Below are 99367 nucleotides of genomic sequence, written 5' to 3'. Positions count from 1 at the left end.
ATGTTCACCTTGACCGATGACGAGCGGGCGATCAGCGACACTGCCCGCGACTTCGCGGCCGAGCATCTCGCGCCGCACGCCGTGGAATGGGATCAGGCCAAGCATTTCCCGGTGGACGTCCTGCGTAAGGCGGCGTCGTTGGGGATGGGTGGGATCTACATCCGCGAGGACGTGGGTGGATCCGAGCTCACTCGTGTCGATGCCGCCCGCATCTTCGAGCAGCTCGCGAAGGGGTGCCCGTCGATCGCCGCCTACATTTCCATCCACAACATGGTCACGTGGATGATCGACAGGTTCGGCACCGACGAGCAGCGCCGCGCGTGGGTGCCGGGGTTGTGTTCGATGGATCAGCTGGGCAGTTACTGCCTGACCGAGCCGGGTGCCGGTTCGGATGCGGCGGCGCTGAGTACCCGGGCGGTCCGCGACGGCGACGACTACGTCCTGAACGGGGTCAAGCAGTTCATCTCCGGTGCCGGCACCTCGGATGTGTACGTGGTGATGGCCCGCACCGGGGAGGGCGGGCCGCGGGGGATTTCGGCGTTCATCGTCCCCAAGGGGTCGCCGGGTCTGTCCTTCGGGCCGAACGAGGTGAAGATGGGCTGGAACGCCCAGCCCACCCGTCAGGTGATCTTCGAGGACGTGCGGGTGCCGGCGGCGAATCTGCTCGGTTCCGAGGGCGGTGGCTTCCGGATCGCGATGGCCGGCCTCAACGGTGGCCGGCTCAACATCGCGGCGTGCTCGGTGGGCGGCGCGCAGACCGCGTTGGAGCGGGCCGTCGCCTACCTGACGGACCGGAAGGCGTTCGGTTCGCCGCTGATCGACTCGCAGGCGCTGCAGTTTCAGCTCGCCGACATGCGCACCGAACTGGAGGCGGCCCGCACCCTGCTGTGGCGGGCGGCGGCCGCGCTCGAGGACGGCGCTCCCGATGTCGTCGAACTGTGTGCGATGGCCAAACGCTTCGCCACCGACACCGGTTTCGAGGTGGCCAACAAGGCGCTGCAACTGCACGGCGGTTACGGCTATCTTGCCGAGTACGGAATCGAGAAGATCGTCCGGGACCTGCGGGTCCATCAGATCCTCGAGGGCAGCAACGAGATCATGCGGGTGGTCATCGCCCGGAGCGTCGTCGGAAATAGTGGAACGGCAGGGTGACCTACGTGAATTCTGAATCTGAGGTAATTGTCGAGAAGCGGGACGGGCTGGGCCGGATCGTGCTCAATCGGCCCAGGGCGATCAACGCCCTCAATCATGCGATGGTGCGGCAGATCGCGGCGGCCTTGGCCGGGTGGTCCGGCGACGACGAGGTGCGTGCGGTGGTGATCACCGGTGCGGGTGAGCGGGGCCTGTGCGCCGGCGGCGACATCGTGTCGATCTACCACGACGCCAAGGACGGGGGCACCGGTTCGCGGGAGTTCTGGCGCGAGGAGTACATCCTCAACGCGGCCATCGCGGGGTACGGCAAGCCGTATGTGGCGATCATGGACGGCATCGTGATGGGCGGTGGGGTCGGGGTGTCGGCGCACGGCAGCGTGCGGATCGTCACCGAGCGGTCGATGATCGGGATGCCCGAGACCGGGATCGGTTTCGTCCCCGATGTCGGGGGCACCTACCTGCTCGCCCGCGCCCCGGGCGAGTTGGGCACCCACATCGCCCTGACCACCGCCCGGCTCAGTGCCGGCGACGCGATCGCGTGCGGGTTCGCCGACCACTTCATCCCGTCGGAGAAGATCGAGCAGTTCCTCGACGCGCTGTCGACCGCGTCGGTTCAGGACGCGCTCGCACAGTTCACCGAACCGGCTCCGGTCTCGGAGTTGCTGGCGCAGCAGGGCTGGATCGACGCCGCGTACTCGGCGAACAGTGTCGCCGACATCGTCGCCCGGCTGCGCGGCAGTGGGGTGCCCGAGGCGGAGAAGGCGGCCGAGCAGGTGCGCTCGAAGTCGCCGACCGCGTGCGCGGTCACCCTGACATCGCTGCGCCGCGCACGGCAGGCCGGCAGCCTCGAGGAAGTGCTCAACGACGAGTTCCGGGTGTCCGTCGCCTGCCTGAGCTCGCCCGACCTCGTCGAGGGCATCCGGGCGCAGGTCGTGGACAAGGACCGCAACCCGCAGTGGTCGCCCGCCACCATCGAGGAGGTCGACCCAGCGCAGGTCGACGCGTTCTTCGCCCCACTCGGCGACCTCGAACTCGGCCTCACCCCACCCACCACCACCGGAGACAACCAGTGACCGACTACGACACCATCCTCCTCGACCGCAAAGGCCGGGTCGGGATCATCACCCTCAACCGCCCGAAAGCACTCAACGCGTTGAACACCCAGCTTCTACGCGAACTCGTCACCGCCGTCGAAGAACTCGACACCGACAGCGACATCGGTGCCATCCTCATCACCGGCTCCGACCGCGCGTTCGCCGCCGGCGCCGACATCAAAGAAATGCAAACCAAGTCGTACATGGACGTCTACCTGGACGACTTCTTCTCCATCGGCGACCGCATCGCCGCCGCACGCAAACCCATCATCGCCGCAGTCGCGGGATACGCCCTCGGCGGCGGCTGCGAGCTGGCAATGATGTGCGACATCCTCCTCGCCGCCGACACCGCCAAGTTCGGTCAGCCCGAGATCAAGCTCGGCGTCATCCCCGGCATCGGCGGCTCACAGCGACTCACCCGCGCCATCGGCAAGGCGAAGGCCATGGAACTGTGCCTGACCGGTCGCACCATGGCCGCCGAGGAGGCTGAACGCGCCGGCCTGGTGTCCCGGATCGTTCCTGCCGCAAACTTGTTCGACGAAGCACTGCAGACCGCCACCACTGTCGCCGAGATGTCACTGCCCGTCGCGATGATGGCGAAGGAAGCGGTCAACCGCTCCTTCGAGACCACCCTCACCGAAGGGATCCGCTTCGAACGGCGGGTATTCCACTCCACCTTCGCCACCGAAGACCAGAAGGAAGGCATGGCCGCGTTCGTGGAAAAGCGGTCACCACTATTCACACACCACTAGTCCCCACAGACGCTGGTGGAGGGTGGGCTGCCCGAGCGGTCGGCCCACCTCTGTGCGCCCAGTCAGTCCACGGTTTCGGGTACCGTGTGCGCGACTATGACACCCTCCCGCACGAGAACGGCAGGTGTGGCCGTAGTTGGAATCTCCGCGAGACGATGAGTAACGAGAATGCCGGCGCGGTCGGGGTCCTGGGCGCGCACATCGTCAAGCGATGTCGGAAGCTGTTCACGTGCCGCCAGATCGAGGACCGTCGCCGGCTCTTCGAGCAGGCAACAGGTCGGGCTCGGAGCGGCGCATTCGTCGCCGACGCGCTGAACTCGCAGAACGAGGTGATCGTCGCGTCGCGGTCCAGCGCTCTCGACGTGGACCTGCGCGACCGACGGTCGATCGACCGCATGTACGACCGAGTCGGCACCGTCGACGCCGTGGTGAGCGTCGCGGGCGTCACCCCGTTGCCGTCGTTCGGCGACACCACCTCGGCCGACTTCCGGCACGGCTTCGACGACAAACTGCTCGGGCAGATCGAACTGGTTCTCCGGGGGCTGCCCTTCGTCGCCGACGTAGCACGTGCCTTCGTCAAATCAGTGCACGGAATTCACACCGGCCAGGTGTACGAACTCGGCTGACGCCAGTCTCACGAGCGACGCTGCGGAACCACGCTTTCGCAGCGTCGCGTCGTCGAGGCGTTACTTCCCCCCGACGATGCCGCTGTCGAGGAGTTTGGCGATGTCGGAGTCGGAGCTGCCGAGGAGGTCCCGGAGCACGCTGCCGGTGTCGTCGCCGACTGCGGAGGCGGGTGCGACGGTGCTGTGGTGGCCGTCGAACGACGCCGGATGCCCGGAGGCGAGGTAGGTGCCGATGCGCGGTTGATCGAGGGGGGCGAACATCGGGTTCTTCTCGAGCTCCCCGGACTTCACGACTTCCTCGAAGGTGCGATAGCGCTCGGCGAGGACGGACGTCTTCGAGAGCGCCTCGGCCACTTCGGTTGCGGTGTGTTCGCGGAACCAGCGGGCGAACAGGGCGGTGAGGACGTCGCGGTGGGTGAAGCGATCGGTGTCGCGCGCGAAGTCGACGTCGAGTGCGGTGGCGAGTGCCTCCACGGCGGCCGTGGTTCCGGTGACGGCGACCAGGTCACGGAAGTGGCGCGGGGTGAGGGCGACGATCATGAACCGTTCGCCGTCGCTGGTGGTGAAATCCGTTCCGTACGTGCCGTAGACGGAGTTTCCGGTCGCCGGCCTGCCGGTGCCGTTGATCTGGACTTCGGTGAGGTAGCCCAGCGTGCCGGCGGTGGCGAGCGCGACGTCCTCGAGCGGCAGGCGGATGTGGGTGCCCTCGCCGGTGGCGTCGCGGTGCCGGACGGCGGCCGCGACGGCCAGCGCGGCATACAGCCCACACACCACGTCCCACGCCGGCAGGACGTGGTTGACGACGCCGGCATTATCGGTGGGACCGGTGATGGAGGGGAAACCGAGCCCCGCGTTGACGGTGTAGTCGACGGCGGGGGAACCGTCGGTGCCACCGAGGACTTCGAGGGTGATGACGTCGGGGCGCAGGGCCTTGAGCGCGTCGTGGGCGAGCCAGTCACGACCACCGGAGTTGGTGACGAGAATTCCGCCACCCGCACCGGGGGCCGCGACCAGTTGCTGGACGAGCTGCTGCCCCTCGGGGCTGCGCATGTCGACGGCCACGGACCGCTTGCCGCGGTTGAGACCGGTCCAGTAGATGCTCTCACCGTCACTCGTGACCGGCCAGCGCTTGTAGCAGGCGGAGCCGCCGATGGGGTCGACCCGGATCACCTCGGCCCCCAGTTGAGACAGCGTCAGCCCGCACAGGGGCGACGCGACGAAGCTGGAGACCTCGACGATCCGAAGTCCGGCAAGGGGAGTGTGGGCAGTCACGAGAGAAGCTCCTTGATGGTGGAGGTCAGGCCATGAGGGCGGTGAAACGCCAGTCGAGGACGGGAACGTCGGACGCTGCGGCGTTGTGCGCGAACACGAGTGAACGCAGATGCAGAACTCCCCCACCGCCCGGCAACGCCTCGGCGCTCTCGATCTCGAGTTCGCTGGTGAGGGTGTCACCCTCGTGGACGGGACCGGTGTGGTCGCAGGACTTCCAGCCCAGGACCGTGACGAGGTTGGGCAGCGCGCGCGTGGCCTGCCCGAGCGCGATGCCGATAGTGTGTCCGCCGTAGACGAGCCGCCCGTCCGCGCCGACCCGTTCGTCGTGATGGGTGGCCGCGATGTTGAGGGTGAGGCGCGCCAGTTCGGGGGCGCTCGAGACCACGTCGCCGCTGCTCCGCAGGACCGACCCGGCGAGGTCGGTCGAGAAGTGCTGTCCGGGAACCTTGTCTCGGTAACGGTCGAGGTCCCAGCCCTCGGGTGCGGCGTAGGACTGCTCGGTCTGCGGACCGATCGCGGACAGGTCGTCGGACTTGCGGACGCGGTCCTCGTCGGGGTTCTCGCTCAGCGGGAGCATGGCGCAGCGGTAGAAGTCGAGGACGGTGCGGCCGTCCTGGTCCGTCGACGTCATGCGGAGTGCCGCCAGCCCGGTGGGTTTGCGTCCGGGCTTCGCCGAATTCTCGCGCAGGCCCACCACTTCGGTGCGGGTGTACAGGGTCTCGCCGAGGTGCGGGAAGTGATGGAAGCGGAGGCCGCGGTAGAACAGGTTGGCCTTCACGTGATGCGTGGCGAGCGTGGACTGTCCGATGGCGACGTCGCAGACGAGGCCGGGATTCGCCACGGCGTCCCCGGATCCGGTGACGGTCCGGGACAGGTGCGCGTCGAGGGGCAGCCGCAGGCGGTCGCCGAGGATGGCCTGATGGGCGGCGGCGAGGCCGCTGGTCAGGGTGACGGCGGGGGCGGTGTCGAACACCTGCCCCACCTCGAGTTCGTCGAAGTACGGTCCACCGACGTAGGTCTGCGTGATCGTCACTGCGCACCTACCTGGGCGAGGACCCGACGTGCGGCCACCGCGACGGCCTCGTCGAGCATCTGCCCGTCGAGTTGCGCGGCCCCGCTGCCCGCGGCCTCGGCGGCGGCGAGTGCGTCGATCACGCGGCGCGCGTCCTCGACTGCGGTGTCGGTGGGGGTGAACGCCGAAGCGGCTGATTCGACCTGGGCGGGGTGGATGACCCATTTCCCGTCGAACCCGAGTGCGCTGGTCCATGCGGCCGAGTGGCGGAAGGCGTCGTCGTCGGCGATACCGAGGAAGGGTCCGTCGATCGCCTGGATGCCTGCGGCGCGGGCGGCGACGAGGACGCCTTCCTGGATCGCGAGCCAGTGCTCGGGGAGAGCGGATCGGGAACGGCCGAGGGCCGCCCCGAGATCGGCGTAGCCGATGATGACGGACTCGAGCCGGGCGACGGACCGGGTGATGTCGCCGATGTTCTGCACCCCGACCGGAGTTTCGACGAGCGCCTGCAACCCGATGTCGGTGCCGGCGAGAGCCTGATCGGCGTGCGCCAGATCCTGCGCCGTCTCCGCCTTGGGGAGCACGATGCTCGTGAGAGCGGCGCCGAGGGAAGCGCACAGGGCGAGGTCGTCCTCGGCCCACGGTGTGGTCAGTGCGTTGATGCGGACCGAGACGGTCCGGGAGCCGTCGGACTCGCGCACGAGACGGCGCACGAGGTCGCGGGCGTCGGCCTTCCTGGCCGGGGCGACGGCGTCCTCGAGGTCGAGGACCACCTCGTCGGCGGTCGACGCGAGCGCCTTGACGGCCTTGCGTTCGTCGGATCCGGGGGCCACCAGAACGGCGCGCCTGCGGGTGAGGTTCTGCACGATGCTTCATTCCTAGGGTCCGGGAGCCCGGTTCGGGCTGGATATGTACGGCCAGCCCGGTAGGGCTGCGCTGCTGATGCTGGCAGCGGCGTAGCCGTCATGTCAAGACCGATCGTTGACTTTAAGCAGACATTGTCGGATTATGGCCGTACAAATGTTGTGCGAGTGCGAGGTGGAGTGATGGGCAAGCTGAACGAGGAAGAGGCGTACCTGGTCGAGACGGTGCGCGCCTTCGTCGACCGCGACGTGAAGCCGACGGTGCAGGCGGTGGAGCACGCCAACGAGTACCCCGAGAAGTGGATCGAGCAGATGAAGCAGATCGGGATCTACGGTCTGGCGGTTCCGGAGGAGTACGGCGGATCACCGGTGTCGATGCCCTGCTACGCGCAGGTGACCCAGGAACTGGCCCGCGGGTGGATGAGCCTGGCCGGGGCGATGGGCGGGCACACCGTCGTGGCGAAACTGCTGTCGCTGTACGGCACCGAGGAGCAGAAGCGGCAGTACCTGCCGAAGATGGCGACCGGTGAGATCCGGGCCACGATGGCGCTGACCGAGCCCGGCGGCGGGTCGGATCTGCAGGCGATGTCCACCAACGCCAAGACCGACGGCGACGATCTGGTGATCACCGGGTCGAAGACGTGGATCTCCAATGCCCGCCGGTCCGGGCTGATCGCGCTGCTGTGCAAGACCGATCCGGCCGCGTCCCCCAAGCACAAGGGCATCTCGATCGTCCTGGTCGAGCATGGTCCCGGTCTGACGGTGTCACGGGATCTGCCCAAGCTCGGCTACAAGGGCGTCGAAACCTGTGAGCTGTCGTTCGACAACTACCGGATCTCGTCGGACGCGATCCTCGGCGGCACCCCGGGCAAGGGGTTCGCGCAGATGATGAAGGGCCTCGAGACCGGCCGCATCCAGGTGGCCTGCCGGGCCCTGGGTGTGGCCACGGCCGCGCTCGAGGACTCCCTCGCCTACGCACAGCAGCGGGAGAGCTTCGGCAAGCCGATCTGGAAGCACCAGTCGATCGGCAACTACCTCGCCGACATGGCGACCAAGCTGACCGCGGCCCGGCAGCTGACCTGGCATGCGGCCGAGCAGTACGACAGCGGTGATCGGTGCGACATGGAGGCCGGGATGGCGAAGCTGTACGCGTCGGAGGTGGCGATGGACATCGCCCTGAACGCGGTGCGCATCCACGGCGGCTACGGCTATTCCACCGAGTACGACGTCGAGCGGTACTTCCGGGACGCCCCGTTGATGATCGTCGGTGAGGGCACCAACGAGATCCAGCGCAACGTCATCGTCTCGCAACTCGTGTCGCGAGGCGGTCTGTAGTCCGGCAACCTGCACGTAGGATCGGTGCGCGATGAACGGTAGGGAAAGAGAACGAGAGACGGAGCCGGCGTACCAGCTGGTGTCGAAGCAGCTCCGTGAACACATAGCCGCGGGCAAGTACCGCGGCGGCCTCAAGCTCCCTACCGAATTCGAGCTCGCGGAACAGCACGGCGTGAGCCGGCAGACCGTACGACGCGCATTCCAGGACCTGGTAGCCGAGGGCATCGTCTACCGGGTCCCGGGCCGCGGGACGTTCGCAGCCGAGTCCGACGGCCGATACCTGCGTCAGCTGGGGTCGATCGAGGATCTGATGAATCTGTCCACCGACACCACCATGGAGGTGGTCTCCCCGCTGCGCCGCCGGGTCGACATCGAGGCCGCGAGCAGGCTCCGCCTCGACACCGACCTCGTCCACACGGTCGTGTTCCGGCGCCGCCACGACGACACCCCGTTCGTGCTGACCACCGTGTACCTTCCCGACGAGATCGCCCGGCTCGTCGTCGACGCACCCGAGATGTCCGAGGGCGCCGTCAGCGCGTACACGATCATCGGCCTGCTGGAGCCGCACCTGCGCAGCCCCATCATCGAGGCGGCCCAATCGATCACGGTGGCGCCCGCCCCCGCGGACGTGGCCCGCGAACTCGGCTGCCCCGAGGGACATTCGATGCTGCGGGTGGACCGTCTCTATTCCGATTCGGAGGGGCGGACCGTCGAGTTGGCGGTCAGCTACTTCCTGCCCGAGCACTACACCTACCGCGTGACCCTGCGACGCGGCGGACGCTGACCGTCCGCGTCCTCGTCGGGATCGGCGTCTGCCGCCGCCGTCCTCGCGCTCGACCGACGTTTCCATGCCCACATCCCGGCACTGCGCCGTTCCGTCCCGAACTCCGCGATGTGTTCGAGGCGAACGAACCGATGCGCAAGCAGACCGGGGACTTCACCGCCGGCACGGGTGAACAGTAGAGACCGACCGGTGCGCATCGAGGTCCGATCGACACCTCGAGCGACCGTCCAGTCCCTCTGCCAGGGGATGACGCCTCGAACTTCACCCCCTCGACCCGATAGTGTGCACGGCGGGGGCAAGCGCACGTCATCACCGAGAATTCGCAGAGGTTTACATTGTCGAGTCCCGAAAACGACGCCGAGCTCGCAGGCCGCGTCCAGCGCCTGCTGCAGTTCCTGCGCGAGATCGTCAGGGCTCGCACGAAGCCGGTTCTCCGCGTCGACCAGCACGAACAGGTTGAATGGCTGCATCAGGACGGCCGGACGATCCAACTCGATTCCGACGCCGCGCAGGGCGATATCGTCCTGCGCGTGCCCCTCATCGGCGTCGAGGATCCGCCGGAACTGCCCACGGTCCTGGCCGGCTGGGTGGACGCTGCGGCCCGCTCCGACAGCTCGCGTTCCGATCTCGAACTGAACGCGTCCGACGCCTACGCCGAGGACTCCGACGAGGAATACGACGTGCGCCGCGCGTACGACGTCCGGCAGGCGTTCGACGCGTACGTGCCGCGCTGGCAGGCGTGGGCGAAGGCAGACCGTGAGCGTCGTCCGCACGCCGATCTGTACCAGTCGCTGCAGCGGATGCTGCAGGAGCTGAACGCCCGACCCGAGTCGATCGAACTCGTCGTCGCGTCCGGTCTGCTGACCCTGGCGGGCGCAGGCCCGGACGGCGTCCAGACCCACCTGGTCACCCAGTCGGCGAGCATCCACCGCGATCCCCGGACCGGCGACCTGCTGGTGCGGCTGATCGCGGGCTCCCAGCCCCGGCTCGAAGACTCCCAGCTGTTCACCGGACTCGACGTCTACGACAGCGCGCACGCGATGCCGCTGCAGAAGCAACTGCAGGACACCACCGTGTCGCCGCTGAGCGACGGCGTTCGCGCCCTGCTCGCGGAGTGGGCGCCGAAGTCGCTGATGACGACTGTCACGATGCGGGACGGCCTCCGGCCACCCGACGCCGACGCCGACGGCACCCTCACGCTGTCGCCCGCCCTGGTCCTGCGCAAGCGCAGTGCCTTCGCGCTGGTCGAGTACTACGAGCAGATGATCTCCCACCTCGAACGCGACGGCGCGACCGTTCCGCTCGGGCTCGCGCAGCTGGTCGAGGCGATCGAACCGGCAGACCGGCTGTCGTGGCTCGAGCGCACCGGCGCCGCCACCTCGTCGACGCTCGCCGAAGACCCGCTCTTCCCGCTCCCGGCCAACGCGGAGCAGTCGCAGATCATCGAGCGGCTCGGCGGGGACAGCGGAGTGGTGGTCGAAGGGCCGCCCGGCACGGGCAAGACCCACACCATCGCCAACCTGGTGTCGGCGCTGCTCGCGCGCGGCCAGCGGGTGCTCGTCACGAGCGAGAAGGCGCAGGCGCTCCGGGTGCTGAGGGACAAGCTCCCGCCCGAGATGCAGGAACTGTGCGTCTCCATCACCGATCTGTCCCGCGGCGGCTCCGACGAGCTCACCCGCAGCGTCGCGACGATCGCCGAGCGGAAGTCGTCGTTCAACCCGCACAGCGAGGGCCAGAAGATCGCCGATCTCCGCGCCCAGCGGGACGAGGCCGTGCAGAAGCGGGCCGTCGTGCTCGAGCAGGTGAAGGCGCTGCGCGAGTCCGAGACCTACCTCCACGACGCTGTCGCGGACGGCTACGAGGGCACCGCCGCCACCATCGTCCGCAAGGTCATGGGTCTGCAGGACGCCTTCGAGTGGCTTCCCGGTCCGCTGCTGAGCGAACAGCCGCCCCTCACTGGCACCGAGGTCGAGACGCTGCGCCGGCTGTCGGTGACCGCATCCCCCGAACGGGCGCAGCGGTCCCGTCAGACGCTTCCCGCGCTCGACTCGCTGTTGCCCAACCGGGCCGAACTCGAACGGCTCTGCTCGCGGGCCTCGACCAGCGTCCCCATCGACACCCCGCAGTCGGCTCATCTGCTCGAGGTCCTCGGGGGCGTCGACCCCGAGACGGCGTACACGGTTCGCCGGCATTGCAAGGAATTGCAGGCGCGGGCACACGACGTCCTCGACCTCGACGGCCAGTTCCAGGGCCTCGCCGACACCGTCCTCTCCGGCCGGGCGACGCACCTGTGGGGTCGTCTCGATGCCCTGCCCGCGATCGTCGAGGCGGCCGCGGCCGCCGACCGCTACATCGGTGCGCACGACGTCCAGTGCGCCGTCATGACCCGACCGGCCCTGCAGGCGATCGGTGCGCTCGCCGTCGCGATGGAATCCGGCGCCGTCGAGTGGAAGACGCGCTTCCGTCGCAGCGACGAGCAGAAGGCCGTCGAAGAACTCGGCCTCGACGCCACCGTCGACGGTGTACCCGCCACGACCGCCGCCACCGTGCGGCTCGTGACCGAGCACCTGCGCGCCCACGACGCCGCGCAGACCGCCGCCACCCTGCTGGCGGACCTTCGGATTCCGGTGGACATGAACGGTTCCCGTGCCGTCCAGGTCGACAGCCTCAACATGATCGTCGGCCGGGTGGCCCGGGTGCGCACCCTCCTCGTCGCGCGCGACGCGCTGGCCCGCGAACTGTTCGCGCTGTCCCCGAACGCGCCGCGGATCCGCACTCTTGCGGACGCCGTCGCGGTGGCCGGGGCCGCAGAAGCGATCACCACGCGCGCCGACGTGGACAGTGCCCGTGCGGAACTCGACGCCATCGTCTCGGCAGTCTCCACCGAGGTCGACGCGGGACCGTCGCCGGAAGGCACCGCCCTGGTGGCGGCACTCGATCAGGCCGACAACGAGGCCCTGTCGGATGCCCTCTCCCGGTACGCGATCGCCCGCGTCGAGCAGCAGGATCAGCGGCTGTTCGACGAACTGTCCGACAAACTCTCACCCGTCGCCCCGGCGCTGTACGAACTGGTGCGCAGGACGGCGGCGCTCACCGAGTGGGACGAGATGAGCTGGCAGATGTCGGAGGCCTGGGCGTGGCGCCGTGCCCGCCAATGGGTCACCGAGCAGCACCGTGCCGGTCGTGAGCAGGACCTGGAAGCCGAACTCAACGCCGTCGACGCGGATCTCGCGCACCTGACGGCGCGGCTCGCGGCGGCCACCGCCTGGCGCGACTGCCTCGAACACCTGACGGCAGATCAGGTGCGGGCGCTGCAGACGTACCGCGAGCACATCTCCAGCATCGGCGCCGGCGCCGGGAAGTACGCCGAGAAGTACCGCAGCGCAGCACGATCCGCGATGGGCGAGGCGCAGGGCGCGGTGCCCGCGTGGGTGATGCCGCTGCAGCAGGTGCTCGCGTCGATCCCGCCCGTGCCGGGCAGCTTCGACGTCGTCATCGTCGACGAGGCGAGCCAGGCCGACATCACCAACCTGTTCCTGCTGTGGCTGGCGCCGCGGGTGATCGTCGTCGGCGACGACAAGCAGTGCGCACCCGCCGACATCCCCACCACCGGCACCCTCGACGACGTGTTCACGCGGCTCGACGCCTACCTGCCGGACCTTCCGGAGTACGTCCAGGCCACGCTCACGCCGCGATCGAGCCTGTTCTCGATCCTGCGCACCAGCTTCGGTCAGGTGGTCCGGCTCCGCGAGCACTTCCGCTCGATGCCCGAGATCATCAACTGGTCGAGCACCCAATTCTACGGCGAACTGCCGCTGGTCCCGGTGCGGCAGTTCGGCGCGGACCGGCTTCCGCCGCTGAAACATACGTACGTATCCGAGGCCACCGTGTCAGGCAAGGACGCGACACTCACCAACCACGTCGAGGCCGCCGCCCTCGTCGACCAGCTCATCGAATGCCTCGTCGACCCCCGCTACGACGGCAAGACGTTCGGAATCGTCGTGTTGCAGGGGCAGTCCCAGGTCGACGCCATCCGGACCGAACTCGTCAAACGCATCGGCATCGAACAGTGGGAACAGCGGCGACTGCGGGTCGGGACGCCGCCCGACTTCCAGGGCGACGAACGAAGCGTCGTCTTCCTGTCGATGGTCGTGGGACCCGAGCAGAACTTCGCACCGCTGACAGCGAACCAGTACAAGCGGCGGTTCAACGTCGCGGCGTCACGGGCGCAGGACCAGCTGTGGCTGTTCCACTCCGTGACCGTCGACGAACTGAAGCGGGCCGACCTGCGGAACTCCCTGCTCAGCTACATGATGTCGACGTCGCCGGCGCCGGCCGACCCCATGCCGCAGGACGTCGACCGCGACGTCCGGATCCCGCCGTTCGACAATCTGCTCGAGCAGCGGGTGTTCAACGACATCGCCGAACGCGGCTACCACGTCAATTCGCAAGTCGAGGTGAACAATCGGCGCATCGACCTCGTCGTCACCGGCGGCACCATGAGACTCGCCGTCGAATGCGACGGCGACGCGTTCTCGACCACCCCGGAACAGCGGATCGCGGACCTCGAACGCGAGCAGGAACTCAAACGGTGCGGCTGGACGTTCTGGCGCGTCCGCGAGTCGGAGTACTACCTCGACCCGAAGGCTGCCCTGTCGAGTCTGTGGGAGACTCTGGACAACCTGGGCATCGCCCCGCACGCGGTGGATCACGCGATCGCCATCGAGGCGGCCGCCGCCGAGCGGGCAGCGCGCGACGCCGCCGCGTCCGAGCGCGGAAAGCACGCGGCCCCCATAGGCGCTTCGCGCCCGTGAGTACTTATTAACGTCCCGCGGTTAACAAGTACTCACAGGTGCGGAGCGCATGAGAATCCAGGAGTTCGCCGTCTCCGACGAGAAGTCGGGGCCGTACGCGATCACGGCCGGGCCCGACCAGGCCTTGTGGGTGACGCTCGTCCACGCCGGTCGGATCGCGCGCCTCACCGTCGACGGCGAAGTCGCGACGTATCCGCTCGACACCGCGGAGTGCGGGCCCACCATCATCACGCCGGGCCCGGACGGCGCCTTGTGGTTCACACGATTCCGCGACCACCGGATCGGGCGGATGACGTCGAACGGAGCGATCGATTCCTTCCCGATCCCGACCCCGGACAGCGGTCCGTTCGGGATCGTCGCCGGCCCGGACGGTGCCCTGTGGTTCACCGAGACGAATGCCGACCGGATCGGGCGGATCACCACTGACGGGCAGATCACCGAGTTTCCTCTGCCCACGGACGGTGGGTTCCCTTCGGCGATCACGCTGGGTCCGGACGACGCACTGTGGTTCACCCTCAACCAGGCGAACGCGATCGGCCGTATCGATCTCGACGGCAATGTCGCGGTGCATTCTCTGCCCACGCCCGCCGCCGGGCCGGTGGGGATCACCCGCGGGACCGACGACGCGCTGTGGTTCGTCGAGATCGGCGCCGGGCAGATCGGCCGGATCTCCGTCCACGGCCGGATCGACGAGTTCGCACTCCTGGACCGCTCGGCCCGACCTCACGCCGTCGTCGCCGACCCCGACGGCGGTTGCTGGTTCACCGAATGGGGCGCAAACCGCATCGGACACATCGGGCCGGACGGCGACATCACCGAATACGACCTGCCGACACCGTCTTCGGAGCCGCACGGGATCGCCGTGGGACCGGACGGTGCAGTCTGAGTCGCGCTGGAGATCGGACTTGTCGCGTGCCTGCGGCCCGTGAGTACTTATTAACGTCCCGTGGTTAACAAGTACTCACAGGTGCGGAGCGCACATGCTCACGGGCGCGGCTGCGCACGACTGTCGCCGCGGAACTCGGCGATGACGTCTTCGCCGCGCCGGACGGTGACGTCGTAGATGCCGTTGCGCCCGAAGCGGGCCCGTTCCACGGCCTCGGCGACGAGGGTGTCGCCGAGGCGGGTGGCAGTCAGGAACCGGATGTCGGCGCGGGCGGCGACGGCGGGAGAGTCGTACCCGTTGCACGCCATCGCGAATGCGGTGTCGGCGAGGGTGAACACGAACCCGCCGTGGGTGATGCCGTGGCCGTTGACCATGGTCTCACCCACGACCATCGACGCGACCGCGTGACCGGGGCTGAGCTCGAGGATCTCGATGCCGAGCGCCTGGGACGCGTTGTCGGCCTCGAACATCTTCCGCGCGATACCGCATTCCGCGGACGCGTCGACAGTCATGGTTCTCCTACTGGTTGTAGACGGATTCTTCTTCTTGGACGTACATGGTGACGCCGCCGGTGGCGAAGTTGCGGACGTCCTTGCCCGCCTGCTTCATCTCCTCGGACTGCAATCCGGACTTCATGGTGTCGGCGTCGGGGAAGACGAGGCTCGCGACCGCGTAGTACGGCGGCTTACTGCCGTCGAGCGCGCTGCATTTTCCCCAGGTGAAGTCGGTCAGGCCGGGGATCTTGCGGGCCAGCGGCATGTGGGTGTCGCGGTAGTAGGCGTCGAACGCCTCGGGGTCATCGGGCTGGCCGTAACAGACGGCGACCTTGAAGCTCATGCGTTTTCTCCTTTGGCGACGAGGGTGAGTACGTCGTACGTTGCGACGGGATCGCCGTCTTGGTTGACGACGACTGCATCCCAACGGACTTCACCGTAGTCGGCGCTGCTGCGCGGGGTGATGAGCTTTGCGGTGAGCGTGACGGTGAGGCTGTCGTCGGCCTTGACGGGGGTGAGGAACCGGAGGTTGTCGACGCCGAAGTTGGCGAGGACGGGACCGGGATTCGGTTCGACGAAGAGGCCGGCGGCGAGGGAGACGACGAGGTATCCGTGGGCGACGATGCCACCGAACAGCGGGTTCGCGGCCGCGGCCTCGGGGTCGGTGTGGGCGTAGAACGTGTCGCCGGTGAACTCGGCGAAGTGGTCGATGTCGGCGAGGGTGACCTGGCGGGGGCCGCCGACGATGGTGTCACCGATCCGCAACTGTGCGAGGTTCTTCCGGAACGGGTGGATGCCGTCGTCGTTGCGCTGCGAACCGGTGACCCACTTGTTTCCGACCGCGGTCAGGATGTCGGGGGTGGCCTGGACCGCGGTGCGCTGCATGTGGTGCAGGATGCCGCGGATGCCGCCGAGTTCCTCACCGCCGCCTGCGCGTCCGGGGCCGCCGTGCACGAGGACGGGCAGGGGTGAGCCGTGGCCGGTGGATTCCTTGGCGTCGTCGCGGTTGAGGACGAGGACGCGGCCGTGGAACGGGGCGAGGCCCAGCACGATGTCGCGCGCGAGTGCGGAATCGCGGGTGACGAGGGAGGCGACGAGGCTGCCCTTGCCGCGGGCGGCGAGTTCGATGACCTCGCCGGTGCTGTCGTATCCGATGACGGTGCTGACGGGACCGAAGGCCTCGATGTCGTGGGGTTCGGTGGCGTCCTTGTCGTCGGAGCGCAGGAGGATCGGCGGCAGGAACGCGCCCGTCGCCTTGTCGGCGCCGACGACGTCGAAGTTCTCCGGGTCGCCGACCACGATCTGCGCCGACTTGGTCAGTCCGCGGAGCGATTTCAGGACCTCGTCGCGCTGTTCCAGGCTGGCGAGCGCACCCATCGTGACGCCTTCGGCGTCGGGGGCGCCGACCACGACGCGCGACAGCCGGGCCTCGGCGGCGGCGATGACGTCGTCCATCAGTGCGGTCGGCACGAAGGCGCGCCGGATGGCGGTGCACTTCTGGCCGGCCTTCACTGTCATCTCGGTGACGAGTTGCTTGACGTAGAGGTCGAATTCCTCGCTGCCCGGTTCGACGTCGGAGCCGAGGATCGACGCGTTGAGCGAATCGGCCTCGGCGTTGAAGTGGACGCCGTCACCGACGACGTTCGGGTGCGCCCGCAGGGTGGCCGCGGTGTCGGCGGATCCGGTGAACGCCACGGAGTCCTGCCCGCCGAGGTGGTCGAGCAGCCCGCGGGCGCTCCCCGACAGCAGCTGGACCGAACCCTCGGGCAGCAGCCCGGACTCGATGATGCGACGGAACACGAGCTCGGTGAGATAGGCCGACTGGCTCGCGGGCTTGACGATGGACGGGACGCCGGCGATGAACGCGGGGGCGAGCTTCTCGAGGAAGCCCCACACCGGGAAGTTGAACGCGTTGATCTGGACGGCCACGCCGCGGCGCGAGGTGTAGACGTGCTGGCCGAGGAAGGTGCCCTTCTTGCCCAGCTGCTCGAACGCGCCGTCGAGGTAGACGGTGTCGTTGGGCAGTTCCCGCCTGGCCTTGCTGGCGTAGCTGAGGAGGGTGCCGAAGCCGCCGTCGATGTCGACGCCGGAGTCGCGCTTGGTGGCGCCGGTCGAGGTGGAGAGGGCGTAGAACTCCTCCTTGCCCGCCATGAGGGTGAGGGCGAGCGCCTTGAGGGCGGCGGCACGCTCGTGGAAGGTCAGTTTCGCGAGCGCCGGTCCGCCCACCTCGCGGGCGTAGGTCACCATCTCGCCGAGGTCGAGTCCGGTCGCGGAGATGCGCGCCACCTCGGAGCCGTCGACCGCGCTCAGCAGCGGGGTTCCCTCGTCCGGCGCGGTGTACCAGCGTCCGGCGGCGTAGCTTTCCAGTAACTTGCTCACGACAACTCCATTTCACCGTACGTTCGGTCGGTTAACAGAATCGTCGCTTCCGCCGCTGGTTGTCAAGGGAGCATCGGAACTTTTCGTGCGCTACCTCCCCTTGCGTACCGACCGAAGATTCGGTTATTAATAGACGGCACCCCCGTGAAGGAGAAGACTGTGGCCGAAGTGTTTCTGGTGGACGGAGCCCGTACCCCGCAGGGTCGATACGGCGGAGCGCTCGCAGGAATGCGCCCCGACGACCTTGCCGGTCTCGTCGTGGCCGAGGCCGCCCGCCGGGCCGGAATCCCGGGCGACGCCGTCGACGAGGTGATCCTCGGGGCCGCCAACCAGGCCGGTGAGGACAACCGGGACGTCGCCCGGATGGCCGTGCTGCTCGCGGGCCTGCCCGACAGCGTTCCCGGCTACACGGTGAACCGCCTGTGTGCGAGCGGTCTGACCGCCGTCGCGTCCGCCGCGCACACCATCCGCAGCGGCGAGGCCGACATCGTGATCGCCGGCGGCGTCGAATCGATGACCCGCGCACCCTGGGTGATGGCCAAGCCCGGCACCCCGTGGGCACGTCCGGGGGAGGTGGCCGACACCTCGCTCGGCTGGCGCTTCACGAACCCGCGGTTCACCGCGGCAGACCGTGACGTTCCGGCCGGGGCCGGACCGGACGTCCGCAAAGTGACGCTGTCGATGGGCGAGACGGCGGAGGAGGTCGCCGCGCTCGAGGGCATCACCCGCGCCGAGAGCGACGCCTTCGCGCTGCGCAGCCAGGAGCGGGCGATCGCGGCGGTGGACGCCGGCCGGTTCGCCCGTGAGATCGTGCCCGTGCCGGTGCGCGACGGTGAACTGACCGCCGACGAAACCCCCAGGCGGGGAACCACTCTGGAGAAGCTGGGTTCGCTGAAACCGGTGTTCCGCACCGGCGGCATCGTGACCGCCGGCTCGTCGTCGTCCCTCTCGGACGGCGCCGCGGCCCTGGTCGTCGCGAGCGAGGCGGCGGTGGAGAAGTACGGTCTGACCGTCCGCGGCCGCATCGTCACCAGCGCCAGCGCGGGCATCGCCCCCAACGTCATGGGTCTGGGCCCGGTCCCGGCCACCCGCAAGGCCCTCGCCCGCGCCAACTGGTCGATCTCCGACCTCGGCGCCGCCGAACTCAACGAGGCCTTCGCGGCGCAGTCGCTCGGAGTGATCCGGCAGCTGAAGCTGGACGAGTCGATCGTCAACGCGGACGGCGGCGCCATCGCACTCGGCCACCCGCTGGGCTGCTCGGGTGCGCGGATCCTGCTGACGCTGCTCGGCCGGATGGAACGCGAAGGCGCCCGCCGCGGGCTGGCCACGCTGTGCGTGGGCGTCGGCCAGGGCGTCGCGATGCTGATCGAGGCGCCGTGAACACACTGAAGATCGAGGACCGCGACGACCGCATGGTGGTCACGCTGCACCGTCCCGCGCAGCGCAACGCGATCAACGCGGAGATGATCGGCGAACTGCACCAGGTGTGCGCCGCGCTGGAAGCGACGCCGAAGCCGATGTTGCTGACCGGCGAGGGCGACCACTTCGCCGGTGGCGCCGACATCGCCGAACTGCGTGAACGCGGCCGCGACGAGGCGTTCGCCGGCATCAACCGCAACTTGTTCGACCGCATCGCGAAGCTGCCGCTGCCCACCGTCGCCGCGGTGAGCGGGTACGCGCTCGGCGGCGGCGCCGAACTGTCCTACGCGTGCGACATCCGCATCGCCACCGAGACCGCGGTCTTCGGGAACCCCGAGCCGGGGCTGGGGATCATGGCCGCGGCCGGGGCCAGTTACCGGTTGCCCGAGTTGGTCGGCACGTCCGTCGCCAAGCAGGTCCTGCTCGGCGGCCGGAACCTCGACGCGCAGGACGCGTTGCGCAGCGGACTCGTGATGAGTGTCGTCGCCCCCGGCGAGCACATCGATGCAGCGCACAAGGTCATCGACCGCATCACGCGGTCGGCGCCGCTGGCGCTCAAGCTCACGAAGATGATCGTCGACGCGCCGGGCTCGCACCCGTTCGCCGACGACATCGCGCAGGCGGTGCTGTTCGAGAGCCGCGACAAACACGACCGCATGACTGCGTTTCTGGAGAAAAGAAAATGACGAGCACAGCACCGAAGAACGTCGGAGTGGTCGGTGGCGGCCGGATGGGTGCGGGTATCGCGCAGGTCTTCGCCACCCTCGGCTCCACCGTCACCGTCACCATCGCCGAGAGCGGCGACCGGCAGGCGGCGCTGAAGCGGGTGTCCGACGGACTGGACCGCGCGCACGAACGCGGCAAGCTCGGCGACGTCGATCCCGCGACGATCCTCGGACGGGTGTCCACGGTGGCCGCCCCCGATGCGCTCCCGCCGGCCCTGGATCTGGTGGTCGAGGCGGTACCCGAACTGGTCGACCTCAAGCTGGGTGTCCTTGCGCTCGTCGAGAAGACGGTGTCGCCCACGACGGTGATCGCCAGCAACACCAGTTCGATCTCCATCGCCGAACTCGGCAGTGCCCTCAGCGACCCGGCCCGGCTGATCGGCATGCACTTCTTCAATCCGGTTCCGGCGTCGACGCTCGTCGAGATCGTCCGCGCCCCCGCCACCGACGCCGGTGTCGTCGACAAGGTCCGGGAGTGGGTGGCCCACCTCGGCAAGACCGAGGTGCTGGTCAATGATTCCCCGGGCTTCGCGACCAGCCGTCTCGGCGTGTGCCTCGGGCTCGAGGCGATCCGGATGCTCGAGGAAGGCGTCGCCGACGCCGAGTCCATCGACCGGGCCATGGAACTGGGCTATCGCCACCCGATGGGACCGCTGCGGTCCACCGATCTGGTCGGACTGGACGTCCGGCTCGCGATCGCCGAGCACCTCGCGAAGACACTCGGCGACCGGTTCGCGCCGCCCGCGCTGCTGCGCGAGAAGGTCGCCAAAGGCGAACTCGGCCGCAAGAGCGGCCAGGGGTTCTTCACCTGGTCCTGACGGGCCACCCACACCACAACCAGCAGGAGGCACATTCTCATGAGCACTGACGACGTGGTCGGACTTTCCGTGGACGCGGGACTGGCCACCATCACCCTGCGCCGTGCGGGCGCGTCCAACGCCCTGGACCGCGCGGTGAAGGAACAGTTGCTGGCGGCGGTGGAGAAGGTCGCCGCCGACGACGGCGTGCGCGCCCTACTGCTGCAGGCGGAGGGGAAGAACTTCTGCGTCGGCCAGGACCTGGCCGAGCACGTCGCCGGGCTCGAGGCGGACGCCGCGCACGCGATGGACACCGTCGCCGAGCACTACAACCCGCTGCTCCGGGCGCTGGCCGCTGTCCGCGTCCCGGTCGTCGTCGCGGTCGGCGGCGCCTGCGTGGGGGCGGGGCTGGGCATCGCCCTGGCCGCCGACATCCGGATTGCGGGGGAGGGCGCCAAGTTCGCCACGGCGTTCACGGGGATCGCGCTGGCCGGTGACTCCGGGCTGAGTCACACCCTGGTGCAGGCGCTCGGGCCGAGCCGGGCGACCGGGCTGATGATGCTCGGCGACCGGTTCACGGCGGCGCAGGCGCTGGACTGGGGGCTGGTGCACCGGGTGGTGCCCGACGCCGAACTCGGGGACGCGGCCGCCGCGCTGGCGCGGAAGCTGGCCGACGGTCCGACGGCGGCGTATGCGCAGGTCAAGACGCTGGTCTCGGCGGCATCCACCGGGCTGGCGGAGGCGCTCGAACGGGAGCGTGAGGCCGCGGAGCAGCTCGGCCGGTCGAAGGACCACCGCAGCGCGGTCGACGCGTTCCTCGCGAAGCGCACGCCCGCCTTCGAAGGCCACTGACGTAATTCGGCTCCCGCCCTTGTGTGGGCGGGGGCCGACATGCATACTTGATACCAACCGATCATTCGGTAATAGAGGTAGGACATATGACCACGTCACACGCTTCCGATGAGCTGCAAGAGCTCTTCGATGACACCATCGCAGCCGACCAGAGGGTCGAGCCGAGGGACTGGATGCCCGACGGCTACCGTAAGACGCTGATCCGGCAGATCGCGCAGCACGCGCATTCGGAGATCATCGGCATGCAGCCGGAGGGCAACTGGCTCACCCGCGCGCCGTCGCTGCGCCGCAAGGCGATCCTCATGGCGAAGGTTCAGGACGAGGCCGGGCACGGCCTGTACCTGTACTCGGCCGCCGAGACGCTCGGAGCCGATCGCGCCGACCTCACCGAGAAGCTGATCGAAGGCAAGCAGAAGTACTCCTCGATCTTCAACTACCCGACGCTCACCTACGCCGACGTCGGCGTCATCGGCTGGCTCGTCGACGGCGCCGCGATCTGCAACCAGGTCCCGTTGTGCCGCAGCTCCTTCGGGCCGTACGCGCGGGCGATGATCCGGGTGTGCAAGGAGGAGTCCTTCCACCAGCGTCAGGGTTTCGAACTGCTGATGACCATGATGCGCGGCACCGACGCCCAGCGCGAGATGGTGCAGGAGTCGGTGAACCGCTGGTGGTGGCCGGCGCTGATGATGTTCGGACCGCCGGACGATCAGTCGCCCAACTCCGAGCAGTCCATGAAGTGGCGCATCAAGCGGCACACCAACGACGAACTCCGTCAACGGTTCGTCGACATGTCCATCCCGCAGGCCGAGGTGCTCGGCGTGACGTTCCCGGATCCGGACCTCAAGTGGAACGCCGAGCGCGGCGCTCACGACTTCGGTGAGCCCGACTGGAGCGAGTTCATGCAGGTGATCAAGGGCAACGGCGCATCGAGCGTCGAGCGCGTCGCCAACCGGCGGGCAGCACACGAGAACGGGGCGTGGGTGCGGGAGGCTGCGACGGCCTTCGCCCGCCGCGAGAGCAGCAAGGAGAACGCACGATGAGCACGGATGACAACACAGTGCGCGCGGACTGGCCCCTGTACGAGGTGTTCCTGCGCGGCAAGCGCGGACTCAACCACGTTCACGTCGGATCCCTGCACGCCGCCGACGACGAGATGGCCGTCCGGCACGCCCGGGACGTCTACACCCGCCGCAACGAGGGCGTGAGCATCTGGGTGGTGCGGTCCAGTTCGATCGTGGCGTCCAGCCCGTCGGAGAAGGATCCCTACTTCGCGCCCAGCGGCGACAAGGTGTACCGGCACCCCACGTTCTACGAGATCCCCGACAACGTTCCCCACATGTGAGGCTGACGATGACCGACCACGACAATGCTTACGAAGGCCTCGTCGACGAAGACAGCCACGGCCAGTGGGCGTTCGGCACCAGCTTCGACGACCCCCTCGCGGGTGTCGACACCACGGTTCCGGAGGACGTCGACCTCTCCGCGCTGGCCGGCTACTGCCTGATGCTCGGTGACGATGCGCTGATCAGCTCACAGCGTCTCGCCGAGTGGAGCACGCGCGCACCGGAACTCGAGGAGGAGGTCGCGCTCGCGAACGTCGGGCTCGACCTGCTCGGTCAGGCGCGACTGCTGCTCGCCCGGGCGGCCGCGGCGGACGCGTCGGTGGTGCCGTACATCTCGGAGACGAGCCCGATTCCCGCGGAGGACGCGCTCGCGTTCTTCCGGGACGAGAATCGGTTCCGCAACACCCGGCTGGTCGAACTCGACAACGGCGACTTCGCTCAGTCGATCACGCGACTGCTGGTGTTCTCGACGTGGCGTCTCGCGCTGTTCGACCGTCTCCGCACGTCCCGGGACCCGGTCCTCGCGGCGGTCGCGGTGAAGGGCGTCAAGGAACTCACCTACCACCGCGACTACGCGGCCCGCTGGGTTGTGACGCTCGGCTGCGGCACGGAGGAGTCGAAGTCCAGGATGGAAGCGGCGCTAACCCACGTGTGGCCGTATGTCGAGGAACTGTTCGTCCCGACCACCGAGGAGCTCGCGCTCGCGGCGGTGGGGGTGGGCGTCGACCCGCGGGACGTGCGTGAGGAATTCGATTCCGTCCTCGAGCAGGTGCTGCATGCCGCCGAGCTCACCGCACCGACAGGCCGGACCGTCGGCACCGTCGGCGGCCGGGCAGGCCGGCAGGGATTGCACACCGAGTCGCTCGGACTGCTGCTCGCCGAGATGCAGAGCGTGGCCCGGGCGCACCCCGAAGGAGTGTGGTGACATGACCACCGCCGTGCGCAGCGACGCCCGTCGCCTCGCCGAATCCGTGCTCGACCCCGAGATGCCGATGCTCACGCTCGCCGATCTCGGTGTGCTGCGCGACGTCGAGGAATACGCCGACGGGTCGGTGGTCGTGACCATCACCCCCACCTATTCCGGTTGCCCCGCGATGGCCACCATGCGGGACGACATCGAGCACACCCTGCAGGACGCCGGGTTCGGCAGCGTCGAGGTCAGGACCGTCCTGTCGCCGCCGTGGAGCACGGACTGGATCAGCGAGAACGGGCTGCGCACGCTCCGCGAGAACGGCTACTCGACACCCGGTCCCGCGCCGCGGCGCACTTCGGGTCCGGTGCCGTTGACGCTCACCGTCAAGCCGCGACCCGTGGCATGCCCCAAGTGCCACTCGGCGAACACCCGGCTCGACTCGGAATTCGGGGCGACGCTGTGCAAGGCGCTCTACCGGTGCCTGGACTGCCTCGAGCCCTTCGATCACGTGAAGGAAATCTGACCATGACCACAGCGGTCTCCCCGACACCCGGCGCGGCGTTGCGCAACAGGGCGTTTCACACCCTCACCGTCGCCGACGTCGAATCCCTGTGCGACGACGCGGTCGCGGTCACGTTCGACGTTCCGGCCGAGCTCGCCGACGAGTTCGTGTTTGGTCCCGGACAGTCGCTCACGCTGCGGCGGACGATCGACGGCGTCGAACACCGCCGCTCGTACTCCATCTGCGCGCCTTCCGGTTCCGCGCCGCGGGTCGGTGTGCGCGAGGTGTCCGACGGTCTGTTCTCGACGTGGCTCGTGCACGACGTCCGCCCCGGCGACCGGATCGAGGTGCAGGGCCCGAGCGGAACGTTCGTCGCCGACCCGGCGGCCGGCGGTCGCCACGTATTGATCGCCGCCGGATCGGGCATCACGCCGATGCTGTCGATCGCCGCGTCGATGCTCGCCAACCCGGAGGCCGAAGTCGTTCTCCTGTACGGCAACCGGCGCACCCGCTCGGTGATGTTCGCCGAGGAGATCGCCGACCTCAAGGACACGTACGGGTCGCGCTTCGACATCATCCATGTCCTGTCCCGCGAGCCCCGCGAGGTCGAACTGTTCACCGGCCGTCTCGACGCCGACCGGCTCCGCGCCATCTTCGACGCTGTGGTCCCGGTGGCCGATATCGATCACTTCTGGCTGTGCGGCCCGTACGGCATGGTCACCGACGCCGAGACCGTTCTCGGCGACTTGCAGATCGACAAGAGCCGCGTGCATCACGAACTGTTCTTCGTCGACGACGTGCCCCCGCCCATGGAAACCCACCGCGAGCCCGGCGTCACCGGGCCGAGCAGTGAGGTGACGGTTGTCCTGGACGGTCGCTCGACCACCGCGACGCTGCCGCGGGACGAGTCGATCCTCGATGCCGCCGAGAAGTACCGCTCGGACCTTCCGTTCGCCTGCAAGGGCGGCGTCTGCGGAACGTGCCGCGCCAAGATCACGTGCGGTGACGTGGACATGCGCCGCAACTATGCGCTCGAGGACTACGAGGTCGACTCCGGCTTCGTGCTGACGTGCCAGACCTTCCCGGTCAGCGACAGCGTGACCGTCGATTTCGACGCCTGACCATACCCAGCCCGCACACCCCGGAGACTAGAATGACCAGTATCGCCGCCCCCTCGCAGGACATCGAGTTCGCCACGCGCGACCGGATCTCATCGCTGCAACTCGAACGCCTGCAGTGGTCACTTCTCCACGCGTACAGCAACGTTCCGCATTACCGGAAGGCGTTCGACGACGCCGGTGTGCACCCGAGTGACCTGAAGGACCTGTCCGATCTGGCGAAGTTCCCGTTCACGGCGAAGGCGGACCTGCGGGCGAACTATCCGTTCGGGATGTTCGCGGTGCCGCAGGAGAAGGTCTCGCGCATCCACGCGTCGTCCGGGACCACCGGGCGCCCGACGGTCGTCGGGTACACCACGGGCGACCTGAACAACTGGGCCGATCTGATCGCCCGGAGCCTGCGGGCGGGTGGGGTGAAGCCGACGGACAAGGTGCACGTCGCGTACGGGTACGGCCTGTTCACCGGTGGCCTCGGGGCGCACTACGGTGCCGAGCGGCTGGGCTGCACGGTGATCCCGATGTCCGGTGGCATGACGGACCGACAGATCCAGCTGATCGAGGACTTCGAACCCGACGCGATCATGGTGACCCCGTCGTACATGCTCACGATCGTCGACGCGATGATCAAGAAGGGCATCGATCCGGCGAAGACGTCGCTGCGGACCGGTGTGTTCGGGGCGGAGCCGTGGACCGAGGAGATGCGCACCGAACTCGAGAAGCAACTGAACATGGACGCCGTCGACATCTACGGACTGTCCGAGGTGATGGGCCCGGGTGTCGCGATGGAATGCGTCGAGACCAAGGACGGCCTGCACATCTGGGAGGACCACTTCTACCCGGAGATCATCGACCCGGTCACCGGGGAGGTGCTGCCCGACGGTGAGGAGGGCGAACTCGTCTTCACGTCGCTGACCAAGGAGGCGATGCCGATCATCCGGTACCGCACCCGCGACCTCACCCGGCTGCTGCCGGGAACGGCGCGGTCGGTGCGGCGGATGCAGAAGGTCACCGGGCGCACCGACGACATGATCATCCTGCGCGGGGTGAACCTCTTCCCCACCCAGATCGAGGAACTGATCCTCGCCGTGCCGGCGCTGGCACCCCAGTTCCAGTGCATCCTGGACCGCCCGGGCCGCATGGACGAGCTGACCGTGCGGGTGGAATCGCGTCCGGATGCCGTGACCGACGACCACGCGCGGGCCGCGGGTGAACTACAGAAGCTGGTGAAGAATAGGATCGGCGTGAGCGTGAAGGTCGACGTCGTCGCTCCCGGCGACCTCGAACGCTCACTCGGTAAGGCACGTCGACTGATCGACAACCGCTCCGCTCAGTGAGGTGATCGAAGGTGCGTCTCGGTGGTGGGCCCGCGCGTGACGACGGGCAGTTCGAGCACTGGCGTCAGGCCGTCTCCACGGCATTCGTCCCGCTCGCCGTGGTGTCCACGGCGGAGGACGGACCGGGGCGCTTCACCGGGACCCTGCGCACCACCGCGCTCGGCGGGTTGCAGCTCAGCGAGGTCGGGGGACACGCGGTCGACGTCCGCCGGACCCGCACGTCGATCAAGCGGTCCGACCCCGGCCTGGTGAAGGTGGGCCTGCAACTGTCGGGCAGCGGCGTCATCGTCCAGGACGACCGCGAGGCCGTGCTCGGGCCCGGCGACTTCGCCGTCTACGACACCAGCAAGCCGTACGACCTGCACTTCGCGGGCGACTTCAGCATGTTCGTGCTGATGTTTCCCCGCGAACTACTGCGCATCGCCTCGCGGGAACTGGGCACCGTCTCCGCGCGCCGCATCCGCGGCAGCACCGGGATGGGCGCGCTCGTCTCGCCTTTCCTGACGAACCTCCACCACTCCGTCGTCACCGGCACCATGCCGACGACGCCCCTCGTCGAGGACGCGGTGCTCGACCTGCTCAGTGCCGCGGTGCAATCGGAGGCGCCTGCCGACGCCACCGCTCCCGGCGCGTCGTTGCTGCTCGCTGTGAGGTCATTCATTGACGCGCACCTGCACGACCCCACCCTCGACACCGCCGCGGTGGCGGCCCACCACCACGTATCGACGCGGCACCTGCAGAAGATGTTCGAGGCGGACGGACACACGGTGGCCGGGTGGATCCGCCACCGCAGACTCGAGAAGTGCCGCCGCGATCTCAAGGACATCCGATTCCGCGGCGACAGCATCGGAACCATCTGTGCCCGATACGGTCTCGTCAACTCGTCGCACTTCTCGCGGCTGTTCAAGGAGACGTACGGGGTCTCGCCGCGAGCCTTCCGCGAACAGGAACTGCTGTCGACCACCGCGTGACGGCGGCAGAAATTCGGTCGCGCCGCACGGCCCCCCGGGTCACACTGAATCGGTCGTCGCGACCTGAGGAGTGGGACCGCTGGAACTGCACGAGTACACCGGGCTCGACGCCGTCGGCCTGAGTGAGCTGATCCGGGCCGGTGAGGTGACGGCGACGGAGGTCGAAGCCGTTGCGCGCGTCGCGATCACGCAGGCCGATGCCGACCTCGGCGCACTGACCCTGCCGATGTTCGATCCGGCCCTCGACCACCGGTCCGACGGGCCACTGGCGGGGGTGCCGTTCGTCATCAAGGACAGCGGCCCGTTCGCGAAGGGGGTGTCGTTCACTCTCGGCAGCCGCAGCATCCGCGGCGCGGTCGCCGGTGTGGATCACGAACTGATGTCCCGGTTCCGGTCGGCCGGACTGGTGGCGGTGGGGCAGACCACAGCGCCGGAGTTCGGACTGAACTTCGCGACGGAGCCGGTGCGGTACGGACCGACGCGCAATCCGTGGGCGCTCGATCGGGGAACCGGCGGGTCGAGTGGCGGATCCGCCGCGCTCGTCGCCGCCGGGGCGGTTCCGCTGGCACACGGCAACGACGGCGCCGGTTCGCTACGCGTGCCGGCCTCGTGCTGCGGGCTCGTCGGCCTGAAACCGAGCCGCGGCCGAATCCCCTGCGGCCCACTGGTCGGCGAGGCCGGGTTTGGGCACATCTACGAGTTCGCCCTCACCCGGACCATCCGCGACACGGCCCATCTGATGGACGCCGTCGCCGCCCCGCCGGTCGGTGAAAAGTACACCGCCCCGGCGCAGTCCGGTCGCTACGCCGACACGATGCGCGCCGATCCCGGCTGTCTGCGGGTGGCCCTGACAACCGAACCGTGGGGCGGGAGTTCGGTCGAGACGCAGGTATCGGCGGCCACGGTCGCCGCCGGGACGATCCTCGAATGGATCGGCCACACCGTGACCGAGACGCGCCCGCACTTCGACGCGGAGGACGTCGTCGAGGCGTCGACACTCACTGCGATCGCCACGGGTGCGGCGATCCTACGCGCTCCACGCAGGCCCGATCCCGCTCTGCTCGAGGCGGTCTCGCGGACAGTGCTGCAGGAGACCCAGGCGTTCACGGCGCTCGACGTCGCGGCAGCACTCGACGCGCAACACCGGGTGACCCGGTCCATCGGGCTGTTCTTCACCCGATTCGATCTGCTGGTGACCCCGACCGTCGCCTGGCTGCCGGTGCCGCACGGCACCCTCGACTACGACGACTCCCGGCACAGTGTGCGCTCGTGGCTACGCCGCATCTTCGAGTTCGGGCCGTTCACGGCACCGTTCAACGTGTCCGGGAATCCCGCGATCAGCCTGCCGCTCGCGCTGAGCAGGGAGGGCCTCCCCATCGGGATCCAACTCGTCGCGGCCACCGGCAGAGAGGATCTGCTACTGCAGGTGGCCGCGCAGTTGGAGCAGGCGGCGCCGTGGAAAGAACGCCAGCCGTCGATCTTCGTCGACTGACGCCCTTCTGTCCTTGTCAGAGCACGGATTCCAGCCACGCGGCTGTCTCGAACAGGCGTTGCTCGGCACCGGGACGTCCGATCAGCTGCAATCCGAGCGGCAGGCCCGCGCTGTCACGCTTCCCGGGGATCGTGACCACCGGCAGACCCAGGGCCTGCCACGGTCGGCTCAGGATGGGCGTCCCGGTCGCGTCGTGCCCGGGTGGAGCGGCGCCGAGCGCCGCGGGCCCGAGGATGGCTTCGTCCTCGTCCAACGCCGCGAGCAGCAGCTGTCGGGTCTCGCTGATTCCGGCGAGGGCGGCGCGGTAGTCCGCCTCGGTGGTCGCTGCCCCCGCGGCGAACAGTTCGGCGAGGGGTGCGCTGATCCTGTCGGGCTGCGCGGCCTCGGCGGCGCGTTCCCTGGCCGCCTCGTACGCCATCACCGTGTGGTGGAGTTCCGTCAGCGCCACGATCGTTGCGGCGGCGTCCAACTCACGGCACCCGATCCCCGCCGACGCGGCGGAATCGACGGTCGTCCTGAGCGCCGCCGTCATCTCTCGGGACACCTCGCCGAGCTCGAACCCACTCCACAGGCGAAGCCGGCCCGGCGCGGAAGGCACGAGGACGGGTGCCCGCGTGCCGTCGCGCAGCGCGGTCCAGGCGAAGTGGAGATCGGGCACGGTTCGTGCCAGCAGCCCGACCGTGTCGAGACTGGGACTCAATCCGGTGATGCCCGCGGTGGTGAGTTCGCCGTGGGCGGTGACGAAACCTGCGACTCCGCAGAACGACGCCGGCCTCGTCAGCGACCCCGCGGACTGCGTGCCGAACGCCAGCGGCACCATGCCGGCGGCCACCGCTGCCGCCGAGCCGCTCGACGACCCGCCGGGCGTATGGTCCAGGGCGCGGGGATTGCGGGTCGGGCCGGGCGTGAAATACCCGAACTCGGTGGTGACGGTCTTGCCGAACGGGAGCGCGCCGAGTGCGCGCGACCTCGCCACACAGTCGGCGTCCGCCGTCACCGGATCCGTACTCCGCAGCTCACTGCCACAGCGCGTCGGCATCCCGGCGACGTCGATGAGATCCTTGACGCCGACGGGCACGCCCCAGAGCGCGCCGTCCGGGCCGCCGTCCTGGATCCGGGCGGCCGCGGACCGCACCGCGTCGGCGTCGAGGTGGGCCCAGGCATGGATTTCCGGCTCGAGGTCCGCGATCCGTGCGAGTGCCGCCTCCGCCACATCGATGGGCGTCGTCGCGCCCGTCGCCAGCTGCTCCGCCAAGTCCCGGAGTGGGCTCGGTGACTGTAGTTCCGTCTTCATTGCGTCGCCACCATCGTGTCGTCGTTCGTCGTCTCGGTCTGCCCGGTGAGCGCTCGGGTGCGCATCACCGAGAAGAGGCGATCTGCTCGCGCTTTCGTCTCCCCGGACGGCGCCGACACCAGCGCGACGATGATGGACACCGCCAGCGAGAGGGGTGCCACGGCGAGTGCCGGGTTCGAGAATCCGAGAATGGAGTCCGGTCCCTGCACGACCGGGCTGAGCAGGATGACGGTGACCGACAGGACGAGCCCGACCACGATGCCGGAGATGACGGCACGCGCCGTCATGCGCTTCCAGTACATGGTCAGCAGCAGCGCCGGCAGGTTCGCGCACGCGGCGATGGACATACCCAGTGACGCGAGGAACGCGACGTTCTGCTTCTGCGCGGCGAAGGCGATGGCGACACCGATGACGCAGGTGGCCACCGTCGCGACGCGGGCCGCGCGGTGCTGAGCCTTCGCCGACACCGATCCGTTCCTGATCACCTGCCCGTACAGGTCGTGTGCGATCGCACCCGAGGTGGCGATCACCAGGCCGGACAGTGCGGCCAGAATGGTCACGAACGCCACGGCCGCGACGAACGCCAGCAGGACTCCGCCGCCGACCGTCTCGGCGAGCTGCGCGACCGCGAGGTTGCCGCCCCGATTCTCGGACTTGATCACCTCGACACCGACCAGCTTGGCGGCGCCGTAGCCGAGCACGGGAACCAGTAGGTAGAAGGCGAAGAAGATCCAGATCGCCGTGTAGGCGGACGTTCTCGCCTGCTTCGCGTCCGGAACGGTGAGGAATCGGATCATCACGTGCGGCAGGCCGAGCACGCCGAGGACGAGCCCGACGGTCTGCGACAACTGGTCGAACGAGGCGGCACCGGACGTACGCTGCGGCGCGACGAACGATTGCCCGAACTCGGCGAGCGCGGTGCTGAACGGGCCGAAGGGATTGAAGTCGAAGCGCACCAGCACGAGAACGAACAGCACGACGGCGCAGACCATGAGGAGACCGGTCTTGATGATCTGGATCCAGCTGGTGGCGAGCATGCCACCCACCAACGTGTACGCGGTGGTGAGTGTTCCGATGATCAACACGGCCACGGCGTAGTCGAGGTCGAACAGCAACGACACCAGAAGCGCGGCACCGACCAGCTGCGACACGAGATAGACCACGCTGATCACCACCGTGCTGATCGCCATCATCGACCGCACGTCCTTGCCGGGGAACCGGGTGGCGAGGACATCCGCCAGCGTGAAGCGGCCGAGGTTGCGCAGGGGTTCCGCGATCAGCAGCATCGCGAGGACGAACGCCACGGGCACGAAGACCGCGAGGTAGAACCCGTTGAAACCGGTCAGGGCGATCGCACCGGTGACTCCGAGAAACGAGGCGGCAGAAATGAAGTCGCCGGCGATGGCGACACCGTTCTGTCTGCCGGTGAGGCTGCCGCCAGCAACGTAGTGATCGGCGGCGGACTTGTTCCTCTTGGAAGCCCACGCGGTGATCATCAGGGTGACGGCGACGAGGGCCGCGAAGAGCGATGCGGAGACGAGGTTCATGGCGCGTTATCCTTTCGCCCGCGAGACGGTTCGGGAGTCGAGTTCGGCTGCCCGCGCCATGTAGTACCGGGCCACGACGATGGCGACGACGAATTGCGCGACCGCGTAGAGCCACGCCACGGTGACACCGCTGAAGACGACGCCGTCCAGCAGCGAGGTGAACCCACCGAGGATCGGCAGGGGCAGGAACAGTGCGAGGACCAGGGCGCTGAGACGAAAGGTCAAGGCGGCGCGCGTGTCTGCGAGCGCCTGCAGGTCGGAACTCTGTGGGACTTGTTCGAGCGGTGATGAGGTGACCATGGCTATTTACCTCCGGCTGCGGCGGGAACGAGGGTGGGCGTCACGGTGATCGGATCGGACCATTCGTCGTAGAACAGCCAGTCGGGGGACTCGACCGGAACCGACAAACGGTGGAATTTGCGTTGGAAGTGGACGAGGCTGTCGCCGTGTTCGCGCGTCTGCACGCGGTCCAGTTCGATGAACATCACCGAATGCGATCCCACGGTCTTGCTGTCCGCGATCCGGCCGGCGAGCACCACGTGGGCGGCGCGCAGGATCGGAACACCGTCGTCGGTGTCTTCCTCCCAGATGTCCCACTCGAACCGGTCCGCCATCGCGACTTGGGTTGCGCCCGCGAAATGCATGGCCAGCTCTTCGTCGTCGCCGGAGAGCACGTTGATGCCGACTCGGCCGTTGTTCTGGAATACGCTGTGCATGGCGCTGTTCTGATTCACGCACACGAGTGCGGTGGGCGGGGAGTCGGTGACCGAGCAGACGGCGGTCACCGTCATTCCGCAGCGCCCGGCAGGGCCGTCGGTCGTCACGATGTTGACCGCGGCCGGCAGATTCGCCATGGCGGTGCGGAAGCTCGATTGCATTGTTGTGAGTTCGGGCATTTCGTCTCCATGAGTTGGAACAGGAAGTCGTGTCACCACGTTGCGCCGGCGTTCCTGCAAGAAGGATATGACGCGCGTCGTGCGCTGGAACATTGGCGGCGACGCTACTTTCTCGCAGTAAGTCGCGTATCCGAGTAGGGGATTCCTTCAGTTGCCTACCGCTTCCGTTACGGTCGGTGTTGACTGGACGAGAAAGCAAGCCATCTGCGCGAGGCAGGATTCGATGGATCAGCAAGAAACACGGGTATACATCGTCGACGACGATCAGGAGTTGTGCGCATCGCTTGCGTGGCTACTCGATTCGGTCAACATCACGTCGGAGTACTACTTCTCGGTGCAATCGTTCCTGGACGAGTACCGCCGCGACATCCCGGCCTGCCTCGTGCTGGATGTCCGGATGCCGGAAGTCGGGGGATTCCAGCTCCAGGAGGCACTCCTCGCCGACGAATCCCCGATCCCGATCATCTTCGTGTCGGCACACGGTGACATCAAGATGTCGGTGCGGGCGCTGCAGCGGGGTGCGCTGACGTTCATCGAGAAGCCCTACGATCCGCAGCACATGCTCGACGTGATTCAGGATGCGCTGCGGGTCGCGCGTCAACGATTCGGCGAGCGACGCAACAGAACGGAACTGCAGGGCCGGATAGACACGCTGACGGTGCGCGAAAAGGAAATTCTCGCACTCGTCCTCGACGGATTGCCCAGCAAGAACATCGCCAAGGAGCTGGGTATCAGCGTGAAGACGGTCGACGTGCATCGCACCCGTATCAAGGAAAAGACCGGAGCAGAAAGCATCGCCGTTCTCGTCCGCGATATTCTGCAGGCCGGAATTGCCGTGACCTGAAATTATTCGGCAGTTTCAGGGAAGTTCGACGACGAGCCGCCCGGATTTCGCGCGCGACACACACGCGGCAATTCTGTCTCCCGCCTTTCTCTCACTCTTGGTCAGGCAATTGTCGCGGTGGTCGGGTTCGCCCTCCAATACGTCCAGGACGCACGTGCCGCAGATACCTTCCCTGCAGGACGTGTCGATCTCGATGTCGTTCTCTTCGAGTACGTCGGCGATGGATTTCCCGGCAGGCACTTCGAACACCTCGCCCGTGTCGAGTTCCACCTCGAACGCCGTGTCCGAACCGGTGGCTGTAGGTGTCGCCGCCTCGAAGTGTTCGAAATGGACCGCGTCCTCACCGACCGCCGGTTCCGCCAGTCCGCGCACCCGATCCATGAAACCTTCGGGGCCGCAGGTGTAGACGTGGGTGGCGGCCGACGCGTCCGCCAGGATCTTCTCGAGGGCCGACAACTGATCGTCCCTCGTCAGGCCGAAGTGCAGGTGCACGTCACGGCGGAAATCGGCACTCTCCAGCAGGTCGGCGAACGCGGCCTGCGCCCTCGTCCGCGCGAAGTAGTGCAGGTCGAACTGCTGTCCCCGCCGATGCAACGCGAACGCCAGACTCAGCATCGGGGTCAACCCGATCCCCGCCGCGACGAGGATGTGCCGATCCGCACCCTCGGCGAGCGTGAGCACAGTGCGGGGCCGGCTGATCTGCAACTCGCTGCCGACCCTCACACGATCGTGTAGCGCGGCCGAGCCACCGCGCGGGCCGGTCTCGCGTTTGACGGCGACAACGTACGATTCGGACTCGTGCGGCGGGCTGCACAGTGAGTACTGGGTGAGGACCTCGGTGGGACCGAGGATGTCGATGTGGGCGCCCGCCGGGTACGGGTCGAACGGTGACCCGTCCGTCCGAACAAGCCGGAACGACTTGATATCCGGCGTTTCCTCGACAATGTCCGCGACAGTGACAGTGAACATGCTCATGGTGATTCTTCCTCCGGTGCTGCGACCCGTCGCCCGCGGGCGGGGGTCAGCGCATGTACAGGCCGCCGTTGACGTCCCAGCAGGCACCCGTGACCGACGCGGCCGTCGGCGATGCGAGCAGGGCAACGGTCTCGGCAATGAAATCGGGCGAGCCCAGGGTGCCCACCGGAATCGTGGTGAGGATGGCGGCCAGCTTGTCCGCGGGCACCGTCTCGCGCACGACCGGCAGGTCCAGAGGCCCGGGGGAGACGGCGTTCACCGTGACACCCGACGGGGCGAGTTCGCGTGCGAAGACCTTGGTCAGTGTGCCGACGCCGCCCTTGGCCGCGGCGTAGTGCGCGCCGGTCGCCGTGCCACCGTTCTGCCCCGCCAGCGACGCGATGTTGACGATTCTGCCGTATCGCTTCGCGGCGAAGTAGCTTCCGAACACCTGGCAGCCGAGAAAGGCGCCGTTGAGGTTGATCTCGACGATGTCGGAGAATTCCTCCGGCGCGATGTCCATCAGCGAGCCCGTCTGCGACCGGCCGGCGTTGTTGACGAGGACGTCGATGCCGCCCCACTCCTGGAGCACCCGGTCACGGACGGCTTCGAAACTCTTCCGCTTCCGGACGTCCAACTCCACTCCGATGGCCGTCTTGCCGTCCGGATCCAGGTCCGCCGCGGTCTCTTTCGCGGCGCCGCTGTCGATGTCCGCGACCGCGACGCGGTATCCGCGGTCGTGCAATTGCTGTGCGATCGCGGCACCGAGGCCGCGTCCGCCGCCGGTGACTACTGCGACAGAATCCACGTCGAGCTCCTGTTCGATCGATAAGGTTCGGAAAGGCTGGTCAGAGCAGGTAGCCGGAGGCGTTGACCGCTGCCTGGGAGTTGACGAGCCGGATGACCTTGAGGTCCAACCGCGGCCCGCTCTCGGTGTAGCGAATGCGGTGCGTGACGTCGGCGGCGAGGGTCTGCTGGTCGTCGCGCTTGAAACCCACCAGGATCTGCGCGGACCTCACCGTGATCGAGTCCTCGGTCCGTTCCTCGACCGTGAACCGCGAGACGGTGCGGACCGTCCGGGCGGCGGCGAGCGCGGACATCGAGTAGCCGGAGGTCAGACGTTCGATACGCATGCGCCGCATGCGAGTGTCGTCGTTGACCATGTTCAGCGATCCGTCGAAGTCGTCGGTGTCCGGGTCGATGGGAATGACGTACCGGCCTTCGTCGGTCCAGAGGGCGTCCCACGCCTGGTAGTCCTTGGCGTCGAGGAGTGCCGCTTCGTGCCAGATGAGTTCGATCGCCTGCAGTACCCGGGTGTCGGCGAGTTGGGCGGTCATCAGATCAGTGCTCATCGGTCATCATCCTCTTCCACATTGCGTAGGCCTCGCGCATTCCGGTTTCGTCGGTGACGTGCGAGGTGCGGTGTCCGTCGCTGTCGAGCGCTTCACGACCCAGACCGCGGTTCACCATGATCGGCATTCCGGGTGCGCCGCGGGATCCGCGTTGTACCCGGTCCCAGGCCTCGGAATCGTCGGGGCTGCCGAACCCGAACGGGCCCTGGAAATGTTCGTGGATGCGGAGGCGTTCGCGGTTGACGATCTCCGGTCCGCCGTCCATGCCGAGGGCGATGTGCCGGATCTCGGTCTCGTCGACGGAGATCGGGCGCAGTACCCGGAAGAACGACATCGACATCGCGACGTTGGGGAAGATGTTGAGGTTGAACCCGGCGCCGTGCATGGAGCGGACGATGCGGCGGACCTTGTCGGCGGGCATCGTCTTCGACAGCTCTTCGACGATGTGGTCGAAACGCGCCTGAATCTTCTCGGTGCCGTCGTCGTGGTCCAGGTCGACGTGCTCCGGGACCATGATGGCGACGCTGTGGCCGTTTCCGAGAGCGTGGGTGACGGCGTTGTCGTCGGTCATGAAGGAGAGCATGTCGGCGGTCTCGGCGTCGACGGAGGACATCCAGGACCGGTGCACGATCGGGAAGTGGTATCCGTCGGTGGTGTTCTCCAACTGGATCTTCCAGTTTCCGCGGAAGCGGAAGCAATGTTCGCCCTGCGTCTTGACGGGGAATCCGGCGCCCTGCTTCATGAACAGGTCCATCCACACCTTCGCGTCGCCGAGGAAATCGTCGAGGGGTTCGACGTCGGGGTTGAAGCTGGCGAAGATCATGCCGGCGTACGATTCCACCCGCAGACTCTGGAGGGGGAGGTCCTTCTTGTCGAGGTCCTCGTCGTAACCGTCGGGGTACGGGATTCCGCGCAGTCGCCCGTCGAGGGCATACGACCAGCTGTGATACGGGCAGGTGAACCCGTTCGCCTTGCCCTTGGGGACCTCACAGACGCTGGCCCCGCGGTGGCGGCACCGGTTCAGCAGGACGTTGAAGTTCCCGTTGCGGTCGCGGTTGACGATCACCGGTTGCCTGCCGATGGTCGCCATCTTGTAGCTTCCGGCCTCGGGGATCTCGCTCTCGTGGGCAACCCATACCCAGGTGCGGTAGAAGATCCTCTCGAGTTCCGCCTCGAACATGTCGGGGTCGGTGTACAGCGATCCGTCCACGCGGTCGTCCGTGGCGAGGTCCGCGAAGTTGGTGTCCGTGGTGGTGGGATCCAGCGAAGTGGTCATCACGTTCTCTTTCCATTCGATTCGAGCAGTCGTGTCGCCTCGTCGAGGCGAGTGACGAACAGCTTCTCGGTCGTGAAGTGCTTGATTCGAGCGATACCGCCCCGAACTTCACACTCGGCGGTGATGCGTGCGACGAGCAGTTCGGCCGATCCGTCCTCGTATCGCGACAGCTGCTGCATGATCCACCGCCCCTGCGCCTCGGAGCCGTCCACCTCGATCTGCTCATTGCCGAGCAGGTGCACATTTCCCCGGAAATGGGAGTTCGGTGGAAGGTACGCGGTGAGCATTCCGACGATCTCCGGTCGGCCCCGATGCGTGCCGAACTTGTGCGCGTACTCGGCGCCGATGCCTTCCCACACCGCATCGGGCGTGAACAGCGAGGCGAGTTCCTCGACCGAAAACGCCACGGAGGGAACATCGCACAGTTCCATGTAACGGCACATCACGCGGTGCACGGCCGCACGGCTCTCGATGCCCTCGGCCGCGGTCACAGAGTGCATTGCGCTCACACGCCGAGGTCGACGTCTTCGCGGACGGTGAGCGCACGGCCGATGCGGGCTTCGATCTTCGCGTATCGCCACAGCGTGTACTCGCCGACCGGGGTGGTGCGGAAGAGGTTGCAGACGGCCTTGACGGTCTCCTGGGTGTCGACGTCGGCGAGGATGTAGCAGGTCCACGGCCAGCCGTCCGACGGTCCGACCAGGTGGCTGTCGTCGTCGATGTCGCCGATCACCCGGACGCCCGGTGTCTCGGCCACCGCGTCCATCATCCCGGAGAACGCCTTCCACACCAGCCCGCCCTGGCCGGTCGGGAGGTCGAAGAAGTTCTGGTTGATGCCGATGCAGAACAGGACTCGCAGCGGTGTGGTCTTGGTGTCACTCACGAATGGTCTCCTCGATTGAAACGGGGTGGTCAGATGAAGCCGGGGAACGGCGGGATGTCCATGAGCACTGCACCGGCGCTGTCGTAGATGCCGTCGCCGAGGAAGGCGTGCTGCGGCGGGACCAGGGCCTCGCGCATGTACCGCTGCATCGCGTTGCCGTCGTAGATTGCGCCGGTGCCCGACAACTGGAATGCGGTGTGCACTGCGGAAGCGCCCGCCTTGGCCACGTGCGTTGACGACAGGCGAAGAAGCGCCGCAAGCTTGTCCGGGACGGGGTCGCCGGCGACCACCGTGGCGTACGCCTCGTCGGTGACCTCGTAGAAGAAGGCACGGGCGGACCTCAGCGTCGCCTCCGCCTTGGCCAGGTCGATGCGGTAGTAGGCGCGATCGGCGAGCTTGGGCGCTCCGGTGATTCCTGTGCGTCCCGCACCGACTTTGATCGCGTAGTCGAGCGCGGCGCGGCCCACTCCGAGATTGACGACGGCCAGGACCTGGGCGGCGTAGGCGATGGAGGGGTAGCGGTAGAGGGGTTCGTCGACGGTGGGGGTTCCGCCCCGGATGAATGTCCAGTCCTCGGGTACGACGACGCCGTCGACCTTCAGTTCGTGGCTTCCGGTACCCGACAGGCCGACCACGTCCCAGTTCTCGACGATCTCGACGTCCTTCGGCCACAGCAGGGCGGTGCGGGGTTTTCCGGCTGTGGAGTCGCCGCCGCGGATTCCGACACCGAGAATGTCGGCTCCCTTGCATCCGCTGGCGAACTTCCACTGTCCGGTGATCTTCAGACCACCCGGCACCTGTTCGGCGGGTTGGACCGGGAACAGTCCGCCGGCGAAGACGAGGTCCGGGCTGTCCTTGTACAACTCCGCCTGTGTCGCGAGCGGCAGTGCCGCCAGGTAGACGAGGGCGGAGCCGAAGCTGGCGACCCAGCCCGCCGACGCGTCCACCGCGGAGATGCGTTCGATCATCCGCAGAAACTCGCTCGGGGGCAGCGCGTCGCCGCCGAATTGGCGGGGTGTCGCCGCGCGGTAGATGCCGATCTGCTTGAACTCGTCGATCATGTCGCGAGGCACGAACTTCTGGCGAGCGAACTCTTCCCGCCGCAATGCGACGTGCTCGAGGACGTCCTCGAACGACAGCGTCCCGTTCGCGGCGGCGTCCGTCGTGTCGAGGGTCGGTGCGTTGGTCATCAAATACTCCGATCGACGCGAAGTAGAAGGGGTGTGGCGTGTTTCGTGTCGAATTCACGCTATTGCGGTGGCGGGCATCACTCAATCGGTGCTTCCTCCCGAGGACGTGCAGAGATGTCGCCTCGGAGTAAAGGATTTCCCTATCGCGTCCGCGGTCCGTCCGCTCAGTAGACTCGAGATGAGCCGAAGGAGGCCGCATTGTCCGATCTCGCGCCGTCCGACTACGAACGACTCGTCGAGTCCCTTCGTTACTGCGTCCTCGTCCACGATGCGGCCACCAAGGACATCCTCTGGGCGAACCGGGCGGCGTCCGAACTGCTCGAGTTCACGGTCGAAGAACTCAAACCGCTCAAGGCGCCCGATATGAGTTCCCCGGCGAAGCGGTACCGCAGGTCGGTGGGACGGCGGTGGCTGCAGGATGCTGTCGACAACGGGGCGGCGGTCATCGAATGGACGTATCGCGCGAAGAGCGGGCGAGAAGTCCTGACGGAGGCGATCGCGATCCGGGTCGAGTTGAGTGCCCGGACCGTGGTGATGGTGCAGTTCCGCGACATCGAGCAGGAAACGTCGATGCGTCGCGACCTCACCCGCACCGAGGCCGACCTCACCCGTACCGAGGCCCGGCTGGCCGCGTTCCTGCGGAACATGGCCGAAGGAATCCTCGTCCTGGACGACGACAGTCGGATCACGTATGCGAGCGAGGCGGCGTCGGAGCTCCTGAAGGTTCCGGTGGCATCGCTTGTCGGCGAACGCTTCACGGAGTTCTGCCGGGCGGGTCAGTCACGGGAGAGCGTGCGACGCGCCCTGCAACTGACGACCGCCGACGGGGGTTCCCAGAGCCTGCGCTATGAGGTGGAACTGACACCCGAGGAGCGCCGGTGGCATGCGGGGAGCTGCCAGCACATCGGTATCGAGAACGATCTGAGCGGCCACCTCCTGCTCTTCCACGACGTCACCGAACACGTCCGCACCGAGCAGGAGCACGAACGGGACTCGCAGTACCTCAACTACCTGGCCCGCTACAACGCGATGGGCGACATGGCGATGGCTATTGCCCACGAGTTGGCCCAGCCGCTCGCGGCCGCCACCAATTTCATCGCCGGAACGCAGAGCCGCCTCGACGACGGCCGGAGCGGTCACGGCGAGGTGAGCTGGGGCCTGGGGGAGGCGCGCAAGCAGATCGACCGGGCCAATCAGATCGTCCGGAGTCTGCGTGAATACGTGACACAACTCGAGGAGTCGCAGCAGATCGTCGATCTCAACGACATCGTCGACGAATGCGCGTATTTCATCGACATCCGGGCGCGGCAGAAGGGAGTTCACGTCGAGTACCTCCGGGCGAACGACACGGTTGCCGTCGTGTGCGAACGGGTGCTCACCGGGCAGGTCATCCTGAACCTGTGTTTCAACGCCATCGACGAGATGGCGGAATGGCCGGCAGCCGACCGCATCGTGACGGTACGCACCGACATCACCGAGACGGAGGGCGTCGTGAGCGTCGAGGACCACGGCAAGGGGCTCTCGCACATCCCGGACGGCCGAATCTTCGACGGCGCGTTCACCTCGAAGTCCACGGGTCACGGAATCGGGCTCGCGCTGAGCCACCGCATCATCTCCCGCCAGGGCGGGACACTCAGTGCGCGCGAGAACGATCCGCACGGGGCCGTCTTCACGTTCACGTTGCCCGCCGATCCGAACCATTGAGCGGCCGACCCCCACGCGGGTAAAGGTTTCTTGGATTCCGTTGGGCACGATCCGGTTCTAGCGTGGTGGCAAACACCACCGCGGCCCGGAGGTACCTCGTGGACTATTCGCATCATTACCGGACATTCCTGACCTGTTACGCCGACACCCATCGCTACGGGTGGCACCACGTCGACCTCTTCGTGCACGACGAGGACGGCAACGAAGTGAACTGGGTCCATTGGCAGACCCGCGAGGACGGACCGGACGGCGCCGACGCGGCTACCGCGCGCGTCGAACCGAACCTGCGACGGACCACCGACTGGCAACGCGGAATCAGCGCCGACGGGAGCGAGTACTGGATCGCCGAGGCGGCGTGGGCTCAGTGAACCGGCGGATCGGATAGACGCCGAACTGCCGGTTCGCCGACCGAGCGGCGAACCGGCAGTTCCGACGTATCGGTACCGGGCTTACGTGACGCTTTCGGCGACGCGCTGGAACACGACCTTCCCACCCAGCACGGTGGAGACGACCTGCATTGCCGGGATGTCATGCGGGTCGATGGTCTCGAGGTCGCCGTCGAGGATGCACAGGTCGGCCACCTTGCCGACCTCGAGTGATCCCTTCCAGTCCTCGGCGAAGTCCTGCCAGGCCGCGTTGATCGTGTAGGTGCGGACGGCGTCGGCGAGGCCGATGCACTGGTCGGGCCCGCTCACCGCGCCGCTGGCCTTGCTCTCGCGCAGGATCATCGTCGAGATGCCCTGACGCCAATCGGGCGGTGTGACCGGTGCATCGGAACTGCTCATCAGGTGCACCCCGGATTCGACGGCACTGCGATACGGCCATTCGTAGGCGGCTCGTTCGGTCCCGACCACCCCGACCTCCAGGTCGGCGATCGTCCACTTGATCGTCGGGTTCATGTTGACGCCGATGCCGTTCTCGGCCAAACGTTTCAGGGTGGCTTCGCTGATGAAGTCGCCGTGGATCAGGTAGTGCCGGGCATCCTCGCGGGGGTGCGCATTCTGCGCGGCGATGATCGCGTCGGCGACGGTGTCGATGGCACGGTCACCGGTGACGTGCACACCGATCTGGTAGCCGGCCTCGTGTCCGATGCGGACCATCTCGGTCACCTCGTACACCTGACGTTCGTCGGTGTCGCCGCCGACGCACAGGGAGCCGCAGCCGCCGCCGACGTATTCCTCGTGCATCCACGCGGTCTTGCTCGGCGGGATGCCGTCGGCGAACACCTTCACCCCGAGTACCCGGAACATCCTCGGGTCCACCGATTCCGGAACGTCGATGTTCGCGAGGTTCTGTCCGAAATCCTCGGCCGATCCGGACATTCCGGTGGGCAGGAGGAGAAGGTTGACGCGGGCGCCCAGTTCTCCGCGGCGGGCGAGGTCGGCATACACCGCGAGGCCCTCGGCGCCCATCGCGCCACCGGCGAGGGCCTCGCCGCCGGGGCCGATCGCGGGATCGGTGAAGCTGGTGATGCCCTCGCTCTGCAGGATCGAGATCGCCGAGCGGAGTGCCTCCTCCCGGCGCTCCCGGGTGAGGGCGGGAAGAACACGCTGCACGAGGGCCTGCGCACCCTCCATGACGATGCCGGTCAGCAGGCCGTCCTCGCCGACCGGCATGAGGCTGCCCGGCGGGAGCGGGGTGGTTTCGTCCACCCCGGCGAGCGCGAGCGCCGCGCTGTTCACCCACGACGTGTGCCGCGAGAAGTCCTGCAGGAACACGGGATTGTTCGGGGACACCTCGTCGAGGTCCCAGCGGGTCGGCGTCCGTCCGGCCTCGGCGAGGCACTCGTCGAGATACCCGTCGTCCCAGCCGGTTCCGATGATCCACTCGCCGTCCTCGGCCGCCGCGGCGGCCTCCCGCACGAGTTCACGGACGTCCGCGATCGACCGGACGGCCGGGAACGACACGTCCAGCGACAGCGGCGGAGTGTCGAGCCCGTAGGCGATGGCATGCAGGTGCGAGTCGTTGATTCCCGGGAGGATCGTCTTCCCACCGAGGTCCGTGACCACGGTGTCCGGTCCGATCAGGGTTTCGATCTCCGCATCGCTGCCCACCGCGTGGACGAGTCCGTCACGCACCGCGAGGGCGGTGGCGATCGTGAAGTTCGCGTCGACGGTGAAAACCTTGCCGTGGATGTAAACGGTATCGGCGTAACTCATCGGTTCCTCCAGGTTGCAGTCGTGGGAGAGCTGTCAGACGGCCATAGGGGCCATGCCTAGGATCATCAGTGCGGATCCCGCCGTCGCGGTCCTGACGCCGGAGCGACGCTCGCGGCGCGGGGTGGAGCGAAAGAGATGCAGTGTCAACAGTGCCCAGCACACGAGCACGAGGAGTGGCAGCCAGCCAGTCGAGATTCCAGCGCCACCGTGGTGGTGGCCCGACGGCGCCGACGCCGCCGGGGCGGGGGCGGACGTCGGGGCCAGGAATAGCAGCACCCCCATGGCGGTGAGGTCCACCGCGCAGGGCACGGCGGTCCGGCGGTGCATGGTCTCACCGGTGACGAAGACGGCGAGGGCGATGAGGACGGCACCCCCGAGGAGGTGAATCCCCGCCGGCAGGCCGGGGATCATCATCGCGACCATGGACACCGCCATCGAGCCGTGCGCGATCCGCACCCGGCAGTCCGTGCCGTGTGCCCGCCACATCGGCACCATCGCCCCGACGGCTCCGACGAGCATCGCCGCGTGCACGGCAGGGATCTCGAACATCGCCGGACTCAGATCGTGGGGGTGAGTTCGCGACGCTGCCCGACATCCGCCCGGCTCTGCCGGGTGACCCGGGCGACGACCAGACCGGCGACGAAGAACAGTGCGATCACGGCCAGCAGGATGTCCGCGAGCAGTTCCGATCCGCCGATCAGCGTGGTGAAGTTGTCGAGCACCAACCCGGTGACGGCCACCAGGCCCACGCATCCGAGCACCGGAGCGATGCGGGTGTGCCAGAGCCGGGTATCCAGCCGGGTGCGGGCGAAGAACGCGATGATCGCGACGCTGGTGAGCACCATCAGCACCAGGATGCTCACGGTGGCCAGACCCGCCATCCAGGTGAACAGTTCCAGCACCGGGTCCGCGCCGACGAGGGCGAACACCCCCACGACCACCGTCGCGGAGATCGTCTGGGCGACCGAGCCGATATGCGGGGAACCGTGCTTGGTGTGGGTGCGGGACATTGCACGCGGTGCCGCACCCTTGCGGGCGAGGGCGAACACGTACCGGGAGATGGCGTTGTGGAAGGCCAGGAGCGCGGCGAACAGGCTGGTGACGAGCATGATCGCCATGACGTCGGCCGCGGGTCCGCCCAGGAAGTGCGCGGCGGCGGCGAACGTCAGCCCGGCAGGGTCGGCGGCGGCCGCCGCGGAGACGTTGTCGCTGCCGAACGCGAGCACCACCGCCCAGCTCGCCAGCGCATATACCAGCCCGATGACGATCACGGCGGCGTACGTCGCGATCGGAATCGTGCGCCGGGGGTTGCGGGCCTCCTCGCCGTAGATCGCGGTCGCCTCGAATCCGATGAACGACGCGATCGCGAACATCAATGCGACACCGGGGGATCCGCTGAAGAACGACGTCGGGGTGAACGACGCGAAGTCGATACCCGCGGCCCCGCCCCGCACCAGCACGCCGAACGACAGCGCCAGGATGATGCCGATCTCGAGCACGAGGAGCACCCCGAGGACCTTGGCGCCGAGGTCGATGCTGCGGTATCCGAGCACGGCCACGAGTGCGATGAGTACCAGCGCCCACATCCACCACGGCAGGTCGGGTCCGCCGTACTGGACCACGAGGCCCTGAATCGTCGCGGCCGCCAGACCGTACACGGCGGCCTGAATGGCGGTATAGGTCAGCAGAGCGAGGCCGGCTGCGCCGAGCCCGCAGGACTCACCCAGCCCCTTGGCGACGTAGGCGTAGAAGGCGCCGGTGTCGACCATGTGGCTGCTCATGGCCGCGTATCCGACGCTGAAGACGAGCAGGACCAGTGCGGCAATGAGATAGGCGGTCGGGGCGCCCGCGCCGTTGCCGATCGCGATCATGACGGGCAGAGCGCCGCCGATCGCGGTCAGCGGCGCGGCGGCAGCGATGACGAGGAAGACGATCCCGACGACGCCGATGGATCCGCGTAACTTGCCGGCACCCGAACCCGTGGTGGTGTCAGACATCTGTTCCCCCGTCCGAGTGGCAGCTGCCGCCTCCGGTCGCGCAGTGCTTCGACGTCGTGCGGGGAACGTCGAGAGCGGGGTTGCGGTCGAAGAAGCCGTTGGGCTTCAACGTGAACCCGGTGTAGTCGACGGGCATGATCGGCCAGTCCTCGGGTCGCGGGAAGTGCGTGAGGCCGAACGTGTGCCAGACGACGACGTCTTCGTTCTCCAGATCGCGATCACCGGCGACGAAGCTGGGCAGTCCGGCGCCACCCGCGTGCTGGTTCACGAAATCCCCTGCCGCGTAACGCTCCTTCTCATCGAACTGGGTGACCCACAGGTGCTTGGTGGCGAACGTCGCCCGCGCCGCGATCGAGGAGTCGTCGTCGGCCAGCAGGATCGGCTGACCCTCCGGGTGGAGTGCGTACGCCACCGGCTTGCCCAGACGGTTCAGCCTGTTCGGGTTGCTGATGTGCCACACGCGTCCGACGCTGTTGTCCGCGAGGCGCTGCGCCTCGGATTCCTTCGTCAGCGGCGTGCGCTCGAGGGTGAACGCGTTTCCGTGCAGGTTCCCGGGGCCCATCTTCACCCGCTTGGTCTGCACCTCCTCGACGGAGTTGCGGTCGCCGTCGATCATCATGTCGAGGCGGGCGCTGAACAGGTGCTGGTGGTACGGGGCGCCGAGGCCGGGGGCGATCTCCGAGGCGTACGGGTAGTCGCCGCCCGGGTGACCCGACGTGAAGACGATGCCGGTGGCCTTGACCTCGAATTCGATGGTGCCGTCGAGGTAGAGGTACCAGAAGAAGCCGTAGTCGTAGTTGCCGATCGTGGTGAAGAAGGAGATGACGAGACGGCGCTGGCGGCGGGTCTCGGCTGAGCCGGCCCACAGGTCGGTGTGCTTCCACAGCACGCCGAAGTCCTCCTCGTGCATGCACACGGCGTTCTTCAGCGTCTTGGGGGTGCCGAACTCGTCGGCGATGACGGCGTCGAAGTAGGTGATGTCGCCGACGCAGTCGCAGCCGAGTTCGAGGGCGTTCGCGTAGCGGCCCACCATGTACTCGCCGGTGTCGAAGTAGTTCTGCCACGACCGGACCGGCGAGGGGTCGCCGTAGGGCACCACCATCTCGGCGATGGACGCGCGGTGGATGATGGGGCGCACCCGGTCGCCGTCGGCGAACCCGAGCTGGTGGAGGACGAGACCCTCGCGGGCGTCGAAGCCGACGCGGAACGACCACTTCTCCCAGTCGACGCGGTTGCCGTCGACGACGAAGCTGGGTCCCTCGGGCTGGGTGATCTCGATGGGCTTCTGGGTGGTGCGCAGGGGGCCGGTGACGGCGAGATCGTCGAAGTTGCCCGACTCCTCGGGGATCGGGACGGCGCCGAGATCGAGAACGTCGGTGACGGTCCGGTTCATGACGTCGACGAATCCGACGAGCCCGTCGATCGGGTGGGCCCAGGCGTGGTCCTTCGGGTGGTCCTGGCGGAACGCGAGCCCCCGGAGGATCCGCGTGCCCGTCTCGCCGGGGTAGTCGAAGACACCGGCCGAGAGGGGAGCGACCCGGACGTCGGCGACGTCGAGTCCGCGGGCGGCGAGCGCGGCGAGCCAGCGTTCGTCGGCGGCCAGCACCTGCTCGACGAGCTCGAACTCCTCGTCCAGGACGGGCATCTGACCGTCACGGGCGGCGTCGAGGGTCACCGAGCTGATCACCGACCGCTGGGTCACCGACACCACGACGTCCACCGCGTTGGGTGACGAGATGTCGTGCAGCAGAACGCGGAATCGGCGATCGGTCTCGGGGGCCTCCGCCGTGTACAGCGTCGACTTGTCCGGTTCCTCGAGGCCGACATAGACGAATCTCGTCTGCTCGGTCAGCGCGTCGGCGACCTCGAGGATCTCGCGGAGGGAGGCGATTTCTTCGACGGTCGGCAGCGACAGCGGGTGGTCGATACGCGCAGGGGAAAGGGTGGGCATGTCGCGATCCTTTGGTTCTACGGGTGTTGAATAAAAACTTTAGTGACGTACGTTACAGCCGAGGTGTCCTCGTGTAAACAGTGAGTTTCGCGCCCGAACAAACTGACCGTTCGGTCAAAAATGGTTCCCTATCGGATTCCGCAGCAACGGTTTTGGCTGAGCGACGGAAGGCTCAGAGTGCGGCGACGAACTGCTCGAGCATCTCCAACTGACGCTCCGACGACGTTTCGCCCGGCGTGAGGACACCCAGAATCTGCATGCCCATCATCATGTTGAGCAGTTGCTCGACCACGATGCTGACGTCGATGTCGCCGACGGAGCCCTCCTCGCGCGCCTGCTCGAGGAAGATCGCCATCTGCTCACGCCAGTGGTCCATGGTGCGGCGGTTGGTCGCGGCCATCTGCTCGTCGTACATGGCCCGCGGCCACAGCGAGGCGGCGATCCGGGCTTCGAGGAGTTGCTCCTCGTTGATCGGCATCACTTCGCGGCAGAGGATGCGCAGTGCGTCGAGTCCGGTCGCGTCGCCGAGCGCCTCGGTGATCCGGCGGTCGGTGGCCTCGGAGATGTGCTCGTACGAGGTACGGAGGATCTCGTCCTTGCCGGCGAAGTAATGACTCAGGGCGCCGTTGGTGTACCCGGCCTCGGTGGCGATGTCGCGCATGTTGGCAGCATCGATACCGCGGGCGGCGATCAGCCGCCAGGCGGCGGCGGTGATGCTGCGCCGCCGCTCGTCGTGATCCACGACCTTAGGCACGACGCGTACCTGCCCCACCAGCGATCATGCGACCACGGTATCAATGAGCTCCGCCGAGATTGAGAACGACCACTCCCGAGACGACGAGACCGGCGGCGATCGCGGCAAGCAGGAACACGTACGGCATGGGGACAGGGAACCATGCCGGGAGCGGAGAGGCGTGCAGCGCCCCACCGCTCCCGACTGTGCCGATCTACGAGTACATGATGACGCCGCGGACGTTCTCGGCCTTCCGCATCGCCTCGTAGCCGTCGTTGATCTGATCGAGTGTGTATGTCCTCGTGATCATCTCGTCGAGCTTCAGCTGACCCTCCATGTACAGGCGCAGCAGATGAGGGATGTCGAACCGGATGTTCGCGTTGCCGAACCACGCTCCCTTGAGGGTCTTGCGCATCGCCGTCAGATCGAACAGGTTCAGGTCGACGTCGTTCTGCGTGACGTCGCCGACCGACACGTGGACGCAGGTGCCGCCCTTGGCCACCAGGCTCATCGCCGGGGCGATGATGCGGCCACTCGCATTCGCGACGGTGATGAGCACCTTGTCGGCGAGCTGGCCCCACGTCAGATCCTGGAGGAGGGGGAGCGCCTCGTCGATGCTCGCCGCGGTGTGGGTCGCGCCGAAGATCTTGGCCTGCTCCCGCTTGAATTCCGACGGGTCGACGACCACGACGTGCCGGGCCCCGGCGAGCGCTGCGCCCTGCACCGCCCCGCAGCCGACGCCGCCCATGCCGATCACGACGACGGTCTCACCGGCCTGGACGCCGGCCGCGTACACCGACGACCCCCAGCCGGTGGTGACACCGCAGCCGACCAGCGCCGCCTTGTCGAGGGGGATGTCCTTCGTGATCTTTACGCACGACGCCTCGTTGACCACGGTGTACGGCGAGAACGTCCCGATCAGGCATTGGATGGCGGCGTCCTTGCCGCGAACGTGATGCCGCGCCGTGCCGTCCGAGATCTGCCAGCCCTCGAGCAGGTGGGCTCCCAGGTCGCAGATGCTGGACTGGCCGGTCGCGCACTGCCTGCATCGGCCGCACGCGGGGATGAATCCGAGAGCGACGTGATCGCCCTTCTCGACGCTGGTGACCCCGGGCCCGACCTCGAGCACGACGCCGGCGCCCTCGTGGCCACCGATGAACGGGTAGTACTCGAGCGGCAGGCTGCCGTCCCGGACGTGTTCGTCCGAGTGGCACATCCCCGACGCCGCCAATTGCAGAAGCACTTCACCGTGCTTCGGCGGGTCGAGTTCCAGTTCTTCGATCTGCCACGGCTGACCGGGCTCCCACAACACTGCGGCCTGGGTTTTCATAAGTCCTGCTCCTGTCCGACGACGTCGATGCTGGGGGCGATCAGAGGATGATCGTGACGACCTTCTCCTCGGTGTTGGCTTCGATTCCGGCCCAGCCGAGTTCGCGGCCGGTGCCGCTGGTCTTCATGCCGCCCCAGGGCAGGGCGGGGTCGATGGGTGCCCAGCCGTTGACCGCGACCGCTCCGGCGCGGACCTTGCCTGCGAGGGTGTGGGCGTGGGACACGTCGCGCGTCCAGATCGAGGCGGCGAGCCCGTAATCGGTCGCGTTGGCGATCGCGATCGCCTCGTCGGTGGTGTCGAACGCGATGACGGTGCCGACGGGTCCGAAGATTTCCTCCCGCGCGATCTTCATGTCGTTGTTCGCGTCCGCGAAGATGGTCGGCTGGACGAAGAACCCGTCCCCGTCCGGGCGGCCACCGCCGGCGGCGACCCGGGCGCCCTCGCTGCGTCCGGCATCGATGTAGCCGAGGACGGTGTCACGCTGCTTCGCGTTCACCAGGGCGCCCATCGTGGTCGCCGGATCGAAAGGGTCGCCGAGGACCTGCGCGGACGCGGCGGCGGCGAGACCGTCGACCACCTGCGAGTACAGCGAGCGGTGCACCAGGATGCGGGTGCCCGCGGCGCACACTTCGCCCTGGTTGAAGAACAGTCCCATGGCCGTCCCGTTGATGGCGGCCTCGAGGTCGGCGTCGGGGAGGATGATCTGCGGGGACTTGCCGCCGAGTTCGAGGGTGGTGCGCTTGAACGTGTCGGCGGCGCGCTTGGCGATGATCCGGCCGACGCGGGGGCTGCCGGTGAAGCTGATCTTGTCGACGCCGGGGTGGCCGGCGAGTGCGTCGCCGGCGACCTCGCCGAGGCCGGGCACGATGTTGACGGTGCCTGCGGGCAGTCCGGCCTCCTCCAGCAGCGTCGCGAGGTGCAGGATCGACAGCGGTGCGTCCTCCGGCGGCTTGACCACCAGGGTGTTTCCGGCGGCGAGCGCGGGGGCGATCTTCCATGCCGAGATCATCAGCGGGGTGTTCCACGGGACGATCGCGCCGATCACGCCGACCGGTTCGCGGACGGTGTACGAGTGGGTGGGCTGGCCGAAGTAGCCGGCGGTCGGGATGGACTGGCCGGTGATCTTGTCGGCCCAGCCGGCGAAGTGCCGGAACGTGCCGGCGGCCATCGGGATGTCGAGCATGGTGGGCTGGCCGACGGGCTTGCCGACGTCGAGGGCCTCGAGCCGGGCCAGGATCTCGCCGTCGCGTTCGATGAGATCGGCGACCTTGTTCAGGATCCGTCCGCGGGCGGCGCCGGGCAGTGAACCCCATTCACCGTTCAGCTGCGTGCGGGCGGCCCGGACCGCGTCGTCGATGTCCTGGGCGGTGCCGGACGCGATCTGGGCGAGGGGGCGAGCGGTGGCCGGGTTCAGATCCGTGAACGTCCCGCCGTCCGACGCCGCGCGCCACTGCCCGCCGATGAACAACTCGGTCGCGGTTCCATCAGGAAGTCCTGTGGCACTGACGTTCTCGTGTACTGCGGTCATGGCGTCAACTCTCCCGGTGGTGTTGTGATGGCTGTCACAAGCATGCGGGCGGAGGCGCGGCGTCGTCTTGCACGCATGCGCATAGTTATTGCTCGTATGCGCACCGATTCGCCGTCCGGCGTAGTGAGTCGCGGTTTCCTGACAGTAAACGGCGCTGCTACGATGCGGACGTGACCACTCGACCCGAGACCGAGGTCCACCGCGACACGGGAGACCCAGCGCCCGTCGAGCGTGAGGTGCCGTCCGATACGCCGACCGGGCCCGATCTCGAGAAGGTGATCGCCAGGCAGGTCCGGTCGCTCCGCAAAGCCAGTGGACTCTCAGTGGGGGACATGGCGGCCAAAGTCGGAATCTCGAAGGCCATGCTGTCCAAGATCGAGAACTCGCAGACCTCGTGCAGTTTGTCGACGCTGGCGCGTCTGGCAGCCGGGCTCGACGTGCCCGTGACCTCTCTGTTCCGGGGCGCCGACACCGCCCGCGACGCCGTGTACGTCGAGGCGGGCCGCGGTGCGGTCATCGTCGGGCGAGGCACCCGGGTGGGACACCACTACGAACTTCTCGGCGCACTGCGCGGCCAGCACAAGCGACTCGAGCCGGTGCTGGTCACGCTCACCGACTCCAGTGAGACGTTTCCGCTGTTCCAGCACGCCGGCACCGAATTGCTCTACATGCTCGAGGGCGTCATGGTCTACGGGCACGGCGAGGCCGAGTACACGCTGCGGCCGGGGGATTCGCTGCTCCTCGACGGTGAAGGTCTGCACGGGCCCAACGATCTCGTGCGGTTGCCCATCCGCTTTCTCGCCGTCACCGCATACCCCGACCACCACGAGGACTGACGGCCGTAATCGGAATTTCGACCTTCCTCCGCCTCCGCGCCGGGCGTAGAGTGGCGGTTGGTTCGAAAGGTCGTGGTTACGGTGATAGCGACAGTTCAGATAGCGTCCGACAGCCAGTCCGCGCTGCCCTTCGACCGCCTCGAGCCGGTTCACCTGGCCACCGCGGGCACGATCGGTGTCTACTATTTCGACTACGGCACCGATGCGCGGATGAACTCGGATGATCTCGGCGACTTCTACGTCGTTCAGATCCCGCTGTCGGGTACGGCCCGAATTACTTCTGGCGCCGAGGAGTTCGATTCGACCATGTCGATCGCGTCGATTCTGCAGCCGGGACGCTCCGCCACCATGCAGTGGCACGAAGGGCAATCTCAGCTGATCATCCGACTGGCGCGCCGAAGTCTCGAGGAGCACTTGCAGGAAATTCTCGGGAGCCCACTCGGTGAACCGCTGAGATTCGAGCCGCAGATGGAACTCGGACGACCCGCGATCCGAGGGTGGCGGGAGGCGGTCGAACTTCTGGAGCACGAAGTGGCGAATCATACCGCAATTACTGCAGATTCGGCCGCCATGGAGGAATTCGAACTGATCGTGCTGAGTCAGTTCCTGTCCGCTCAGCCGAACAATTACAGTGCAAGGCTTCGGGGTCTGGCTCAGAGCCTGACCTAGCTGGGCACACCAGTGGCCCTGCCCCGCGGAGTGTTGGGGGGCAGGACCACTGTCTGTCTCGGGACCGGGATCAGGCCTTGGCGGGGTCCGCAGCCCTGGTCGTGATTGCTTCTGCGCCGAGCACCGCGTCGGTGCCATGCTTCGAGGCGCCGGTGAGGCCGACGGCATCGAGTACGTAGGCCGTTTCGCCGTGGACGGACACGTCGAGACCGTCGTACTCGCTTTCCTGGTCGGCGCGAATGCCCATGAACTTCTTCAGTGCCAGTGCGATCACCAGCGTGACGACGAAGCAGTAGGCGAGAACGGCTGCCACGGCGACACATTGACGCCACAACACGTCGACGCCGCCGCCGTAGAAGAGTCCCGCGGCGCCGTTGGGAGCGGCCGGATCCGCGAGGAAACCGATCAGAACGGTGCCGAGGATGCCGCCCACCAGGTGCACGCCGACGACGTCGAGCGCGTCGTCGTAGCCGAGCCGGTACTTCCAGGAGACCGCGAAGCAGCAGACCGCGCCGGCGGCGCCTCCGACGACCAGTGCGCCGAGCGGTGAGACGGCGCCGCAGGCAGGTGTGATGGCGACCAGTGCTGCGATCAGGCCCGATGCGGCGCCCAGCGAGGTGGCGTGACCTTCACGCAGTTTCTCGACTGCCAGCCAGGCGCAGATACCCGCGCACGCCGCGGCGACAGTGTTGAGGATGACGACGGACGCGCTGTTCCCGGCGGACAGCGCCGAGCCGCCGTTGAATCCGAACCAGCCGAAGAGAAGGATGCCGGCGCCGAGCATGGTCAGGGGAAGGCTGTGCGGGCGGGGCGAGACTGGGAACGTCTTGCGGGCCCCGAGAACCAGGACGACGGCGAGGGCGGCGATGCCGGCGTTGATGTGCACGGCGGTGCCGCCGGCGAAGTCGATGGCGCCGAGGGTGTTGGCGATCCATCCGCCGATCACCGACCCGTCCGCGGAGTCGAACGCGAACACCCAGTGGGCGACGGGGAAGTAGACGAACGTGGCCCACAGTCCGGCGAACAGCATCCAGGCGCCGAACTTCATCCGGTCGGCCAGCGCACCCGAGATGAGTGCCACGGTGATGCCGGCGAACAACAGCTGGAATCCCGAGACCAGCGCGGGCGGCAGTCCGGGTTCGGCGGGGGCCTCCAGTAATGAACTGGAGCCGAAGAACTCGAGGGGGTCGCCCAGAATGCCGAGACCGCCGAGGGAGTTACCCAGCACGGCGGAGTAGCCGAACACGATCCACAGCACCCCGACGACGGCGAACGCGCCGAACGTCATCATGGCCATGTTGAGCGTGTTGCGCACGCTGACCATTCCGCCGTAGAACATGGCCAGGCCCGGCACCATGAGGCTCACTGCCGTGAAGGCCGCGAGAATCCAGGCGGTGTCGGCCGCAGCGACTGCTTCGTTCATAGTCGTCCACCTTGATCGAGGATGGCGTGACACTTGTCGTGTCCGCCTTTGGGAATCGATGTCTAGTGACAGTGAACCAAAGCGGAGATTGCGGAAATAGTTCGCTGAGTGACAACTGCGTAACGGAATCCGGCGTGCGCCTGCGTGCCGATACGCGAAACAAAGTATCCTGACAGTGGACTTTCTAGGTAAGGAGAAGGAGTGACCACAGTTCGCGAGGCCCGCATCGCCCGGCGCTCGGATCGGCGGACCACCCCGTGGGCCAACGGCGCGGGCACCACAGCGGAGATCGCCGCCGGTGTCGCGTCCCGGTGGCGCTTCAGCGTCGCGACGCTCGAGGCGGGTTCGACGTTCTCGCCGTTTCCCGACATCGATCGGATATTCACGGTGATCGGCGACCATCCCGTGTCACTCGACTTCGGCGGCGGCCCCACCGTGATTCCGCGCCTGCGTCCGACGGCCTTCGCCGGTGAACGCAGCCCCGACTGTGTGGCGGAAGGGCTGACCGAGGCGTTCAACGTCATGGTCCACAGGTCCACCACAGCGGCGTCCGTGGACGTCGTCGACATCGGACCGGCGCAGGACGTCACCGCTGACGGGCGGCTTGCCGTCCTCGTCCTGGTCCTCGATGGGCGGCTGGCGACGGACCTCGGTCCCGTCCAACCGGGCGACTGTCTCCTCGTCGAGCAAGGGTCGGTGCGGCTGTCCGGGCAGGCGTCGGTCGTGGTGGCGGAGGTCCTCGCCCGCACGTGAGTGGCAATGCGTGCCAGGGCACACTTTGCCACTCACGTGCAGCGACTACCTCGCGCTCGAGAGGATTCGGCGCAGGCGCTCGATCGCGCGCTCGGTCGCGGGACGATCCTTCGCGATCAGCTGGTGCATGATGAATCCCTCGATCGCCGAGTACACCAGCAGGGTCAGGTCTTCGTCGGCGGTGATGCCCAGCCGGGTCAGTGCCTGCGACGTCGCCTCGATATACGTGGCGTACAGCAGTTTCACGTGCGGGTCGAGGCGTGGCGTGCGCCGGGACTCGAGCATCAGCTCGTACTGGAAGACCTGGAGGTCCGGGTCGCGGGCGACGAGGTCGGTGAGGTGCTCGACGAAGTGGTCGAGCGACGAGCCGGCGGCGATGTCGGCGAAGACGCTCGCACTCTTGTCGAGCGCGTACCGGAGCGCGGCGTCGAGGAGGGCGTCCGTCGACCCGGCGCTGCGCAGGACGGCCTCGTCCGAGACGCCGGCCTCCCGGGCGACGGCCCCGGTCGTCAGACCGCGCAGGCCGTCGCGGGCGATCACGGAGACCGTCGCGAGAACGAGGTCGAGAGCCTGATCGGTCTGGGGTGCCGGCCTCCGAAGCCGCCCGTCGGCCAGCGTCACGGTGCGACGTTCCCGTGGTTCAGCAGCCATCTCATGCCGGGTTCCCGGGTGCGACTGATGCCCTTGTATTCGGCCATGTCCACCGGAAGGTCCTCGAGCACCCGGTACAATCGCTCGCCCCATTCCGGAACGGTCGCGACGTCCCGGAACGGGAGCAGATACGTCCGGATCAGGAACATGACGGTGCCGGAGTGGGCGAGCCGGATCAGATGCTGCACTTCGGTTCTCAGGAACAGGCGGTCCCCGACGTCGTCCAGCGGGCCGTCGGCGAGGGTGCGCCGGTCCTTCCCCCACTGGGGGTAGGTCTCGGTCGACGTGTCGAGTTTGCCGTCGACGGTCAACGACCAGTTGGTGCGCCGGTAGCTCTGGCCGGGCTCGAGCCGCATCAGGAAGTTGTGTGCGCGGGTGATGATCTTCTCGCTGTGAATTCGCGGGACGGGGCCGTGAATTTCGAGGAAGCTCATGCCCACGTCGAATCCGAAGGACCAGTCCGCCGCGAACGTCACCAGACCTGCGTCACCCCACAGTTCGCCCTCACGCTGATCGAGGAGCACGACGTCCTCCTGGATCTGACCACAGATGTACACCAGCGGCGGCGCCGGCAACGTGTCGAGATCCCCGAACACGAAGGTGTGCTCGATCCCGAGGAGGTCGTTCTTCCAGAACCAGTTGTCGTCGTGCCGTTCGAGGGTCATGGTGTCGGGGTATTCGTCGGCGAGGCTGCGCATCAGCGTGAGCATCGCGTCCCACGCGGCGGAGACCATGTGGGGCAGGCACTGGTGCCGCGACGGATCCTCTGCCAGGATGCGCTCGCGTTCGGCGAGTTCGCGGTGGTAGTCGGCGTCGATGGCGATGCGGGTGTCTCCCCAGCTTCCGGTGGCGGTGTCGGTGGGGTTTCCGGCCGGTTCGACGTTGGTGCTGTAGCGGTACTGGTCGCGCGGAAAGGGGAAGGGAAAGCGCGCGATGTGGTCGGCACGCGAGTCGGTCGATGTCACAGATCCAGCTCCAATCGGTCTCCTGCGGAACGTGATACGCACGGCATGATCGAATCTCCGGAGGCCTTCTCCTCGTCGGTGAGGAACAGGTCGCGGTGTTCGATCTCGCCGCCGCGAACCGACAGCCGGCATTCGCCGCACACACCCTGTCGGCAGAGGTTCGGGACGTTGATTCCCTTGTCCAGCAACGCCTCGAGGAGGCTGGTTCCCGACGGCACGGGCACGATCATTCCGGTGCGCCCGAGCGTGGCGGCGAAGGGCGCGCCCTCGTGCAGCGCTCCCGCCCCGAATGCCTCCGAGTGCACGCGCCCCGGCGGCCAGCCGCAGTCGCGGGCCCACTCGGCCACCGCCGTGATCATCGGCGCGGGACCGCACGTGTAGACGTGGGTACCGAGTGGCTGGTCCGCCAGCTTCGGGACGAGGCGGTCCGCGAGTTCTCCGGGCGTGGAGACCGTGATCATCCGGTCACCGCACAGCGCCGCCAACTCGTCGGCGTGCGCTCCCGACTGGTCGCGGAAGGAGTAGATCACTTCGAACGAACGACCCCACGCTAGGGCGGCCCGGACGTGCGACAGGATCGGCGTGACGCCGATTCCGCCCGCGACCAGCAGGTGGTGCCGCGCAGTGAGCACGGGAGCGAACGCACTCCGCGGAAGGCTCACACGGATGCGCTGATCCGGCTCGAGGTCGTGGACCCAGCGCGAACCCCCGTGGCCGTTCTCGTCGAGCCGGACCGAGATCGCGTAGTGGTCCGGCTCGATCGAGGGGCCGGTGAGCGAGTAGGAATTCTGCCGACCCTCGGCCCAGGTGACGGCGATGTGGCTGCCCGGGGTGAACGACGGCAGGGTGCGGCCCGCCGGGTCCGCGAGCACGACGTGCCGGATGCCCGGGCACAGCAGCCGTGCCTCGCGCACTGTCAGAGTGAGCCCTCCGGTGATGCTCTCGCCCGCAACTGTTTCGAGGGCCGTGGTCATGGCAGTTCCTCCGAGTCGGCTCGATATCCCAGGTAGGCGCTGTGGCGCCGGGAGTAGTGGTAGTAGACGGTGAGTTCGGCGGAACAACCGCCGCACGGTGTCCGGCCGCCGATGGCTACCGGCACCGAGGACGACGTCGTGTGGCAGTGCGCGCAGAACACGTCGCGCATCCGGACGTCGGGGTCGATGATCACCACGGCGATCTCGCTGGGCACCGCGCCCGCGGAGATCAGCCGAGCACGCACCGCCCCCACCATGTGCTCGGGTCCCGCCACGACGAACCGCCACCCGATGCGCGCCTCGGACAACAGCTCGTCGAGCCCGCCGAACCCGGATCCTGCCCCGTCGTCGACGATCACCGTGCGAGCGGGAACGGGCGCCACGCGCTCGGACAGCTCGCGGATGACCTGTGCGCTGACCGCGCGGTCCGTGACCAATACGTAGCGGGTGACGGCAGTGCCGGCTGCGAGGTCGTCGACGGCCGAGTAGTCGGATCGCCACCGGGGGACGCTGGTCGACCTCATCGATACCGCCATCGCGGATCAGGGAGCGAAGGAACGGTGGCCGACGAAGTAGGCCAGCGCGCGGTCGGGGGTGGTGAAGCGGATACGCGAACCCTTGGGGAAGAAGATCGCGTCCTTCGCCTTCGCCACCTCGACCTGGCCGGTGTCGAGGTTCTCGAGGGTGAACTCCCCTTCGAGGACGACCTTCATCTCGTCGTAGGCGTAGTAGTAGTCGAGCGGGGCGTCGGTGCGCTGGAGTTCGAAGTAGCCGGCCGACATCTCCGATCCGTCCGGGTTGGCGAAGACGTCGTCGATGTATCCCTTGGTGCCCGGGTACTCCGAGACCGGCATCTGCGGCAGGTTCTCGTGGAATCCGGCGGTGACGCGGAACGGGACGGCGGTGGGCTTGTCGGTCGTGGTCATGGATTCTCCCTGAAGGTGTGGTGAGTTGGGTCCGCGACCTCCTCTGTATGAAACGAGGAGTAGCAACAGGAAACCACAAGACATATTTCGCCGACGTAAATCAATCCTGCGGTGCTGAAAACATGCAGATCAAAGCAGTGGTTGTTCTTGAAAGTGCATATGAGCGCCGTGATTTGGTGATGCACCGACAACGTTGCCGTAACACGATCGACATAGTAGAACGGTTTCATAGTGAACAACAGCGATTCATGAGGTGAAACGAACCGCTACCCAAGCCGCAGCGCCCGATCATCCGGCCGAATGAAGGAAGCAACGTGACACAGACAGCAAAGTTCGTGATCGTCGGTGGGGGACTCGAGGGTCTCGCCATCGCCTGGTCGCTCGCGGACCGCGGCGAGACCGATGTGCTGGTCCTCGAGCGTGACACCCTGTGCTCGGGCATGACCGGCAAGTCCAGTGGCGTGGTCCGGTGCCACTACGGGACGCCGTCGCTGGCGGCGATGTCGTGGTACGGCGTCGACATCTTCACCAGGGCCACCGAGATCTTCGGCGACGACATGGCGTTCCGGCAGTGCGGATACGTCGTCGGCGTCGGCGAGAACAACATCGACCCGCTGAAGGCGAACGTCGCGATGATGCAGGGCCTCGGCATCGACGTCGACTACATCGGCCACGACAAGATGGCCGAACTGTGGCCGGGGCTGCACCTCGACGACTTCGCCGCCTTCGCCTACGAACCCCTCGGCGGCCGCGGGGAGGCGTACATGGCTGGCATGGCGTTCGGTGCCTCGGCCCGCAAGCTGGGCGTCAAAATCCGCCAGAGCACGCCGGTGGCGTCGCTGCTGCAGAACGCGGACGGCCGCGTCTACGGGGTGACGCTCGCCAACGGCGACGAGGTGCATGCCGAGCAGGTGATCCTCGCGACCGGTCCGTGGGCCCCTGAACTCGGCACCGGCGTCGGCGTCGACATCCCGGTGAAAGCCCAACGGGCACAGCTCGTCCTGATCGACCAGGGTGTTCCGACGCCGGAGGTGCCGGTGCTGTCGGATCTCGCCGGACTGCAGTACATCTGCCGCGAGCCGAACGGTGAACTGCTCGTCGGCAACAGCGACCACGCCGCGCCCGAGTACATCGACCCCGACAAATACAGCAACCGCGCAGACGACAGCACCATCGAGAAGAACATCGGCAAGCTCGGGAACCGTCTGCCCGACATGCCCGATCCGCGGATCACCTCGAGTTACGTCGGCGCGTACGACGTCACTCCCGACTACAACCCCATCATCGGGCCCGCACCGGTCGACGGACTGTTCCTGGCCACCGGGTTCTCCGGTCACGGTTTCAAGATCTCGCCCGCGGTCGGCCGCCTCGTCGCCGACATGCTCCTCGACGACGGCACGACCACCCTCCCGAACGTCGAGCCGTCCGACTTCCGCTACTCACGCTTCGAGGAGGGCGACCTCCTGTTCAGCCTGCACCCCTACGAGGGCGCCGGCGAGATGCGCTGACCCACAGACCCCCTCACCCGTAGACCACCAGTTCAGGAGCTACCCATGGCTGTCGACACTGCTGACGCGTTCACCGCGCAGAACATCGTGACAACCCCACCGAAGACCTTGTCCGAGGTGGCCCGGGCCACCGAAACCACCTTCATTCTCGCCCTGTTCGTGACGCTGTCCGGCAAGCCGTGCGCCAAACTGGTCCCGATCGAGGCCGTCGAGCAGCTTCAGGACGACGGCGTGGGCTTCGCCGGGTACGCGGCGGGGCACATGGGGCAGGAGCCCAAGGACTCCGATCTCGTTGCCGTACCGGATGTCTCGTCGTTCACGCCGATCCCGTTCGTGAAGCCCGGGCTGGCGATCGTGCACTGCGACCCGCACGTGGAGGGAAAGCCCTGGCCGTATGCGCCGCGGGTGATCCTGAAGGAGACGCTGAAGAAGGCGTCCGATCTCGGCCTGTCCGTCAACGTCGGCGCGGAGATCGAGTACTTCCTCGTCCACCGCACCGGAGACGGCGCCCTCACGACCGCGGACACGGCCGACGTCAGTCGTCAGCCGTGTTACGACGCCCGCGACGTCACCCGGATGTACGACCATCTGACCGAGGTGTCCGCGGCTATGAACACACTCGGCTGGGGCAACTACGCCAATGACCACGAGGACGGCAACGGGCAGTTCGAGCAGAACTTCGACTACGCCGACGCCATGACCACCGCCGACCGGGTGATCACCGCAAGGTACCTGCTGTCGGTGATCGCCGAGAAGCGGGGCATGAAAGCCACGTTCATGCCCAAACCTTTCTCCGACCGCACCGGCTCCGGCATGCACCTGCACCTGTCGCTGTGGAACGACGCCGGTTCGGTGTTCCCGGACGGAGACGATCCCAAGGGGCTTGGACTGTCGAGGACGGCGTACGCGTTCATCGCGGGAATCCTCGAGCACGCGTGTGCGCTACAGGGTGTGATCGCGCCGACCGTCAACTCGTACAAGCGGACCGGCGCCACGTCGACGAGCAGTGGTGCCACCTGGTCGCCGCGGTACGCCACCTACGGCGGCAACGACCGCACCCACTACCTCCGGGTTCCGGACAGGAACCGGGTGGAACTGCGCGGCGGCGACGGCTCGGCCAACCCCTACCTCGCCGCGGCCACCGCCATCGCCGCGGGCCTGGACGGCATCGAACGCGATCTCGACCCCGGCACCCCCGGCTCCGGCGACAGTCCCAGCGACATGCTGCCGATGACGCTGCTGCACGCGATGGACGCCCTGGAATCGGATCCGGTGGTGACGGGCGCCCTGGACGTCGCGGGCCCCGGGGTCGCCGAGTACTTCGCGAAACTCAAGCGCGAGGAGTTCTTCGCCTGGCACAACACCGTCTCGCCCTGGGAACTCGACCACTACCTGACAGCGTTCTGACAGACCTCCCGAAAGGAGACATCCATGTGTGGAATCGTCGGACTTCACCTGCGTGAGCCGTCCCTCTACCCACAACTCGGCGCCCTGCTCACCGACATGCTCGGTCAGATGTGCGACCGCGGACCCGATTCCGCAGGCATGGCGATTTACGGCGACAAGACCTGGTCCCCGGTCGGTGAATCGACGGTCTCGCTACTCGACTGCCCTATCCCCGCAACGGAACTCGCCGCAACGCTGTCGGCGTCACTCGACACCACCGTCACCGGAATCGACCTCGACCCGACGACGATCCTGCACGGCGTCGTCGGCGCCGAGGATCTCGCGGCCGCGGTGCGCAGCGTGGTGCCGTCGGTGCGGGTCATCGGCTTCGGTGACGACCTGACCGTCCTCAAAGGCGTCGGAAACCCCATCGCCCTGGCGAACCGGTTCGGGCTGCCGTCGGCGAGCGGATGGCAGGGCGTCGCGCACACCCGCATGGCCACCGAATCCGCGGTGACCGCCGAGGGGTCGCACCCGTTCTCCGTCGGCCCCGACCAGTGCCTCGTCCACAACGGCTCGTTCTCGAACCACATGAGCATCAAGCATCAGCTCGAACGTGACGGCGTCGCGTTCGACAGCGCCAACGACACCGAGGTCGGGGCGCGGTTCGTCGCAAAGCAGCTCGCCGAGGGCGTCGACCTGGAGAAGGCGTTGCTGATGCTGAACGAGACGTTCGACGGCTTCTACACCCTGCTCGTCTCGACGGCCGACTCGTTCGCCGTGGTTCGGGACGCGATCTCCTGTAAGCCCGCCGTCATCGCCGAGACCGACCAGTGGGTCGCGATGGCCTCCGAATACCGCGCCCTGGCGAACCTGCCCGGCGTCGACAACGCCCGAATCTTCGAGCCCGAACCGGAAGAGGTGTACGTATGGCACCGGTAGCCACCACCGAAGCGACTGTCCTGAACCTCGAGACGTCGAGTACCCGTGCCGTCAACCAGCGGCTCACCTCACCCGAAGCCCCGAAGACGGTTACCGTCACCGGCCCGCAGGGCGCGCACGCTCTCGCCTGCGGCCTCGACTCCGACATCGACGTCACCATCGACGGGCACGTCGGCTACTACTGCGCCGGCATGAACCAGCACGCGACGGTGACCGTCACCGGCAACGCCGGAGTCGGCGTGGCCGAGAACATGATGTCGGGGACGGTGCGCGTCAAGGGTGATGCGTCGCAGTCCGCGGGCGCCACCGCCCACGGCGGCCTCCTCGTGATCGACGGCAATGCCGCTGCCCGCTGCGGAATCTCGATGAAGGGCGTCGACATCGTCGTCGGCGGCAACATCGGCCACATGTCCGCGTTCATGGGCCAAGCCGGACGTCTCGTCGTCCTCGGCGACGCCGGTGAGGCCCTCGGCGACTCGCTGTACGAGGCCCGCATCTACGTGCGCGGCACCGTCGCCTCCCTCGGCGCCGACTGCATCAAGAAGGAGATGCGCGAGGAGCATCTGACGGAACTGCGGGAGCTGCTGGATCAGGCCGGTTTCGACGCCGACCCGTCCGAGTTCACCCGCTACGGCTCCGCCCGCAACCTCTACAACTTCCACGTCGACAACGCCAGCGCGTACTAGGAGAACCGTCATGACCACCCCGAACCCGGCCCTGCGCGAATCGGCGACGTTCGACCGCGGCGTCATCTCCGAGATCCAGCGGGCCGCCGAAACCGGCATCTACGACATCCGCGGCTGGGGTGCCAAGCGCACGCTGCCGCACTTCGACGACCTGCTGTTCCTCGGTGCGTCGATGTCGCGGTACCCGCTCGAGGGCTACCGCGAGAAGTGCGACACCGACGTCGTGCTCGGCGACCGCAACGCCAAGTTCCCGCTGCACCTCGACATCCCGATCACCATCGCCGGCATGAGCTTCGGTGCGCTGTCCGGGCAGGCGAAGGAAGCGCTCGGCCGCGGCGCCAGCGAGGTCGGCACGTCCACCACCACCGGTGACGGCGGCATGACCCCCGAGGAACGGGGACAGTCGAAGAACCTCGTCTACCAGTACCTGCCGTCGCGGTACGGGATGAACCCGGACGATCTGCGTAAGGCCGACGCCATCGAGATCGTCCTCGGGCAGGGCGCCAAGCCCGGCGGCGGCGGAATGCTGCTGGGGCAGAAAATCACCGAACGTGTCGCCGGGATGCGCACCCTCCCGATGGGTGTCGACCAGCGGTCGGCGTGCAGGCACCCCGACTGGACCGGCCCCGACGACCTCGCCATCAAGATCATCGAACTCCGCGAGATCACCAACTGGGAGAAGCCGATCTACATCAAGGTCGGCGCCACCCGCACCTACTACGACGTGAAACTCGCCGTGAAGGCCGGTGCCGACGTCGTCGTGGTCGACGGCATGCAGGGCGGCACCGCTGCCACCCAGGACGTGTTCATCGAGCACGTCGGTATCCCCACCCTCGCTGCGATCCCGCAGGCGGTCCAGGCGCTGCAGGAACTGGGGGTGCACCGGAAGGTGCAGCTCATCGTGTCCGGTGGCATCCGCAGCGGCGCCGACGTCGCGAAGGCCATGGCCCTCGGGGCCGACGCCGTCGCCATCGGCACCGCCGCCCTGATCGCGCTGGGCGACAACAGCCCCCGCTACGCGAAGCAGTACGAGGAACTCGGCTCCGCGGCCGGGTTCTACGACGACTTCCAGGCCGGCAAGGACCCCGCAGGCATCACCACCCAGGACCCGGAACTGTCGAAGAACCTCGACCCCGTCGAGGGCGGACGGCGGCTCGCGAACTACCTGCGGGTGCTCACCATGGAGGCGCAGACCCTCGCCCGCGCCTGCGGCAAGTCGCACCTGCACAACCTCGAACCCGAGGACCTCGTCGCCCTCACCGTCGAGGCGTCGGCGATGGCCCGCGTGCCCCTCGCCGGAACCACCTGGATCCCCGGCGCCCTGTAGGCGGCTCCGCCGCCCGTGCGCCTTTTTGGTAGCTGGAGCAACCAGAAAGGCGCACGGGCGCGAAGCGCCTGCCGGCTTTGGAACTATGAGTAGAGGACCGAGAACATGACTTCCTTCGATTCGCTCTGGGCGAGCATCCTCTATGTGGGACAGCACAAGTCGACCAGGGGATACCGAAGATTCGCGTGGAACGACGCCGACATGACGCTGCGCGAATGGTTCTCGGACTGCGCGCAGGCACGCGGCATGAGCGTCGAGGAGGACCGCAACGGCAATCTGTGGGCGTGGTGGATGCCGAAGGGCTGGGACGGCGACCCCCGCGACAGTTTCGTCACCGGATCGCACCTCGACTCGGTACCCGACGGTGGCGCCTACGACGGACCGCTGGGGGTGGTGTCGGCGTTCGCCGCGATCGACCTGGTTCGCGAGCGGGGGATCACGCCGACGCGTCCGGTGGCGGTCACTGCCTTCTCCGACGAGGAGGGCGCACGGTTCGGTGTCGCGTGCGTCGGCTCGCAACTGTCCACCGGGGCGCTGGCACCCGAACGCGCGCTGGCGCTGCGGGACAACGACGGCATCAGCCTCGGCGAGGCACTGGTCGGCGCCGGCCGCGACCCGCACCATCTCGGCGAGGACCCAGACCTCGTCGACCGCGTCGGCGTGTACGTCGAGTTGCACGTCGAACAGGGACGCGCGCTCGACCTGATCGACGGCCCCATCGCCGTGGCGTCATCGATCTGGCCGCACGGCCGGTGGCAGTTCGTGTTCTCCGGAGAGGCCAACCACGCCGGCGCCACTCGACTCGTCGACCGCCGCGACCCGATGCTCGCGTTCGCCTCCTCCGTTCACACCGCCCGGACCGCCGCGACGCTGCACGAGGCGGTCGCGACGTTCGGCAAGGTGCGGGTACTTCCCAACGGTGCTAACGCTATTCCGTCGGAGGTGCGGGCGTGGCTCGATGCGCGGGCCGCCGACGAGGAGACGTTGACGAAGCTGGTGCAGCAGATCACCGCCGAGGCGCAGGCCTACGCGGCCGCCGACGGTATCGGTCTCGAGGTCGACGCCGAATCGGTCACGCCGATCGTCGAGTTCCCGCACTCCACCCGGGAACGACTGCGCCGCTCGCTCGCCCACCTGGGTGACATTCCCGTCCTCCCGACCGCTGCCGGCCACGACGCCGGAATCCTGTCCGCGAAGGTGCCGACGGCGATGATGTTCGTCCGCAACCCCACCGGCGTGTCCCACTCGCCCGACGAGTTCGCCGAGGCGGACGACTGCAACCGCGGCGCCGAGGCGCTGGCGGACGTGATGGCGGACTGGGTCGGCGGGCAGCGGTAGCACCCGTCCGCGGCGGAATACATTAAGGCTATACATGGTGTATGGATTGATTGTACGATTCTGGGCATGACCAATGACAAGCCCACGCGCACTCGCCGCGCCCTCTACGCCGACGACCACGAAGCCTTCCGTGACAGCTTCCGTGCCTTTCTCGACTCGAGGGTGGTGCCGCAGTACGCCCAGTGGGAGCGCGACGGCATTGTGCCTCGAAAGGTGTTCCGCGAAGCCGGCGACCTCGGCTTTCTCGGCATGGAGATTCCCGAGGAGTACGGCGGTGGCGGAGTGTCGGACTTCCGTTTCAACGCGGTCGTCGCCGAGGAGATCGCTCGCACCGGGACGGTCTCGGTCGGCATCAACCTGCACAACGACATCTGCGTCCCATACTTCCTCGCCTACGCCGACGACGAGCAGCGGAGACGTTGGCTGCCTGGTCTGGCGTCGGGCGAGCTGATCGCGGCGATCGCGATGACCGAACCGGGCACGGGTTCGGACCTGGCGGGCATCGGCACCACGGCGACCCTCGACGGTGACCATTACGTTCTGAACGGCAACAAGACGTTCATCTCTAATGGGCACAACGCGGATCTGGTGATCGTGGCGGCCCGCACGGAGCGCGACTCGGACCGTCACGGTGGCCTGTCGCTGATCGTGGTCGAGCGCGATACTCCCGGATTCGAGCGGGGTCGCAACCTCGAGAAGATCGGCATGCATGCGCAGGACACCGCGGAGTTGTTCTTCGACAACGCGCGCGTGCCCGCGGCGAACCTTCTCGGGAAGCCGGGCAGTGGTTTCCGATCGCTCGTCTCGAATCTGGCACAGGAACGCATGACGATCGCCGTGGCGAGCGTGGCATCCGCGGTTCAGTCTCTCGAGTGGGCGGTCGAGTACGTGCAGGAACGACGCGTATTCGGGCGCAGCGTGGGGAGCTACCAGAACACCCGGTTCGTGCTCGCCAGTATCAAGACTGAGGTGGAGGTGATGCAGGCCTTCGTCGACAGCTGCGTCACCGAACTCGTCGCCGGCACCTTGACGCCCGAACGCGCGGCGATGGCCAAGCTCGCGGCATCGGAGTTGCAGGGCACCGCTACCGACCGCTGCCTGCAGCTGTTCGGCGGTTACGGCTACATGACCGAGTACCCCATCGCGCGGGCCTACGTCGATGCGCGGATCGGACGGATCTATGGCGGCACGAGTGAGGTCATGCGGGAAATCATCGGCCGATCGATGGGCCTCTGATCATGAAGCGCACCATTTTCGAACCCGAGCACGAGCAGTTCCGCGAGGCGGTTCGCGCGTTCCTGATCAAGGAGGCGGTGCCCCACTCCGAGGAATGGGAGGAAGCGGGGATGGTCGACCGCGGCTTCTGGCGCCGCGCTGCGGCGCAGGGTCTCGTCGGATTCGCCGCTCCGGAGGAGTTCGGGGGCGGCGGTCTGCGCGACTTCCGTTTCAACGCGGTACTGAACGAGGAGGTCGTCAGGACCGGCACGGTCGGTGATGGGTTCTCCCTCACCAACGACATCGTGCTGCCCTACTTCCTCGACCTCGCCGACGAGGCGCAGCAGAAGCGCTGGCTGCCCGACATCGTGAGCGGTGAGCGCACGATCGCTGTCTCGATGTCCGAGCCGGGGACCGGGTCGGATCTGCGCGCGATCAAGACGACGGCGCGCCGGGAGGGATCGGGCTGGCGGATCACGGGATCGAAGACGTTCGTGACCAGCGGCATGCAGGCCGACCTCGTGATTGTCGCCGCCCGGATCCCCGAGGACGACGGTGGTGGCTTCGGTCTGTTCGTCGTCGAGGACGGGCAGCCGGGCTTCGAACGTGGACGCAAGCTGTCGAAGATCGGGCGTAAGGCCCAGGACACGGCCGAATTGTTCTTCCAGAATGTGGAGGTGCAGCCGGAGAACGTGCTCGGCGAGCCGGGTAAGGGTCTGCGCTATCTGATGGCGAACCTCGCGCAGGAGCGGCTGTCGATGGCCGTTGTCGCGGTGGCGAGCGCCGAGTACGCCCTCGACCTCGCGTTGTCGTACGCGAAGGAACGGCGCGCGTTCGGCAGTCCGATCGGGAGTTTCCAGGCGAATCGGTTCACACTGGCCGAGTTGTCGACGAAGGTTCAGATCGCCCGCGTCTTCCTCGACCGCTGTCTCGACGCCCACGGGAACGGTGAGCTCACTGCGGCCGATGCGGCGGGGGCCAAGTTCTGGACCACGGAGCTCGAATTCGAGGCCCTGGACACGTGCCTGCAGTTGCACGGTGGGTACGGATACATGGAGGAGTACGAGGTGGCCCGGCGCTGGCGGGATTCCCGGGTCCAGCAGATCTACGGCGGCACCAACCAGATCATGCGGGAGATCGTAGGTCGCTCACTGGGTTTGTGAGAACACCGTAGAAGGGGCGGGCCGGGAANGGAAGAATTCCCGGCCCGCCCCTTTATGGTTGTGAAAACTATTCTGCAGCAGTACCACTGGTGATCAGTTGCTCGATCTCGGCGGCGTCGTACCCGGCGTCGGCGAGGATCTGGCGGGTGTCGGCACCGGGCTTGCGCGGTGCTCCCGGTTTGGTGGCGGGCGACCCGTCGAAGCGGGGAGCCGGCGCGGCTTGCACGACACCGTCGACCTCGATGAACGTACCGCGCGCAACGTGGTGCGGGTGCGCCGCCGCCTCGGCGAGCGTCAGGACGGGGGCGTAGCAGGTGTTGCGGCCGAGTAGCAGGTCATCGAGTTCGGCCCGGTCGAACGTGGCGATCCGCCGTCCGAGGATGTCGCGGAATTCGTTCCAGCGGGAGGTGTCGAATTGGTTGTGTCGCAGATCGTCCGGGAGGTCGAGCGCGTCGCAGAGGTCTTTCCAGAACTGATCCTCGATGGCGCCGATGCTCACCCACTGGTCGTCCCGGGTGCGGTAGACGTCATAGAAGAACGCACCCGTGTCGAGGAGGTGAGTTCCGCGATTCTCGCTGAACGTCCCCTCGCCGCGGAGACCGTGGAACATCGCCATCAGGGCCGACGCGCCGTCGATCATTGCTGCGTCGACGACGCGCCCCACACCCGTGGACCGCGCGGACATGATCCCGGCGAGCATTCCCACGGTGAGAAGCATTCCACCGCCGCCGAAATCGCCCACGAGGTTGAGCGGCGGGACCGGTGCCTCGTCGCGGCGACCGATCGCGTGCAGCGCTCCGGTGAGTGCGATGTAGTTGATGTCGTGCCCGGGCATCGACGCCAGCGGACCGTCCTGGCCCCAGCCGGTCATCCGGCCGTACACCAGAGCGGGATTGACCGCCGTGCAATCTGCCGGGCCGACTCCGAGGCGCTCGGCCACCCCGGGCCGGAACGTTTCGATGACTCCGTCCGCGCTCGCGCAGAGCCGGCGCACGATCTCGGCGCCACCGGATGACTTGAGGTCGACCGCAATCGACCGGCGACTGCGGAACATGACCCCGTGCCCGCTCGCAGCCCAGGGGTTTCCGCCGGGACGGTCGACGCAGATCACCTCTGCACCGAGGTCGGCCAGCATCATTCCCGCAAATGGTCCGGGGCCGATGCCGGCGAGTTCGATGATCCGGACGCCGGCGAGGGGAGCCTCGGTCTTGTCTGCCACGTCAGACCGCCTTCGCGACGACGGGCATGCCGCCCTTGTTGGCCGCGGCGTCGGCCCCGACCTCGTCGGGATTCGCGACGGCTTTCGCCTTCTCCGACTCGGGGACCGCGATGGCGGCGTTGAACTGCTTCAGGATTCGGAAGGTGGCCGCCTCGTCATCGTGCGGGAGGATGCGCCCAACCCGGTTGGACAGTGTCAGCAGCGGTTTCACTGCGGGCAGCACGAAACGCCACGGCGTGGGCTCGACGTGCAGGTCCTTGATGACGTTCTCCGGTAGCCAGGTGGACAGCAGACCGTAGGCGAGCTTGAGGCGGCGGTCGGTGGTCATGAACTTGGCGACGGGTGCGGGTAGCACTTCCACGTCGCCGGGGGGATTCTCGACGCTGAACTTGATCACGGAGTGGACGACGTCGCGGCACAAGTCGTCGGTGGGCTGCTCGATGAGGGTGTGGAAGTTCGTCTTCTTGCGGGCGTCGTCGTAGTCGGTGTGCAGGATGTCCTCCGGCACACCGATCACCCATCCCACGTAGCGGCTGAGGGCGAAGATGTCCTCGATTTCCCGGTCCGAGAAACGGATTCCGGAACTATGCACGGCGTCGATGAATTTCACGCCGAACTGGCCGGCCTGGGTGACCATGCCGTCGAGGTTGTTGATCGGGATGCCCCAGTTGGCCCAGTCCCAGGCGTCCGATCGGCTCAGACCGTGACGGACGGCCGCGTGGATCATCCGGACCTTGGCGGTGAGACGGAACCCCTCCTCGAAGCGGCCCATCCCGCCCGGGGCGTACGCGGCGACGACGTAGCGGAAGCTCTCCACCAGCCGGGTGCCGACGTGGTCGGCCTTGCGCATCCGGCCGCTGAACAGGACCGGGCGTGTGGCGCTGTACATCGAGAATCCGCCGGCGATGGTGGCCCAGGCCAGGATGGGCGGGACGATCGGCCCGGCCCGCCAGAAGGCGACGGCACCGCGGTAGAGCTGGTCGAAGTCGACCCAGTCGGGGATGTGCTCGAGCTGACGGAACAGCTCCACCATTCCGGGGGACGGGTCATCCAGCGCGTCGATGCCGTGGTCGAGTGCAGTGTCGAACGTGCGCCAGTTGGCACCCGTGGACTTGTCGCGGAAGTCGCGCATGGCCAGGTACGCGGCTTCGTCGGCGAGGAGCGCGTGATCGGTCAGCTTCTCGGTGAACTCGCGGCCGTACATAGCGATCGCTTTGTCCCGATTGTTGATCCGACCGAGATCGATGCCGCGCGGCAGCCCCTCCGGAACGTCGAGTGCGCCCTCGCGTCGTGGTGTCTCGGTGGTCGCAGTCATTTCCTTCTCCTCACGTCTGAGCCGCGTCGGCCCGTCTTGTGACTTCCGTTACTGGCAGCCTAGGCGACACTGAACATATTGTCTACACTCACTGTATGGTGACTGTATCCAGTCGCACTGTGAACGCGAACGGTCACTCGTTCGCAGGCGTCCGACATATTCGAGAAATGAGGCACGACACGATGGCACGACAGACGATGGATGTCCCCGTCGCTGCTGGTCACGAGGCTCTGGACGCCCTGATGGCCAGCCGCTGGAGCTGCCGGGGCTACCGGCCCGACCCGGTCCCGCGCGAGGTGATCGAGGCGATCCTCGAGACGGCCCGGCGCGCCCCGTCCTGGTGCAACACCCAGCCCTGGCATCTCCACATCGCCTCCGCGGACGCAACGAACCGCTTCCGCGCAGCACTGACCGCACACGTCGGGCAGGCACCTACGGAGAACCCGGACATCGCCTTTCCGGAGGCATATGAGGGCGTCTACCAGGAACGCAGGCGTGCCAGCGGATGGCAACTGTACGAGAGTGTGGGTATCGCCAAGGGGGATCGTGTCGCATCCGCCAAACAGATGATGCGCAACTTCGAGTTGTTTGACGCTCCTCACGTCGCCATCGTCACCACCGAGGCCAAGCTCGGGACGTACGGCGCCGTCGACTGCGGAGTCTTCGTGAACAGCTTCGTGCTCGCCGCCCACAGCCACGATGTCGCGACCATCCCCCAGGCGGCGCTTGCCAGTCAGGCACCCTTCATTCGGGAATTCTTCGGTATTCCCCAGGATCGGCTGGTGCTCCTCGGGATCTCGTTCGGATACCCCGATGTCGACCACCCGATCAACTCGTACCGGACGGATCGTCAGTCGCGCGATGACCTGGCGACCTGGGTCGAGAGCTGAGGCGTGAGCGTCCGGTGCTTGCTGTGCGGTCCGGCATGGTGGCGGCACCGGACGTCGTGGTCGGAATGATCCGTCAGAATATCCGGCGGGCTTTCATCTCGGGGAAGACGTCGGCGATACGGACGACATCGCCGGTGGTCGGTGCGTGCACCATCTGACCATTGCCGATGTAGATGGCGACGTGGCCCGGTCCACCCGACTGCCAGTTCCCGAACAGTAGGTCGCCCGGCCTTGCCTGATCCATCGGAATTTCCTGGCCGACGGTCCACTGTGTCTCCGAGGTGCGGGGCAGTGTGAGTCCCGTGGCGGCGTGCACGGCGAACGATGTCAGTCCCGAGCAGTCGAAGCCGCCGCCGGATGGGCCCTCGACCCCGCCGCCGCCCCACACGTACGGCAGGCCGAGGTAGCGGATCGCCTGTTCGACGACATCGCTGCCCGCACCGCCGGCGAGGGGCAGCCCGATGAATGGGGCGAGCAGTTCCGCGAAGGACGGTTCGCTCGACCGGATCTTGGCGACATAGGGTTTGGTCTGGTTCTCGTAATCCGGGCTGCCGGAGGGCATCCCACCGGAGCGAAGTACCGCGCCGGCGCCCGCGTTGTACGCCGCGAGTGTGAGGTCAAGGGTGTCTCCGGACACCCGGCCCTGGCGCTTCCAGTTTCCGATCTGTTCGAACATGTCGCACAGCATGTTTCCCGATGCCATCACCGGGTCCGCGATGCCGAGAATGTTGGTGGTGCCGTCGTCGTCGGCGTCTTTGCCGTACGCAGACCACGTCTCGGGCATGAACTGCCCTGGGCCGCGCGCACCGGTGGGGGAGACGGGCGCGGTGGGGCCGTACCGGAATCCGTTCTCCGCCGCGTACAGTGCGGCCAACGTGGCGGGTTTGATGCCGTCGCAGATCGCGCCCGCCTTGCGAAGCCACGGAGCGAACAGCGCGATCGCGCCGACCGGAGCAACGGACGCGCGGGGAAAGGCAGCCGGAACCGGCGGCAGCACGGTGCCCTTCGCGGCCGGTGAATCGCCTCCGTCGGTAGGCGGACTCGAGAGGAGAACCGGTGCAGGAGGATCCGGTTGGGATGGCGGTGGCTCGCTCGACTGGACGCCGGGCGCGGGTGCGGGGACCGGTGGCGAGAGTGCCCCGGGCGGAAGATGTGGGGACAGGATGTCGGCGGCCGCGGCGGCGGTGTCGTCGACGGCCTGCTGTGCGGGTGCGCGCATCGGTTCGGGTAGCGATGTGATGGCATCGTCGACCTGCTGGTCGACGTCTGATGCCGAAATGGACTCCAGGGTTTGGGTTACCGGGTCTGTAATCGCTGGCGGTGCGCCCGTGCCTTGGACGAACGCGCCTGCGGCCGTGGCTAGCCCGATGATGATGGTGGACGGGTCAATGGACATCGGCCGCACCTTCCAGCGGCGCGGTGGCGCCTTCGTAGAACCCGTAGTCGGTGGTTTCGTCGAGGCTTTCCTGGATGGCGATCCGGGCCTCGCGGGGGAGGGTGTGCAGGATGTCGCGGACGCGTTCCCGGCGGCGGGCGACGGCTTGGCGGAACGGCATTCCGGGGGTGGCTTTCATCTGCGGGACGATGCCCTCGACGTCGTCGACGCCACCGGCGTGGTGACCGGCGTCGACCATGGCCTGTTCGGCTGCCATGGTGGCGTCGTCCTTCTCCTCGGACATGCCGATCGGGCCGATCATGGTGCCGTTGAGGAATTGCTTGACCACCGGCTGGTCCGAGGTGAGTAGCACCTCGCGGGGTCCGAACATCACCAGTTTCCGGCGGAACAGCATCCCGATGTTGTCCGGCACCGTCCGGGCGAGGTTGATGTTGTGCGAGACGATCAGGATCGTCGCGTCGATCTCGGCGTTGATGTCGATCAACGTCTGCGAGATGTACGTGGTGCGCACCGGGTCCAGACCGGAGTCCGGCTCGTCGACGAGAATGATCTGCGGGTCCAGCACCAGGGCGCGGGCCAGGCCGGCGCGCTTGCGCATACCGCCGGAGATCTCGCCGGGCAGCTTGTCCTCGGCCCCGAGCAGGCCGACCAGCTCCATCTTCTCCATGACGATCTTGCGGACCTCGGACTCGGACTTCTTCGTGTGTTCCCGCAACGGGAACGCCACGTTGTCGAACAGGTTCATCGAGCCGAACAGGGCGCCGTCCTGGAACAGCACGCCGAACAGCTTACGGATCTCGTAGAGCTCCTTGGACGAGCACTCGAGAATGTTGGTGCCGTCGATCACGATCGAACCCTGCTCCGGGCGGAGCAGACCGATCAGCGACTTCAGAAACACCGACTTACCCGTACCCGACGGACCCAGCAACGCGCTGACCTCACCGGCCGGAAGGGTCAACGACACGTCCTGCCAGATCCTCTGAGAGCCGAACGACTTCGTCAGTCCCTCGACCGATACCTCGACACCCACGACAACCTCCATGTGACTTGGGGCCGGTCCGACGCTGTGCGAACCGGGGCCGGGCGCGAGATGTGCACGGACCGACGCACCCGACGGATGGATGGAGTTCGTCCACTGCGCGAAGGCCCAGCGATGATTGGCTATGAGATATACCACTTTCCATCACGTTCGCGGAACCCCCAGTCGCGAAATTGTATTGGTCTGTGTATGTCGGCGTTTCGCCCTTGGTCCCGTCTTGGTAGCCACACTTCTCTAGCGCCACGCACAGGTGTAGACAATCTATATGAACACGCTGTATGGTCGCGTTGTGCTGCGGTGAAGCAGCCATTCAGCGAGAACAAGGAGTCTTTCGATGCCGGCCACTGAAGCGCTGATCTTCGACGCGATCCGGACGCCACGGGGAAAAGGGAAGCCGGGCGGCGCATTGCACACCGTCAAGCCGATCGACCTGGCAGTCGGGCTGATCGGTGATCTGCTCGATCGCAACCCCGGAGTCGACCCGAACCGTGTCGACGACCTCGTGCTCGGTGTCGTCTCACCGGTTGGCGAGCAGGGCGGCAACCTCGCGCGCACAGCGAGTATCACCGCCGGCCTGCCGGACACGGTGGCGGGTGTGCAGATCAACCGTTTCTGCGCGTCGGGGCTCGAAGCGGTGAACATCGCAGCTCAGAAAGTGCGGTCGGGCTTCGAGGACCTGGTATTCGCTGGGGGTGTCGAGTCGATGTCCCGGGTGCCCATGGGCTCCGACGGCGGTGCGTGGATGGACGATCCTGCCACCAATCTCGCCAGCCACTTCGTCCCCCAAGGCGTGGGCGCCGACCTGATCGCGACGATCGAGGGCTTCACCCGCGAGGACGTCGACGCCTACGCCGTGCGTTCGCACCAGCGCGCGAGCCGCGCTCAGCAGGAGGGCCGGTTCGACCATTCGACCGTGCCCGTCCGCGATCTGAACGGCCGGGTCGTGCTCGACGCCAATGAGATGATCAGGCCGAGCACGACGGTTGAGTCGCTGAGCGGTCTGAAGCCGTCCTTCGCTGCCCTTGGTGAGATGGCCGGCTTCGATGCCGTTGCGCTGCAGAAGTTTCACACGGTCGAGCGCATCGAACACGTTCACCACGCGGGCAACAGCTCCGGCATCGTCGACGGGGCATCCCTGTTGGCGATCGGCAGCGAGGACCTCGGACGGGAACTCGGGCTCATTCCACGTGGGCGCATCGTGGCCACCGCGGTGTCCGGCGCCGACCCCACCATCATGCTCACCGGTCCCGCGCCGGCGTCGTGGAAGGCGTTGGCGAAGGCCGGACTGACCCCTGCCGACCTCGACCTGGTCGAGATCAACGAGGCGTTCGCCTCGGTCGTCCTGCGGTTCGTCCGCGACCTCGACCTCGACCTCGACAAAGTCAACGTCAACGGAGGCGCCATCGCGATGGGACATCCCCTCGGCGCCACCGGCGGCATGATCGTGTCCACGCTCCTCGACGAATTACACCGCACCGGTGGACGTTACGGCCTCGTCACCCTCTGCGTGGGCGGCGGTATCGGGATCGCCACCGTGGTCGAAGCACTCCAGGCAAGCTGAAACCGGAAGGACCACAAAGGCTATGAGCCAGAACCCCATCATCCGCTGGGAACGCGACGACGACGGCATCGTCGTCCTCACGATCGACGATCCCAATCAACGCGTCAACACGATGAACGCGGAGTTCGTCGATGCGCTCGAGGCGGCACTCGACCGCATCGAGACCGAGCGCGACACCGTCGCCGGCGTCGTCGTCACGTCCGGTAAGGACACCTTCTTCGCCGGTGGAGATCTCAACGATCTTCGGGGCGCAACCAAGGATCGCATCGACGAGTTCGCCGAGTTCGTCGACCGGAACAGCGCGCTCCTGCGCCGCCTCGAAACGATCGGCAGGCCCGTCGTCGCGGCGGTCAACGGTTCGGCGCTCGGCGGCGGACTCGAACTCGCGCTGGCCGCACACCATCGCGTCGCACTGGACGGTCCGCGCAACTACGTCGGACTGCCCGAAGTGACGCTCGGCCTGCTGCCCGGCGCCGGTGGCGTCGTCCGCTCGGTGCGGATGCTCGGCGTGGAGCGCGCGCTCTCGGAGCTGCTGCTGCAAGGGCAACGCCGCACCGTCCGATCGGCACTCGAACTCGGCATCATCGACGAGCTGGTCGAGTCGAAGTCGGAACTGATTGTGGTGTCCAAGAAGTGGATCCTCGCGCACCCGGAAGCGGTTCAGCCGTGGGATGTGAAAGGCTACCGCATTCCCGGTGGAGCACCCGGCGACCGGAGCGAACCACTGCACTCCAAGCTCCCGGCAATCCCCGCGCTATTGCGCAAACAGTCGAAGGGAGCGCACTACCCGGCCCCGAAGAACATCGTGTCGGCGGCCGTGGAGAGCGCACAGGTCGATTTCGACAACGCGTTGCGGATCGAGGCCCGCTACTTCCTCGACCTCGCGACCGGCCAGGTCGCCAAGAACATGATCCAGGCCTTCTTTTTCGACATGCAGTCCGTGAACGGCGCCCGCGGTCGTAGCGCCGACCGCACGCCCTGGCGCGCCAGCAAGGCCGTGGTTCTCGGCGCCGGAATGATGGGGGCCGGAATCGCCTACGAATGCGCCCGCGCCGGAATCGACGTCGTCCTCAAGGACGTGTCTGTGGAGGCCGCCGAACGAGGAAAGGGCTACTCCCACAAACTGATCGACAAGCAAATCGCCGCGGGTAGGACCTCGAGCGACAAGGGCGACGCACTCCTCGCGCGCATCACACCCACCGACCGCCCGGAGGCGGCCGAAGGCGCCGATCTGGTGATCGAGGCAGTCTTCGAGGATCCCGCTGTCAAGGCCCAGGTGCTCGCCGAGATCGAACCGTACCTCGCCGAGGGAGCGCTGATCGGATCGAACACGTCCACTCTTCCCATCACCGGCCTGGCCGAAAACGTCAGCCGCCCCGAGGATTTCATCGGACTCCACTTCTTCAGTCCCGTCGACCGGATGCCACTGTTGGAGATCATCAAGGGGAATAAATCGTCCCCCGACACGCTGTCGCGGGCGCTGGACCTGGCGAAGCAGATCTCGAAGACGCCGATCGTCGTCAACGACAGCCGTGGGTTCTTCACCAGCCGAGTGATCGGCACGTTCATCAACGAGGCCCTGGCATTGCTCGGTGAGGGCGTTCCGGCGGCGACGATCGAGCAGGCGAGCTCACAGGCCGGCTATCCGGCTCCCGTGCTGCAGCTGACGGACGAGCTCAACCTCGAGCTGCTCCGACGCGTTCGGGACGCCGCGCAACGAGCTGCCGAGGAGGGCGGACAGACGTGGGTCGGACACCCCGCCGAGGTGGTCCTGGACCGGATGCTCTCCGAATACGGTCGCGCCGGCCGGCTGGTCGGAGCCGGGTTCTACGAGTACGACGGGAACCGCAAACGTACCCGCCTCTGGACGGGACTGCCGGACGCTTTCGGCGGTGAGAATACCGATCTTCCGTTCGGCGACGTGGTCGAGCGGCTGTTGTTCGCCGAGGTGATCGAGACGGTCAAGTGCCTCGACGAGGGGGTCCTCGAAGCGATCCCCGACGCCAACGTCGGCTCGATCCTCGGCATCGGGTTCCCGGGATGGACGGGTGGAGTCCTACAGTTCATCGACGGGTACGAGGGCGGTGTGGCGGGCTTCGTCGCCCGAGCCCAGTACCTCGCCGAGACCTACAGCGAGCGCTTCACCCCACCGGAATCGCTTCTGCAACTCGCAGAATCGGGCACGACACTCGCGCGGTCCCGATCCGCCGAGTTGGTCGGTACCCCCTAGACGGCCAGGCGGACGGGAGTCGATCCGGCCCCGTCCGCCCGGCATTCCACTTCTCCCGGCCGTGCGGTCGCGGAGCGCGAAGAGGAGAAACATGAGTGCGACGTTGGTGGAGGTCGAGCCCGGTGTGCGGGTCAATGTCCTCGAACTCGGCGCGGGCGATCCCGTCCTGCTGATCCACGGCTGGAGCCTGAACTCCGAGGTGTGGGACCGCCAAATCCGCGTGCTCGCAGAAGCCGGGCATCGTGTGCTCGCGATGGACCTGCGGGGACACGGCGGCTCCGATGCCCCTATGGGCGGCTACGGCATCGATCGCCTCGCCGCCGACGGTGCCGCCGTCCTCGAGGCGCTCGGTGCCCCCCGCGCCGCCGTCGTCGGCTGGTCGTTGGGCGGGATGACCGCGCTGCGCATGGCCCACCGCTATCCGGCGCTGGTCGATCGCCTGGTGCTCGTCGCGTCGAACGGTGTGGCCGGAGCCCGGCAGCCGGATTATCCATTCGGAGTACCCGCCGACGCGATCGAGGGCGAGATGCACGCCGCCGAGCACGCGAACCGGCTGCCCTACCGCCGCCGAGCCGTCGGAGACCCGTTCGGGACGCCACCGGACCAGCAGATCCTGGACTGGCTGCACCGCATCTCCCTGCAGACACCGAGTTGGGCCGCCAACGCGTGCATGACCACACTCCTGCGCACCGGCCAGGTGCATATTCTCGGCGACATCGACGTCCCGGTCACCCAGATCATCGGGACCTCGGACCCGGCGTTGTCCGTTCGCGGCGCCAGATGGGTCCACGAGAAGACCTCGAGCACGCTCGTGGAACTCGACTGCGGGCACTACCCGATGCTCGAGATGGCCGACGCCTTCGACGCGGCCCTGCTGCATGCCCTTCGGAAGGGCCCGGGGCCCACGATGACACTCGTCGAGTCCCCGTCCACACACAGTGTCCAGACATAGGATATTCTCGATAACGTGAGTACACGGCCGGTAACGCGACAACGACCACGCGCACACGACGGGCAACGCAGCGCCGAGGTCGCGATCTTCGAGGCAACCGAGCAGTTACTGCAGGAGACCTCGATGCAGGACCTCACCGTCGCGCAGATCATCAAACGCGCCGGCCTGTCCCGAGCAAATTTCTACCATTACTTCGCCTCCAAGTACGACGTCCTCGTCGCGATGATCGCGCGGCTGTTCGACGACGCGTACGCAGATGCCGTCCCCTGGCAGGCGCCGCCCGGCAAGACCCGCGCCAAATCGATGGACGCCAGCATGCGCGGCACCATCGATATGTGGTCCGAGCACGGCGCGGTGATCTGTGCTGCCGTGGAACAGATGCACACCGTCCCCGCCGTCGCCGCGGCCTGGAAGGTGATGCTCGAACAGTTCGTTCGGGCCATCTCCGAGCAGATCACCCACGAACGCGACAACGGGACCGCACCCGACGGGGCACCACCCGAGATGATCGCCACCATGCTGGTGGGCGGTGTGGAGCGCACATTCTACGTTGGCTCCAAGAACCTGGACGAGCGACTGCCATCCGCCGAGAGCGCCCTCGACTCGATCGTGGCGCTCACGTTCGCGGCCATCTACGGCAACCAGCGGCCGGTCAAACGCGCCCGGCGTAAGAAGTCCGCAGCGAAGAGCGCAAACGCGGTGGCCACGATTGCGGCAGCGCAGGCCGCAGGAGAGGCGACGGCGAGTACCGATACTGCCGCCACCATCCTGAAGGCCGTCAATGACCTGCTGCAGGAGGAGTCACTCGACGAATTGAGCGTCGCCCAGATACTCGAACGCGCCGACGCCTCCCGGGGAACGTTCTACTTCTACTTCGGAAGCAAGGACGACGCGTTCGTCGCGCTGTTCAAGGAATTCGCAGAACGGATCGCGAATGGATTCGAATTGCTCGTGAAGGTAGACCGGGACGACCCGGCCCGGATCAGTGAACTCGTCGCTGCCTGGCTCGACCTCGACGAGGCCACTCTCGCGGTGGCGCGCAACGCCGTTCACGAATGGCCGCGTCGTCCCGAGTTGCGTCGCCTCTACCTCGAGACGGTCAGCCGGATGACTACCGCGCTACAGGCCATGATCGAGGCGGACCGTGCTGTCGGTATCGCCGTGGACGGCCCTCCCGCGGCTGAATTCGCGGCCGTGATCATGTGGACCATCGAGCGGACGGTGGCCGGCTCGATGGCGCAGGAAGAATACCTCGAAGACATCGGCTCCGTCACGAAATTGCTCGGCGAGCTGCTCGTCTCTGCCATCTACGGTATCTGACCCCATGTGTACTGGTTGACCGCTCGCGTTGTTCAGCCCGGTTTACGAGTACGAACAGGTCGATAGGCACGCCTCCTCGTGTGGCGTGCCTTTTTGGCGTTCAGCCTAGGAATCGTGTCTGTTCGTACTGGACAGACGCCTTGTTTGACACGTCCGAATCGGCAGGTGGCGGGACCCGGGAGAGCATTGACATAGCGTCTGAACACTTTGTATTGTCGGTGACATGATTCACACCTCCACCTCTCCCGTGACCGACGGCGCTGCCTCGGCCGCTCCGCTCGTCCGCACCATTGAAGAGTTGACTCCCGAATGGATGACCGCCGCACTTGCCAAGGAACGGCCCGGAATCCGGGTGACGGGAGTGGACATCGACCGTGTCATCTGGGGATCCGCCACGAAGGCGTTCGCCAAGCTCACGTTCGACGGCGAGTCGCACGGCATTCCCGAAAGAGTCTGCATCAAGGGGGGATTCGACGAACGTAGCCGCGCATTCGGTCTCGGAGCCGCCTACGAGCTGGAAGGTTGCTTCTACCGCGATCTCGCGCCGAACCTCCGGGCGGAGGTTCCCGCGTGTTTCTACGCTGAGGCCGAACCAGAGCAGGGCATCGTCATCCTCGAAGACCTCACGGCACGGGGCGCCGAATTCGGCGAGGCCACAAATCTGTGGTCCATCGACACCGTCGCCGAGACACTCGAAGTCCAGGCAAGCTGGCACGGTCCCCTGTGGGGCAGTACGAAGGGCCGGTACGCCTGGCTTCCCGTCGGTGTCGAAGCGGCCCGGCAGGCGTTCCAGGTCATGCTCAGCCCCGAGCAATTCCACCCCCTGATCAGTCGTGACGAGGTTCCCGAACTGTCTGCGGGGCTGCGTGACGACGAACGTGTCCGCCGGGCCTTTCGTGCGCTGTGGGAGCACGATGACAACGCCGTGCACACCATCAACCATGGCGACGCGCATTTCGCACAGCTGTACCGGATTCCCGGACGGGCGCCGGCGTTCTTGGACTGGCAGACGGCCTGCCTGGCGCCGTGGTCGCACGACGTCGCCTATTTCATCGGCTCGGCGCTGAGCATCGAAGACCGTCGCACGCACGAACGCGATCTGCTCGCGCACTACCTCGATGCGCTCGAAGCGCATGGCGGACCGCGGATCGCGCCCGACGAGGCGTGGGCGGACTACCGACGGCACACCTTGCACGGGTTCGCCTGGATGTGCGTTCCCACCGTGATGCAGCCCTCGGAAACCGTTGCCGCCATGGCCCATCGGTACGCCGCAGCCATCGAGGATCACGATCCGTTCGCGCTGCTCTTCCGGGACTGATTTCCCGATCCCCACGGAAGGGGATGGGCTGGAGTTCGTTTCACGGTTGCCGTTGTCGGCCGTGGCTCGTCCGGCTCGTCCCCTTTTCTCGTGCCATTTTCCCTCCGCCCCGAGTGATTGACATCACGTATGAACACTATGTATGGTCACTATATGCAGCAGACTACGACGCCGGGATCGGCGCCCGATTCCTTTACTGACCAAGACCTCCGCGACGCACTGGCCGTGGCGAATCTGCCCGCGCTGCTCGCGGCACTGGCGCACCTGACCGGCGAGGACCGCTGGATCGAAGAGCCGTTCGTTCCGACACCGCCCACGGACCTCGGCGACCACGACTCCGGTGGGTTCACCGAGGAAATGCAGGAGCGGATCCGCCTGGAGGCCTTCGAGGTCCTACGCCGCTTTCGCGACGGTGAGCTCGAACCCGGGCCGGTGCCCGATCCTGCCAGGCTGGTCCGGCTCCTGAGTGTGTCGCTGGGGGAGCAACTGCCCGCCGACTACGGCAACCTCCTCGGCGAGGAACTCGGAATCTACCCCCGAGCGTCGGTTCCCGCGGCGGCCGTCGAGGGTGAGGTTCCACTGCGGGTCGCCATCATCGGGGCCGGGCTGTCGGGGCTGTGCCTGGCGATCCGGCTCGAACAGGCGAAGATCCCGTACGTCATCATCGAGAAGAACGACGACGTCGGCGGAACGTGGCACGAGAACGTCTATCCCGGCTGCGGTGTGGACACCCCGAGCAACCTGTACTCCCTGTCGTTCGCGCGGAACCCGGATTGGACCCGGTTCTTTGCGGGCCGCGACGAACTCGCCGAGTACTGGCGGTCGCTCGCGGACCGGTGGAACATCCGCCGGAGCATCTTGTTCTCGACCGAGGCGGTGTCGGCCAACTACGACGAGGATCAGGCGCTCTGGAAGATCGTGACGCGCGGCGCGGACGGGCTCGAGGACGAACTCGACGCCGGCATCCTCGTCAGCGCGGTGGGCCTGCTGAACCGCCCCAGCACCCCCGCCATCGCCGGACTCGACACCTTCGAGGGCCCCTGCCTGCACACCGCGCGCTGGGACCGCGACGTGGACATCGAGGGCAAACGCGTCGCGGTGATCGGCACGGGGGCGAGCGCGATGCAGTTCGTGCCCGCCGCCGCCGGAGTGGCGAGCAACCTGCGCGTCTTCCAGCGTTCCCCCCAATGGGCCATGCCACACCCCAACTACCGCCGGGACATTCCCGAGGGCGTCGCATTCCTGAACCGCCACATCCCGCACTACCAGGGCTGGTACCGCCTCCGACTGTTCTGGCGGATGGGCGACAAACTCCACGGTCTCCTGCAGATCGATCCCGAGTACCCGCACGCCGACCGCGCGATCAACCGCAGCAACGACAAACTACGCAGGATCCTCACTGCGCACATCGAGAGCGAACTCGACGGTCGCCCCGACCTTCTCGAGAAGAGCCTGCCGTCGTACCCGCCCTACGGCAAGCGTCTGCTCATCGACAACGGCTGGTTCCGCACGATCCGCCGCGACGACGTCGACCTGGTGACCGAGAACATCGAGACCGTCACCCCGCGCGGCGTGCGCACCGCGGACGGTGTCGAACACGAGGCCGACATCATCGTTCTGGCAACCGGATTCGACGCTGTCCAAGTCCTCGGATCGGTCGACATCCGAGGGCGGGGCGGACAATCGCTGCGCGACTACTGGGGCCACGACGACGGCCGCGCCTACCTCGGCATCACCGTCCCCGGCTTCCCCAACTTCTTCTGCCTCTACGGTCCGAACACCAACACCGGTCACGGCGGCACCGTCGTCGCGGGCACCGAGATCCAGGTCCAGTACGTCACACGTGTCCTCGCCGAGATGATCGACGAGGGTCTCGCGAGTGTCGAAGTCCGGCAGGACACCTTCGACAAGTACGACGACGAACTCGGAGAAGCGTTGTCGCGCACCATCTGGACCCACCCCGGCATGACGACCTACTACCGCAACAGCCGCGGACGTGTGGTGACCAACAGCCCCTGGCAGTACATCGAGTACTGGCGCCGCACGCACCAGCCGAACATGGACGACTTCGACGTGGAATCAGCGCTGTCACCGGCAGCCCGGACGGATGGAAGCTTCGCATGAGCACCGCAACTCGCAAGGCCGCCCCAGTACCGGCACCGATCGCCGCCATAACGGACGGCGCCGGGCAGGTAGCCCTGCTGCGCGCGACTTTCCGCAGCGGACGCACCCGCTCGCTCACCTGGCGTCGCGCCCAACTCGAGGGTCTCGCCCGACTCCTGTCCGAGCGGGAGAGCCATCTTGCGGCCGCGGTCGAACAGGATCTGGGACGCTCGGCGATCGGAACCTTCATGGGTGACCTCGCCCCGGTCCACGCCGAGATCCGGCACACGCTGAAAAACCTGGAGCGGTGGTCACGGCCGCAGCGCACAGCGCTGCCCGTGACGCAGCAGCCGGGAAAGGCATGGACCGTGGCGGAACCGAAGGGCGTGGTCCTGGTGATCGGTGCCTGGAACTTCCCTCTCCTGCTCACCCTCCAACCCCTCGTGAGCGCTCTGGCGGCCGGCAACGTCGTGCTCGTCAAGCCGTCGGAGTTGGCCCCGCGCACCGCGCAGGTGCTGGCCGAGTTGCTACCGAAGTATCTCGACCCGTCCGCGGTCGTCGTCGCCAACGGTGGCGCCGAGGTGAGCGCTGCCGTCCTCCGGGAGAAGTTCGACCATGTGTTCTTCACCGGATCGGCGCGCGTCGGGCGACTGGTCGCGACCGCGGCTGCCGAGCACCTCACCCCCGTGACGCTCGAACTCGGCGGCAAGAGCCCGGTGATCGTGGCGGCCGACGCCGACCTCGACGTCGCCGCGCGGCGCATCGCGTGGGCGAAATGCGTCAACAGCGGACAGGCATGCATTGCACCCGATTACGTTCTCGTCGAGGACTCGGTGCGGCCGGCGTTCGTCGAACGGCTCCTGAGGGAGCTCGACAACGCCTGGCGAGCGGAACCCACCCGCATCGTCAACGAGAACCACTTCGATCGCCTCGCCGCACTCCTGGACGGACACGGCGGCGACACGACCGGTGGGCAACGCGACCGTGGCACCCTCCGGTTCGCCGCCACGGTGGTCACGGACCCCGATCTCGACTCGCCGCTCATGACCGAGGAGATCTTCGGGCCTATTCTGCCGGTGGTGACGGTGACGTCCGTCGACGACGCCGTCGAGATGGTGAACAGCCGGCCGAAGCCTCTCGCGCTGTATCTGTTCACAGAGAACGACGACACCGTGCAGACCGTCCTGGGCAACACCTCCTCGGGCTCGGTCGGTGTCAATCACCTCCTCTACCAGCTACTCGTCCCCGACCTCCCGTTCGGCGGCGTCGGTGCCTCCGGGACCGGCGACTACCACGGCGAGCACGGGTTCGCGACCTTCAGTCATAGAAAGTCCGTATTGCGCAAGCCGACCAATCCGGATCCGTCGTTCGCCTACCCGCCCTACGGAGCCTTCGCGACCCGGCTGCTCCGCCGCCTCATGGGATAGCTGCCGGCGTGGAATCGTCCGACCACCCTCTTCGCCGTAAAGGAACCAGAGCGTTGTCATCTCGAGTATCCCGCTGTGCCCGCACAGCTCCGTATCCAGAGAAGGGCCCGTCATGAGTGTGCCTGTGCGCGAGTCCGCGACCGCGAAAATTGCGTCCGGCGTCGACACGGGGCTGCGCGCCGTCGGAGGCTTCTTCGAGTTGTGCGGCGAGGCGTTCCGGGCCATGGCGAAGCGCCCCTTCCAGTGGCGCGAGTTGGTGCTGCAGTCGTGGTTCATTGTGCGAGTCGCGCTGCTGCCGACGCTCCTGGTCGCATTGCCGTTCACCGTGCTCGTGGTGTTCACCCTCAACATCCTGCTCGTGGAGTTCGGCGCGGCCGACCTGTCCGGTGCCGGAGCCGGACTCGGCGCGGTCACGCAGATCGGACCACTTGTGACCGTGCTCATCGTGGCGGGAGCGGGTGCCACGGCGATCTGCGCCGATCTGGGTGCCCGCACCATCCGGGAGGAGATCGACGCGATCCGGGTGCTCGGAATCGACCCGATCCAACGACTCGTCGTGCCACGCGTGCTGGCGTCGATGTTCGTGGCGGTCCTGCTCAACGGCCTCGTCATCACGATCGGGCTCACCGGCGGGTTCCTGTTCTCCGTCTACATCCAGAACGTCACCCCCGGTGCGTACGTCTCTTCGCTGACGTTCGTGACCGGGCTGCCGGAGGTGATCATCTCGGAAGTCAAGGCCACCCTGTTCGGGCTGATCGCCGGCCTGGTGGCATGTCACCGCGGCCTCACCGTGAAGGGCGGCCCGAAGAGTGTCGGCGACGCGGTGAACGAGACCGTCGTCTACGCCTTCATGGCCTTGTTCGCGGTCAACGTCGTGGTCACCGCCATCGGCGTCAAATTCGGAACAGGAGCCTGACCACCATGGCAGTGCACAAGACCGTTGCCGGAAGCCGGCACCCGAAACTGGCTGATACGGCCGGGGTCCCGGTCCGCATCCTCCAAGCAATCGGGCATCAAGCAGACTTCTTCGGCAAGACCATCCGGCTCGCCCCGCACGCGATCAGCAGCTACAAGAAGGAGACCGTGCGACTGATCGCCGAGATCGGTATGGGCTCGGGCGCGATGGCGATCATCGGCGGTACCGTCGTCATCGTCGGATTCATGACGCTCTCCGGCGGAACACTTCTCGCGATCCAGGGATTCAGCTCACTCGGCAACATCGGTGTCGAGGCCCTGACCGGATTCTTCGCGGCGTTCATCAACGTCCGCATCGTGGCCCCGGTGATCTCGGGCATCGCCCTCGCCGCCACGATCGGCGCGGGCGCCACCGCCCAATTGGGTGCCATGCGCATCAGCGAGGAGATCGACGCCCTCGAAGTCATGGGCATCCGGTCCATGTCCTATCTCGTGTCGACGCGTCTGATCGCCGGCATGATCTCGATCGTCCCGCTCTACTCGATGGCCGTGATCATGTCGTTCGTCGCCTCCCAGTTCACCACCACATACGTGTACGGGCAGTCGTCCGGCGTGTACGACCACTACTTCACCACCTTCCTGCGGCCCACCGACCTGTTCTGGTCGTTCCTGCAAGCGGTGGTCATGGCGCTCGTGGTGATGCTCATCCACTGCTACTACGGCTACCACGCCTCCGGTGGACCGGCCGGCGTGGGAGAAGCGGTCGGACGTGCGGTCCGGACGTCGCTGATCGCGGTCGTCTCGGTCACCCTCATTGCGTCCCTGGCGATCTACGGAGCGTCCGGCAACTTCAATCTTGCGGGCTAGGGGTAAGGATCATGATCTCGAGAAGAAGTGCCAAGTCGCACTATCACCCGCCGCCGTTGAAAACGAAGGGCGCAGCACTCGTCGTCGGACTCGCGGCGATTCTATTCGGCTGCCTGCTGTCCTTCAAGGGGGCATTCAACAGCACGGTTCCCCTGACCGTCGTGTCGGACCGTTCCGGCCTGGTGATGGATGAGGGAGCCAAGGTGCAGCTGAACGGAGTCCAGATCGGCAAGGTCCGTGAGATCGACCACGTCGCCGACGGAGCGAGCCTGCAGCTCGACATCGACGAGCAGTGGTTCGGACTCCTCACCGCCGATACCGTCGCGGAGATCAAGGCCACCACCGCGTTCGGGTCGAAGTACGTGGCCCTCGAGGTTCCGGACGGAGCGTCGAGTGAGCCGCTCGCGGCAGGACAGGAGGTGCGTTCGCGCAACGTGACGACCGAGATCAACACGGTGTTCGAGAACTTGACGTCGGTCACCGAGCACGTCGACGCAGCGAAGCTGAACGCGACACTCGGCGCGGTGGCCACCGGTCTGCGCGGTCGCGGTGATCAACTCGGCACCACGTTCACCGACGCCAACACCTTCCTGGCAGCGGTCAATCCGACCCTGCCGACCCTCGCGAACGACTGGCGCGACACCGCCATCACAGCGAATACCTACGCGGAGGCGGTGCCCGACTTCATGGCATTGCTCGGCAACGCCAGCGTCACCTCGGACACCCTGGTTGCCGAGGAGAAGCCACTCGAGTCCACGCTGCAGGCCTTCCGAGCGATGGGCGACGAGGGATTCGGTATCGCATCCGAGAACGAGAAGAGCTTCCTCGACACTATGAGACTGTTCGTACCCACGACGGCGCTGCTGGCCGAATACAGCCCCGAGTACGCCTGCCTCTTCCAGCAGGCCGCGAACGTGGCCGAAGCCGAACAGCGCTTCGGTGCCGGAAACACCGGTTACTCACTCGAACTGGATGCGGGAATCATGCCCGGCGACGACAACTACACGTACCCCGAAAATCTTCCGATCGTCCAGGGCCGGGGCGGCCCCGGCGGCGCACCCGGCTGCTACCCGGAGATCACCAAGGAGATGTACCCGACCCCGCACCTGGTGGTCGACGGCGGCGCGAACATCGCGAATGCGACCGCGCCCCGCGCGGGATCGCCGAGCTTCGTGGAGTACCTCTTCGGCACGGCCGTGGGAGGGGTGGCTCCGCGATGAAGATTTCAGCAACCGCAACGAAACTCGCGATCTTCTCCATCGTGATGGTGCTGTTCACCGCAGCGGTCGTCATCGTCTTCGGGCAGTTCCGCTTCGGCAGCGAAAGGCAGTACAGCGCCGTGTTCGACGATGTGTCCGGGCTCCGGGACAACGAATTCGTCCGGGTTGCCGGCGTCGAGGTCGGCAAGGTGACATCGGTCGACGTGCGGGAGGACTCCACGGCGATGGTGACGTTCGCGCTGACGAAGAACGTTCCACTCACCGAGTCGACCCGTGCCGCAGTGAAGTTCAGCAACCTCATCGGCGATCACTACCTCGAACTCGTCGAAGGGTCGGGTCCGCTCACACCGCTTGCCGAGGGTGACACCATTCCCGTCGAACGCACGGTTCCTGCGCTGGATCTCGACGCCCTGATCAACGGTTTCCGGCCGTTGTTCAAGGCGCTCGATCCCGAACAGGTCAATGCGCTGTCGACCTCGCTCGTCGACGTCTTCCAAGGGCAGGGCGGCACCATCGACCACTTCCTGCAGCAAGCCGGACAGCTGACCTCGGTCCTCGCCGACCGCGACCAGCTGATCGGTGCCGTGATCGGCAACCTCAACACCCTCCTCGGCACCGTCGACCGACGGAACGCCGAGTTCAACCAGGGCATCGACCAGCTCCAGCAACTCGTCACCCGGCTGGGGGAGCAGTCGGACCCGCTCGGCGACGCCCTCGTCCACATCGACGACGCATCCAACTCGATGGCCGCGCTCCTCGAGTCGACCCGCCCGGACCTGAAGGAAGACATCACCCAGGCCGGCAGGCTTTCCGACCAGGTGGTCGCCGACCAGGACTACATCAACTGGGCGTTCAATTCCCTTCCCGCGGCCTACAACAAGCTGTCGAGGCTGGGCCTGTTCGGCGACTTCTTCACGTTCTACCTCTGCGATGTGCAGCTGAAGGTGAACGGTCCGAACGGAGACCCCGTGTACATACCGATCGTCGGCCAGCGGGCCGGGAGGTGCACACCACAATGATTCGCTCCAAGACCGCACGAATCGGCCTGATCGGTGTCGCGATCACCCTCATCGTCGTGCTCACCGCCATGAACTTCGAGAAGCTGCAGTACCTGACCACGTCCTCCCGCTATTCGGCGTACTTCGGTGACACCGGCGGCCTGCTCAGCGGCGACAAGGTCATGATCGCCGGCGTCGAGGTCGGCAAGGTCCACTCCGTCGAACTCGACGGAGACAAGGTCCTCATCGAGTTCACGGCGGACGGAGTACGCCTCGGCAGCAAAACGGAACTGTCGATCAAGACGCGGACGGTGCTCGGCAACAAGTACCTCCAGGTCACGCCGCGCGGCGACGACGACCTCCTCGCCACGGACGACGTCATCCCGCTCGCCCAGACCACCACGCCGTACCTGCTCACGGACGCCCTCGGCGACCTCACCACGACGATCAGCGGACTCGACACCGACAAACTGACCGGTGCCCTGGACACGCTGGGCGAGACGCTCGATCAGACCCAACCGAACCTCAGTGCGGCACTGGACGGAATGTCCCGGTTCTCGGACACCGTAAGCTCCCGGGACCAGTTGATCCAGGACCTGTCCCGCAACGCGGAATCGGTGACGGGGGTGCTGTCCGAGCGGAGCAATCAGATCGACAGGCTGCTCGTCGACGGCAACACCCTCTTCGCCTCACTCGCGCAGCGACGCCGGGCGATCGACACCCTGCTCGGCAATGTCACGGCGGTGACGGCGCAGGTGAACGGTCTCGTCGACGACAACGAGGCGCAGCTGCGGCCGGTTCTCGAGCAGCTGAACACGACGACCGATCTGCTGAACCAGCAGAAGGACAACCTGGCGGCGTCGCTGAAGCCGTTGTCGCAGTACGCGACGTCCCTGGGGGAGTCTGTGGCCTCCGGCCCGTTCTTCAAGGCCTACATCATGAACCTGCTGCCCGGGCAGTACCTGCAGCCGTTCATCGACGCCGCGTTCGCGGAGCAGGGCATCAACCCCGGCACCCTGAACGGGCAGAACACCTTCCCGGTGACCTGCGGCGACAACAGCGCACCGGGCGCCGTACCCCCTGGCAGCGCGACACCGTTGCCGAACCCGAGCAACTGCCCGGTGCAGCCCGGCGAGCTACCGGTCGCGAACTCGACGCAGGCCCCGGCGGCACCCGCTCTCCCCGCGCTGCCGCAGATCTCGATGCCCGGTCTGCCCCCACTGCCCGGACTGGGCGGATAGGACATGTCGACGATGTTGAACGCACTCCGAGGCTCACGCCGCGTCTGGATCGCCGCGCTCGTCGTGGTGGCCCTCGCCGTCGTCGCCGCCACCGCGTGGAGTCTCTACCGCACGAGGTCCACGACGACCGTGACGGCGTACTTCGCGAACACCAACGGAATCTACGTCGGCGACCAGGTGAAGATCCTCGGCGTCGACGTCGGCAAGATCGACGCGATCGAGCCCGACGGCGAACGGATGAAGGTCACCTTCCATTACGACTCGCAGTATCAGGTTCCCCAGGACGCCAAGGCCGCGATCCTCTCCCCGAGCCTCGTCACCTCCCGGGCGATCCAGCTGACCCCCGCCTACACGGGCGGGCCCGCCCTCGCCGATCACGACGAGATTCCGCTCGAACGCACCGCGGTGCCGATCGAGTGGGACGACTTCCGCGCACAACTCCAGCACCTCTCCGAGTCGCTCGGCCCCACCCCGGACAGCGCCAACGGACCGCTCGGCCAGTTCGTCAACGATGCCGCGGATTCGTTCAGCGGCAAGGGAACCGATATCAACACCACCCTGACCAAGCTGTCCGAGGCGATGTCGACACTGTCCGACGGGCGGGACGACGTGTTCGCCACGGTGCGCAACCTGCAGGTGTTCGTCTCCGCGCTCGCCGCGAGCGACGAGCAGATCGTCCAGCTCAATCACAATCTGGCGTCGGTTTCCGGTGTTCTCACCAACTCCGATCAGGAACTCGCCACCTCGCTCGACAGCGTGGACGCCCTCGTGCACCGTATCGGTGAGTTCATCGGCGACAACCGGGAAGGTCTCGGCAAATCTGTCGACGATCTCGCCGCGGTGACGACGATGCTGAACGAATCACGCCCGGACATCGAGCAACTTCTCCACGTTCTGCCGAACACACTGCAGAACTTCTACAACATCTACCAGCCGGCGCAGGGCTCGATGACCGGTGCGCTGGCGGTGACCCAGATGCAGAACCCCATCCAATTCATCTGCGGTGCAATCCAGGCCGCGAGCCAGAAGGGTGCCGCCGAATCGGCGAAACTCTGCGTCCAGCATCTTGCCCCGGTCCTCAATCTGATCCAGATGAACTACCCACCCGCGGGCGCGAACCCGATCACCAGCGTCCAGGTGCGCCCCGACCAGATCGATTACAGCCAAGACTCGCTGCGCGGCACGGTGCCGACGGCACCGGTGCGCACGATCGACGCCCGCGGCGGCATCGCGGGCCTGCTCGGACTGGCGACACCGACGACGAGTGGAGGCCGATGATGTTCCGGCACAAACCCCTACGACGGTCGATCGGCCTCGCATTGACAGGACTGTCCGCGGCACTGCTCACCAGCTGCGGCTGGGAAGGCGCGAACTCACTGCCGCTCCCCGGAACCGAGGGATCGGGAGCAGGCTCGTACACCGTGACCATCCAGATGCCGAACGTCACGTCGATCCAGCGCAACAGCCGCGTCCGGGTACACGATGTGACCGTCGGGAACGTCACCGACGTGCAATTACAGGACTGGCACGCGCTGGTCACCGTGCGGCTCGACGGCGGTGTCGCCCTGCCGAAGAACGCCACCGCGAAGATCGGACAGACCAGCCTGCTCGGCTCGCTCCACGTCGAGCTCGCCGAACCACTCGACGAGGCACCGAGCGGCTCACTCGGGGACGGCGACACCATCCCCCTCGATCATGCGGGCCAATACCCGACCACGGAACAGACACTGGCGGCCGTGTCGGTGGTGCTCAACGGCGGCGGCCTCGGCCAGCTGCAGGAGATCGACACCCAGCTCAACGCAGCCCTCGGCGGCCGCGAATCGGACGTGCGCACCTTCCTGACCCAGCTCGACACGTTCACCAGCGCACTCAACACCCAGAAGGACGACATCCTGACGGCGTTGGAGGGACTCGATCGGCTCTCGCTCACCGCGAACGAGCAGACACAGACCCTCGAAAGCGCACTCGAACGGATACCGCCCGCCATCGAGACCCTCAACCGGCAGAAGGACAACCTGACCGGGTCGGTGACCTCCGTCGGCAATTTCGCCGACGTCGCGAACCGAACGGTGACAGCCGGCTCGGAGGACATTCAACAGAACCTGCGGGACCTCGCGCCGACCCTGCGCGAGCTGGCGAACGCCGGACCGGGCCTCGCCGGTTCCCTGGGCATGCTCCCCACCTTCCCGTGGCCCCTTGCCGGTCTCCCCAAATACATTCAGGGCGACGCGGGCAATCTCTCCGCCACCCTCGACCTCACCCTGGGCCGCATCGACGCCAACTTCCTCCAGGGCACGCCACTCGCCGGCACCCTCTACAACGCGGAGACCGCCCTGGGCCGCACCGTCGGCCGGATGCCGACCGCGGACAAGAACCCATTGACCGCTCCCCTCGAGTCGGTCGTGATCCGAGGTGGACAGTGATACTCACCCGATTCGTCCGCATCCAATTGACCATCTTCAGCATCCTCACCGTGGTCGCGCTGACAGTGATGGGCCTGCACTACATGCGCCTCCCCGCACTCGCCGGAATCGGCCAATACCAACTCACGGTCGACCTGCCCACGAGCGGCGGCCTCTACGGAACCGCCAACGTCACCTACCGCGGTGCCACGATCGGCACGGTCACCGACGTCGTGCCCACGGACACGGGAGCGCGGGCGACCCTTCGAGTCGACAGCACCACCAAGATCCCCGCCGACGCCCGCGCCGAGGTGCACAGCCGATCGGCGATCGGCGAGCAATACGTCGATCTCGTCCCCACCGGCCTCGACGGCCCGTACCTGCAGGACGGCGATGTCATCCCCGCCGACCGGACATCGGTTCCGCAGGACATCGCCCCGATGTTCGACACCGTCAACAAGGGCCTCGAGGCCATCCCCGAGGACAAGCTCGCCACCCTCATCAACGAAAGCTACAACGCCTTCAACGGAACCGGTGAAGACATCCAACGACTGCTCGAATCGTCGAGCGCGGTGGCAGCCACCGCCGCCGACACCGCGGACCCCACCGCCCGCCTCATCGAAGACGCCGCACCGTTCCTCCGATCCCAGGTGGACAGCGGCCCGGCCCTGCAGGAATGGGTACGACACCTCCGCGAGATCAGCGCGCAAGCGGCCGGACGTGACGCGCAGGTACGCAGCATCTTCCAGACCGCGCCGACGGCGTCGACGGAGCTGACGGAACTCTTCCGGCGACTGCGCCCGACGACCCCGATCCTGCTGGCCAATCTCACCAGCCTCGGCCAGGTCGCCGTCACCTACAACCGGTCGCTCGAGCAGGCGCTGGTGCTGGTGCCCCCGAGCGTCGGACTGATGAAGACGATGACCGTCCCGAACGAGGACTCGACGGGTGCGGCGTTGATGGACTTCAACCTCAACCTCAACACCTCTCCGCCATGCACCACAGGATTCCTCCCGGCCTCCGAGCGGCGCGACGGATCGGCCGTGGACTCGCCCGTCCGCACCTCCGATCCGATCTACTGCGCGGTTCCGCAGGACGCCGACGTCGCTTCTCGCGGTGCCCGGAACATGCCCTGCATGGACAAGCCGGGCAAACGGGCACCCACCGTCGAAATCTGCAAGAGCGACGAAGAATACGTCCCCAAGGGCACCAACCCCTGGGTGGGCAATCCCACCCCGACCACCGACAACCCGCTCGCCGCCGAGGGCAATGCCGCATTCGACGCGATCGGTGTCCCGCAACCTGCCGCCGCGCCGGCGTCGGTGGGAACTGCGGGTTACAACCCCTCCACCGGTGAATACCAGGGTGCCGACGGACAGGTCTACCGCCAGTCCAACCTGGCACCGGGCGGGGTGCCCACCCTCGAAAATCTGCTTACCCAAGGACGCTGATCATGGTGCGACGCAATACTTCCCGACCCGCAGCCACCGCGGCAGACGCCGCGGCCCAGGCCTCCCGAGCCGCCGCCGATGCGGAAACGGCAGCGCGCGAGGCCGAGGCAGCCCTCGCCCGGGCACTGGCCGAGGACGAGTCCCACGCCGCGGACGAGGGTGCAGAGGACGCCGAGGTATCCGTCAGGCGGGCCCGGAAGCGTCCACGCCGTGCCCTCGCCGGTGCCGTAGTCTCGGCCGTTGCCGTTGCCGTGGTCGCCCTCGCGTCGACGTCCGTCGGGCTGTCCCACTCCCACGCCGCCCGTCAAGCGGCCGCCGACCACGATCTCGAACTTCTCCAGGGAACCCGGCAGGCGGTGATCAACCTCATCACCCCGAGCGCTGCCGACCCGGCGGGAAGCGCACAGCGGATTCTCGACGGTGCCACGGGGGAGTGGAAGACCGAATTCGAAAGCACGAAAACGGAGTTCATCGACACCATCGCACAGTCGAAGACCGAATCGACAGGCGAAATCCTCGGCGCCGGCATCGAACGCGCGAACGACGACGGCACCACCTCGGTCATAGTGGCCGCCGTGACCAAGGTGACCAACGCCGCGGGAGCCAAGGACGAACCCCGGACCTGGCGGCTGCGCGTGCAGGTCGGCAAGGACGGGGAGCTCTACAAACTCGCGAAAATCGAGGTAGTGCCATGACCGTAAACCACACGCTCGAACGCGTCACCGACACGAACGACGACACCGGACCTGCCGAGCCGACGCGGCGATGGCGCTCGTCGCGGGCATTGATCGTCCTCGCGACGATCACACTGGCACTCGCCGGCTACAGCGCGATCATGCACTTCGCCATCGGTGCTCAGGACCGCAGCCTCGAACAGGTGCGTTCCGGTGCCGCCGAGGAGATCGGGAAACTGACCGCCGCCGTCCTCAGTTACTCACCCGACACCGTCGAGGCCGACGTGGCGACGTCGAAATCGCATCTCACCGGGGATTTTCTGACCGAGTTCAGCGACCTCGGCGCCAGTGACATCGTGCCGCGCGCCAAACAGGACACGATCGGCGCGCAGTGGGACGTGACCGGTACGTCACTGGTCACGGCAGAAGCCGACACCGCCACCGTGCTGGTTTTTCTGCACGGCACCGTGACGAGAGGCGCGACACCCCAACCCGAGGAACTGTCGAGCAGCGTGCGAGTACGCGCCGAACGGACCGGCCAATCCTGGTCGATCTCCGACCTCGAGCCCCTGTGAAGGCAGTAGATCATGAGAAGGAGTCGAGCAGACATGGTGTTCGGACGCCGTAGCCGGCAGACAGCACGTCCCGATCGAGTCGAAGACCTGCGGGAGCAGGTGCAGCGCGCCCGGGCGGCGGCGGATTCGGCCACGGCAGCGGCCCGAGCGGCCGCCGAAGACGCCGAGAAGGAACGAGGCGCCGACGACGCGATCGAGCTGCCGAAGACCCAGCCGACGGGGCGCAGGTCGGCCCGCTATCGGGTGGCGGTCGCCGCGGCGGCCGTGACCTGCCTCGGCGCCGGCGCGCTTGCGGGACAGACCACCCTCGATCACCAGGCGACCCAGCGGAGCATCGCCGCCGACACACGAGTCCTCGCCTTCACCGAGGAAGCAGTGGCACGGTTGCTCTCGACCGACACCGACAATGCCGAGTCATACGTCGACCGCGTCCTCGCGGACTCGACCGGCGACTGGCGCACCGAATTCGAACAACGGAAGACGGCAACGATCGACACGATGCGGCAAGCCGGAAACCGGACCGCAGGCCGGACCCTCGCAGCGGGAATCGAAGGACGAGAGAACGAAACCACGACAGTCCTCGTCTCCGCGACGGCGCAGACCACCCCCGTCACGGCCGACCCCGCCGCCCCCGCCGCCCCGGAACCGCAGATTCAGCAGTACCAGATCCGAGTAGGAGTCACCATGGTCGACGACCAGCCCAAGCTCTCGAGTGTCGGGTTCGTCCAATGAGCACCGCAGTGGACGTCAAAAAGGAAGACCTCGACATAGATAGCGACCTTTCGCCGGACGACGATGCCACCTCAGCGGCCAGGCGGATGGCGGCGGTGGCCGTCGACGTGCTCCCCGCAGTCGTTGTCGGTGTCGCCGGTCTCGCGCTGGCGGCGGTGTCGAACTTCGCGGTCTGGGGGATCGCGGCCGCCGTGGTCGCGATCGGCGGCGCAATTCTATACGTCGGGTGGAACAGTGTGGTCCGTCGCCGGCGCGCCGGATCCACCGCCGGGCGAACGGTCCTCGGGAGCGCGTTGGACAGAACGATCAGCCGGGCGGAACGTCTGGCGCTGTGTGCGGCGCCGGTCGTCGCGGTCGGTGCGCTAGTCGCCGTGCAGGTCGGGGTGCAGCGCGCGGACGACGTGAGCATCTCGGACGCCCGCGCGACAACGGTCCAATTGGCCTCGGACGGCGCCGCCGCGCTCCTCTCGTACACCCCCGAGACGGTGGACGAGGATCTGGACCGGGCCTCGGGACTGCTGACCGGTGACCTCCTGAACTCGTATCGACAGCTCGCTGGCGACGTCGTCGGTCCAACCGCGAAGGACAAGGGGGTCACGATGCAGGCGGTGCCGGTCGGCGCCTCGGTGGAGTCGGTGGCCCCGGACACCGCGCGTGTGCTCGTGTACGTGAACCAGACGACCACGATGGCCGAGACCCCCGAACCGTCACAGACCCAGAATGTCGTCCGCGTGACGCTGAGCAATGTCGACGGCGCCTGGTTGATCTCCGGCTTCGACCCGCTCTTCTGATCAATCAACCCCTACCGCAGTAGAAGGAAGAACTCTCATGGTCCTCATCGATCTTGTCGATCCCGTTCAGAATCTCGTCACCGCGATCGCGTGGCTGCTGCTGCGCGGACATCTGCCGCCGGTCTGATCGGAACCTTTGCTCGACAATTTGTCCATTTGCAATGTACGAACACACTGTATAGTCAGGAATCATGACGACCTCAGCAACACCGTCGGCATCGCCGACCGCACCCGGCGTTGAAGCGGCAACCCTCTGCGCCGCTTTCCAATACACCGTGTCGACCGACCCGGATTCGGCGGCACTGCGTGCCCACGGCGACACCATCGCACTAACGCGTCGTGAGTACGCTGTCGCCGTGGAGGCCATCGCCGGCGGACTCGCCGGCCTCGGCGTGAGCCGCGGCGAGACCGTCGGCCTGATGATGACGAACCGGCCGGAGTTCCATCTCGTCGACACCGCGGCGCTGCACCTCGGTGCGATACCGTTCTCGATCTACAACACATCGGCGCCGGATCAGATCGAATACCTTCTCGGGCACGCGGAGAATCGGGTGATGATCTGCGAGCGTTCGTTTCTGGATCGGATCCGTGCGGCGGCGACACCGCATCTCGAACACATCGTGGTCGTCGACCCCACGGCGGAGGACACGGATGTGCTCTCGCTCGAGGACTTGCGCACCAGAACGCCCGAGGGCTTCGACTTCGAGGTCGCCTGGCGCGCCGTCCAACCGGACGACATCGCTACCCTCATCTACACGTCCGGAACCACCGGCCCTCCCAAGGGAGTGGAGCTCACACACGCCAATCTGACCTTCGTTCTCCGGACGTGTCACGAGCGCTTCCCGTTTCCCGACCAGGGACAGTGCATCTCCTACCTGCCGACCGCGCACATGGCCGACCGCGTGTTCTCGCACTACCTCCACATGGTCACCGGCTGGACCCTCACTACCGTGCAGAACCCGGCACAATTGTTCGCTGCGGTAGCGGAGACCCATCCCACCTGGTTCCTCGGGGTACCGCGCATCTGGGAGAAGCTGCGGTCGGCACTGCTCGCTCGATTCGCGTCGAATCCGCCCGAACAACGCGCCGCGATCGACGCCGCACTCGACGCCGGGCTGCGAAAGGTCCGAGCCGAACAGTCCGGAAAGCCGGTACCCAAAGACCTCGCTGCCACCTACGCCCAAGCCGACTCGACGGTGTTCGCACCTCTGCGCACCCAACTCGGACTCGACGAAGTCGTTCTCCTCATGACCGGCGCCGCACCCATTCCCTCTGTCGTCCACGAGTTCTTCCTCGCGATCGGACTGCCGTTGGCAGAGGGATTCGGCATGTCCGAGACCGGAGCCCTGGGCATGACCAACCTGCCCGGCGAAATCCGGCTCGGCAGCGTCGGCAAAGCGATGCCCGGCACCGAGGCGCGTACCGCCGACGACGGAGAACTCCTGCTCCGCGGGGCGCACGTCATGCGTGGATACCGGAAGGATCCGGTGAAGACCGCGGAGGCCATCGACGACGACGGCTGGCTGCACACCGGCGACATCGCCACGATCGACGACGACGGCTTCGTCCGCATCGTCGACCGCAAGAAGGAACTGATCATCAACGCAGCGGGCAAGAACATGTCACCCGTCAACATCGAAAGCGCGTTGAAGGGGGCGTCTCCGCTCATCGGGCAGGCATGCTGTGTCGGCGACGGACGGCCCTACAACGTCGCGCTGCTCGTGCTCGACCCCGACGCCGCAGCCGCATTCGCGTCCGAGCACGGTCTGCCCGATTCGCCGGCGCACGCGGGCGCGCAGGATCCGCGTGTCCAGGCTGCGGTGGCGGCCGCAGTCGAGCGGGCCAACGGTCAGTTGTCGCGGGTGGAGCAGATCAAGCGATACGAACTTCTCGACGAAGAGTGGTTGCCGGACGGCGCGGAGCTCACACCCACGATGAAACTCAAGCGCCGTTCGATCGTGGGCAAGTACACCGACGTGATTGAGAGCCTCTACGGCTGAGGCGGAGTGCTGCCGGACGGCGGCCGGCGGGCAGCGGTAGCGCACGTGAGTGGCAAAGCGTGTCGGGGCACTCTTTGCCACTCACGTGCGGCGCCATTCCTCCAACTGCTCGACGGCGGTGTTCGCGACCGCCACGGCCTCGTCCCGGTTGACCCGCGACAGCAGGAGCGCGCTGACGGACAGTGACGTCAGGAGCCGGGTCCGGTGTGCCAGGGTGGCGGTCGACGCGTCCGGGTCGTGCGCCCGGAGTGCGTGGGTGAGCGCCCCGGACAGTTCACGCTGGTATGCGTCGACGACGGACCGTTGGGTGTCGTCGTGGGCGGCGAAACCGGCGGCACTGTTGAGCAGGAGGCAGCCGCGTCCGGGGGTTTCGTCGGGCAGGGACGCGAGGGCGCCGGCGAGGCTGCGGTAGTAGCGCACGGCGGCGTCGGGGCGAGTGGGCTCGTCGGTCAGGATGCGGAGCCGGGGGCGAACGACCCGGTCCAGGTAGTCGTGCACGGCGGCGTCGAAAAGTCCGCGTTTGCTGGTGAACGCGTTGTACAGGCTCGACCGATTCAAGCCGGTTACGCGCTCGAGGTCGGGTATCGACGTGGCTTCGAAGCCCTTGTCCCAGAACAGGTCGCGGGCGCGGCCGACCACTTCGGCCGTGTCGAAATCCTGCGTGCGCGGCATGACGATCCTCACTCCTGGTTGTGAAACGACCATTTCAGTATATATTGAAATGGTCAGTTCAGAACGAGGAGGAGTTTCGTATGGTCGCCGCGGGTCTTGTTCTTGCCGCACTCGCCAGTGCGCTGCACGTGTACATCTTCGTGCTCGAGTCCGTCCTCTGGACCACGCCGCGCACCCGCGCGACGTTCGGGACCAGTGCCGAAGAAGCCGGTACCACCAAGGAGCTTGCCTTCAACCAGGGCTTCTACAACCTCGTCCTGGCGATCGTGACGGCAGTCGGCATCGTCGCCGTGATCATCGGCGCGACCGCCGTCGGTTCGGCCCTGATCTTCGCCGGCGCAGGATCCATGCTGCTCGCAGCGCTCGTGCTCGTGCTGTCGTCGCCCGACAAGGCTCGCGCGGCGATCACGCAGGGCACACTTCCGCTGCTCGCCGTAGTCCTCCTCGCGCTCGGACTGGCGCTGTGACCTCAGAAGGATCGAAAGGAACACCATGACGTCGAGCACCCAGATTCAGCTGATCAACCGGCCGGTGGGCTGGCCCACCCAGGACGACTTCCGCACCGCCACCGTCGAGCTGCCCGACCTCGGGCCCGACCAGGTGCGGGTGGCCAACGAATTCGTCTCGGTCGACCCGTACATGCGCGGCCGGATGAACGACGTGAAGTCGTACATCCCGCCGTTCGCGCTGGGCGAGACGATGACCGGCGGAGCTGTCGGTCGCGTCGTCG

92 protein-coding genes (1 of these 92 only partly in view) are annotated in these 99367 nt (G+C 67.0%); 57 read left to right on the top strand and 35 right to left on the bottom strand.

The features are described 5' to 3' along the window. From ACNJ7E_RS39605 to ACNJ7E_RS39590, 4 genes are all read left to right on the top strand, one after another. Positions 1 to 1152 carry an isobutyryl-CoA dehydrogenase gene (locus ACNJ7E_RS39605; RefSeq protein WP_280781155.1) on the top strand — a complete coding sequence of 384 codons (1152 nt, stop codon included), beginning with the start codon at positions 1 to 3 and terminating at the stop codon, positions 1150 to 1152. A 5-nt stretch (positions 1153 to 1157) separates the two neighbouring features. Beyond that, on the top strand, positions 1158 to 2225 hold the full coding sequence (locus ACNJ7E_RS39600) for an enoyl-CoA hydratase/isomerase family protein (RefSeq protein WP_418342390.1): 1068 nt from the start codon (positions 1158 to 1160) through the stop codon (positions 2223 to 2225). Then, positions 2222 to 2998: an enoyl-CoA hydratase gene (locus ACNJ7E_RS39595; protein ID WP_280781157.1), complete on the top strand. Its 777-nt coding sequence runs from the start codon at positions 2222 to 2224 to the stop codon at positions 2996 to 2998. Before ACNJ7E_RS39600 ends, ACNJ7E_RS39595 begins: the two co-directional genes overlap by 4 nt. 155 nt (positions 2999 to 3153) lie before the next feature. Further along, complete coding sequence (locus ACNJ7E_RS39590; RefSeq protein WP_418342389.1) at positions 3154 to 3624, top strand: Rossmann-fold NAD(P)-binding domain-containing protein; 471 nt, start codon at positions 3154 to 3156, stop codon at positions 3622 to 3624. A 60-nt stretch (positions 3625 to 3684) separates the two neighbouring features. On the opposite strand, the gene ACNJ7E_RS39585 is transcribed toward ACNJ7E_RS39590, so the two are convergent. From ACNJ7E_RS39585 to ACNJ7E_RS39575, 3 genes are read right to left on the bottom strand one after another with little or no spacing between them, the layout of a single operon-like run. Further along, on the bottom strand, positions 3685 to 4896 hold the full coding sequence (locus ACNJ7E_RS39585; RefSeq protein WP_418342388.1) for a CoA transferase: 1212 nt from the start codon (positions 4894 to 4896) through the stop codon (positions 3685 to 3687). 25 nt (positions 4897 to 4921) lie between these two features. Further along, complete coding sequence (locus ACNJ7E_RS39580; RefSeq protein ID WP_418342387.1) at positions 4922 to 5929, bottom strand: MaoC family dehydratase; 1008 nt, start codon at positions 5927 to 5929, stop codon at positions 4922 to 4924. After that, positions 5926 to 6774 (bottom strand): HpcH/HpaI aldolase/citrate lyase family protein, encoded by an 849-nt coding sequence (locus ACNJ7E_RS39575; protein ID WP_418342386.1) that lies wholly within the window; start codon positions 6772 to 6774, stop codon positions 5926 to 5928. The genes ACNJ7E_RS39580 and ACNJ7E_RS39575 overlap by 4 nt, the downstream gene beginning before the upstream one ends. Positions 6775 to 6954: 180 nt before the next feature. On the opposite strand from ACNJ7E_RS39575, the gene ACNJ7E_RS39570 reads away from it, so the two are divergent. From ACNJ7E_RS39570 to ACNJ7E_RS39555, 4 genes are all read left to right on the top strand, one after another. Further along, on the top strand, positions 6955 to 8106 hold the full coding sequence (locus ACNJ7E_RS39570) for an acyl-CoA dehydrogenase family protein (RefSeq protein ID WP_418342385.1): 1152 nt from the start codon (positions 6955 to 6957) through the stop codon (positions 8104 to 8106). Between the two features lie 31 nt (positions 8107 to 8137). Further along, a complete protein-coding gene (locus tag ACNJ7E_RS39565; RefSeq protein WP_005250759.1) occupies positions 8138 to 8890 on the top strand; it encodes a GntR family transcriptional regulator in 753 nt (250 codons plus the stop codon). A 335-nt stretch (positions 8891 to 9225) separates the two neighbouring features. Beyond that, positions 9226 to 13704, top strand: a complete 4479-nt coding sequence (locus ACNJ7E_RS39560) for an AAA domain-containing protein (protein ID WP_418342384.1) — start codon at positions 9226 to 9228, stop codon at positions 13702 to 13704. Between the two features lie 49 nt (positions 13705 to 13753). Further along, positions 13754 to 14590, top strand: coding sequence for a Vgb family protein (locus tag ACNJ7E_RS39555; RefSeq protein WP_418342383.1), 837 nt, complete (start codon positions 13754 to 13756; stop codon positions 14588 to 14590). 98 nt (positions 14591 to 14688) lie between these two features. Here ACNJ7E_RS39555 and paaI read toward each other — a convergent pair whose 3' ends face one another. Genes paaI through paaZ form a run of 3 tightly spaced genes read right to left on the bottom strand, consistent with a single transcriptional unit; the run spans position 14689 to position 17463 of the window. Further along, on the bottom strand, positions 14689 to 15102 hold the full coding sequence (gene paaI, locus ACNJ7E_RS39550; RefSeq protein ID WP_418342382.1) for a hydroxyphenylacetyl-CoA thioesterase PaaI: 414 nt from the start codon (positions 15100 to 15102) through the stop codon (positions 14689 to 14691). Between the two features lie 7 nt (positions 15103 to 15109). Beyond that, positions 15110 to 15427 (bottom strand): EthD family reductase, encoded by a 318-nt coding sequence (locus ACNJ7E_RS39545; protein ID WP_418342381.1) that lies wholly within the window; start codon positions 15425 to 15427, stop codon positions 15110 to 15112. Then, complete coding sequence (gene paaZ / locus ACNJ7E_RS39540) at positions 15424 to 17463, bottom strand: phenylacetic acid degradation bifunctional protein PaaZ (RefSeq protein ID WP_418342380.1); 2040 nt, start codon at positions 17461 to 17463, stop codon at positions 15424 to 15426. The genes ACNJ7E_RS39545 and paaZ overlap by 4 nt, the downstream gene beginning before the upstream one ends. Positions 17464 to 17622: 159 nt before the next feature. Here paaZ and ACNJ7E_RS39535 point away from each other — a divergent pair, with 159 nt between their 5' ends. The 12 genes from ACNJ7E_RS39535 (at position 17623) to ACNJ7E_RS39480 (ending at position 28929) form a co-directional block, all read left to right on the top strand. Further along, positions 17623 to 18843: a thiolase family protein gene (locus tag ACNJ7E_RS39535; RefSeq protein WP_418342379.1), complete on the top strand. Its 1221-nt coding sequence runs from the start codon at positions 17623 to 17625 to the stop codon at positions 18841 to 18843. Then, a complete protein-coding gene (locus ACNJ7E_RS39530) occupies positions 18840 to 19568 on the top strand; it encodes an enoyl-CoA hydratase/isomerase family protein (protein ID WP_418342378.1) in 729 nt (242 codons plus the stop codon). The genes ACNJ7E_RS39535 and ACNJ7E_RS39530 overlap by 4 nt, the downstream gene beginning before the upstream one ends. Continuing rightward, the gene (locus tag ACNJ7E_RS39525; RefSeq protein WP_418342377.1) at positions 19565 to 20425 is read left to right on the top strand and encodes a 3-hydroxyacyl-CoA dehydrogenase family protein; all 861 of its coding nucleotides are present in this window, start codon (positions 19565 to 19567) and stop codon (positions 20423 to 20425) included. Before ACNJ7E_RS39530 ends, ACNJ7E_RS39525 begins: the two co-directional genes overlap by 4 nt. Positions 20426 to 20464: 39 nt before the next feature. After that, the gene (locus ACNJ7E_RS39520; protein ID WP_317569156.1) at positions 20465 to 21256 is read left to right on the top strand and encodes an enoyl-CoA hydratase-related protein; all 792 of its coding nucleotides are present in this window, start codon (positions 20465 to 20467) and stop codon (positions 21254 to 21256) included. Positions 21257 to 21342: 86 nt separating this feature from the next. Then, entirely contained in the window at positions 21343 to 22296 is a 954-nt protein-coding gene (paaA, locus tag ACNJ7E_RS39515) for a 1,2-phenylacetyl-CoA epoxidase subunit PaaA (RefSeq protein WP_005250773.1), read from the top strand. Further along, a complete protein-coding gene (gene paaB / locus ACNJ7E_RS39510; RefSeq protein WP_418342376.1) occupies positions 22293 to 22598 on the top strand; it encodes a 1,2-phenylacetyl-CoA epoxidase subunit PaaB in 306 nt (101 codons plus the stop codon). The genes paaA and paaB overlap by 4 nt, the downstream gene beginning before the upstream one ends. Before the next feature lie 8 nt (positions 22599 to 22606). Beyond that, positions 22607 to 23524, top strand: coding sequence for a 1,2-phenylacetyl-CoA epoxidase subunit PaaC (gene paaC / locus ACNJ7E_RS39505; RefSeq protein ID WP_418342375.1), 918 nt, complete (start codon positions 22607 to 22609; stop codon positions 23522 to 23524). A gap of 1 nt (position 23525) precedes the next feature. Next, positions 23526 to 24035 carry a 1,2-phenylacetyl-CoA epoxidase subunit PaaD gene (paaD, locus tag ACNJ7E_RS39500; RefSeq protein ID WP_283351335.1) on the top strand — a complete coding sequence of 170 codons (510 nt, stop codon included), beginning with the start codon at positions 23526 to 23528 and terminating at the stop codon, positions 24033 to 24035. A gap of 2 nt (positions 24036 to 24037) precedes the next feature. Continuing rightward, complete coding sequence (paaE, locus tag ACNJ7E_RS39495) at positions 24038 to 25135, top strand: 1,2-phenylacetyl-CoA epoxidase subunit PaaE (protein WP_317569154.1); 1098 nt, start codon at positions 24038 to 24040, stop codon at positions 25133 to 25135. A 32-nt stretch (positions 25136 to 25167) separates the two neighbouring features. Then, entirely contained in the window at positions 25168 to 26466 is a 1299-nt protein-coding gene (paaK, locus tag ACNJ7E_RS39490) for a phenylacetate--CoA ligase PaaK (RefSeq protein WP_164063954.1), read from the top strand. An 11-nt stretch (positions 26467 to 26477) separates the two neighbouring features. Continuing rightward, positions 26478 to 27437 carry an AraC-like ligand-binding domain-containing protein gene (locus ACNJ7E_RS39485; RefSeq protein WP_418342374.1) on the top strand — a complete coding sequence of 320 codons (960 nt, stop codon included), beginning with the start codon at positions 26478 to 26480 and terminating at the stop codon, positions 27435 to 27437. 70 nt (positions 27438 to 27507) lie between these two features. Next, entirely contained in the window at positions 27508 to 28929 is a 1422-nt protein-coding gene (locus tag ACNJ7E_RS39480) for an amidase (protein ID WP_418342373.1), read from the top strand. Between the two features lie 16 nt (positions 28930 to 28945). Here ACNJ7E_RS39480 and ACNJ7E_RS39475 read toward each other — a convergent pair whose 3' ends face one another. The 4 genes from ACNJ7E_RS39475 to ACNJ7E_RS39460 are packed head-to-tail and all read right to left on the bottom strand — an operon-like array spanning position 28946 to position 32666. Continuing rightward, on the bottom strand, positions 28946 to 30223 hold the full coding sequence (locus ACNJ7E_RS39475) for an amidase (RefSeq protein ID WP_418342372.1): 1278 nt from the start codon (positions 30221 to 30223) through the stop codon (positions 28946 to 28948). Beyond that, a complete protein-coding gene (locus ACNJ7E_RS39470) occupies positions 30220 to 31770 on the bottom strand; it encodes a solute symporter family protein (protein ID WP_280781180.1) in 1551 nt (516 codons plus the stop codon). The genes ACNJ7E_RS39475 and ACNJ7E_RS39470 overlap by 4 nt, the downstream gene beginning before the upstream one ends. A 6-nt stretch (positions 31771 to 31776) precedes the next feature. After that, a complete protein-coding gene (locus ACNJ7E_RS39465; protein ID WP_418342371.1) occupies positions 31777 to 32070 on the bottom strand; it encodes a DUF485 domain-containing protein in 294 nt (97 codons plus the stop codon). Between the two features lie 2 nt (positions 32071 to 32072). Further along, positions 32073 to 32666, bottom strand: a complete 594-nt coding sequence (locus ACNJ7E_RS39460) for a flavin reductase (RefSeq protein ID WP_418342370.1) — start codon at positions 32664 to 32666, stop codon at positions 32073 to 32075. A gap of 223 nt (positions 32667 to 32889) precedes the next feature. Between ACNJ7E_RS39460 and ACNJ7E_RS39455 the strand changes: the two genes are divergently transcribed. Beyond that, a complete protein-coding gene (locus tag ACNJ7E_RS39455) occupies positions 32890 to 33510 on the top strand; it encodes a response regulator transcription factor (RefSeq protein ID WP_007301658.1) in 621 nt (206 codons plus the stop codon). Between the two features lie 15 nt (positions 33511 to 33525). Here the strand turns inward: ACNJ7E_RS39455 and ACNJ7E_RS39450 are convergent, their stop codons facing one another. The 7 genes from ACNJ7E_RS39450 to ACNJ7E_RS39420 are packed head-to-tail and all read right to left on the bottom strand — an operon-like array spanning position 33526 to position 39165. Then, positions 33526 to 34485 carry a PDR/VanB family oxidoreductase gene (locus tag ACNJ7E_RS39450; RefSeq protein WP_280781182.1) on the bottom strand — a complete coding sequence of 320 codons (960 nt, stop codon included), beginning with the start codon at positions 34483 to 34485 and terminating at the stop codon, positions 33526 to 33528. Positions 34486 to 34531: 46 nt separating this feature from the next. Beyond that, on the bottom strand, positions 34532 to 35272 hold the full coding sequence (locus ACNJ7E_RS39445) for an SDR family NAD(P)-dependent oxidoreductase (protein ID WP_280781183.1): 741 nt from the start codon (positions 35270 to 35272) through the stop codon (positions 34532 to 34534). 40 nt (positions 35273 to 35312) lie between these two features. After that, entirely contained in the window at positions 35313 to 35816 is a 504-nt protein-coding gene (locus tag ACNJ7E_RS39440; RefSeq protein ID WP_133985302.1) for an aromatic-ring-hydroxylating dioxygenase subunit beta, read from the bottom strand. Next, positions 35806 to 37092, bottom strand: coding sequence for an aromatic ring-hydroxylating oxygenase subunit alpha (locus ACNJ7E_RS39435; protein ID WP_418342369.1), 1287 nt, complete (start codon positions 37090 to 37092; stop codon positions 35806 to 35808). Before ACNJ7E_RS39435 ends, ACNJ7E_RS39440 begins: the two co-directional genes overlap by 11 nt. After that, complete coding sequence (locus tag ACNJ7E_RS39430; RefSeq protein WP_418342368.1) at positions 37092 to 37592, bottom strand: nuclear transport factor 2 family protein; 501 nt, start codon at positions 37590 to 37592, stop codon at positions 37092 to 37094. The genes ACNJ7E_RS39435 and ACNJ7E_RS39430 overlap by 1 nt, the downstream gene beginning before the upstream one ends. Before the next feature lie 5 nt (positions 37593 to 37597). Then, on the bottom strand, positions 37598 to 37975 hold the full coding sequence (locus ACNJ7E_RS39425; RefSeq protein WP_280781186.1) for a hypothetical protein: 378 nt from the start codon (positions 37973 to 37975) through the stop codon (positions 37598 to 37600). Positions 37976 to 38004: 29 nt separating this feature from the next. Then, positions 38005 to 39165: an acyl-CoA dehydrogenase family protein gene (locus ACNJ7E_RS39420; RefSeq protein ID WP_280781187.1), complete on the bottom strand. Its 1161-nt coding sequence runs from the start codon at positions 39163 to 39165 to the stop codon at positions 38005 to 38007. 198 nt (positions 39166 to 39363) lie between these two features. On the opposite strand from ACNJ7E_RS39420, the gene ACNJ7E_RS39415 reads away from it, so the two are divergent. Both ACNJ7E_RS39415 and ACNJ7E_RS39410 read left to right on the top strand, forming a co-directional pair. Continuing rightward, positions 39364 to 40869, top strand: a complete 1506-nt coding sequence (locus ACNJ7E_RS39415) for a PAS domain-containing sensor histidine kinase (RefSeq protein ID WP_280781188.1) — start codon at positions 39364 to 39366, stop codon at positions 40867 to 40869. A gap of 98 nt (positions 40870 to 40967) precedes the next feature. Beyond that, a complete protein-coding gene (locus ACNJ7E_RS39410) occupies positions 40968 to 41237 on the top strand; it encodes a hypothetical protein (RefSeq protein ID WP_280781189.1) in 270 nt (89 codons plus the stop codon). Between the two features lie 81 nt (positions 41238 to 41318). Here the strand turns inward: ACNJ7E_RS39410 and ACNJ7E_RS39405 are convergent, their stop codons facing one another. The 7 genes from ACNJ7E_RS39405 to styD all read right to left on the bottom strand — a co-directional run bounded on the left by ACNJ7E_RS39405 (position 41319) and on the right by styD (position 50567). Next, on the bottom strand, positions 41319 to 43028 hold the full coding sequence (locus tag ACNJ7E_RS39405; RefSeq protein WP_280781190.1) for an amidohydrolase: 1710 nt from the start codon (positions 43026 to 43028) through the stop codon (positions 41319 to 41321). A 33-nt stretch (positions 43029 to 43061) separates the two neighbouring features. Next, positions 43062 to 43577 (bottom strand): DUF5134 domain-containing protein, encoded by a 516-nt coding sequence (locus ACNJ7E_RS39400; RefSeq protein ID WP_280781191.1) that lies wholly within the window; start codon positions 43575 to 43577, stop codon positions 43062 to 43064. A gap of 8 nt (positions 43578 to 43585) precedes the next feature. Then, positions 43586 to 45025, bottom strand: a complete 1440-nt coding sequence (locus ACNJ7E_RS39395; RefSeq protein WP_418342367.1) for an APC family permease — start codon at positions 45023 to 45025, stop codon at positions 43586 to 43588. Continuing rightward, positions 45018 to 46976: a primary-amine oxidase gene (locus tag ACNJ7E_RS39390; RefSeq protein WP_418342366.1), complete on the bottom strand. Its 1959-nt coding sequence runs from the start codon at positions 46974 to 46976 to the stop codon at positions 45018 to 45020. The genes ACNJ7E_RS39395 and ACNJ7E_RS39390 overlap by 8 nt, the downstream gene beginning before the upstream one ends. A gap of 172 nt (positions 46977 to 47148) precedes the next feature. Further along, a complete protein-coding gene (locus tag ACNJ7E_RS39385; RefSeq protein ID WP_317569169.1) occupies positions 47149 to 47718 on the bottom strand; it encodes a TetR/AcrR family transcriptional regulator in 570 nt (189 codons plus the stop codon). A gap of 205 nt (positions 47719 to 47923) precedes the next feature. Next, entirely contained in the window at positions 47924 to 49039 is a 1116-nt protein-coding gene (locus ACNJ7E_RS39380; RefSeq protein WP_009475608.1) for an NDMA-dependent alcohol dehydrogenase, read from the bottom strand. A gap of 40 nt (positions 49040 to 49079) precedes the next feature. Then, positions 49080 to 50567 (bottom strand): phenylacetaldehyde dehydrogenase StyD, encoded by a 1488-nt coding sequence (styD, locus tag ACNJ7E_RS39375; RefSeq protein WP_418342365.1) that lies wholly within the window; start codon positions 50565 to 50567, stop codon positions 49080 to 49082. A gap of 170 nt (positions 50568 to 50737) precedes the next feature. On the opposite strand from styD, the gene ACNJ7E_RS39370 reads away from it, so the two are divergent. Further along, positions 50738 to 51403, top strand: a complete 666-nt coding sequence (locus ACNJ7E_RS39370; protein WP_280781195.1) for a helix-turn-helix domain-containing protein — start codon at positions 50738 to 50740, stop codon at positions 51401 to 51403. A 72-nt stretch (positions 51404 to 51475) separates the two neighbouring features. Then, positions 51476 to 52072: a cupin domain-containing protein gene (locus tag ACNJ7E_RS39365; protein WP_418342364.1), complete on the top strand. Its 597-nt coding sequence runs from the start codon at positions 51476 to 51478 to the stop codon at positions 52070 to 52072. Positions 52073 to 52142: 70 nt separating this feature from the next. Here the strand turns inward: ACNJ7E_RS39365 and ACNJ7E_RS39360 are convergent, their stop codons facing one another. Then, on the bottom strand, positions 52143 to 53495 hold the full coding sequence (locus ACNJ7E_RS39360) for an ammonium transporter (RefSeq protein ID WP_280781197.1): 1353 nt from the start codon (positions 53493 to 53495) through the stop codon (positions 52143 to 52145). Positions 53496 to 53696: 201 nt separating this feature from the next. Between ACNJ7E_RS39360 and ACNJ7E_RS39355 the strand changes: the two genes are divergently transcribed. Beyond that, complete coding sequence (locus ACNJ7E_RS39355; protein ID WP_418342363.1) at positions 53697 to 54248, top strand: HutD/Ves family protein; 552 nt, start codon at positions 53697 to 53699, stop codon at positions 54246 to 54248. Between the two features lie 45 nt (positions 54249 to 54293). On the opposite strand, the gene ACNJ7E_RS39350 is transcribed toward ACNJ7E_RS39355, so the two are convergent. The 5 genes from ACNJ7E_RS39350 to ACNJ7E_RS39330 are packed head-to-tail and all read right to left on the bottom strand — an operon-like array spanning position 54294 to position 57764. Next, positions 54294 to 54869 carry a TetR/AcrR family transcriptional regulator gene (locus tag ACNJ7E_RS39350; protein WP_418342397.1) on the bottom strand — a complete coding sequence of 192 codons (576 nt, stop codon included), beginning with the start codon at positions 54867 to 54869 and terminating at the stop codon, positions 54294 to 54296. Beyond that, entirely contained in the window at positions 54866 to 55864 is a 999-nt protein-coding gene (locus ACNJ7E_RS39345) for a heme-dependent oxidative N-demethylase family protein (RefSeq protein ID WP_418342362.1), read from the bottom strand. Before ACNJ7E_RS39345 ends, ACNJ7E_RS39350 begins: the two co-directional genes overlap by 4 nt. Continuing rightward, on the bottom strand, positions 55861 to 56838 hold the full coding sequence (locus ACNJ7E_RS39340) for a PDR/VanB family oxidoreductase (RefSeq protein WP_418342361.1): 978 nt from the start codon (positions 56836 to 56838) through the stop codon (positions 55861 to 55863). The genes ACNJ7E_RS39345 and ACNJ7E_RS39340 overlap by 4 nt, the downstream gene beginning before the upstream one ends. Then, entirely contained in the window at positions 56835 to 57362 is a 528-nt protein-coding gene (locus ACNJ7E_RS39335) for a dimethylamine monooxygenase subunit DmmA family protein (protein ID WP_418342360.1), read from the bottom strand. The genes ACNJ7E_RS39340 and ACNJ7E_RS39335 overlap by 4 nt, the downstream gene beginning before the upstream one ends. Before the next feature lie 18 nt (positions 57363 to 57380). After that, positions 57381 to 57764 (bottom strand): cupin domain-containing protein, encoded by a 384-nt coding sequence (locus ACNJ7E_RS39330; RefSeq protein ID WP_009475598.1) that lies wholly within the window; start codon positions 57762 to 57764, stop codon positions 57381 to 57383. Positions 57765 to 58078: 314 nt separating this feature from the next. Here ACNJ7E_RS39330 and ACNJ7E_RS39325 point away from each other — a divergent pair, with 314 nt between their 5' ends. From ACNJ7E_RS39325 to ACNJ7E_RS39290, 8 genes are all read left to right on the top strand, one after another. After that, positions 58079 to 59272 carry an NAD(P)/FAD-dependent oxidoreductase gene (locus tag ACNJ7E_RS39325; RefSeq protein ID WP_418342359.1) on the top strand — a complete coding sequence of 398 codons (1194 nt, stop codon included), beginning with the start codon at positions 58079 to 58081 and terminating at the stop codon, positions 59270 to 59272. A gap of 45 nt (positions 59273 to 59317) precedes the next feature. Beyond that, positions 59318 to 60679 (top strand): type III glutamate--ammonia ligase, encoded by a 1362-nt coding sequence (glnT, locus tag ACNJ7E_RS39320; RefSeq protein WP_418342358.1) that lies wholly within the window; start codon positions 59318 to 59320, stop codon positions 60677 to 60679. A 24-nt stretch (positions 60680 to 60703) separates the two neighbouring features. Next, a complete protein-coding gene (locus tag ACNJ7E_RS39315) occupies positions 60704 to 61600 on the top strand; it encodes a class II glutamine amidotransferase (protein ID WP_418342357.1) in 897 nt (298 codons plus the stop codon). Next, entirely contained in the window at positions 61588 to 62286 is a 699-nt protein-coding gene (locus tag ACNJ7E_RS39310; protein WP_280781208.1) for a GltB/FmdC/FwdC-like GXGXG domain-containing protein, read from the top strand. Before ACNJ7E_RS39315 ends, ACNJ7E_RS39310 begins: the two co-directional genes overlap by 13 nt. Positions 62287 to 62296: 10 nt before the next feature. Further along, positions 62297 to 63613 (top strand): FMN-binding glutamate synthase family protein, encoded by a 1317-nt coding sequence (locus ACNJ7E_RS39305; RefSeq protein ID WP_418342356.1) that lies wholly within the window; start codon positions 62297 to 62299, stop codon positions 63611 to 63613. A 105-nt stretch (positions 63614 to 63718) separates the two neighbouring features. Continuing rightward, positions 63719 to 64951 carry an allantoate amidohydrolase gene (locus ACNJ7E_RS39300; protein WP_418342355.1) on the top strand — a complete coding sequence of 411 codons (1233 nt, stop codon included), beginning with the start codon at positions 63719 to 63721 and terminating at the stop codon, positions 64949 to 64951. Between the two features lie 66 nt (positions 64952 to 65017). Next, positions 65018 to 66187, top strand: coding sequence for an acyl-CoA dehydrogenase family protein (locus ACNJ7E_RS39295; RefSeq protein WP_283332117.1), 1170 nt, complete (start codon positions 65018 to 65020; stop codon positions 66185 to 66187). A 2-nt stretch (positions 66188 to 66189) separates the two neighbouring features. Next, entirely contained in the window at positions 66190 to 67329 is a 1140-nt protein-coding gene (locus tag ACNJ7E_RS39290; RefSeq protein ID WP_037227398.1) for an acyl-CoA dehydrogenase family protein, read from the top strand. 67 nt (positions 67330 to 67396) lie between these two features. Here the strand turns inward: ACNJ7E_RS39290 and ACNJ7E_RS39285 are convergent, their stop codons facing one another. Beyond that, positions 67397 to 68548: a CaiB/BaiF CoA transferase family protein gene (locus tag ACNJ7E_RS39285; protein WP_283332116.1), complete on the bottom strand. Its 1152-nt coding sequence runs from the start codon at positions 68546 to 68548 to the stop codon at positions 67397 to 67399. A gap of 1 nt (position 68549) precedes the next feature. Then, positions 68550 to 69863: an oxygenase MpaB family protein gene (locus ACNJ7E_RS39280; protein WP_283332115.1), complete on the bottom strand. Its 1314-nt coding sequence runs from the start codon at positions 69861 to 69863 to the stop codon at positions 68550 to 68552. A gap of 182 nt (positions 69864 to 70045) precedes the next feature. Between ACNJ7E_RS39280 and ACNJ7E_RS39275 the strand changes: the two genes are divergently transcribed. After that, positions 70046 to 70753, top strand: a complete 708-nt coding sequence (locus ACNJ7E_RS39275; protein ID WP_418342354.1) for a nitroreductase — start codon at positions 70046 to 70048, stop codon at positions 70751 to 70753. Positions 70754 to 70826: 73 nt separating this feature from the next. Here ACNJ7E_RS39275 and ACNJ7E_RS39270 read toward each other — a convergent pair whose 3' ends face one another. After that, complete coding sequence (locus ACNJ7E_RS39270) at positions 70827 to 72149, bottom strand: C40 family peptidase (RefSeq protein WP_418342353.1); 1323 nt, start codon at positions 72147 to 72149, stop codon at positions 70827 to 70829. Beyond that, a complete protein-coding gene (locus ACNJ7E_RS39265; protein ID WP_283332112.1) occupies positions 72139 to 73191 on the bottom strand; it encodes an ABC transporter ATP-binding protein in 1053 nt (350 codons plus the stop codon). The genes ACNJ7E_RS39270 and ACNJ7E_RS39265 overlap by 11 nt, the downstream gene beginning before the upstream one ends. A gap of 331 nt (positions 73192 to 73522) precedes the next feature. Here ACNJ7E_RS39265 and ACNJ7E_RS39260 point away from each other — a divergent pair, with 331 nt between their 5' ends. The 20 genes from ACNJ7E_RS39260 (at position 73523) to ACNJ7E_RS39165 (ending at position 97965) form a co-directional block, all read left to right on the top strand. After that, on the top strand, positions 73523 to 74749 hold the full coding sequence (locus ACNJ7E_RS39260; protein WP_418342352.1) for an acetyl-CoA C-acetyltransferase: 1227 nt from the start codon (positions 73523 to 73525) through the stop codon (positions 74747 to 74749). 22 nt (positions 74750 to 74771) lie between these two features. After that, positions 74772 to 76979 (top strand): 3-hydroxyacyl-CoA dehydrogenase NAD-binding domain-containing protein, encoded by a 2208-nt coding sequence (locus tag ACNJ7E_RS39255; protein WP_418342351.1) that lies wholly within the window; start codon positions 74772 to 74774, stop codon positions 76977 to 76979. Between the two features lie 91 nt (positions 76980 to 77070). Further along, positions 77071 to 77931, top strand: a complete 861-nt coding sequence (locus ACNJ7E_RS39250) for an alpha/beta fold hydrolase (protein WP_283332110.1) — start codon at positions 77071 to 77073, stop codon at positions 77929 to 77931. 15 nt (positions 77932 to 77946) lie between these two features. Further along, complete coding sequence (locus tag ACNJ7E_RS39245) at positions 77947 to 79251, top strand: TetR/AcrR family transcriptional regulator (RefSeq protein ID WP_037227382.1); 1305 nt, start codon at positions 77947 to 77949, stop codon at positions 79249 to 79251. A gap of 223 nt (positions 79252 to 79474) precedes the next feature. Further along, the gene (locus tag ACNJ7E_RS39240) at positions 79475 to 80569 is read left to right on the top strand and encodes a phosphotransferase (protein ID WP_283332109.1); all 1095 of its coding nucleotides are present in this window, start codon (positions 79475 to 79477) and stop codon (positions 80567 to 80569) included. 153 nt (positions 80570 to 80722) lie between these two features. Further along, the gene (locus tag ACNJ7E_RS39235; RefSeq protein WP_283332108.1) at positions 80723 to 82693 is read left to right on the top strand and encodes a flavin-containing monooxygenase; all 1971 of its coding nucleotides are present in this window, start codon (positions 80723 to 80725) and stop codon (positions 82691 to 82693) included. Then, positions 82690 to 84099, top strand: a complete 1410-nt coding sequence (locus ACNJ7E_RS39230) for an aldehyde dehydrogenase family protein (RefSeq protein ID WP_283332107.1) — start codon at positions 82690 to 82692, stop codon at positions 84097 to 84099. The genes ACNJ7E_RS39235 and ACNJ7E_RS39230 overlap by 4 nt, the downstream gene beginning before the upstream one ends. A gap of 112 nt (positions 84100 to 84211) precedes the next feature. After that, positions 84212 to 85015, top strand: coding sequence for an MlaE family ABC transporter permease (locus ACNJ7E_RS39225; protein WP_418342350.1), 804 nt, complete (start codon positions 84212 to 84214; stop codon positions 85013 to 85015). A 5-nt stretch (positions 85016 to 85020) separates the two neighbouring features. After that, a complete protein-coding gene (locus ACNJ7E_RS39220) occupies positions 85021 to 85881 on the top strand; it encodes an MlaE family ABC transporter permease (protein WP_283332105.1) in 861 nt (286 codons plus the stop codon). A gap of 11 nt (positions 85882 to 85892) precedes the next feature. After that, positions 85893 to 87101: an MCE family protein gene (locus tag ACNJ7E_RS39215; protein WP_418342349.1), complete on the top strand. Its 1209-nt coding sequence runs from the start codon at positions 85893 to 85895 to the stop codon at positions 87099 to 87101. Further along, positions 87098 to 88120, top strand: a complete 1023-nt coding sequence (locus ACNJ7E_RS39210; protein WP_128638288.1) for an MCE family protein — start codon at positions 87098 to 87100, stop codon at positions 88118 to 88120. The genes ACNJ7E_RS39215 and ACNJ7E_RS39210 overlap by 4 nt, the downstream gene beginning before the upstream one ends. Continuing rightward, positions 88117 to 89340 carry an MCE family protein gene (locus tag ACNJ7E_RS39205; RefSeq protein WP_283332101.1) on the top strand — a complete coding sequence of 408 codons (1224 nt, stop codon included), beginning with the start codon at positions 88117 to 88119 and terminating at the stop codon, positions 89338 to 89340. The genes ACNJ7E_RS39210 and ACNJ7E_RS39205 overlap by 4 nt, the downstream gene beginning before the upstream one ends. 3 nt (positions 89341 to 89343) lie before the next feature. After that, on the top strand, positions 89344 to 90618 hold the full coding sequence (locus ACNJ7E_RS39200) for an MCE family protein (RefSeq protein ID WP_283332099.1): 1275 nt from the start codon (positions 89344 to 89346) through the stop codon (positions 90616 to 90618). After that, positions 90615 to 91763: an MCE family protein gene (locus tag ACNJ7E_RS39195; protein ID WP_283332098.1), complete on the top strand. Its 1149-nt coding sequence runs from the start codon at positions 90615 to 90617 to the stop codon at positions 91761 to 91763. The genes ACNJ7E_RS39200 and ACNJ7E_RS39195 overlap by 4 nt, the downstream gene beginning before the upstream one ends. Next, on the top strand, positions 91760 to 93193 hold the full coding sequence (locus ACNJ7E_RS39190; protein WP_283332097.1) for an MCE family protein: 1434 nt from the start codon (positions 91760 to 91762) through the stop codon (positions 93191 to 93193). Before ACNJ7E_RS39195 ends, ACNJ7E_RS39190 begins: the two co-directional genes overlap by 4 nt. Before the next feature lie 2 nt (positions 93194 to 93195). Further along, on the top strand, positions 93196 to 93888 hold the full coding sequence (locus tag ACNJ7E_RS39185) for a hypothetical protein (protein WP_283332096.1): 693 nt from the start codon (positions 93196 to 93198) through the stop codon (positions 93886 to 93888). Beyond that, the gene (locus tag ACNJ7E_RS39180; protein ID WP_283332095.1) at positions 93885 to 94442 is read left to right on the top strand and encodes a hypothetical protein; all 558 of its coding nucleotides are present in this window, start codon (positions 93885 to 93887) and stop codon (positions 94440 to 94442) included. Before ACNJ7E_RS39185 ends, ACNJ7E_RS39180 begins: the two co-directional genes overlap by 4 nt. Positions 94443 to 94475: 33 nt before the next feature. After that, positions 94476 to 95174, top strand: coding sequence for a hypothetical protein (locus tag ACNJ7E_RS39175; RefSeq protein WP_418342348.1), 699 nt, complete (start codon positions 94476 to 94478; stop codon positions 95172 to 95174). Further along, positions 95171 to 95965, top strand: coding sequence for a hypothetical protein (locus tag ACNJ7E_RS39170; RefSeq protein ID WP_418342347.1), 795 nt, complete (start codon positions 95171 to 95173; stop codon positions 95963 to 95965). The genes ACNJ7E_RS39175 and ACNJ7E_RS39170 overlap by 4 nt, the downstream gene beginning before the upstream one ends. A gap of 191 nt (positions 95966 to 96156) precedes the next feature. Beyond that, positions 96157 to 97965: an AMP-dependent synthetase/ligase gene (locus ACNJ7E_RS39165; RefSeq protein ID WP_418342346.1), complete on the top strand. Its 1809-nt coding sequence runs from the start codon at positions 96157 to 96159 to the stop codon at positions 97963 to 97965. Positions 97966 to 98046: 81 nt separating this feature from the next. Here ACNJ7E_RS39165 and ACNJ7E_RS39160 read toward each other — a convergent pair whose 3' ends face one another. After that, positions 98047 to 98637, bottom strand: coding sequence for a TetR/AcrR family transcriptional regulator (locus ACNJ7E_RS39160; protein WP_037231167.1), 591 nt, complete (start codon positions 98635 to 98637; stop codon positions 98047 to 98049). An 80-nt stretch (positions 98638 to 98717) separates the two neighbouring features. On the opposite strand from ACNJ7E_RS39160, the gene ACNJ7E_RS39155 reads away from it, so the two are divergent. Then, complete coding sequence (locus ACNJ7E_RS39155; protein ID WP_418342345.1) at positions 98718 to 99104, top strand: DUF1304 domain-containing protein; 387 nt, start codon at positions 98718 to 98720, stop codon at positions 99102 to 99104. A 25-nt stretch (positions 99105 to 99129) separates the two neighbouring features. After that, positions 99130 to 99367: the 5' end (the start) of an NADP-dependent oxidoreductase gene (locus ACNJ7E_RS39150; protein ID WP_418342344.1), read on the top strand. 770 nt of this gene lie beyond the right edge of the window; only the first 238 of its 1008 coding nucleotides appear in the window; the start codon lies at positions 99130 to 99132; its stop codon lies beyond the right edge, outside the window.

This window comes from Rhodococcus mengyinensis, from assembly GCF_048381435.1.
Classification (GTDB): Bacteria; Actinomycetota; Actinomycetes; order Mycobacteriales; family Mycobacteriaceae; genus Rhodococcus_F; species Rhodococcus_F opacus_D.
This window is presented reverse-complemented; position numbering and strand designations above follow the sequence as displayed.

Bases quoted from the DNA above. Each gene is read 5' to 3' on its own strand.
- ACNJ7E_RS39605 (WP_280781155.1), top strand. From the start codon at position 1: ATGTTCACCTTGACCGATGACGAGCGGGCGATCAGCGACACTGCCCGC.
- ACNJ7E_RS39590 (WP_418342389.1), top strand. From the start codon at position 3,154: ATGAGTAACGAGAATGCCGGCGCGGTCGGGGTCCTGGGCGCGCACATC.
- ACNJ7E_RS39570 (WP_418342385.1), top strand. From the start codon at position 6,955: ATGGGCAAGCTGAACGAGGAAGAGGCGTACCTGGTCGAGACGGTGCGC.
- ACNJ7E_RS39565 (WP_005250759.1), top strand. From the start codon at position 8,138: ATGAACGGTAGGGAAAGAGAACGAGAGACGGAGCCGGCGTACCAGCTG.
- ACNJ7E_RS39555 (WP_418342383.1), top strand. From the start codon at position 13,754: ATGAGAATCCAGGAGTTCGCCGTCTCCGACGAGAAGTCGGGGCCGTAC.
- paaI (WP_418342382.1), bottom strand. From the start codon at position 15,102: ATGACTGTCGACGCGTCCGCGGAATGCGGTATCGCGCGGAAGATGTTC.
- ACNJ7E_RS39545 (WP_418342381.1), bottom strand. From the start codon at position 15,427: ATGAGCTTCAAGGTCGCCGTCTGTTACGGCCAGCCCGATGACCCCGAG.
- ACNJ7E_RS39525 (WP_418342377.1), top strand. From the start codon at position 19,565: ATGACGAGCACAGCACCGAAGAACGTCGGAGTGGTCGGTGGCGGCCGG.
- ACNJ7E_RS39520 (WP_317569156.1), top strand. From the start codon at position 20,465: ATGAGCACTGACGACGTGGTCGGACTTTCCGTGGACGCGGGACTGGCC.
- paaA (WP_005250773.1), top strand. From the start codon at position 21,343: ATGACCACGTCACACGCTTCCGATGAGCTGCAAGAGCTCTTCGATGAC.
- paaB (WP_418342376.1), top strand. From the start codon at position 22,293: ATGAGCACGGATGACAACACAGTGCGCGCGGACTGGCCCCTGTACGAG.
- paaC (WP_418342375.1), top strand. From the start codon at position 22,607: ATGACCGACCACGACAATGCTTACGAAGGCCTCGTCGACGAAGACAGC.
- paaD (WP_283351335.1), top strand. From the start codon at position 23,526: ATGACCACCGCCGTGCGCAGCGACGCCCGTCGCCTCGCCGAATCCGTG.
- paaE (WP_317569154.1), top strand. From the start codon at position 24,038: ATGACCACAGCGGTCTCCCCGACACCCGGCGCGGCGTTGCGCAACAGG.
- paaK (WP_164063954.1), top strand. From the start codon at position 25,168: ATGACCAGTATCGCCGCCCCCTCGCAGGACATCGAGTTCGCCACGCGC.
- ACNJ7E_RS39475 (WP_418342372.1), bottom strand. From the start codon at position 30,223: ATGAAGACGGAACTACAGTCACCGAGCCCACTCCGGGACTTGGCGGAG.
- ACNJ7E_RS39470 (WP_280781180.1), bottom strand. From the start codon at position 31,770: ATGAACCTCGTCTCCGCATCGCTCTTCGCGGCCCTCGTCGCCGTCACC.
- ACNJ7E_RS39465 (WP_418342371.1), bottom strand. From the start codon at position 32,070: ATGGTCACCTCATCACCGCTCGAACAAGTCCCACAGAGTTCCGACCTG.
- ACNJ7E_RS39460 (WP_418342370.1), bottom strand. From the start codon at position 32,666: ATGCCCGAACTCACAACAATGCAATCGAGCTTCCGCACCGCCATGGCG.
- ACNJ7E_RS39455 (WP_007301658.1), top strand. From the start codon at position 32,890: ATGGATCAGCAAGAAACACGGGTATACATCGTCGACGACGATCAGGAG.
- ACNJ7E_RS39450 (WP_280781182.1), bottom strand. From the start codon at position 34,485: ATGAGCATGTTCACTGTCACTGTCGCGGACATTGTCGAGGAAACGCCG.
- ACNJ7E_RS39440 (WP_133985302.1), bottom strand. From the start codon at position 35,816: ATGAGCACTGATCTGATGACCGCCCAACTCGCCGACACCCGGGTACTG.
- ACNJ7E_RS39435 (WP_418342369.1), bottom strand. From the start codon at position 37,092: ATGACCACTTCGCTGGATCCCACCACCACGGACACCAACTTCGCGGAC.
- ACNJ7E_RS39430 (WP_418342368.1), bottom strand. From the start codon at position 37,592: ATGCACTCTGTGACCGCGGCCGAGGGCATCGAGAGCCGTGCGGCCGTG.
- ACNJ7E_RS39420 (WP_280781187.1), bottom strand. From the start codon at position 39,165: ATGACCAACGCACCGACCCTCGACACGACGGACGCCGCCGCGAACGGG.
- ACNJ7E_RS39405 (WP_280781190.1), bottom strand. From the start codon at position 43,028: ATGAGTTACGCCGATACCGTTTACATCCACGGCAAGGTTTTCACCGTC.
- ACNJ7E_RS39400 (WP_280781191.1), bottom strand. From the start codon at position 43,577: ATGTTCGAGATCCCTGCCGTGCACGCGGCGATGCTCGTCGGAGCCGTC.
- ACNJ7E_RS39395 (WP_418342367.1), bottom strand. From the start codon at position 45,025: ATGTCTGACACCACCACGGGTTCGGGTGCCGGCAAGTTACGCGGATCC.
- ACNJ7E_RS39390 (WP_418342366.1), bottom strand. From the start codon at position 46,976: ATGCCCACCCTTTCCCCTGCGCGTATCGACCACCCGCTGTCGCTGCCG.
- ACNJ7E_RS39380 (WP_009475608.1), bottom strand. From the start codon at position 49,039: ATGAAAACCCAGGCCGCAGTGTTGTGGGAGCCCGGTCAGCCGTGGCAG.
- styD (WP_418342365.1), bottom strand. From the start codon at position 50,567: ATGACCGCAGTACACGAGAACGTCAGTGCCACAGGACTTCCTGATGGA.
- ACNJ7E_RS39360 (WP_280781197.1), bottom strand. From the start codon at position 53,495: ATGAACGAAGCAGTCGCTGCGGCCGACACCGCCTGGATTCTCGCGGCC.
- ACNJ7E_RS39340 (WP_418342361.1), bottom strand. From the start codon at position 56,838: ATGACCACGGCCCTCGAAACAGTTGCGGGCGAGAGCATCACCGGAGGG.
- ACNJ7E_RS39335 (WP_418342360.1), bottom strand. From the start codon at position 57,362: ATGAGGTCGACCAGCGTCCCCCGGTGGCGATCCGACTACTCGGCCGTC.
- ACNJ7E_RS39330 (WP_009475598.1), bottom strand. From the start codon at position 57,764: ATGACCACGACCGACAAGCCCACCGCCGTCCCGTTCCGCGTCACCGCC.
- glnT (WP_418342358.1), top strand. From the start codon at position 59,318: ATGGCTGTCGACACTGCTGACGCGTTCACCGCGCAGAACATCGTGACA.
- ACNJ7E_RS39315 (WP_418342357.1), top strand. From the start codon at position 60,704: ATGTGTGGAATCGTCGGACTTCACCTGCGTGAGCCGTCCCTCTACCCA.
- ACNJ7E_RS39310 (WP_280781208.1), top strand. From the start codon at position 61,588: ATGGCACCGGTAGCCACCACCGAAGCGACTGTCCTGAACCTCGAGACG.
- ACNJ7E_RS39305 (WP_418342356.1), top strand. From the start codon at position 62,297: ATGACCACCCCGAACCCGGCCCTGCGCGAATCGGCGACGTTCGACCGC.
- ACNJ7E_RS39300 (WP_418342355.1), top strand. From the start codon at position 63,719: ATGACTTCCTTCGATTCGCTCTGGGCGAGCATCCTCTATGTGGGACAG.
- ACNJ7E_RS39295 (WP_283332117.1), top strand. From the start codon at position 65,018: ATGACCAATGACAAGCCCACGCGCACTCGCCGCGCCCTCTACGCCGAC.
- ACNJ7E_RS39290 (WP_037227398.1), top strand. From the start codon at position 66,190: ATGAAGCGCACCATTTTCGAACCCGAGCACGAGCAGTTCCGCGAGGCG.
- ACNJ7E_RS39280 (WP_283332115.1), bottom strand. From the start codon at position 69,863: ATGACTGCGACCACCGAGACACCACGACGCGAGGGCGCACTCGACGTT.
- ACNJ7E_RS39275 (WP_418342354.1), top strand. From the start codon at position 70,046: ATGGCACGACAGACGATGGATGTCCCCGTCGCTGCTGGTCACGAGGCT.
- ACNJ7E_RS39270 (WP_418342353.1), bottom strand. From the start codon at position 72,149: ATGTCCATTGACCCGTCCACCATCATCATCGGGCTAGCCACGGCCGCA.
- ACNJ7E_RS39265 (WP_283332112.1), bottom strand. From the start codon at position 73,191: ATGGAGGTTGTCGTGGGTGTCGAGGTATCGGTCGAGGGACTGACGAAG.
- ACNJ7E_RS39260 (WP_418342352.1), top strand. From the start codon at position 73,523: ATGCCGGCCACTGAAGCGCTGATCTTCGACGCGATCCGGACGCCACGG.
- ACNJ7E_RS39255 (WP_418342351.1), top strand. From the start codon at position 74,772: ATGAGCCAGAACCCCATCATCCGCTGGGAACGCGACGACGACGGCATC.
- ACNJ7E_RS39250 (WP_283332110.1), top strand. From the start codon at position 77,071: ATGAGTGCGACGTTGGTGGAGGTCGAGCCCGGTGTGCGGGTCAATGTC.
- ACNJ7E_RS39240 (WP_283332109.1), top strand. From the start codon at position 79,475: ATGATTCACACCTCCACCTCTCCCGTGACCGACGGCGCTGCCTCGGCC.
- ACNJ7E_RS39235 (WP_283332108.1), top strand. From the start codon at position 80,723: ATGCAGCAGACTACGACGCCGGGATCGGCGCCCGATTCCTTTACTGAC.
- ACNJ7E_RS39230 (WP_283332107.1), top strand. From the start codon at position 82,690: ATGAGCACCGCAACTCGCAAGGCCGCCCCAGTACCGGCACCGATCGCC.
- ACNJ7E_RS39225 (WP_418342350.1), top strand. From the start codon at position 84,212: ATGAGTGTGCCTGTGCGCGAGTCCGCGACCGCGAAAATTGCGTCCGGC.
- ACNJ7E_RS39220 (WP_283332105.1), top strand. From the start codon at position 85,021: ATGGCAGTGCACAAGACCGTTGCCGGAAGCCGGCACCCGAAACTGGCT.
- ACNJ7E_RS39215 (WP_418342349.1), top strand. From the start codon at position 85,893: ATGATCTCGAGAAGAAGTGCCAAGTCGCACTATCACCCGCCGCCGTTG.
- ACNJ7E_RS39210 (WP_128638288.1), top strand. From the start codon at position 87,098: ATGAAGATTTCAGCAACCGCAACGAAACTCGCGATCTTCTCCATCGTG.
- ACNJ7E_RS39205 (WP_283332101.1), top strand. From the start codon at position 88,117: ATGATTCGCTCCAAGACCGCACGAATCGGCCTGATCGGTGTCGCGATC.
- ACNJ7E_RS39200 (WP_283332099.1), top strand. From the start codon at position 89,344: ATGTCGACGATGTTGAACGCACTCCGAGGCTCACGCCGCGTCTGGATC.
- ACNJ7E_RS39195 (WP_283332098.1), top strand. From the start codon at position 90,615: ATGATGTTCCGGCACAAACCCCTACGACGGTCGATCGGCCTCGCATTG.
- ACNJ7E_RS39185 (WP_283332096.1), top strand. From the start codon at position 93,196: ATGGTGCGACGCAATACTTCCCGACCCGCAGCCACCGCGGCAGACGCC.
- ACNJ7E_RS39180 (WP_283332095.1), top strand. From the start codon at position 93,885: ATGACCGTAAACCACACGCTCGAACGCGTCACCGACACGAACGACGAC.
- ACNJ7E_RS39175 (WP_418342348.1), top strand. From the start codon at position 94,476: ATGGTGTTCGGACGCCGTAGCCGGCAGACAGCACGTCCCGATCGAGTC.
- ACNJ7E_RS39170 (WP_418342347.1), top strand. From the start codon at position 95,171: ATGAGCACCGCAGTGGACGTCAAAAAGGAAGACCTCGACATAGATAGC.
- ACNJ7E_RS39165 (WP_418342346.1), top strand. From the start codon at position 96,157: ATGACGACCTCAGCAACACCGTCGGCATCGCCGACCGCACCCGGCGTT.
- ACNJ7E_RS39160 (WP_037231167.1), bottom strand. From the start codon at position 98,637: ATGCCGCGCACGCAGGATTTCGACACGGCCGAAGTGGTCGGCCGCGCC.
- ACNJ7E_RS39155 (WP_418342345.1), top strand. From the start codon at position 98,718: ATGGTCGCCGCGGGTCTTGTTCTTGCCGCACTCGCCAGTGCGCTGCAC.